The organism is Streptomyces sp. NPDC107654, from assembly GCF_055639035.1.
In genome coordinates this window covers 1-109,325 of record NZ_JBVKBI010000021.1, presented here as the reverse complement: position 1 = coordinate 109,325, position 109,325 = coordinate 1, and the positions used below count along the sequence as shown (strand labels likewise).

Annotated in this window: 110 protein-coding genes, 1 tRNA gene and 2 pseudogenes (1 of these 113 running past the window's edge); 62 read left to right on the top strand and 51 right to left on the bottom strand. The window is 71.4% G+C overall.

Annotated features, from left to right (window positions below; all coding sequences use genetic code 11):
• On the bottom strand, positions 1–443 hold the start of the coding sequence (locus ACZ7N4_RS29940; protein ID WP_471364060.1) for an SCO4651 family lipoprotein. The gene continues 448 nt to the left of window position 1, outside the view; only the first 443 of its 891 coding nucleotides appear in the window; its start codon is at positions 441–443; its stop codon lies beyond the left edge, outside the window.
• 138 nt (positions 444–581) lie between these two features.
• Between ACZ7N4_RS29940 and ACZ7N4_RS29935 the strand changes: the two genes are divergently transcribed.
• The gene (locus ACZ7N4_RS29935) at positions 582–767 is read left to right on the top strand and encodes a hypothetical protein (protein ID WP_471364057.1); all 186 of its coding nucleotides are present in this window, start codon (positions 582–584) and stop codon (positions 765–767) included.
• Between the two features lie 23 nt (positions 768–790).
• Here ACZ7N4_RS29935 and ACZ7N4_RS29930 read toward each other — a convergent pair whose 3' ends face one another.
• From ACZ7N4_RS29930 to mshD, 8 genes are all read right to left on the bottom strand, one after another.
• Positions 791–1,231, bottom strand: a complete 441-nt coding sequence (locus tag ACZ7N4_RS29930; RefSeq protein WP_471364053.1) for an NUDIX hydrolase — start codon at positions 1,229–1,231, stop codon at positions 791–793.
• 17 nt (positions 1,232–1,248) lie between these two features.
• A complete protein-coding gene (locus ACZ7N4_RS29925; RefSeq protein WP_471364051.1) occupies positions 1,249–2,364 on the bottom strand; it encodes a CHAD domain-containing protein in 1,116 nt (371 codons plus the stop codon).
• Positions 2,345–4,705 carry an RNA degradosome polyphosphate kinase gene (locus tag ACZ7N4_RS29920; protein ID WP_471364048.1) on the bottom strand — a complete coding sequence of 787 codons (2,361 nt, stop codon included), beginning with the start codon at positions 4,703–4,705 and terminating at the stop codon, positions 2,345–2,347. Before ACZ7N4_RS29920 ends, ACZ7N4_RS29925 begins: the two co-directional genes overlap by 20 nt.
• A gap of 157 nt (positions 4,706–4,862) precedes the next feature.
• Positions 4,863–5,615, bottom strand: coding sequence for a hypothetical protein (locus tag ACZ7N4_RS29915; RefSeq protein ID WP_471364045.1), 753 nt, complete (start codon positions 5,613–5,615; stop codon positions 4,863–4,865).
• Positions 5,612–6,682, bottom strand: a complete 1,071-nt coding sequence (locus ACZ7N4_RS29910; RefSeq protein WP_471364042.1) for an ABC transporter permease — start codon at positions 6,680–6,682, stop codon at positions 5,612–5,614. The genes ACZ7N4_RS29915 and ACZ7N4_RS29910 overlap by 4 nt, the downstream gene beginning before the upstream one ends.
• Complete coding sequence (locus tag ACZ7N4_RS29905) at positions 6,679–7,572, bottom strand: ABC transporter ATP-binding protein (protein WP_471364039.1); 894 nt, start codon at positions 7,570–7,572, stop codon at positions 6,679–6,681. The genes ACZ7N4_RS29910 and ACZ7N4_RS29905 overlap by 4 nt, the downstream gene beginning before the upstream one ends.
• Positions 7,569–7,955, bottom strand: coding sequence for a GntR family transcriptional regulator (locus tag ACZ7N4_RS29900; RefSeq protein WP_471364036.1), 387 nt, complete (start codon positions 7,953–7,955; stop codon positions 7,569–7,571). The genes ACZ7N4_RS29905 and ACZ7N4_RS29900 overlap by 4 nt, the downstream gene beginning before the upstream one ends.
• A gap of 101 nt (positions 7,956–8,056) precedes the next feature.
• Positions 8,057–8,983 carry a mycothiol synthase gene (gene mshD, locus ACZ7N4_RS29895; protein ID WP_471364033.1) on the bottom strand — a complete coding sequence of 309 codons (927 nt, stop codon included), beginning with the start codon at positions 8,981–8,983 and terminating at the stop codon, positions 8,057–8,059.
• A gap of 160 nt (positions 8,984–9,143) precedes the next feature.
• Between mshD and ACZ7N4_RS29890 the strand changes: the two genes are divergently transcribed.
• On the top strand, positions 9,144–10,928 hold the full coding sequence (locus ACZ7N4_RS29890) for a bifunctional metallophosphatase/5'-nucleotidase (RefSeq protein WP_471364031.1): 1,785 nt from the start codon (positions 9,144–9,146) through the stop codon (positions 10,926–10,928).
• 25 nt (positions 10,929–10,953) lie between these two features.
• Here the strand turns inward: ACZ7N4_RS29890 and ACZ7N4_RS29885 are convergent, their stop codons facing one another.
• From ACZ7N4_RS29885 to ACZ7N4_RS29860, 6 genes and pseudogenes are all read right to left on the bottom strand, one after another.
• Positions 10,954–12,078 carry a tetratricopeptide repeat protein gene (locus tag ACZ7N4_RS29885; RefSeq protein ID WP_471364028.1) on the bottom strand — a complete coding sequence of 375 codons (1,125 nt, stop codon included), beginning with the start codon at positions 12,076–12,078 and terminating at the stop codon, positions 10,954–10,956.
• Complete coding sequence (locus ACZ7N4_RS29880) at positions 12,075–13,358, bottom strand: ATP-binding protein (RefSeq protein ID WP_471364025.1); 1,284 nt, start codon at positions 13,356–13,358, stop codon at positions 12,075–12,077. Before ACZ7N4_RS29880 ends, ACZ7N4_RS29885 begins: the two co-directional genes overlap by 4 nt.
• A gap of 28 nt (positions 13,359–13,386) precedes the next feature.
• Positions 13,387–14,196 (bottom strand): annotated as a pseudogene (locus ACZ7N4_RS29875) (pectinesterase family protein); the annotation flags it as partial.
• A gap of 9 nt (positions 14,197–14,205) precedes the next feature.
• Positions 14,206–14,382: a hypothetical protein gene (locus tag ACZ7N4_RS29870; RefSeq protein WP_471364023.1), complete on the bottom strand. Its 177-nt coding sequence runs from the start codon at positions 14,380–14,382 to the stop codon at positions 14,206–14,208.
• Between the two features lie 43 nt (positions 14,383–14,425).
• On the bottom strand, positions 14,426–14,851 hold the full coding sequence (locus ACZ7N4_RS29865) for a MarR family winged helix-turn-helix transcriptional regulator (RefSeq protein ID WP_471364019.1): 426 nt from the start codon (positions 14,849–14,851) through the stop codon (positions 14,426–14,428).
• The gene (locus tag ACZ7N4_RS29860; RefSeq protein WP_471364016.1) at positions 14,848–15,759 is read right to left on the bottom strand and encodes an NmrA/HSCARG family protein; all 912 of its coding nucleotides are present in this window, start codon (positions 15,757–15,759) and stop codon (positions 14,848–14,850) included. The genes ACZ7N4_RS29865 and ACZ7N4_RS29860 overlap by 4 nt, the downstream gene beginning before the upstream one ends.
• A 119-nt stretch (positions 15,760–15,878) precedes the next feature.
• On the opposite strand from ACZ7N4_RS29860, the gene ACZ7N4_RS29855 reads away from it, so the two are divergent.
• Positions 15,879–16,358 carry a MarR family winged helix-turn-helix transcriptional regulator gene (locus ACZ7N4_RS29855; RefSeq protein WP_471364013.1) on the top strand — a complete coding sequence of 160 codons (480 nt, stop codon included), beginning with the start codon at positions 15,879–15,881 and terminating at the stop codon, positions 16,356–16,358.
• 46 nt (positions 16,359–16,404) lie between these two features.
• Here the strand turns inward: ACZ7N4_RS29855 and ACZ7N4_RS29850 are convergent, their stop codons facing one another.
• From ACZ7N4_RS29850 to ACZ7N4_RS29825, 6 genes are all read right to left on the bottom strand, one after another.
• On the bottom strand, positions 16,405–17,895 hold the full coding sequence (locus ACZ7N4_RS29850; protein WP_471364010.1) for a HAMP domain-containing sensor histidine kinase: 1,491 nt from the start codon (positions 17,893–17,895) through the stop codon (positions 16,405–16,407).
• Complete coding sequence (locus ACZ7N4_RS29845; protein WP_189303312.1) at positions 17,892–18,626, bottom strand: response regulator transcription factor; 735 nt, start codon at positions 18,624–18,626, stop codon at positions 17,892–17,894. Before ACZ7N4_RS29845 ends, ACZ7N4_RS29850 begins: the two co-directional genes overlap by 4 nt.
• Before the next feature lie 93 nt (positions 18,627–18,719).
• Positions 18,720–18,941 (bottom strand): hypothetical protein, encoded by a 222-nt coding sequence (locus ACZ7N4_RS29840; RefSeq protein WP_471364007.1) that lies wholly within the window; start codon positions 18,939–18,941, stop codon positions 18,720–18,722.
• Positions 18,942–18,967: 26 nt separating this feature from the next.
• Entirely contained in the window at positions 18,968–19,963 is a 996-nt protein-coding gene (locus ACZ7N4_RS29835) for a S1C family serine protease (RefSeq protein WP_471364004.1), read from the bottom strand.
• A 120-nt stretch (positions 19,964–20,083) separates the two neighbouring features.
• Positions 20,084–21,106 (bottom strand): LacI family DNA-binding transcriptional regulator, encoded by a 1,023-nt coding sequence (locus ACZ7N4_RS29830; protein ID WP_471364001.1) that lies wholly within the window; start codon positions 21,104–21,106, stop codon positions 20,084–20,086.
• A gap of 119 nt (positions 21,107–21,225) precedes the next feature.
• Positions 21,226–22,035, bottom strand: a complete 810-nt coding sequence (locus tag ACZ7N4_RS29825; protein WP_471363997.1) for a winged helix-turn-helix transcriptional regulator — start codon at positions 22,033–22,035, stop codon at positions 21,226–21,228.
• 180 nt (positions 22,036–22,215) lie between these two features.
• Here ACZ7N4_RS29825 and ACZ7N4_RS29820 point away from each other — a divergent pair, with 180 nt between their 5' ends.
• From ACZ7N4_RS29820 to ACZ7N4_RS29810, 3 genes are all read left to right on the top strand, one after another.
• The gene (locus ACZ7N4_RS29820) at positions 22,216–23,064 is read left to right on the top strand and encodes an alpha/beta hydrolase (protein ID WP_471363994.1); all 849 of its coding nucleotides are present in this window, start codon (positions 22,216–22,218) and stop codon (positions 23,062–23,064) included.
• A gap of 68 nt (positions 23,065–23,132) precedes the next feature.
• On the top strand, positions 23,133–23,387 hold the full coding sequence (locus tag ACZ7N4_RS29815) for a MoaD/ThiS family protein (RefSeq protein ID WP_467930673.1): 255 nt from the start codon (positions 23,133–23,135) through the stop codon (positions 23,385–23,387).
• Positions 23,388–23,390: 3 nt separating this feature from the next.
• A complete protein-coding gene (locus ACZ7N4_RS29810; RefSeq protein WP_471363990.1) occupies positions 23,391–24,677 on the top strand; it encodes a hypothetical protein in 1,287 nt (428 codons plus the stop codon).
• Positions 24,678–24,695: 18 nt separating this feature from the next.
• Here the strand turns inward: ACZ7N4_RS29810 and ACZ7N4_RS29805 are convergent, their stop codons facing one another.
• Together ACZ7N4_RS29805 and ACZ7N4_RS29800 are read right to left on the bottom strand one after the other, a co-directional pair.
• On the bottom strand, positions 24,696–24,893 hold the full coding sequence (locus tag ACZ7N4_RS29805) for a DUF397 domain-containing protein (protein ID WP_471363988.1): 198 nt from the start codon (positions 24,891–24,893) through the stop codon (positions 24,696–24,698).
• Positions 24,871–25,800 carry a helix-turn-helix domain-containing protein gene (locus ACZ7N4_RS29800; protein WP_471363986.1) on the bottom strand — a complete coding sequence of 310 codons (930 nt, stop codon included), beginning with the start codon at positions 25,798–25,800 and terminating at the stop codon, positions 24,871–24,873. Before ACZ7N4_RS29800 ends, ACZ7N4_RS29805 begins: the two co-directional genes overlap by 23 nt.
• A gap of 79 nt (positions 25,801–25,879) precedes the next feature.
• Here ACZ7N4_RS29800 and ACZ7N4_RS29795 point away from each other — a divergent pair, with 79 nt between their 5' ends.
• Both ACZ7N4_RS29795 and ACZ7N4_RS29790 read left to right on the top strand, forming a co-directional pair.
• Complete coding sequence (locus ACZ7N4_RS29795) at positions 25,880–26,257, top strand: hypothetical protein (protein WP_471363983.1); 378 nt, start codon at positions 25,880–25,882, stop codon at positions 26,255–26,257.
• Positions 26,254–26,514, top strand: coding sequence for a hypothetical protein (locus ACZ7N4_RS29790; RefSeq protein WP_471363980.1), 261 nt, complete (start codon positions 26,254–26,256; stop codon positions 26,512–26,514). The genes ACZ7N4_RS29795 and ACZ7N4_RS29790 overlap by 4 nt, the downstream gene beginning before the upstream one ends.
• Positions 26,515–26,609: 95 nt before the next feature.
• On the opposite strand, the gene ACZ7N4_RS29785 is transcribed toward ACZ7N4_RS29790, so the two are convergent.
• The 4 genes from ACZ7N4_RS29785 to ACZ7N4_RS29770 all read right to left on the bottom strand — a co-directional run bounded on the left by ACZ7N4_RS29785 (position 26,610) and on the right by ACZ7N4_RS29770 (position 28,921).
• Entirely contained in the window at positions 26,610–26,897 is a 288-nt protein-coding gene (locus ACZ7N4_RS29785; protein WP_010351646.1) for a DUF1416 domain-containing protein, read from the bottom strand.
• A gap of 35 nt (positions 26,898–26,932) precedes the next feature.
• Positions 26,933–27,778, bottom strand: a complete 846-nt coding sequence (locus ACZ7N4_RS29780; RefSeq protein WP_471363977.1) for a sulfurtransferase — start codon at positions 27,776–27,778, stop codon at positions 26,933–26,935.
• A gap of 126 nt (positions 27,779–27,904) precedes the next feature.
• Positions 27,905–27,985 (bottom strand): Ms5788A family Cys-rich leader peptide, encoded by an 81-nt coding sequence (locus ACZ7N4_RS29775; RefSeq protein WP_350751515.1) that lies wholly within the window; start codon positions 27,983–27,985, stop codon positions 27,905–27,907.
• Positions 27,986–28,183: 198 nt separating this feature from the next.
• Complete coding sequence (locus ACZ7N4_RS29770) at positions 28,184–28,921, bottom strand: LmeA family phospholipid-binding protein (RefSeq protein ID WP_471363974.1); 738 nt, start codon at positions 28,919–28,921, stop codon at positions 28,184–28,186.
• Positions 28,922–29,081: 160 nt separating this feature from the next.
• Between ACZ7N4_RS29770 and ACZ7N4_RS29765 the strand changes: the two genes are divergently transcribed.
• Positions 29,082–29,345, top strand: a complete 264-nt coding sequence (locus ACZ7N4_RS29765) for a DUF3099 domain-containing protein (RefSeq protein WP_471363971.1) — start codon at positions 29,082–29,084, stop codon at positions 29,343–29,345.
• 47 nt (positions 29,346–29,392) lie between these two features.
• Here the strand turns inward: ACZ7N4_RS29765 and ACZ7N4_RS29760 are convergent, their stop codons facing one another.
• Positions 29,393–29,755, bottom strand: a complete 363-nt coding sequence (locus ACZ7N4_RS29760; RefSeq protein WP_471363969.1) for a DsrE family protein — start codon at positions 29,753–29,755, stop codon at positions 29,393–29,395.
• A gap of 110 nt (positions 29,756–29,865) precedes the next feature.
• Here ACZ7N4_RS29760 and ACZ7N4_RS29755 point away from each other — a divergent pair, with 110 nt between their 5' ends.
• The 6 genes from ACZ7N4_RS29755 to ygfZ all read left to right on the top strand — a co-directional run bounded on the left by ACZ7N4_RS29755 (position 29,866) and on the right by ygfZ (position 34,658).
• Positions 29,866–30,624 carry a hypothetical protein gene (locus ACZ7N4_RS29755; RefSeq protein ID WP_471363965.1) on the top strand — a complete coding sequence of 253 codons (759 nt, stop codon included), beginning with the start codon at positions 29,866–29,868 and terminating at the stop codon, positions 30,622–30,624.
• Positions 30,621–31,484 (top strand): hypothetical protein, encoded by an 864-nt coding sequence (locus ACZ7N4_RS29750; RefSeq protein WP_471363961.1) that lies wholly within the window; start codon positions 30,621–30,623, stop codon positions 31,482–31,484. The genes ACZ7N4_RS29755 and ACZ7N4_RS29750 overlap by 4 nt, the downstream gene beginning before the upstream one ends.
• On the top strand, positions 31,481–32,425 hold the full coding sequence (locus tag ACZ7N4_RS29745) for a hypothetical protein (RefSeq protein WP_471363958.1): 945 nt from the start codon (positions 31,481–31,483) through the stop codon (positions 32,423–32,425). Before ACZ7N4_RS29750 ends, ACZ7N4_RS29745 begins: the two co-directional genes overlap by 4 nt.
• Before the next feature lie 211 nt (positions 32,426–32,636).
• Positions 32,637–33,212: a heme-binding beta-barrel domain-containing protein gene (locus ACZ7N4_RS29740; RefSeq protein WP_471363955.1), complete on the top strand. Its 576-nt coding sequence runs from the start codon at positions 32,637–32,639 to the stop codon at positions 33,210–33,212.
• A gap of 33 nt (positions 33,213–33,245) precedes the next feature.
• The gene (locus tag ACZ7N4_RS29735; protein WP_471363952.1) at positions 33,246–33,683 is read left to right on the top strand and encodes a Fur family transcriptional regulator; all 438 of its coding nucleotides are present in this window, start codon (positions 33,246–33,248) and stop codon (positions 33,681–33,683) included.
• A gap of 9 nt (positions 33,684–33,692) precedes the next feature.
• Positions 33,693–34,658, top strand: coding sequence for a CAF17-like 4Fe-4S cluster assembly/insertion protein YgfZ (gene ygfZ / locus ACZ7N4_RS29730; RefSeq protein ID WP_471363949.1), 966 nt, complete (start codon positions 33,693–33,695; stop codon positions 34,656–34,658).
• Between the two features lie 64 nt (positions 34,659–34,722).
• Here ygfZ and dtd read toward each other — a convergent pair whose 3' ends face one another.
• A complete protein-coding gene (gene dtd, locus ACZ7N4_RS29725; protein WP_471363946.1) occupies positions 34,723–35,148 on the bottom strand; it encodes a D-aminoacyl-tRNA deacylase in 426 nt (141 codons plus the stop codon).
• A gap of 160 nt (positions 35,149–35,308) precedes the next feature.
• On the opposite strand from dtd, the gene ACZ7N4_RS29720 reads away from it, so the two are divergent.
• The 8 genes from ACZ7N4_RS29720 to ACZ7N4_RS29685 all read left to right on the top strand — a co-directional run bounded on the left by ACZ7N4_RS29720 (position 35,309) and on the right by ACZ7N4_RS29685 (position 44,638).
• Positions 35,309–35,911 (top strand): RsiG family protein, encoded by a 603-nt coding sequence (locus ACZ7N4_RS29720; protein ID WP_471363943.1) that lies wholly within the window; start codon positions 35,309–35,311, stop codon positions 35,909–35,911.
• A 315-nt stretch (positions 35,912–36,226) separates the two neighbouring features.
• Positions 36,227–37,141: a winged helix-turn-helix domain-containing protein gene (locus tag ACZ7N4_RS29715; protein WP_471364142.1), complete on the top strand. Its 915-nt coding sequence runs from the start codon at positions 36,227–36,229 to the stop codon at positions 37,139–37,141.
• 106 nt (positions 37,142–37,247) lie between these two features.
• Positions 37,248–38,126, top strand: a complete 879-nt coding sequence (locus tag ACZ7N4_RS29710; protein ID WP_471363940.1) for a winged helix-turn-helix domain-containing protein — start codon at positions 37,248–37,250, stop codon at positions 38,124–38,126.
• An 83-nt stretch (positions 38,127–38,209) separates the two neighbouring features.
• The gene (locus ACZ7N4_RS29705; protein WP_471363937.1) at positions 38,210–38,875 is read left to right on the top strand and encodes an HAD family hydrolase; all 666 of its coding nucleotides are present in this window, start codon (positions 38,210–38,212) and stop codon (positions 38,873–38,875) included.
• A 236-nt stretch (positions 38,876–39,111) separates the two neighbouring features.
• Positions 39,112–41,298: a phosphotransferase gene (locus ACZ7N4_RS29700; protein ID WP_471363934.1), complete on the top strand. Its 2,187-nt coding sequence runs from the start codon at positions 39,112–39,114 to the stop codon at positions 41,296–41,298.
• Between the two features lie 9 nt (positions 41,299–41,307).
• Positions 41,308–41,958, top strand: a complete 651-nt coding sequence (locus tag ACZ7N4_RS29695; RefSeq protein WP_471363932.1) for a TetR family transcriptional regulator — start codon at positions 41,308–41,310, stop codon at positions 41,956–41,958.
• Between the two features lie 51 nt (positions 41,959–42,009).
• The gene (locus ACZ7N4_RS29690) at positions 42,010–44,064 is read left to right on the top strand and encodes a HelD family protein (RefSeq protein ID WP_471363929.1); all 2,055 of its coding nucleotides are present in this window, start codon (positions 42,010–42,012) and stop codon (positions 44,062–44,064) included.
• Positions 44,065–44,116: 52 nt separating this feature from the next.
• Positions 44,117–44,638 (top strand): HAD domain-containing protein, encoded by a 522-nt coding sequence (locus tag ACZ7N4_RS29685; protein ID WP_471363926.1) that lies wholly within the window; start codon positions 44,117–44,119, stop codon positions 44,636–44,638.
• On the opposite strand, the gene ACZ7N4_RS29680 is transcribed toward ACZ7N4_RS29685, so the two are convergent.
• On the bottom strand, positions 44,601–46,970 hold the full coding sequence (locus tag ACZ7N4_RS29680) for an ATP-binding cassette domain-containing protein (protein ID WP_471363923.1): 2,370 nt from the start codon (positions 46,968–46,970) through the stop codon (positions 44,601–44,603). The genes ACZ7N4_RS29685 and ACZ7N4_RS29680 overlap by 38 nt on opposite strands.
• Positions 46,971–47,137: 167 nt before the next feature.
• On the opposite strand from ACZ7N4_RS29680, the gene ACZ7N4_RS29675 reads away from it, so the two are divergent.
• From ACZ7N4_RS29675 to ACZ7N4_RS29665, 3 genes are all read left to right on the top strand, one after another.
• Positions 47,138–47,626 (top strand): helix-turn-helix domain-containing protein, encoded by a 489-nt coding sequence (locus ACZ7N4_RS29675; protein ID WP_356159636.1) that lies wholly within the window; start codon positions 47,138–47,140, stop codon positions 47,624–47,626.
• A gap of 81 nt (positions 47,627–47,707) precedes the next feature.
• Positions 47,708–48,361 carry a hypothetical protein gene (locus tag ACZ7N4_RS29670; protein ID WP_471363919.1) on the top strand — a complete coding sequence of 218 codons (654 nt, stop codon included), beginning with the start codon at positions 47,708–47,710 and terminating at the stop codon, positions 48,359–48,361.
• 106 nt (positions 48,362–48,467) lie between these two features.
• Entirely contained in the window at positions 48,468–48,812 is a 345-nt protein-coding gene (locus tag ACZ7N4_RS29665; protein WP_467930703.1) for a DUF2516 family protein, read from the top strand.
• A gap of 58 nt (positions 48,813–48,870) precedes the next feature.
• Here the strand turns inward: ACZ7N4_RS29665 and ACZ7N4_RS29660 are convergent, their stop codons facing one another.
• From ACZ7N4_RS29660 to ACZ7N4_RS29650, 3 genes are all read right to left on the bottom strand, one after another.
• Positions 48,871–50,172, bottom strand: coding sequence for a PP2C family protein-serine/threonine phosphatase (locus ACZ7N4_RS29660; RefSeq protein ID WP_471363916.1), 1,302 nt, complete (start codon positions 50,170–50,172; stop codon positions 48,871–48,873).
• 307 nt (positions 50,173–50,479) lie between these two features.
• Positions 50,480–51,577 (bottom strand): C40 family peptidase, encoded by a 1,098-nt coding sequence (locus ACZ7N4_RS29655; RefSeq protein WP_471363913.1) that lies wholly within the window; start codon positions 51,575–51,577, stop codon positions 50,480–50,482.
• Between the two features lie 193 nt (positions 51,578–51,770).
• Positions 51,771–52,586 (bottom strand): class I SAM-dependent methyltransferase, encoded by an 816-nt coding sequence (locus tag ACZ7N4_RS29650; protein ID WP_471363910.1) that lies wholly within the window; start codon positions 52,584–52,586, stop codon positions 51,771–51,773.
• A gap of 194 nt (positions 52,587–52,780) precedes the next feature.
• On the opposite strand from ACZ7N4_RS29650, the gene mshA reads away from it, so the two are divergent.
• Both mshA and ACZ7N4_RS29640 read left to right on the top strand, forming a co-directional pair.
• Positions 52,781–54,118: a D-inositol-3-phosphate glycosyltransferase gene (gene mshA, locus ACZ7N4_RS29645; protein WP_471363906.1), complete on the top strand. Its 1,338-nt coding sequence runs from the start codon at positions 52,781–52,783 to the stop codon at positions 54,116–54,118.
• On the top strand, positions 54,111–54,611 hold the full coding sequence (locus ACZ7N4_RS29640; RefSeq protein WP_471363903.1) for a type III secretion system chaperone family protein: 501 nt from the start codon (positions 54,111–54,113) through the stop codon (positions 54,609–54,611). Before mshA ends, ACZ7N4_RS29640 begins: the two co-directional genes overlap by 8 nt.
• A gap of 8 nt (positions 54,612–54,619) precedes the next feature.
• Here ACZ7N4_RS29640 and ACZ7N4_RS29635 read toward each other — a convergent pair whose 3' ends face one another.
• Positions 54,620–55,414: a helix-turn-helix domain-containing protein gene (locus ACZ7N4_RS29635; RefSeq protein WP_471363900.1), complete on the bottom strand. Its 795-nt coding sequence runs from the start codon at positions 55,412–55,414 to the stop codon at positions 54,620–54,622.
• A 49-nt stretch (positions 55,415–55,463) separates the two neighbouring features.
• On the opposite strand from ACZ7N4_RS29635, the gene ACZ7N4_RS29630 reads away from it, so the two are divergent.
• Positions 55,464–55,889: a DUF2000 family protein gene (locus tag ACZ7N4_RS29630; RefSeq protein WP_471363896.1), complete on the top strand. Its 426-nt coding sequence runs from the start codon at positions 55,464–55,466 to the stop codon at positions 55,887–55,889.
• A 14-nt stretch (positions 55,890–55,903) separates the two neighbouring features.
• On the opposite strand, the gene ACZ7N4_RS29625 is transcribed toward ACZ7N4_RS29630, so the two are convergent.
• From ACZ7N4_RS29625 to ACZ7N4_RS29615, 3 genes are all read right to left on the bottom strand, one after another.
• Positions 55,904–56,377, bottom strand: a complete 474-nt coding sequence (locus tag ACZ7N4_RS29625) for a carboxymuconolactone decarboxylase family protein (protein ID WP_471363893.1) — start codon at positions 56,375–56,377, stop codon at positions 55,904–55,906.
• A 186-nt stretch (positions 56,378–56,563) separates the two neighbouring features.
• Positions 56,564–57,430 (bottom strand): choice-of-anchor K domain-containing protein, encoded by an 867-nt coding sequence (locus tag ACZ7N4_RS29620; RefSeq protein ID WP_471363890.1) that lies wholly within the window; start codon positions 57,428–57,430, stop codon positions 56,564–56,566.
• Between the two features lie 20 nt (positions 57,431–57,450).
• Positions 57,451–58,062, bottom strand: a complete 612-nt coding sequence (locus ACZ7N4_RS29615; protein WP_471363887.1) for a hypothetical protein — start codon at positions 58,060–58,062, stop codon at positions 57,451–57,453.
• 688 nt (positions 58,063–58,750) lie between these two features.
• Between ACZ7N4_RS29615 and ACZ7N4_RS29610 the strand changes: the two genes are divergently transcribed.
• The 6 genes from ACZ7N4_RS29610 (at position 58,751) to ACZ7N4_RS29585 (ending at position 65,376) form a co-directional block, all read left to right on the top strand.
• The gene (locus ACZ7N4_RS29610; protein ID WP_471363884.1) at positions 58,751–60,433 is read left to right on the top strand and encodes an NHL domain-containing protein; all 1,683 of its coding nucleotides are present in this window, start codon (positions 58,751–58,753) and stop codon (positions 60,431–60,433) included.
• Positions 60,434–60,602: 169 nt separating this feature from the next.
• Entirely contained in the window at positions 60,603–61,688 is a 1,086-nt protein-coding gene (locus ACZ7N4_RS29605) for a hypothetical protein (RefSeq protein ID WP_471363881.1), read from the top strand.
• Positions 61,681–63,333, top strand: coding sequence for a polyprenyl synthetase family protein (locus ACZ7N4_RS29600; protein WP_471363878.1), 1,653 nt, complete (start codon positions 61,681–61,683; stop codon positions 63,331–63,333). Before ACZ7N4_RS29605 ends, ACZ7N4_RS29600 begins: the two co-directional genes overlap by 8 nt.
• The gene (locus ACZ7N4_RS29595) at positions 63,330–64,070 is read left to right on the top strand and encodes a hypothetical protein (RefSeq protein ID WP_471363875.1); all 741 of its coding nucleotides are present in this window, start codon (positions 63,330–63,332) and stop codon (positions 64,068–64,070) included. The genes ACZ7N4_RS29600 and ACZ7N4_RS29595 overlap by 4 nt, the downstream gene beginning before the upstream one ends.
• A gap of 118 nt (positions 64,071–64,188) precedes the next feature.
• The gene (locus ACZ7N4_RS29590; protein ID WP_471363872.1) at positions 64,189–64,659 is read left to right on the top strand and encodes a hypothetical protein; all 471 of its coding nucleotides are present in this window, start codon (positions 64,189–64,191) and stop codon (positions 64,657–64,659) included.
• A gap of 45 nt (positions 64,660–64,704) precedes the next feature.
• Positions 64,705–65,376, top strand: a complete 672-nt coding sequence (locus ACZ7N4_RS29585; protein WP_471363869.1) for a hypothetical protein — start codon at positions 64,705–64,707, stop codon at positions 65,374–65,376.
• A gap of 186 nt (positions 65,377–65,562) precedes the next feature.
• Here ACZ7N4_RS29585 and ACZ7N4_RS29580 read toward each other — a convergent pair whose 3' ends face one another.
• Positions 65,563–66,621: a PucR family transcriptional regulator gene (locus ACZ7N4_RS29580; protein ID WP_471363866.1), complete on the bottom strand. Its 1,059-nt coding sequence runs from the start codon at positions 66,619–66,621 to the stop codon at positions 65,563–65,565.
• A 274-nt stretch (positions 66,622–66,895) separates the two neighbouring features.
• Here ACZ7N4_RS29580 and ACZ7N4_RS29575 point away from each other — a divergent pair, with 274 nt between their 5' ends.
• The 6 genes from ACZ7N4_RS29575 to ACZ7N4_RS29550 all read left to right on the top strand — a co-directional run bounded on the left by ACZ7N4_RS29575 (position 66,896) and on the right by ACZ7N4_RS29550 (position 76,458).
• Complete coding sequence (locus tag ACZ7N4_RS29575) at positions 66,896–68,929, top strand: flotillin family protein (RefSeq protein ID WP_471363863.1); 2,034 nt, start codon at positions 66,896–66,898, stop codon at positions 68,927–68,929.
• Positions 68,930–69,020: 91 nt separating this feature from the next.
• Complete coding sequence (locus ACZ7N4_RS29570) at positions 69,021–73,919, top strand: DNA repair ATPase (protein WP_471363860.1); 4,899 nt, start codon at positions 69,021–69,023, stop codon at positions 73,917–73,919.
• A 315-nt stretch (positions 73,920–74,234) separates the two neighbouring features.
• Positions 74,235–74,699, top strand: a complete 465-nt coding sequence (locus ACZ7N4_RS29565; RefSeq protein WP_471363857.1) for a CBS domain-containing protein — start codon at positions 74,235–74,237, stop codon at positions 74,697–74,699.
• A gap of 47 nt (positions 74,700–74,746) precedes the next feature.
• The gene (locus tag ACZ7N4_RS29560) at positions 74,747–74,914 is read left to right on the top strand and encodes a hypothetical protein (RefSeq protein WP_471363854.1); all 168 of its coding nucleotides are present in this window, start codon (positions 74,747–74,749) and stop codon (positions 74,912–74,914) included.
• Between the two features lie 18 nt (positions 74,915–74,932).
• Entirely contained in the window at positions 74,933–76,231 is a 1,299-nt protein-coding gene (locus ACZ7N4_RS29555; RefSeq protein WP_471363851.1) for an ArsB/NhaD family transporter, read from the top strand.
• A gap of 137 nt (positions 76,232–76,368) precedes the next feature.
• Positions 76,369–76,458, top strand: coding sequence for a K(+)-transporting ATPase subunit F (locus tag ACZ7N4_RS29550; protein WP_471363848.1), 90 nt, complete (start codon positions 76,369–76,371; stop codon positions 76,456–76,458).
• A gap of 181 nt (positions 76,459–76,639) precedes the next feature.
• On the opposite strand, the gene ACZ7N4_RS29545 is transcribed toward ACZ7N4_RS29550, so the two are convergent.
• From ACZ7N4_RS29545 to ACZ7N4_RS29530, 4 genes are all read right to left on the bottom strand, one after another.
• Positions 76,640–78,043, bottom strand: a complete 1,404-nt coding sequence (locus ACZ7N4_RS29545; protein WP_471363845.1) for an amino acid permease — start codon at positions 78,041–78,043, stop codon at positions 76,640–76,642.
• 489 nt (positions 78,044–78,532) lie between these two features.
• A complete protein-coding gene (locus ACZ7N4_RS29540; protein WP_471363842.1) occupies positions 78,533–79,723 on the bottom strand; it encodes an MFS transporter in 1,191 nt (396 codons plus the stop codon).
• 123 nt (positions 79,724–79,846) lie between these two features.
• Positions 79,847–80,443 (bottom strand): TetR/AcrR family transcriptional regulator, encoded by a 597-nt coding sequence (locus ACZ7N4_RS29535; protein ID WP_471363839.1) that lies wholly within the window; start codon positions 80,441–80,443, stop codon positions 79,847–79,849.
• Between the two features lie 252 nt (positions 80,444–80,695).
• Complete coding sequence (locus ACZ7N4_RS29530; RefSeq protein WP_471363836.1) at positions 80,696–81,553, bottom strand: hypothetical protein; 858 nt, start codon at positions 81,551–81,553, stop codon at positions 80,696–80,698.
• 472 nt (positions 81,554–82,025) lie between these two features.
• On the opposite strand from ACZ7N4_RS29530, the gene ACZ7N4_RS29525 reads away from it, so the two are divergent.
• A complete protein-coding gene (locus tag ACZ7N4_RS29525; RefSeq protein WP_471363832.1) occupies positions 82,026–82,511 on the top strand; it encodes a hypothetical protein in 486 nt (161 codons plus the stop codon).
• Between the two features lie 211 nt (positions 82,512–82,722).
• A complete protein-coding gene (locus ACZ7N4_RS29520; protein WP_471363829.1) occupies positions 82,723–83,037 on the top strand; it encodes a hypothetical protein in 315 nt (104 codons plus the stop codon).
• Positions 83,038–83,570: 533 nt separating this feature from the next.
• Here the strand turns inward: ACZ7N4_RS29520 and ACZ7N4_RS29515 are convergent.
• The 3 genes from ACZ7N4_RS29515 to ACZ7N4_RS29505 form a co-directional block, all read right to left on the bottom strand.
• The gene (locus ACZ7N4_RS29515) at positions 83,571–85,271 is read right to left on the bottom strand and encodes a hypothetical protein (protein ID WP_471363826.1); all 1,701 of its coding nucleotides are present in this window, start codon (positions 85,269–85,271) and stop codon (positions 83,571–83,573) included.
• A 416-nt stretch (positions 85,272–85,687) separates the two neighbouring features.
• Positions 85,688–86,323: an SMODS-associated NUDIX domain-containing protein gene (locus tag ACZ7N4_RS29510; protein WP_471364140.1), complete on the bottom strand. Its 636-nt coding sequence runs from the start codon at positions 86,321–86,323 to the stop codon at positions 85,688–85,690.
• Between the two features lie 169 nt (positions 86,324–86,492).
• Positions 86,493–87,962 carry an RNA-directed DNA polymerase gene (locus ACZ7N4_RS29505; RefSeq protein ID WP_471363823.1) on the bottom strand — a complete coding sequence of 490 codons (1,470 nt, stop codon included), beginning with the start codon at positions 87,960–87,962 and terminating at the stop codon, positions 86,493–86,495.
• A 449-nt stretch (positions 87,963–88,411) separates the two neighbouring features.
• On the opposite strand from ACZ7N4_RS29505, the gene ACZ7N4_RS29500 reads away from it, so the two are divergent.
• The 13 genes and pseudogenes from ACZ7N4_RS29500 (at position 88,412) to ACZ7N4_RS29440 (ending at position 97,772) form a co-directional block, all read left to right on the top strand.
• Positions 88,412–89,260, top strand: a complete 849-nt coding sequence (locus ACZ7N4_RS29500; RefSeq protein WP_471363820.1) for a helix-turn-helix domain-containing protein — start codon at positions 88,412–88,414, stop codon at positions 89,258–89,260.
• A gap of 96 nt (positions 89,261–89,356) precedes the next feature.
• The gene (locus ACZ7N4_RS29495) at positions 89,357–89,746 is read left to right on the top strand and encodes an ATP-binding protein (RefSeq protein ID WP_471363816.1); all 390 of its coding nucleotides are present in this window, start codon (positions 89,357–89,359) and stop codon (positions 89,744–89,746) included.
• Positions 89,747–89,924: 178 nt separating this feature from the next.
• Positions 89,925–90,776, top strand: a complete 852-nt coding sequence (locus ACZ7N4_RS29490; protein ID WP_471363813.1) for a sigma factor-like helix-turn-helix DNA-binding protein — start codon at positions 89,925–89,927, stop codon at positions 90,774–90,776.
• Positions 90,773–91,594: an integrase gene (locus ACZ7N4_RS29485; RefSeq protein ID WP_471363810.1), complete on the top strand. Its 822-nt coding sequence runs from the start codon at positions 90,773–90,775 to the stop codon at positions 91,592–91,594. The genes ACZ7N4_RS29490 and ACZ7N4_RS29485 overlap by 4 nt, the downstream gene beginning before the upstream one ends.
• Before the next feature lie 179 nt (positions 91,595–91,773).
• Positions 91,774–92,121 (top strand): SCO3933 family regulatory protein, encoded by a 348-nt coding sequence (locus ACZ7N4_RS29480; RefSeq protein ID WP_030339215.1) that lies wholly within the window; start codon positions 91,774–91,776, stop codon positions 92,119–92,121.
• Positions 92,122–92,126: 5 nt separating this feature from the next.
• A pseudogene (locus ACZ7N4_RS29475) lies at positions 92,127–93,495 on the top strand (FtsK/SpoIIIE domain-containing protein).
• 87 nt (positions 93,496–93,582) lie between these two features.
• Positions 93,583–94,278, top strand: coding sequence for a DUF2637 domain-containing protein (locus tag ACZ7N4_RS29470; protein ID WP_471363806.1), 696 nt, complete (start codon positions 93,583–93,585; stop codon positions 94,276–94,278).
• A gap of 13 nt (positions 94,279–94,291) precedes the next feature.
• Complete coding sequence (locus ACZ7N4_RS29465; RefSeq protein ID WP_471363803.1) at positions 94,292–94,471, top strand: mobile element transfer protein; 180 nt, start codon at positions 94,292–94,294, stop codon at positions 94,469–94,471.
• A gap of 14 nt (positions 94,472–94,485) precedes the next feature.
• Positions 94,486–94,641: a hypothetical protein gene (locus tag ACZ7N4_RS29460; RefSeq protein ID WP_471363800.1), complete on the top strand. Its 156-nt coding sequence runs from the start codon at positions 94,486–94,488 to the stop codon at positions 94,639–94,641.
• Positions 94,642–94,661: 20 nt separating this feature from the next.
• Positions 94,662–94,967, top strand: a complete 306-nt coding sequence (locus ACZ7N4_RS29455) for a SpdD-like protein (protein ID WP_471363797.1) — start codon at positions 94,662–94,664, stop codon at positions 94,965–94,967.
• A 108-nt stretch (positions 94,968–95,075) separates the two neighbouring features.
• Positions 95,076–96,431: a replication initiator gene (locus tag ACZ7N4_RS29450; protein WP_471363794.1), complete on the top strand. Its 1,356-nt coding sequence runs from the start codon at positions 95,076–95,078 to the stop codon at positions 96,429–96,431.
• Positions 96,421–96,603: a helix-turn-helix domain-containing protein gene (locus ACZ7N4_RS29445; RefSeq protein ID WP_058081318.1), complete on the top strand. Its 183-nt coding sequence runs from the start codon at positions 96,421–96,423 to the stop codon at positions 96,601–96,603. Before ACZ7N4_RS29450 ends, ACZ7N4_RS29445 begins: the two co-directional genes overlap by 11 nt.
• On the top strand, positions 96,603–97,772 hold the full coding sequence (locus ACZ7N4_RS29440; protein ID WP_471363792.1) for a site-specific integrase: 1,170 nt from the start codon (positions 96,603–96,605) through the stop codon (positions 97,770–97,772). The genes ACZ7N4_RS29445 and ACZ7N4_RS29440 overlap by 1 nt, the downstream gene beginning before the upstream one ends.
• Positions 97,773–97,868: 96 nt before the next feature.
• On the opposite strand, the gene ACZ7N4_RS29435 is transcribed toward ACZ7N4_RS29440, so the two are convergent.
• The 3 genes from ACZ7N4_RS29435 to ACZ7N4_RS29425 all read right to left on the bottom strand — a co-directional run bounded on the left by ACZ7N4_RS29435 (position 97,869) and on the right by ACZ7N4_RS29425 (position 100,074).
• A tRNA-Pro gene (locus ACZ7N4_RS29435) sits at positions 97,869–97,942 on the bottom strand.
• A 66-nt stretch (positions 97,943–98,008) separates the two neighbouring features.
• A complete protein-coding gene (locus ACZ7N4_RS29430; protein ID WP_471363790.1) occupies positions 98,009–98,767 on the bottom strand; it encodes a Pr6Pr family membrane protein in 759 nt (252 codons plus the stop codon).
• Positions 98,768–99,144: 377 nt separating this feature from the next.
• The gene (locus ACZ7N4_RS29425; RefSeq protein ID WP_471363787.1) at positions 99,145–100,074 is read right to left on the bottom strand and encodes a metallophosphoesterase; all 930 of its coding nucleotides are present in this window, start codon (positions 100,072–100,074) and stop codon (positions 99,145–99,147) included.
• A gap of 93 nt (positions 100,075–100,167) precedes the next feature.
• Here ACZ7N4_RS29425 and ACZ7N4_RS29420 point away from each other — a divergent pair, with 93 nt between their 5' ends.
• On the top strand, positions 100,168–100,638 hold the full coding sequence (locus ACZ7N4_RS29420; RefSeq protein ID WP_471363784.1) for a GatB/YqeY domain-containing protein: 471 nt from the start codon (positions 100,168–100,170) through the stop codon (positions 100,636–100,638).
• A gap of 141 nt (positions 100,639–100,779) precedes the next feature.
• Here ACZ7N4_RS29420 and ACZ7N4_RS29415 read toward each other — a convergent pair whose 3' ends face one another.
• On the bottom strand, positions 100,780–103,137 hold the full coding sequence (locus ACZ7N4_RS29415) for a transglycosylase domain-containing protein (RefSeq protein WP_471363781.1): 2,358 nt from the start codon (positions 103,135–103,137) through the stop codon (positions 100,780–100,782).
• 504 nt (positions 103,138–103,641) lie between these two features.
• Between ACZ7N4_RS29415 and wblA the strand changes: the two genes are divergently transcribed.
• Positions 103,642–103,980, top strand: a complete 339-nt coding sequence (gene wblA / locus ACZ7N4_RS29410; protein ID WP_030342575.1) for a transcriptional regulator WblA — start codon at positions 103,642–103,644, stop codon at positions 103,978–103,980.
• Between the two features lie 278 nt (positions 103,981–104,258).
• Here the strand turns inward: wblA and bagB are convergent, their stop codons facing one another.
• Both bagB and bagA read right to left on the bottom strand, forming a co-directional pair.
• Positions 104,259–105,584, bottom strand: a complete 1,326-nt coding sequence (gene bagB / locus ACZ7N4_RS29405) for an ATPase BagB (RefSeq protein WP_471363778.1) — start codon at positions 105,582–105,584, stop codon at positions 104,259–104,261.
• Positions 105,581–106,558, bottom strand: a complete 978-nt coding sequence (bagA, locus tag ACZ7N4_RS29400; RefSeq protein ID WP_471363775.1) for an ATPase BagA — start codon at positions 106,556–106,558, stop codon at positions 105,581–105,583. Before bagA ends, bagB begins: the two co-directional genes overlap by 4 nt.
• Before the next feature lie 107 nt (positions 106,559–106,665).
• Here bagA and ACZ7N4_RS29395 point away from each other — a divergent pair, with 107 nt between their 5' ends.
• From ACZ7N4_RS29395 to ACZ7N4_RS29380, 4 genes are all read left to right on the top strand, one after another.
• Positions 106,666–106,836 carry a DUF4177 domain-containing protein gene (locus tag ACZ7N4_RS29395; protein WP_471363772.1) on the top strand — a complete coding sequence of 57 codons (171 nt, stop codon included), beginning with the start codon at positions 106,666–106,668 and terminating at the stop codon, positions 106,834–106,836.
• The gene (locus tag ACZ7N4_RS29390; RefSeq protein ID WP_471363769.1) at positions 106,833–107,297 is read left to right on the top strand and encodes a RidA family protein; all 465 of its coding nucleotides are present in this window, start codon (positions 106,833–106,835) and stop codon (positions 107,295–107,297) included. The genes ACZ7N4_RS29395 and ACZ7N4_RS29390 overlap by 4 nt, the downstream gene beginning before the upstream one ends.
• Positions 107,298–107,368: 71 nt before the next feature.
• Positions 107,369–108,346 (top strand): NUDIX hydrolase, encoded by a 978-nt coding sequence (locus ACZ7N4_RS29385; protein ID WP_471363766.1) that lies wholly within the window; start codon positions 107,369–107,371, stop codon positions 108,344–108,346.
• On the top strand, positions 108,343–109,173 hold the full coding sequence (locus ACZ7N4_RS29380) for an MBL fold metallo-hydrolase (RefSeq protein WP_471363763.1): 831 nt from the start codon (positions 108,343–108,345) through the stop codon (positions 109,171–109,173). The genes ACZ7N4_RS29385 and ACZ7N4_RS29380 overlap by 4 nt, the downstream gene beginning before the upstream one ends.
• Positions 109,174–109,325 lie beyond the last annotated feature (152 nt).

Genomic DNA, 109,325 nt, shown 5'->3' with positions numbered 1-109,325 from the left:
ACCAGATTGCCGTCGGACAGCGTCGAGGTCTCCACCCGCACCCACTTGTCGGCGGGCACGCCCGCGCCCCGGTTCTTCATGTACAGGGCGCCGGGGGCGAGGAGTTCGGTGATCGGCCGGTGTGCGGAGGTGCCCGTGGGGTCCTCGGGGAGCATCACGGTGAGCCGGCCGAGGCGGCGCCGGTAGTCGTAGACCCCCTTGCCGCGGATGGTGACCCGGGTGCCGCCGGCGGCCATCTCCATCGAGGTGCCGGCCTTGGAGGTGCCGGCGTCGCGCAGCGCGTCGGCGGCCCGGTGCAGGGCGGCGACGGGGTCGCCCGCGCCCTTGACGTCCTCGGCGGCGGCACCGCTGCCCGCACAGCCCGTGGCCCCGGTCCCGAGGCCGATGAGGATGCCCACCGCGGCGACCGTCCTGCCCACGCGCCTGTGCTGCCGCCGATCCATCGCCTGCCTACCCCCAGCCGGTGTGTCCGTCACGGGCCCCGTGTCCGGTTAACGACGGGTAGGGGGCGCCGTCACGCGCCACCGGTGCGCCGGGGACCCGGACCGGGCCCGTGACCGTGGCTGGGTAACGTTGTCGGCGTGGCAGTCACCGCGGTACCGGAGGACGGGCCGGAGCGTGCCCGGTCCGGGCAGGAACACCTGACGACGACGACCGAACAGGGCCGCTTCTGCGTGGCCCGCTGCACCTGCGGCTGGCGCGGCCCCGCCCGCCGCGCCCGCAGCCAGGCCCGTGCGGACGCCGAGGGACACGGGGGAGGCGGGTAGCCGTCCCGTGCCCCGGCGGGCGGCTACCGGGGGTCGTGCCCCGGCGGGCGGCCACCGGTCTCCAGGGTCCGCAGGAGCGCGTCCACCAGGTCGCCGTCGCGGGACTGGGTGAGCCGGGACCGGGCCGCGGCCGGGGAGAGCCACAGGACGCGGTCCACCTCGGAGTTCGGCGTGAAGTGGCCGGAAACCGCCTGGGCCGCCCAGTACCGCACCCGCTTCGGGCGGCCGCCCGTCGAGTAGTGCACGGCCGGCAGCTCGGCGCCGGGCTCGGCCGCGTACCCGGTCTCCTCCGCGACCTCGCGCAGGGCACCGGCGAGCGGGTCCTCACCCCCTTCGAGCTTGCCCTTGGGGTGGGACCAGTCGTCGTACTTCGGCCGGTGGACCAGGCAGATCTCCAGGCCGCCGGAGACCGGCGAGCGGCGCCACAGCACGCAGCCGGCCGCTTGGACCAGGGTGTCGTCCACCCCGCCTCCTCGTGGGTTCAGGGCGCGTTGACGGTCCGTTTCTGCCAGGCCTGCTGGAAGGCGAACCGGGCCGCCTCGACCTCGTGCCGCTGGTCGGCGTGGAGCACGCCGAGGGCGTACGCCGTCGCCGGGGTGATCCGCGGGGTACGGGCCGCCTGCGCCGCCGCCGCGGCCGCCTCGGAGGCGTCCCGGTGCCGGTTCAGGGCCTGGCCCGCCGCCAGCAGCCGTACGTCCACCGGGGCGTTGCCGCCGTGCAGCACCTCGCGGGCGTACCGGTGCAGGCGCAGCAGCAGGCGGACCTGGTGCCAGGGGCCGTCCTGGGGGTGCGGGGCGGGGTCCGGGGACAGGCCGTGGACCAGGGCCTCGGCGTTGTAGGGGTGGCCGGCGGTGACGAGGGGGAGCGCGGCGACGGAGTCCGTGAGGCGTTCCTCCGCCGCGGCGGCCAGGGGGCGCAGGCCGGCGGTGGGGGCGGTGACGGTGAGGGGGACCTCGCTGGCCAGTAAGGCGACCTTGTCCGCCACGGCGTGGAAGCGGGAGGAGCCGAGGGCCTGGAGGGCGGTGGAGTGGGCCCTGGTCCGGGCGAGGGTGAGCTGGCGCTCCAGCAGGGCACCGGCCTTCGCCGCGCCGACGGTCAGGTTGCCGCGCTCCGCCGCCGTCGCGCCGGCCGGCCCGCCGGGGCTGCCCGCCGCCGCCCTCGCCGGGGCGGGCGCCGCCCCGGCGGCACGACTGCCCGCGGCCACGGCGACGTCCACCGCCTGCGCGGGCAGGACCCCCGCCCCCGACAACCGGTGCAGCGCCAGCAACAGCCGCTCCAGCCGGGCCTCGTACGCGTGCTCCAGGGCCAGCGTGCCGGAGAGCCAGGCCAGTTCCGGGCGCATCTCCTCCGACCAGTCGGGGTCGAGGAGCGAGCGGAACGTGTGCAGGCTGGCGCTGATGCGGCGGGCCGAGCGGCGCAGGAGGCGGGCCGCGTCGACGGACTCCTCCGCGCCGTTCGCCGTACCACCGCCGGTCTCCCGGTGCGCCCGCAGCGCGCGGAGGAACTCCGTGGCCTGGGCGCGCAGGTAGCCCGCGAGGGCGTCACCCGTCGCCACCCCGGCCGTGGAATCCGTCGGGTCAAGGTGTTGCTGTGCCACGCCGGCGCCTCCGGGCGTCTATGAGCATCTCCTGGACGTTGCGCAGGGGTTGGCCGTCCGTGTCGGTCGCCTGCCGCGTCCACTCGCCGTCCGGGCCGAGGTGCCAGGAGGCGGTGGTGTCGGACATGCCGGTGTCGAGCAGCCGGTTGAGGGCCGCGCGGTGGCCGGGGTCGACGACCCGGACCAGGGCCTCTATCCGGCGGTCGAGGTTGCGGTGCATCATGTCGGCGCTGCCGATCCACACCTCCGGTTCGCCGCCGTTGCCGAAGGCGAAGACCCGGGAGTGTTCGAGGAAGCGGCCGAGGATCGAGCGGACCCGTATGTTCTCCGACAGGCCCGTGACGCCCGGGCGGACGGCGCAGATGCCCCGCACCCAGATGTCGACCGGCACGCCCGCCTGGGAGGCCCGGTAGAGGGCGTCGATGACCGCCTCGTCCACCATCGAGTTGACCTTGATGCGGACGAAGGCCGGACGGCCCGCACGGTGGTGCTGGACCTCCTTGTCGATCCGCGCGACCAGGCCGTCCCGCAGGGACTTGGGGGCCACCAGCAGACGGCGGTAGGTCTCCCGGCGGGAGTAGCCGGAGAGCCGGTTGAAGAGGTCCGAGAGGTCCGCGCCGACCTGCGGGTCGGCCGTCAGCAGGCCGAGGTCCTCGTAGAGGCGGGCCGTCTTCGGGTGGTAGTTGCCGGTGCCGACGTGGCTGTAGCGGCGCAGGGTCTCGCCCTCCTGGCGCACCACCAGGGACAGCTTGCAGTGCGTCTTCAGGCCGACCAGGCCGTACACGACATGGCAGCCCGCCTCCTCCAGCTTGCGCGCCCACTTGATGTTGGCGTGCTCGTCGAAGCGGGCCTTGATCTCGACCAGGACGAGGACCTGCTTGCCGGACTCGGCGGCGTCGATGAGCGCGTCGACTATCGGGGAGTCGCCGGAGGTGCGGTACAGGGTCTGCTTGATCGCGAGGACGTCGGGGTCGGCCGCCGCCTGCTCCAGGAAGGCCTGGACCGAGGTGGAGAAGGAGTCGTACGGGTGGTGCAGGAGCACGTCCCGGGCGCGCAGGGCCGCGAAGATGTCGGGCGGGGACGCCGACTCGACCTCGGCGAGGTCGCGGTGGGTGCCGGCGACGAACTTCGGGTACTTCAGCTCCGGCCGGTCGAGGCTGTGGATGCGGAAGAGGCCGGTGAGGTCCAGGGGGCCGGGCAGCGGGTAGACCTCGGCCTCGGAGATCTTCAGCTCGCGGACCAGCAGGTCCAGCACCTCGCGGTCGATGGACTCCTCGACCTCCAGGCGCACCGGCGGCCCGAAGCGGCGCCGCATGAGCTCCTTCTCCAGGGCCTGCAGGAGGTTCTCGGCGTCGTCCTCCTCGACCTCCAGGTCCTCGTTGCGGGTGATCCGGAAGGCGTGGTGCTCCAGGATCTCCATGCCCGGGAACAGCTCTTCCAGGTGGTTGGGGGCGGCGATGACGTCCTCGATGGGAACGTAGCGGCCCGGGGAGGCCTCCAGGAAGCGGGACAGCAGCGGCGGCACCTTCACGCGCGCGAAGTGCTTGTGCCCGCTGACCGGGTTGCGCACGACCACGGCCAGGTTCAGGGAGAGGCCGGAGATGTACGGGAAGGGGTGCGCGGGGTCGACGGCCAGCGGCGTGAGGACCGGGAAGATCTGGTGCCGGAACAGCGTGAAGAGGCGGGCCTGTTCCTTGTCGGTCAGCTCCGACCAGCGGACCAGGTGGATGCCCTCGTCCGCGAGCGCGGGGGCGACGTCCTCGTGGTAGCAGGCGGCGTGCCGGGCCATCAGCTCGCGGGAGCGGGCCCAGATCATCTCCAGCACCTCGCGCGGCTGGAGGCCGGAGGCGGACCTCGTCGCCACCCCGGTGGCGATGCGGCGCTTCAGGCCGGCCACCCGGACCATGAAGAACTCGTCCAGGTTGCTCGCGAAGATGGCGAGGAAGTTCGCGCGTTCCAGCAGCGGCGTGTCGGGGTTCTCGGCCAGCTCCAGGACCCGCTCGTTGAAGGCCAGCCAGCTGCGCTCCCGGTCGAGGAAGCGGCCCTGGGGCAGCGGCGTGCCGTCGGCCTGGGCCTCCTCGTACGCGTCGAGACCCGCGTCGAGATCGGGTTCCAGGTCGGAGACCACGGCGGCCACGGCGTGCTGACGGTGCGCGGCGATGGAGCCCACGGAGGGCTGGGGGTGCTGTACCTCTGCCTGGGTGTCTCGCTGACTCATGAACCCATTCTTCCGCGCCACGGGCGACACGGGCGCGTCGGAACGTGCGGGCGGGAGCGTCACGGCCCCGTTCCCCACGGGCCCCTCGGGGGGCGGCGAAGGCTCTGGCACGGCGGGCTTCATTGGCCGAGCGTCGCAAGCCTTGCTGAATCAACGGTTACGGCGACATGACGTGTGGGATAGCGGGGAGCGGCTCGAAGGGTTCCCGGATGCGAAAACGCCGGTCCGGTACGTCCCTCCCTCGTGGAGGGACGTACCGGACCGGCGTGGATCCGGACCGTCAGGCGGTCCGGCGGCGCAGCACGGCGTACGCGGCGGCACCGGCGGCCGCGGCGACGGCGAGGACCAAGCCGGTGGCGGCGAGGTGCGGGGCCCGGAACCCGGTCAGCGGGCCGCGCCCCGGACGCCACAGCTCGCGCAGGTACAGCCGCAGCACGAACGTGGTGGCGCCGGCGGCGGCGAGCGCCGGGAGGGTGCGGCGCAGGGCCAGGCCGGCGAGGGCACCGAGGGTCAGCGCGCACAGCACCAGGGCGGGCAGCAGCGGGCCGCGCGGCACGAAGACGCGGTCCCACGTCCAGTCGGTGACCAGGACGTCCTGGTCCGCGGACCACACCCCGCCGTAGACCAGGGCGAGCAGCGCGGCCCCGGCCGGCAGGGGCAGGGCGGCCGTGGCCAGCTTGGCCGTCAGCCGGCGGACCGGGGTGACGGCCTGGGTCCGGGCGAGCCGCGCGGTGCCGGACTCCAGCTCGCGGCCGACCAGCGCGGCCCCGGCCCAGGCGGCCACCGCGCAGGGGGCGTAGGAGAGGGCCTCGCCGAGGAGGTTCATGACGTTGTTCGTGTCGGTGAAGGCGGTGTAGGTGCACCAGTGACCGGGGTGCGCGCAGGCCCGGTCCCGGGGGGCGGCCGTGTAGGGGACCCAGAGCAGTCCGCCGGCGGCGAGCAGGACGAACGCGGTCCAGACGAGCAGGGCCGGCCGGTGCAGCCGGAGCAGGGTGCGGCGGGTGGCGGGGCGGGCGGGGGCGAGCGCGGTCATACGGCGGCTCCCGCGCCGGTTCCGGTACCGGTTCCCGCACCGGTTCCCCCGCCGAGGGCGGTCGTCCGGCCGGCCCGGGTGCCGGTGGTCCGGCGCCGTACCAGCCAGAGCGCGAGCCCGGCGAGCAGGGCGGCGAGGGCGAGCAGGGCGCCGGTCGTGGCGAGCTGCAGCGGCCAGTAGTGGGAGTAGGGGTGGTAGTCGGTGTAGAAGCCGGCGGCGCCGCGCCGGTCGTTGAGGGCCCGGCAGCCGGGGCTGATGTCGACGGTGCAGGTGGAGGCGGGCCGGTGGGCGCCGGACGAGGTGACGATGCCCTCCTCGACCTTGATGCCCGAGTACGACGGGGACGCCCGGCGTCCGCTGACGCTGGTGGCGGCCGGCCACAGGTGCGGCAGGGTCAGGTGGACGGCGATCCACAGCGGGGCCACGGCGAGCGCGGAGGCGCACAGCGCGAGCAGCGAGCGTCCCAGCAGCAGCCCGATGAGCGCGCCGAGGACGAGACCGGTTAGTGCGAGCCCGGCGACGATCGGGCCGCCCGAGTAGAAGGTGGGCACGTCGTCCCAGGGCTTGACGGAGTCGATCCGGTGGTACCCCGCCGACCAGACCACATGGTGCAGCAACGCGAGCACACCGGTGCCCGTGGTGACGAGGAGGGCCGGCACGGTGAGCCGCGTGGCCAGCCAGCGCACCGGCGACACCGTCTGCGTCCAGGACAGCCGTGCCGTGCCGCTCTCCAGCTCGCGGCCGGTCAGGGCGGCGCCGGCCCAGGCGGCGGCCAGGAACGGGACCGCCAGGACGGCGAAGGTCGTGTACTGGTGGAGGTCCTTGTAGCGCAGGATCGCGTCCTGGTCGTACCGGCACGGGGTGAGGCGCCAGCAGCGGGTGTGGTACTGGTGCCAGCCGGTGGCCGCGGCGTCGGTGAGCGGGCCCCACAGCCACAGCAGCGTGGCGGCCACGCCGACCACGAGGACGGTCCAGGCGTACAGCGCGGGGCGGTGCAGGCGCAGCAGCCAGCGGATCTGGCGCGGGGCGGTCGCCACCCGGGCCGGGGCGCTCGGGGTGGCGGTCACGCGGCGTGCTCCTCGGTCTCGGCCGGGGTCAGGGCGGGCGCCCCGGGGTTGCGCAGATGGGCGAGGACGAGTTCCTCCAGGGAGGGCGCGGCGGTGCGCCAGTCGCCCGGGAGCGGACCGGCCGGGCGGATCAGCGCGCTCACCTGGCGGCCGGTGACCCGGGACTCGACCACGGTGTGCCCGCCGAGGCCGGCGGACTCCGCGGCGCCGGAGACCCGCAGATGGGCGGCGAGCAGGTCGTCGATCTCGCCGGCCAGCCGGATCCGGCCGTCGCCGACCAGCAGCAGGTGGTCGCAGGAGTCCTCCAGCTCGGCGACGACGTGGGAGGACATCACGATGGTGGTGCCGTACTGGGCGGCCTGCGCCATCAGCGTGCCCATCAGCTCGTGCCGGGCCAGCGGGTCGAGGTCGGCCATCGGCTCGTCCAGGAGCAGCAGTTCCGGCCGCTTGCCGAGGGCGAGGGCGAGCGCGACGCGGCTGCGCTGACCACCGGAGAGGGAGCGGACCCGGGCCCTGGGATCCAGGCCGCCGCCCCTGACGACCCGCTCGGCGCCGGCCGCGTCCCAGTGCCCGGGATTGAGGTCGGCGCCCATGCGGAGCGTCTCGGCGACGGTGAGCTGCGGGTACAGCGGCTTGTCCTGGGCGACGTAGCCGACCCGGGGGCGGGCGGCGGCCGGCGTGGTGCCGAGCACGCTCACGCCGCCCTCGGTGGGCGCGGTGAGCCCGGCGGCCAGGGCGAGCAGGGTGGACTTGCCGGCGCCGTTGGGGCCGACGACCGCGCACACGCGCCCGGCGGGCAGCCGGAACGAGCAGTCCCGCAGGGCCCAGCGCGCGCGGAGGCCGAACCGTTTCCCCAGAGCCTCGGCCCTCAACGCCGTGTCGCTGCTCATGTCGGGTCTCCCTGGAAGTGCGTGTCGAGTACGGCGGTGAAGAGTGCGGCCACGTCGTCCCGCTCCAGCCCGGCGGCGCGGGCGCGGTCCGCCCACCGCTCCAGCTCCGTGCGCAGCGGGGAGTCCGCGGGGGCGGTGCCCAGGGACCGCCGGACGAAGGTGCCGAGCCCGCGCCGCGCCTCCACCAGGCCCTCGCGCTCCAGTTCGCGGTACGCCTTCAGGACGGTGTTGGGGTTGATGGCGGTGGCCTCCACGACCTCGCGTGCGGTGGGCAGCCGGTCGCCCGGCTCCAGCAGGCCCATGCGGAGGGCGTGCTTCGTCTGCTGGACGATCTGCACGTAGGTGGCCACGCCGCTGTGCCGGTCGATGCGGTACTCGACCATCCGGTGCACCACCCTTTCACTAATTGAGTAGTGAAAGGGTGGTGCAAAAGAGGGGCGGTCGTCAAGGCGACCGCCCCTCGTGCCCCGGACCCGGGGAGATGTCAGGTTTCGGCGCGGTACATCAGGTCCGTCTCGTGCACCGTGAACCCCAGCCGCTCGTACACCGACACCGCCGCCTTGTTGTCGGCGTCGACGTAGAGCATCGCGGTCGGCAGCTGCTGGGCGGCCAGGTGGCGCAGCCCGATCGTGGTGAGGGCCTTGCCGAGGCCGCCGCCCTGCTCGCCGGGCCGCACCCCCAGGACGTACACCTCGCCGAGCCCCTCCTCGGCGTGCACCTTGGTCCAGTGGAAGCCGACCAGCTCCCCGCGCCGCTCGGCGAGGAAGAACCCGGCCGGGTCGAACCAGGGCTCGGCCTTGCGGTCGTCCAGGTCGCGCTGGGTCAGCGAACCCTGCTCGGGGTGGTGGGCGAAGGCTGCGGCGTTCACCGCGAGCCAGGCCGCGTCGTCCTTGCCGGGCACGAAGGCGCGCACGGTCACACCCTCCGGCAGCACCGGATCGGGCAGCTCCAGGTCGGTCAACGACCGTCGCATCTGGCGCAGTTCGCGGAACAGGGTCAGGCCGAGCACCTGGGCCAGGTGCCGGGCGGCGGGGTGGCCGCCGTGCGCCCACACCCGCAGCCGCTTGCCGGAGGCGGCGAGCAGGGCCGCACCCAGCGCCCGCCCGTGCCCGTGCCCGCGGTGCGCGGGGTGCACGACCAGCTCGGCGGCCGGCGCCTCCACCGGATCGGTGTCCTCCAGCTGGGCGTAGCCGACGAGTTCGCCGTCGACGCACAGCAGCAGGTGCGAGACGCCCTCGCGGCTGTCCCCGCGCAGTTGCAGCCGGCCCTGCTCGGACACCGGCTGCTGCCCGTCGACCCGGGCGGCCTCGCCGAGCAGGCGCAGCACGGCCTCGGCCCGGTCCGGGGTGAGCGCGGAGAAGGTCTCGATGGAGCGGGCGGGAAAGCCCCGTACGGTGTCGTCGCTGCTCATGCGTACGAGAGTACGGGGCCACCGGGGCGAAGTCCCGGCACACCGGCCGCAAAAGGACCCGCAAAGGGAAACCAGGATGTAACCCCGAACCCCCTGTCGCGCTACGCGCGTTGACCCTAGGCTGCGCCGAGCCACCACAGCCGACCCACAGGGGGGTCCCATGCCAGCCGCGCCCCGGCGCACCGGACGCCGTACGTACGCCCTTCTCGCAGGCGCAGCCACCCTCGCCACGGCGGCGGCGCTGACCGCCGCCCTCCCGGCGGACGCGCACGAGAGCCACCACCGGCCGGGCCGCTACCAGGACGTCCAGCTGCTGTCCTTCAACGACCTGCACGGCAACCTGGAGCCCCCGTCCGGCTCCTCCGGCAGGGTCACCGAACTCCAGCCGGACGGCACGACGAAGACGATCGACGCGGGCGGTGTCGAGTACCTCGCGACCCACCTCCGCCAGGCCCGCGAGGGACACCCGTACTCGGTCACCGCGGCCGCCGGCGACCTGGTCGGCGCCTCCCCGCTGCTGTCGGGCCTGTTCCACGACGAGCCCACCGTCGAGGCGCTGAACAAGCTGGACCTGGACGTCACCTCGGTCGGCAACCACGAGTTCGACGAGGGCGCCCGGGAACTGGGCCGCCTGCAGAACGGCGGCTGCCACCCCACGGACGGCTGCTACGGCGACCAGGAGTTCCAGGGCGCCGACTTCCCGTACCTGGCCGCGAACGTCCAGGACGAGAAGACCGGCAAGCCGCTCCTGAGGCCGTACTGGATCTGGAAGAAGAAGGACGTCAGGATCGGCTTCATCGGGGTCACCCTGGAGGGCACCCCGGGCATCGTCTCCGCCGACGGCGTCAAGGGCCTGTCCTTCAAGGACGAGGCCGAGACCATCAACAAGTACGCCAGGGTCCTCCAGCGCCAGGGCGTGCAGTCGATCGTGGCCCTGATCCACGAGGGCGGCTACCCGGCCTCCGGCTCCTACAACTACGACTGCGACTCCCCGGGCGCGGGCAGCGGCATCTCCGGCCCGATCGTGGACATCGCCAAGAACGTCACCCCGGCGGTGGACGCCCTGGTCACCGGCCACACCCACCAGGCGTACGTCTGCACGATCCCGGACCCGTCCGGCCGTCCCCGCATGGTGACCTCGGCGTCCTCCTTCGGCCGCCTCTACACCGACACCACGCTGACCTACGACCGCCGCACCGGCGACATCGCGCGTACGGCGGTGCGGTCCGCGAACCACGTGGTCACCCGGGACGTCCCCAAGGCGGCGGACATGACCGGCCTGATCTCCCGCTGGAACACCCTGGCCGCCCCCATCGGCAACCGTCCCATCGGCTGGATCTCGGCCGGCGTCGACAACACCGGCACCGAGTCCCCGATGGGCGACCTGATCGCCGACGCGCAGCTCGCCCACGGCCGTGAGCTGGACCCGAGGACCAGCCTGGCCCTGATGAACCCGGGCGGCGTCCGGGCCGGCCTGACCTACGCGGCAACGGGCGCCGAGGGCGACGGCGTGGTCACCTACGCCGAGGGCTTCACCGTGCAGCCGTTCTCCAACACCGTGAACCTCCAGGACTTCACCGGCGCCCAGCTGGTCCAGGTGCTCAAGGAGCAGGTGAGCGGCGTCAACGCGGCGACTCCGAAGATCCTCCAGCCGTCCGCCGGCCTCACCTACACCCTGGACCTCACCAAGTCGGGCGCCGACCGCGTGGTCACCGACTCGATCCGCCTGAACGGCGCCCCGATCGACCCCGCGGCCACCTACCGCGTCGCCACCAACAGCTTCCTCGCGGGCGGCGGCGACGGCTTCCCGACGCTGGGCCAGGGCACGAACGACCTGGTCGGCTCGGACGACCTGAGCGCGCTGCAGAAGTACCTGACGGCGAACTCCTCGGCCGCGCACCCGATCGCCCCGCCGAAGGCGGACCGGATCACGGTCGTGAGCTGAGCCCCGCCGGGGCGGGGCCCGTGCCTCAGTTCTTCTTCCGGCGGTCGAACCAGACGGTCGCCGCCGTCGGGGCCAGCCCCGCCCAGAAGAGGACCTGGGGCACGGTCCGCCCGGTCCACGGCACCTGGGTCAGCAGCAGGGCGCAGAGCATGGCCCAGGCGGCCTGGCCGAGCACGATCCGGGGCCAGCGGCGGCGCCGGACCAGGGAGCGGATGTTGTACCGGACGCCCTTGCGCAGCCGGCGGTAGCGCAGCAGGGCGCCCACCGCCCACAGGGCGGCGAACGGCACGAGCGTCCACAGCCGTTGGCCGACGGGGACGGGCAGCGCGCGCCGGGGCTCGCCGTCGGTGGCGAACAGGTCGAGCATCACCCCGGCGAGCGCCACGCACAGCAGGGCGAGCCAGCGCACCCCGCGCAGCAGCCGGTACGAGGCGTCGTCCAGCCCCTCGCGCAGGGGGGCGGAGTCCGGGGTGACGGCGAGGGCGTCGGCGTAGAGCGTGGCGGCTTCGGCGGCCTTGACGCCCGGGGAGGCGGCGGCCTGCTCGGTCCGCCGGGCCAGGGCCTGGGGGTGGTGGGGATCGAGCCGGAGGATGGCCCGGTCCATCTCGTCGGCGAGGGCCCGGTCGCCCGTCAGGTTGGCTATCGACCAGCGCACCTCGTACGGGTACACCTCCTCGGGCGCCAGCCGGACGGCCTCGCGGGCCAGTTCGTCCGCCTCCCGGCAGAAGGCGTCCATGGCGTCCCGGCTGACCCCGCCGCCGTTCGCCTGTCCGAAGCGGAGGGCGCGGATGGCGGGCAGCCACTGGGCGAGCCGCGCGTAGCCGACCCAGTAGGCGGGGTCGAGGCGGATGACCTCGCGGAGCACGTCCTCCGTGTCCACGACGCGGCCGCAGGCCTGCAGGGCGTGGGCGCGCTGGAGGAGCGCGGGCACGTGCTCGGGGGCGAGTGCCAGCGCCCGCTCGGCGGCCTCCAGCGCCTGGGCCTCCTCGCCCTTCACCGCCCGGTGGCAGCGGGCGAGGCGGACCCAGGCGCCGACGTCCTCGGGGTCCTCGGCCAGCCGCCGGCCGAGCAGTGCCTTCGCCTCGTCGTGACGGCCCAGCTCGAAGAGCGCGTCCGCCCGCTCCAGGGCCGGGTGCAGTCCGGTGCTCACAGCTTCCGCCGCTTCTTCAGATAGGTGATCAGGTCGTCGTACGTCCCGCCCTCGTTGGCGAACATCGCCACGTTGCGGGCGGAGGCGAACCAGGGCTCGGTGGAGGGGGCGACCTCCCCGGCCGCGGCCAGCAGGTCCTTCATGCCGATCAGCCGGACGGTGCCGGTGCGGGCCGAGTCGAGCAGGGCGCGTTCGGCGGCGGCCTCGCAGACGTGCGCCAGGTCGGCCCCTGACAGCCCGTCGGTGACCTTGGCCAGCTTGGCCAGGTCGATGTTCTCGATGGGCCGTTCGCGCAGGTGGTAGCGGAGGATCGCCTCGCGGGCCGGGGCGTCCGGGGGCAGCACGAGCAGGGTGCGGTCCAGCCGTCCGGGCCGGCGCAGGGCGGTGTCCACGTCCCAGGGCACATTGGTCGCGGCCAGCACGAAGACGCCCTCGTTGGCGGCGGAGTCGATGCCGTCCAGCTCGGTCAGCAGCTGGTTGACGGTGGTGCGCATCCCGCTGTGCGCGCTGCGGCTGCGCTTGCCGCCGAGCGCGTCCAGCTCGTCCAGGAAGACCACGCAGGGGGCCTGCCGGCGGGCGGTCTGGAAGATCTCGTGCATGTTGCGTTCGGAGTTGCCGATCCACATGTCGAGCACGTCGTTGACGGACACCGACAGGAAGGAGGCGCCGAGTTCCCCGGCTACGGCCCGCGCGATGAACGTCTTCCCGCAGCCCGGCGGGCCGTACAGCAGCAGTCCGCCGCGCAGGCTCTTGCCGTACAGCCTGCGCAGCTCGGGGTTGCGCAGCGGCGCGAGGAAGGCGGCCTCCAGCCGGTCCTTGACCTCCTGCATCCCGCCGACGTCGGCGAGCCGCACCCCGCCGGGCTTTTCCACGTCCCAGGCGTCGGCGTCCCCGGGGCCGTCCTTCCCGTCGGCCCGCAGCGGTGCCTGGGGTGTGACGAACCGGGGCGGTACGACGTCCCCGACCTGCTGCTCGGCGGCCCGCCAGTCGAACCGGGCACGGTCACCGGCAGCCGGCACCCGCGGGGTCTCCTGCACCGGCGCCTGCGTGGCCTCGTGCACCGGCGCCTGCGGGGGCATCCCCATCGCCCGGGCCATGAGCTGCCGCGCCTGCGCGTCGCCGGGCGCGTGCTGCAGGGCGACGGCCGCCTCGGCGACCGCCGCCTCGTTCTGACCGGCGTTCAGCAGCAGCTCGGCCAGGTGCAGTCGGAGCGGAACGTCGGCAGGGGCGGCCGCAACTGCCGTACGCAGGCTCTGTATCAGGGGGGAGTCTTCCGGCATGACGCCCACCCTACGGAACCGCCCCGGGTCAGGAGGCGGCAGGCGTCCAGTCCCCCAGCCAGTCCGCGACCTCCTGGTTCGCGGCCTGGGCGTCGGTCAGCTGGGGACGGTCGCCGCTCGCCGCGCCCGAGCCCGCGCCGGTGTTCCGGTACTCGGCGAAGCGGTCGTCCTTCCAGGAGAAGCCGCTCATGTCGGTCCAGGGCGCGGCCTTGATCGCGGCGCTCAGCGACGTGTTGCGGACGGTGGTCTGCGGGTCGAGGGTGGCGTCGCCGCCCGCGTGCCAGGGCCGGCCGAGGTGGAAGCTCTGGTCGGAGACGCTGCCGGTCACGGCCGAGTTGGCGATCAGGATGCCCTTGCGGCCGGCCGCGGTGCTGGGGGCCGTGACATAGCCGGCGGAGCTGCCGTCCCAGCGCTTCTTCAGGGTGATGACCGACCGGTCGATGACGGCGGTGGCCCGCCCGAAGACGAAGTCGACGTTGCCGGTGACGTAGGTCGGCCGCCTTGTCGGGGGTGTAGCCGTAGGAGCTCCCGGGGTCCCAGGCGGCGCCCGAGCCCCCGCTCTCGTTGCGGTCGGCGGTGCCGGAGAAGACGTTGCCGCGCTGGACGGGGGTGGCGGTGGCGTCCCTGATCACCGGGTTGTTCAGCCCCTGGAAGACGAGTTCTCCAGCAGCATGTTGGTCCTGCCGCGCGCGTAGTTCCCGTACGAGGACGTGATCGTCGTCCCCGGCTCGTCCTGGAGGTGGTTGTTGTACAGGTGCGCGTGGGCGACGTTGTCCGTGGAGGGGTTGCGCTGCTCGGTCTCGCGGATCCAGTTGTGGTGGATCGTGAGGTCGGCGGTGGCCGTGGTTCAGGCCGGCACGGCGGCGGCGGTGGTGCCGGCGGCCGAGGCCCGCGGCTGGGCGCCGGGGGCGAGGAGGCCGTAGCCGAGGGCACCGCCCGCGGCGAGCGCGAGCGGCAGTCCGTACGCGAGGGGCTTGCGGCTTCTGCGGTGGCGGGGCCTGGCCGTGCTGCGGTGCTCACTCATGCGGAACTGCCTTTCCTGCGGGTGATGGACCGCTGGGCAGTCGTCACGGAACGCGGGAAGGTTGCCGCCCCTCGGCGTTGTGCGTCATGCGCTCCAGGACGTGGACCGCGGTGCGGTACTCGTCGGGCGAGATGCCGGTCATGCACCGGTCGCGGAACGCCCGCACCCTCTCGGTGACGGCGGCCGTCCTGCGGTGCCCGTCCGGGGTGAGGGTCAGCCCGTGCGGGGCTGTGCGGGTCGCCCAGCCGCCGGTGAGGACGGCGTCGACGGAGTCCCTCAGCCGGTGGACGTCGGCGTTGGCGGCGAGTGCCGACAGGACGCCGGAGTCCGTCGCTCCGGGCGCCGTGTCGCGGATGACGTTGAGGACCTGCCAGTCGAGGCGGGTGAGGCCGAACTCCGACAGCACGTCGTTCATCGCGCGGGTGAGGGCCTTGTCGGTGCGGTTGAGCCAGTAGCCGATGGGTTTCACGCGGGGGTTCCTCCGGTGCGGTGCGGGGTGTTCAGCAGAGCGGGCCAGTCCTGCCCGTCCGCCCAGTCCGCGAAGGTCTGCCAGCCGGTCCCGGGGTGGGCGCGGCGCAGGCCGGGGACGTCGACGTCGAGGCCGGTGCCGGTGAAGTAGGCGAACATCGCCGCGAGGTCGGCGGAGTGGCTGCGGACCTGGGCGAGGGGGACCTCCTGGTGGGTGACCGGGCGGCCGAGGGCGGCGGTGAGGGCGGCCGCGATCTGCGCGGGCGTGCACTCGTCGGAGGCGATGTCGATCCGGTGGCCCGCGAAGTCGTCCCGGCGGCCGAGGACCAGCGCGGCGAACGCGCCGATGTCGGCGGCCGGGATGAGGGTGAGGGGCCGGTCGGCCGGCATGGGCCAGGCGAAGACGCCGGCGCGCAGTCCGTCGAGGCTCCAGCCGGTCGCGAAGTTGTCCATGAACGCGGCCGGGGCAATCACGGTCCAGGGCAGCCCGGAGGCGCGCAGGTGCTGTTCGACCACCCACTTGCTCTCGTAGTGCGGGATGCCGGTGCCCCGGTCGGCGTGGGCGGCGGAGGTGAGGACGACATGGCCGAGGCGGGCCCCGGCGGCGGCGTCCACGAGGGCCGTGCCCTGCCGGACCTCCGTGTCGGTGCCGGTGTCCGCGCCTGCGCCCGGGGTGAACGGGGTGGTGACCGCGAAGAGGGCGTCCGCGCCGGCCAGTGCGGCGTCGAGGGAGGCGCGGTCGTCGAAGTCGGCGTGCCGGACCTCGGCGCCCAGGCCGCGCAGGGTGTCGGCGGCGGGTGAAGCGGGCCGGCGGGTGAGGGCGCGGACGCGGTGGCCGGCGGCCAGCAGGGCGCGGGCGGTGGCCCCGCCCTGGGCGCCGGTGGCGCCGGTGACGGCGATGGTGAGCATGGGTGTCCCCCTGACGGATAGCATTACTGCGTGACGCATTTGCTGCGCCGTGCAGCAACCTATCCGTAATTCACTGCGTCGCGCAGTGTTTTTTCGAGACGCCAGGGAAGGAGCCCGCCGTGCCAGACCCCGACCGCGCCCGCCTCCACGAGGAGCTGGCCGTGGAGTCCCGGCGCCATCTGGCCGCGTACGTGCTGTTCAACCAGGCCGTCGCCGACCACCTCGGGATGCACCCGACCGACGTCCAGGCCCTGAGCCTGCTGACCGCCGAACCCGAGCCGCTCACCGTCCGCCGGCTCGCCGACCTCACCGGGCTCACCACCGGCTCGGCCACCCGTCTCGTGGACCGGCTGGAGCGCGGCGGCTACGTCACCCGCACCCCCGACCGGCAGGACCGCCGCCGGGTGCTGGTCACCCCGGTCCCGGAACGGATCGCCCGCGTCACCGCGCTCTGGGACGAGCTCGGCCAGGCCTGGCAGGCCCTCCTGGACGACCACAGCGAGGACGAGCTGAGGGCGATCACCCGGCACATGCGCCGGGTGCACGACCTCAGCCACACCCAGATCCGGCGCCTGCGGACCATGCCCAAGCCGGACTGAGCGGGACCGAGCCGGACCGACCCCGGGCCGGAGCCCGGCTCCCGGATCAGCCGGCCGACGGCTCCGGCGACCCGGCCGCCTCCCGCTTCTCGGGCATCTCCGGCGGCGGCGTGGGCGCCCCCGGCAGCCGGACCGTCGCCACCGTGCCGCCGCCCTCCGCGCGGGCCAGCGTGACCTCGCCGCCCGCCTGCTTCACCGTACGGGCGACGATGGACAGCCCGAGGCCGGAGCCGGGCAGGGCGCGGGCGCTGGGGGAGCGCCAGAAGCGGTCGAAGACGTGCGGCAGCTCGTCCTCGGCGATGCCGGGACCGTGGTCGCGGACGGTGAGCACGCCTTCCTCCAGCCGCACCTCGACCGTGCCGCCCTCCGGGCTGAACTTCACCGCGTTGTCGAGGATGTTGACGACCGCCCGTTCCAGCGCGGACGGCTCGGCCCGGACGAACCACGGCTGGAGGTCCGCGCTGATCGACAGCTCGGGGCCGCGCAGCCGCGCCCGGCGCAGGGCCGCCTCGACGGTGTCCTGCACCGCGACCACCTGGACCCGCTCGCCGCGCTGCCCCTCCGAGCGGGACAGCTCCTGGAGGTCCCCGATCAGCGCGGCCAGTTCGGTCATCTGCGCCTTCACCGAGGCGAGCAGCGCCTTGCGGTCCTCCGGCGGGAGGGGGCGGCCCGTCTCCTCGCTGCGGGTGAGGAGTTCGATGTTCGTCCGCAGCGACGTCAGGGGCGTCCGCAGTTCGTGGCCGGCGTCCGCGATGAGCTGCTGCTGGAGGTCGTGGGAGCTGGCCAGCGAGGCGGTCATCGAGTTGAACGACCGGGACAGCCGGGCGACCTCGTCCTCGCTGAGGTCCTCCACGGGGATGCGGATGGTCAGGTCCTCGGTCCGGGCGACGTGCTCCACGGCCTCGGTGAGCTTGTCGACGGGGCGCAGTCCGGCCCGGGCGACCGCGAGGCCCGCCGCCCCGGCGCCGACGACGCCGACGGCGGACACCAGGAGCAGGATCAGGGCGAGGTCGTTGAGGGTCTTCTGCGTGGTCTTCAGCGGCAGGGCGATGAGCACACCCACGTTGGGCCCGCGCCCGCCGCTCACGGTCGCGGTGGAGCCGACGGGCTTGGTGAGGATCCGCAGCTCGTTGCCCTCGTCGTCGCTGCCGTTGCGGAAGTACAGGATGTCGGGCGCGAGGTCCTTGATCTCCGTCCTGTCCGCCTGGGTGACCTTGATCCTGCCCGAGGCGCCGCCGAAGAGGCAGACCTTGCCGTCGTCCGTGACCACCTGGGAGTACCGGTCCCGGAGGAGGAAGGTGCCCGACTGCGGTGTGTCCGTGCAGTGGTTGAGGGTGAACTCCAGCTGGTCCGTCTGCGTGGTGTTCCGCAGGGACTTCTGCAGGTCCTGGTCGAGCTGGTCGTAGAGCTTGCGCTCCACGATGAACCAGCACGTCACCGACACCGCCGCCACCGCGAACGCCACCGCCGCGGCGACCAGCATCGCCAGCCGTGCCCGCAGCGGCAGCGCCCGGTACCGGCGCGCCAGCCGCTTCACTCGGCGCCGCCCTGCCTCAGGACGTAGCCCACCCCGCGCACGGTGTGCACCAGGCGCGGCTCGCCGCCCGCCTCGGTCTTGCGGCGCAGGTACATGACGTAGACGTCGAGGGAGTTGGAGGAGGGCTCGAAGTCGAAGCCCCAGACGGCCTTCAGGATCTGCTCGCGGGTGAGGACCTGGCGCGGGTGGGCCATGAACATCTCCAGCAGGGTGAACTCCGTGCGGGTCAGTTCGACGGGCCGCCCGCCGCGCGTGACCTCCCGGGTCGCGAGGTCCATGCGCAGGTCGCCGAAGGTGAGCGCCTCGTCCTCCTGGGCCTCGGCGGACACCGCCGCCGCGTACGAGCTGCGGCGCAGCAGGGCGCGGATGCGGGCGAAGAGCTCGTCCAGCTCGAACGGCTTGACCAGGTAGTCGTCCGCGCCCGCGTCCAGGCCGGTGACCCGGTCGCCGACGGTGTCGCGGGCGGTGAGCATCAGGATCGGGGTGGTGTCGCCCGCGCCCCGGATGCGGCGGGCCGCCGTCAGGCCGTCCATGCGGGGCATCTGGATGTCCAGCACGACCAGGTCGGGCCGGTAGGCCGTGGCCTTGTCCAGGGCGTCCGCGCCGTCGACGGCGACCTCGGTGTCGTACCCCTCGAAGGCGAGGCTGCGCTGGAGCGCCTCGCGTACGGCCGGCTCGTCGTCGACGATCAGGATGCGCTGGGGGTCACGGTCGCCTTCGGCGGGGCTCATCGCTCGCTTCCTCGGGGTGCGGGGGACGGGTGCCTCTCAGCGTGCCATGTCGGGGCGCCGGGGACACACAGGGCGGCCGGGCGGCCACGGTGGTCAGGCGGCCACCGTGGTCAGCCGGTGCAGCGGGACCTTGCGGCGGTGCGGACGGGCGGCGGAGGTGCGCAGGCCCATCAGCTGGGGGACCGGCGTGACGGTCGGCTGCCCGGGGGTGCGGGGCGCCGGAACGGGCACCTGCGGTTCGGAGGCGAGGGACAGGGCCAGGCTGAGACCGGCCGGGCCGCGCTCGCTGAACCGGTGGGGAACGTTCTTGATCATGACCTGCTCCTTGCACTGGTGTGTTGCTAACTGCCGGAGCCCGCCCGCAGCTTGGCCAGGTCGGACTTGACGGTGTCGACGGGGATGGCGAAGCCCAGGCCGATGCTGCCCGCGTCCGAGGACGAGGAGGCCTGCGAGCCGGAGGAGTACATCGCGGAGTTGATGCCGATGACGTGCCCGCTCGCGTCTATCAGGGCGCCGCCGGAGTTGCCGGGGTTCAGGGACGCGTCGGTCTGGATGGCCTTGTAGGTGGTGGTGGACGAGCCGGTGTCGCCGTTGAACTCACGGCCGCCGAACTGGAACGGCCACTGCCCGTCGCCGCCGTCCTGCCCCTGCCCCTGGTTCTCGTCGGTGGAGACGGTGACGTCCCGGTCCAGGGCGGAGACGATGCCGCTGGTGACCGTGCCGGTCAGGCCCTCGGGGGAGCCGATCGCGACGACCGTGTCGCCGACCTGGACGCCACCGGAGTCGCCGAGCGCGGCCGGCTTCAGACCGGAGGCACCCTGGAGTTTGATCAGCGCGAGGTCCTTGGAGCTGTCGGTGCCGACCACCTCGGCGGTGTAGCTCCTGCCGTCGCTGGTGCGGACCTTGATCGAGGTGGCGCCGGAGACGACGTGGTTGTTGGTGACGACCTCGCCGCCCGACGTGATGATCACGCCGGAGCCGGTGGAGGAGCCGCCCGCCAGCGTCGCGTTGATCTCGACCACGCTCGGGGTGACCGCGGCGGCGATGGAGGCGACATCGCCCCTCTTGCTCGACGGCACCACGGTGGTGCTGCTGCCCGCGGTGGCGACCGTGTCCCCGCCGGCCAGCTCCTGGAAGGCGTACGCCGTGCCGCCGCCGACCGCCGCCGCGACGATCGCGACCGCCGCGAGCAGGGCCACCGGGCCCCGGGGCCGCTTCTTCCCCGGCCCGGGAGCCGTGACCGCCGGCTCGTACGGCGGCGGGGGCGGCCACTCGGGGTTCACGGGGGCGGAGTAGGAGGGGTGCGGCTGCTCGTAGGTGCCCTGGCTCTCGGTCATGGGAAAAGAGTCCCCCGTGACCATGAGAGCTTCCTGAGTGTGCCCTGAGAAGCCCGGCAGAACCTTGTTTGCCCCATATAAAGACGCGCGCGAAGTGGCCGCGGGGGGCGGTCGGCGAAGCTACACGCAGCCGCAGCTCGTGCGCACCACCAGCCGTGAGGGGAACGTCTTCAGCCGCTCCCGACGGGACCCGGCGACCCGCAGCCCGTCGTCCAGCACCAGGTCGACCGCCGCCCGGGCCATCGCCGAGCGGTCGGAGGCGACCGTGGTCAGCGGCGGGTCGGCGAGCGCGGCCTCCTTGATGTCGTCGAAGCCGGCCACCGCCAGTTCCCCGGGCACGTCGATGCGCAGCTCGCGCGCGGCCCGCAGCAGACCGATGGCCTGGTCGTCGGTGGAGCAGAAGATCGCCGGCGGCCGGTTCGGCCCGGACAGCACGTCCAGGGCCACCCGGTAGGCGTCGTAGCGGTTGTACGGCGCCTCGAACAGCCGGCCCTCGATGCCGAGGCCCGCCTCCGCCATGGCCCGCTTCCAGCCTTCGACGTGGTCGGAGACCGGGTCGCCGACGGCCGGCGTCTGCGCCGTACCGCCCATGCAGGCGACGTACTCGTACCCGTGTTCCAGCAGGTGGCGCACGGCGAGCTGGGCGCCGCCGAGGTCGTCCGTCACCACGGCGACGTCGTCGATGGCCTCCGGCCGCTCGTGCAGCAGCACCACCCGGGCGTCCCAGGCGTCGATCTCGGCGGCGGCGAGGTCGTTCAAGGCGTGGGAGACGAGGATCAGGCCCGAGACGCGCATGCCGAGGAAGGCGCGCAGATAGTGGACCTCGCGCTCGCCGATGTAGTCGGTGTTGCCGACCAGGACCATTTTCCCGCGCTCGGAGGCGGCCTGCTCGACCGCGTGCGCCATCTCCCCGAAGAACGGCTGGCGGGCGTCCGGGATGATGAGGCCTATCAGGTCGGTGCGCCGGGAGGCCATGGCCTGGGCGACCCGGTCGGGCCGGTACCCCAGTTCCTTGATCGCCGCGAGGACACGCTCGCGCGTGGCCGGGGCGACCGGCCGGGGTCCGTTGTTGATGACATAACTGACGACGGCGGTGGAGGTTCCAGCCAGCCGTGCCACGTCATCCCGAGTCACCTTGGCCACGCGCGGAGTCTACGCGGATTGATCCGCTCTGGGCAGGGCGTATCACATGGCGGCCGGACGAGGATCCCGCGGGAGGGCGGGGCCGCCCGGGCGCAGCTCACGCGCCCACCGCGTCCCCGCTACGCCTCGGCGTGGACCTCGACGCCGTCCAGCACGGCGACCGCGTCCGCATCCTCCGGCTTTGCCCGGCCGGCCTTGGCCCTGGACCCCTCGGCGGAGCGGGCGGACCTGTCGGTCTTGTCGGCGGAGCGGTCGGGCTTCTCGGGGGTGACGAACCGGTAACCGACGTTCCGGACGGTTCCGATCAGCGACTCGTGCTCGGGGCCGAGCTTGGCGCGCAGCCGCCGTACGTGCACGTCCACCGTCCGGGTGCCGCCGAAGTAGTCGTACCCCCACACCTCCTGCAGCAGCTGGGCGCGGGTGAAGACGCGGCCCGGGTGCTGGGCGAGGTATTTGAGCAGCTCGAACTCCTTGAAGGTCAGGTCCAGGACCCGTCCCTTGAGCTTGGCGGAGTAGGTGGCCTCGTCCACGGACAGGTCGCCGTTGCGGATCTCCATCGGCGAGTCGTCGTTGACGAGCTGCCGGCGTCCCATGGCGAGCCGCAGCCGCGCCTCGACCTCGGCCGGGCCGGCGGTGTCCAGCAGGACGTCGTCGATGCCCCAGTCGGCGGTGACGGCGGCGAGGCCGCCCTCGGTGACGACGAGGAGCAGCGGACAGCCGGGACCGGTGGACCGCAGCAGCTGGCACAGGCTGCGCACCTGGGGGAGGTCGCGGCGGCCGTCGACCAGGATGACGTCGGCACCGGGGGTGTCGACGAGGGCGGGGCCCTCGGCGGGGGCGACCCGCACGTTGTGCAGCAGCAGGCCGAGCGCGGGCAGCACCTCCGTCGACGGCTGGAGGGCGTTGGTCAGGAGCAGCAGAGAACTCATACGTCTGGTTCCTCCTCGGTCTCTGCGAGGACTGTGCGGACGGGCACTGCTCTGCGATCCCGAAGGCCCCGTACACCGGCGGTCACCTGGGGTTCCCCGCTTCGTATACAACGCTTCCGAAAGCACAAAAGGACCCGGGGGCTACGCTGCCCGAGTCCTCTGCCCAGCAGAATAGCCCACATGAGCAACCGTCCGGCAGGTGATGTGGCCCGTTCCACCGTTCGTCCGCATTCCGAGACAGGCAGACGAGGCCCTGTGCGGACATTCCTGCGCACCCCCGACGGAATTCCGGTCGATTCCGTATACGATCCCGGCTCCGCCGTGCACGGAAGTCTTCCCGACACCCCCCGTGCGTCCTCCCGTGACCTGGTGTTCGTGATCGCGCACGGCTTCACCGGGGACGTGGACCGCCCGCACGTGCGCCGTGTCGCGGGCGTCCTGCGCGGCTACGGCGCGGTCGTCACCTTCTCCTTCCGCGGCCACGGACGCTCGGGCGGCTGTTCCACCGTCGGCGACAAGGAGGTGCTGGACCTCGCCGCCGCGGTGGAGTGGGCCCGCGGCCTGGGTCACACCCGTGTGGTGACCGTCGGCTTCTCCATGGGCGGCTCGGTGGTGCTGCGGCACGCGGCGCTGCACGGCGGCACGGACGCCGTCGTCTCCGTCAGCGCCCCGGCCCGCTGGTACTACCGCGGCACGGCCCCCATGCGCCGCCTGCACTGGCTGGTCACCCGGCCCGAGGGCCGCCTGGTCGGCCGCTACGGTCTGCGCACCCGCATCCACCACCGGGACTGGGACCCGGTGCCGCTCTCCCCGGTCGAGGCGGCCTCCAGGATCGCCCCGACCCCCCTGCTGATCGTGCACGGCGACCGGGACGGATACTTCCCCCTCGACCACCCCCGGATGCTCGCCGAGGCGGCCGGTGAGCACGGCGAACTCTGGATCGAGCCGGGCATGGGCCACGCGGAGCACGCGGCCGACGACGCCCTGATGGCCCGGATCGGGCACTGGTCGGTGTCGGCGGCGGGCTAGCCTGCCCCACACTGTTCTTGTCTTTCTCTTGGATTGTTCTTGTTCCCTGCCGTCGATTGAGGATTCAGATGCCCCAGGTCACGGTCCGCTACTGGGCCGCCGCCAAGGCCGCGGCCCAGGTCGCCGAGGAGCCGTACGAGGCGGACACGCTGGCCGACGCGCTGGCCGCCGCGCGTGCGCGCCACCCCGGCGAACTGACGCGCGTGCTGCAGCGATGCTCCTTCCTCGTCGACGGCGACCCCGTCGGGACCCGCGCGCATGAGACGGTACGGCTGGCCGAGGGCGGCACGGTCGAGGTGCTCCCGCCGTTCGCAGGAGGGTGAGCGATGACCGACCAGCCGTACCAGGGCGGCCCCTACGAGGGCTACGACCCCTACCAGCAGCAGTGGCCCACGCACGACCAGCCGTACGCGCCGGCACCCGGCCACGACCCGGAACTCACCCAGCAGTGGCAGGGCCAGACCTGGGATACCCAGACGCACGCGCCGGTGCAGGCGGCGGAGACGGCGTACCTGCCCCGGCAGGAACAGCAGCAGGCGTACGGGCAGCACCAGCAGGCGCAGTACCAGCAGCCGCAGCAGTACCAGCAGGCGCAGTACCAGCAGCCGCAGCAGTACCAGCAGGCGCAGTACCAGGAGCCGCAGCAGTACCAGCAGGCGCAGTACCAGGAGCCGCAGCCGTACCAGGAGCCGTACCGGGAGCCGTACGCGGCGGCCTGTCCGGAGTCGCAGGCGGCAGGGTACGCGCAGGCACCCGCGGCCCCGGCGCCCGAGCCGCCGGCCGAACCGGAAGCCGGTGCGGCGGGCACGGCGGACGGACCGTCCTACGGCCCCGCCACCCTCGCCGGCAATGCGCGCATCACCGACGCCCAGCGGGCCCGCCTGGAGGGCCGTTCCCCGGTCATCGAGCCCGGCATGCAGCCGGCGCTGCTCACGGCCGTACTCGGCCTGCTGCTGGCCGCGGCGGCGCCGATCGCCTCGTACGCCCTCGTCGTACCGCTCGTGGTGCTCCAGGCGGTGACGGCGGCGGGCTGGTTCCGGCTGAACGGCATGTGGCCCGCCCGGCAGGGCATCGCGCTGGCGTTCGCGGGCGCGCTCACGTCGGACGTGGCGGTCCTGGCGGCCGGCCGCGACCACGCCCTGCCGGCCATCCTCGGCCCGCTCGCCCTGTGGGTCCTGCTCTCCCTGGTCCTCCAGCTGCGCTCGCACGCCTCGCCGGACGAGCGGATGTACGGCCTGATGGCGACGGTCGTCTCGGCGGCGCTCGCGGTCCTGGCCACGGGCTACCTGGCCGCCGACCCGCACGCGGTCTCGGTCGGCGCGGCGGCGGTCGCGGTGGCCGTCCTGGCCCGCGCCCTGCCCCTGCCCACCCCCGTCTCGGTCGTGGCCTCCCTGCTGGCGGCGGCGGGCGCGGGGATCGCGGCGGGCGGCATGACGGACCTCGGCTCGAAGGGCGCGCTGCTGGGCGCAGCGGCCGGGGCGTGCGCCCTGATCGGCCACCGCGTGGCGAGCTACGACTACCCGTCCCGCTTCGTCCACTTCACGGCCGGAGTGGCCCTGCCGCTGTCGGCGGCGGCCCCGGTGGTGTGGGTCCTGGGGCGGGCGCTGGGGTAACGCCCGAGCGCTGCGCGGCTACGCGCACTTGATCCCGTCCACGAACGCCGCCCAGGCGCCCGCGTCGAAGACGAGGGCGCCTTGGGAGGGGGCCTTGCTGTCGCGGACGGGGACGAGGGTGGGGATGTTGTCGGCGACCTCGACGCAGGCGCCGCCGTCCGGGTTGCTGTAGCTGCTCTTGCGCCATGTTGCGTCAGTCAGGTCGGTGACTCGCACGGTATTCCTCCAACACCCGCAGGATGAACTCGCGAGACTTGGCCGGGGGCAGTGCCGCGTCCCGCACCGCATCGTACGCACGTTGCAGTTGCTCAACTGAGCCGTTTTCCTCGATCAGTTCGCCTCGGTACGCGTGCTCGACGTACGCCACAGTCCGCCCGTCCAGTCGCAGGAACATGACGTCGCTGCTCACCAGTCCATGCAGACCGCAGCTCTGCGGCAGTACCTGGATCGTGATGTTGGGGCGATCCGACATCCTCAGCAGGTGCTCCAACTGTTCCTGCCACTCCCGTGCTTCACGCAGCGGGGTGCGCAGCACCGCTTCCGCCAGGATGGCGCGGAAAGGTGGGGCCTCCGCCGCCTCCAGCAGTGACCGTCGTCCGATGCGGGCCTCGACCTGCTGATCCAGTTCCGCCCCCTTGGCGCCACCCAGGCTCAGCAGTTCACGCGCGTACCCGTCTGTCTGCAGCAGGCCGTGCACCGTGCTCACCGCGTAATGCCATAGGTTCACCGCCTCCGACTCGAGAACCATGTACCTGCGGTACTGCTCCTTGAACTGAGTCGGGTCCAGCAGCGCCAACTCCCACAGCGTCACCAGCAAGCCCGGCGTCCCATGGAACTGGTCCAGCGCCTGTACGACCTCCGGCCCGCCCAGTGTCTGACCGTTCTCCATCTTGCTGAACAGGGACGAGTCCCAGCCCACCTGCTTCGCGAGCTCCCGCAGGCTCAGCTTCCGCTCCGTCCTCAGCCGCCGTAGCTCCTCGGCGAATCGCTCCCTCGGTTCCTGGCTCCGTCCTGTGACCATCGATCGCTGTGGCATCGCGCTCCTGTTGAATTTGTTGAATTTGGCAGGCCCAGCGTTGAATTTGGGCCGCTCAACAGCCCGGACGCCCTTCCCGTGCGCCATGCTCCAAGCACCACCCGAACACGCAGCGTAGCCGCAGCTTCGCGCTGTGCTCATGCGTTCTTGGAAAGGAGCTGGCCGCATGACCCACGAGCCGGGACACCTGCTCTACGACCCCGCCACCGACAAGGTCGGTGAGTACCGGGACCGGGCCGGTCCCTACGTGTTACTGCGTCCCGTCGGCGGTGGCGTGGAGTGGCAGGCCGATCCGCGGACGGTGCGTCCGGCGACGGACCGGGAGCGGCTCGGGGCGGGGGTGCGGGCGGCCAATCACCGTACGCGGAGCCTGCCGCCGCCGTTGGACGAGGCCAGTCGGCCGCCGCGGCCCGTGCCCGGCTGTGCCGCCTGCCTGGAGCTGGCGGAGCGGCGGGAGGCGGCGCGGGTGGCGTACGACCGCAGCGCGGAGAGCGACGCGAACGTGCTGCTGCGCCAGCACCAGCGGACGGAGCACCGCGCATGACGGGCGCGGAGGACGCGGGGACCCGGGAGGAGGGGACCCGGTGGCTGGGTTACGCGGTCCCGCCGTTCCATCCCGCGTACGCACCCAGGGCTCACGGCACGTCCGGTGCGCCCGTCACCGGCCCCGCCCCGGCCCCGCGGCCCCGCCCCCGCCGCCGGCTGCCCGACGGGGCGGCCGTGAGCGGTCTGCTCGCCGCCCTCTGCGTGGCCTCGCTGCTCGCGGCGATCGGGCTGGCGGCCGTACGGGCGCGGTGCTGACGGGGTCGGGGAAAGCCGAAGGGCCGCACCCCCACTGGCGTCCAACCCAGGGGATGCGGCCCTCAGCCGTCACAGAGCCCGCGCACGGGCCGCACTCAGACCGCGATGGCCACCTCGGCCAGGCCGCCCTGCTGGGCGACGACCGTGCGGTCGGCGGTGGCGCCCGGCACCAGCGCGCGCACGGTCCACGTGCCCTCGGCCGCATAGAAGCGGAACTGGCCGGTCGCGGAGGTGGGGACCTCCGCGGTGAACTCGCCGGTCGAGTCGAGGAGACGGACGTAGCCCGTCACCGGCTCGCCGTCGCGGGTCACCTGACCCTGGATCGTGGTCTCACCGGGCTTGATCGTCGAGGCGTCGGGGCCGCCGGCCTTCGCTCCGCACATGTGGCAACTCCTTGAGGGGTAAAGGTCGGGAGGTCTTACTTGTTGGCGCCGAGCTCGATCGGCACGCCGACGAGGGAGCCGTACTCGGTCCAGGAGCCGTCGTAGTTCTTGACGTTCTCCACGCCGAGCAGCTCGTGCAGCACGAACCAGGTCAGGGCCGAGCGCTCACCGATGCGGCAGTAGGCGATCGTGTCCTTGGCGAGGTCGACGTTCTCCTCGGCGTAGAGGGCCTTGAGCTCGTCGTCCGACTTGAACGTGCCGTCGTCGTTGGCGTTCTTCGACCACGGGATGTTGCGGGCGCTCGGGACGTGGCCCGGGCGCTGCGACTGCTCCTGCGGGAGGTGGGCCGGGGCGAGCAGCTTGCCGGAGAACTCGTCGGGCGAGCGGACGTCGACCAGGTTCTGCGAGCCGATCGCGTTCACGACGTCGTCGCGGAAGGCGCGGATCGAGGTGTCCTGCGGCTTGGCCTTGTAGTCGGTCCTGGCGCGCTCGGGGACCTCGTCGCCGGCGACCAGCTCGCGGGCGTCCAGCTCCCACTTCTTGCGGCCGCCGTCGAGGAGCTTGACGCTCTCGTGGCCGTACAGCTTGAAGTACCAGTAGGCGTACGACGCGAACCAGTTGTTGTTGCCGCCGTAGAGGACCACCGTGTGGTCGTTGGCGATGCCCTTCTCCGACAGGAGCTTCTCGAAGCCCTCCTGGTCGATGAAGTCACGGCGGACCGGGTCCTGGAGGTCCTTGGTCCAGTCGATGCGGATCGCGTTCTTGATGTGGTTCTTCTCGTAGGCGGACGTGTCCTCGTCCACCTCCACGATCGCGATGGTCGGGTCGTCCAGGTGGTCCTGGAGCCAGTCGGCGTCGACCAGGACGTCGCTGCGGCTCATGCTCTTTCTCCTCCGGGGCAGTCGCGGCGGGGCGTGCGAGTAGAGAGGGGCGCGCGCTCGGGGCTCGAGCGGCGCACGGATGCCCTGGCAGCAGGGCGGGGAGACGCGGGAGCCGGGGGCTTCCGCTCAGAAGGGGCGACAGAGCATGGCGGCAACGCGGCACAGGTCCACTGCCCGCCGCTTCGTGAGATCCGCCTGTCGCTTCATGGGGCCGATCGTAGGGACGTCCGGGCGGACATGTCACCGGCGTGTCACATGACGAGACGCGATCGTCCGAATGGTGGGAAAGAAAAAGCGCCCGGAGGGTCGGCGGACCGCCCCGGACGCTCGCGCGCGTCCGCGAATCTACGGTACGGACGTGACCGTCTCGCCAGTCGGACAGCGAGGTCCGCCGGACTCCGTCGCCTACCCGGCGAGCCGGACGTCCGAACCCTTCACGGTGATCTCCACGCCGTCCGGCGCGGCCTGCACCTTGTCCAGCTTGATGCCGCCGGGCAGCTGGTCGATGGCCTGCTGGAAGTCGGTGATCTCGCGGATGCGGTTCTCGGCTATCGCGGCGGCGCCCAGCTGGGGCAGCGAGTCCGCGTGCACCTCGACCTTGTTGTTCACCACGCTCACCGAGCTGAGCACGGACACGGTCTGCTGGAGCCCGAGCGAGGAGACCGTCCCCTCCACCTTGACCTTGATCTTCCCGTTGCCGCCGTCGGAGAGGCCCACGACCCGGGCGGTGACTCCGGGGGCGACCTCGGTCGGCTCGGACTTGGCGGTCTTCAGCAGCTCGGCGTAGGAGACCGTCGCGGTGCCGGTCGCGGTGTCGGCGGTGGCGGAGCTGTAGTCGCCGGAGAACGCGACGCCCTTCATGTCGGCCTTGAGGTCGTCGATCCGGATGGTCTTGCCGGGCTTGCCGGTGGCCGCCTCGTAGTCCTTGATCTTCACCTCGACGTCGTCCAGGGAACCGCCCGCGACCTGGGTGAGGAACGGGAAGCCCTTGATGTCCACGTCCGGGGTCGAGGCCAGGTTCTCGGTCGACTTCAGCTTGTCCGCGGCCTCGCCCTCGGCGAAGTGCACGGCGACCCGGTCCACGACCACGAAGAGTCCGCCCAGGATCACGACGATGATCAGCAGTATTCGCAGGGCGCGCATGTGGTGGTTCCCCCGGTCGGCGACGGTTCGGTGGCTGCGGTGCTCGGATGCGGCGGTGTTCGGAAATCGGTGGTTCTACGCCACGGTAACCCTGCCGTGCCCCGGCGAACGGGGATTGTGGATCAGTTGTGACAGGGCGCACCGGACCTACCCTGTACCTATGTACGCCCGGCGACGGCACGCCTACTTCGCCATGATGGGGCTCTGCATCGGGCTCTTCGTCCTGGCCTGGGGAGTCGTACGCCTGTGGTCGGTCCCGGCGGCCGTCGGCATGTGCGTCGTCGCCATGGTCATCCCGCCGGTCGCCGCGATGATCGCCAACCGCCGGGGTCCGGAGGACCGCTGGTGGGACGACCCCTCCGGGGACCCGCAGTCGGACGAGTGGTGGGACGAACTGGACGGCAAGAAACGCCCGCGGCCGTAACCGGACGGGCCGTCGGCCGCGACGGGGGGATCACCGGCCGGCGCGGCTCAGTAGACGAGCGCCTGCGTCCCGTCCGCCAGGGACTCCTGCACGAACACCTGCGCGCCCGCGATCCGTACGCCCTCGATGACGTCCTTCTCCGTGATCTCCCGGCGCGCGGCGCACTGCGTGCACAGCGTGATCCGGCCGCCGGCCAGGATCGACTCCAGCAGGTCCGGCAGCGGGGCGGCGTGCGGCAGCTCGAACTCGGCCGCGCGTCCCGGGAGCGCGAACCAGGAGGACTCCCCGGTCAGCCACAGCGAGACCTCGACCCCGCTGGCCACGGCCACCGCGGCCACCGTGAACGCCTGCGAGCACCGCTCGGGGGCGTCCGCCCCGGCCGTCACCTTGATCACGAGCTTTTTCGCCATGCCCGAATCGTAATCCGCTTGCCCACAAGTACATGCACATGTCATGAGTCTCCTGTGAAGGCGCGGACGACGGATCCGCGCTTCCTATTCCCTGGGGGGGACCCGTGGAAGTGCCCGACAGAACCGATCCGGCGCCGGCGGACGCCGGCGGCACGGACGCGCGGCCGGTGCGGCGGCGGGGCCTCACGCCCCGGCTTCTCACCGGTGCCGCCGCGCTCGGCCTGGTCGCCGGGATCTGCACCGGCTATCTCGTCCAGGCCGGCCGCGAGCCCACCGCACTGCCCCCGCTGTCGCAGCCGAGGCTCGCCCAGGCCGAGGGCGAGGCACCGCAGCCCCTGTCCGCGGCGCGGGACCGCAAGGTCAAGGTCGACGGCGACCTGCGCGCACTCCTGCTGAGGAAGCCGAGCGGTGCGGGCGGGTCCCGGCCGGGGGACGGCACGGACGGCTGGATGGACCTGACCGAACTGGCCGAGACGTACAACGACCCGGCGGGCGGCTACGGCTGGCTGCTCAGCAAGGAGTTCCGCCGCGCCGCCGTCACCCGCTGGCGCGAGGGCACCCGCTCGGTCGAGATCCGGCTGATCCAGTTCCGGCAGCAGGAGGTTCTCGGCGCCCACGACGCGGCCGAGAGCGACTACTACTGGGCGCAGAACGCCGGCGACACCGACAGCTGGGCGATTCCCGGCACGGGCGACGGCATGGCGTACGCGCACCACAAGCCCCGCACCAAGTACGGCGTGCGGTGGTACGAGGCCGAGGCGCACGCGTGGCGCGGCGACGTCGAGATGCAGATCTGGGTGGACGACACCGCGCCGGTGCCGAAGAGGGCGATCCTGGACCTGGCCGAGCGGCAGATGGAGCGGCTGTGACGACCGAAAGCACCGAGCACCCGCGACAGCCCGGGGAACCCGCGCAGACCCCGGAGGCCCCGGAGGTCCTCGCCCCCGGCCCCGTACCGGCCGGTCCCGACGCCGGCGGACCCCGGCGCCGTGTCGCCCGCGTGGCAGGTGGCGCCGCACTGGCACTCGCCGTGGTCGCGGGTGTGAGCTGCACCGCGGTCGCCGTGCACGGGGCCGACCGCGCCCCGGGCGCCGTCACCTGGCGCCTGCCCAGGGCTTCCGCGGGCAGCCCGGCCAAGGCCGGGGGCCCCGGGCTGAGCGCCATGCTGCTGCCCTACGGGCACCGCTACGCGCACGGCCCGGACCTGAACGAGTTCGGCTCCGACACCGAGCTGACCGGCCGGCAGGCCACCGCGCTGCGCAAGCGGTCGCTGGCGCGCCTGCCCCGGTCCCAGCGGCAGGTGCTGGAGCGCGAGATCGACCGGCACCCGGTCAAGGGCATGGCCCTGCGCAGCTACCTCAGCACCGGGCAGGTGCCCGGTTCCGAGGAGGCCGCCTCCTCCGGTCGGGTGTTCACGCTGCAGATCATGCTGACGCGGATGGCGGACCGGCGGACCGTGCGTTCCGCGGCCACCTACCAGCGGCAGTTCTTCGAGGCCATGAAGGTCCTCCGCAGGGGTCCGGCCGTCGAGGGCCACGAGAACGCCGCGTGCTTCCTGCCGCCGGCCGTGCCGGGCGTGAAGCTCGACATGATGCTGTGCTCCGGGTACGTCGGAGACGTCCTGGTCACCGCCAACGCGACCGCGGCCAAGCCACTGGACGAGCGGGGGGTGGCGGAGATGGTCGCCGCCCAGCTCGACCGCATCGAGGACCCGGGGAAGGCCGTATGACCGAGCAGACACAGGACCAGGCACAGGACCGGGCAGAGGACCGGGCAGAGGCAGAGGCAGAGGCAGAGGCGCAGCCACAGGCGCCGGCTCCGCAGGCCCCGCCGCCCGTCGTGCCGCCGTCGCCGGCCGTCCCGCCGCCGGCCGCCGTGCCGCCGTCGCCGCCCGCCGGCCCGGCCAGGGACCCAAGGACGCTGCGGACGGCGTTGCGCTGGACCGCCGCCGTGGCCGTCCTGGCCCTGGTCGGAGCCGGGACCGCGTACGGGATCACCCGGGTGGACCGGACGGACCTGCCCGGACTCGCCACGGCCTCCGACGGGCGCTGGGTGTACCCGGAGCTGGTCAGGCCGCCGCTTCCGGCAGGCAGCCCGGGACCGCTGGCGGCCGGGAACAAGACAGGCGCGCACTACGCCGATCCGCGTGCCCTGCTGCTGCCCGCTCCCCAGGGGGCCACGGTGGAGCCGCCACGACGCGGCACGGACGGATGGCTGCCGACGAAGGACTTCCTCGCCGGGTTCTCGGGGGAGGACAACCGCCGGGAGCTGGGCCAGAAGCTGACCGACTACGGCCTGCGGCACATCGCGGCACGGGGGTGGACCACCCCGGACGGCACCCGCACCAGGATCCAGCTGCTGCGGTTCGACACCGCCGTCGTCTCCGAAGGCCTGATGGTCGGCAACCTCGTCGGCAGCCAGGCCCCCACGTACCCCGTGCGCGGTGCCGAGTACTACGAACTGGACGAGACCTTCCCGTCGAAGGCCCGTGTGGACGGCGTGACGCTCTACCCGTACGCGGAGACCAGGCCCTACGGCGCCGAACAGGTCCGGCAGGCGTACCTCGTGGCCGGGGACACCGTCGCCGTCATCACCCAGTCCCGCAAGGGCGGGGTACGGGCCGTTCCGTTCCGGCAGACCGTGACCCTGCAGACCGAGCTGCTCAGCTGAGCGCCCCTCGCACGGAGCGTCCGGGCCCGGCCGCGTAAGCTGGGCAGCGGCTCTGTCGTTCGCTCACCCCCGCTCAAGGAGCACCCGTGGAGATCTTCTTCGAAACCCTGCTGGTCCTGGTCTGCGTCGGCGTGCTCGCCTTCGCCGGTCTGACCGTGAAGAAGCTGTACCAGGGCCAGCGCTGACCCACCCTCTAGGAAAGCTTCCGCTCATGATCGAGATCCCGTCCGACCTGCACAAGGACCTCGTCCCGCTCGCCTTCCTGCTCGGCAACTGGGCCGGTGCGGGCGTGCACGACTTCCCCGGCTCGCAGAAGTGCAACTTCGGGCAGGAAGTCAGCTTCACCCACGACGGCCGGGACTTCCTGGAGTACCACTCGTACACCTGGGTGCTGGACGAGAACGGCAACAAGGTCCGCCCGCTGGAGTCGGAGCACGGCTTCTGGCGGATCGACGCCGACCGCAAGGTCGAGGTGACGATGACCCGCGACGACGGTGTCATCGAGATCTGGTACGGCGAGATGGCCGACAAGAAGCCGCAGATCGACCTGGTGACGGACGCCGTCGCCCGCACCGCCGGCTCGGGCCCCTACAGCGGCGGCAAGCGGCTGTACGGCTACGTCAAGAGTGACCTGATGTGGGTCGGCGAGAAGCAGACCCCCGAGGTCGCGCTGCGCCCCTACATGTCGGCGCAGCTGAAGAAGGTCGTCACCCCGGAGGACGTCGAGCGCTGGGCGAAGGCCCTCCCGGACGACCTGCCGGACGACGGCATCGCCTTCTTCAAGTGAGCCACCCCTGCCCGTAGCTCTAGACTCGTCGGTGTGGTGAGCACCGACTGGAAGAGCGACCTCAGGCAGCGCGGCTACCGACTGACGCCGCAGCGGCAACTTGTCCTCGAAGCCGTGGACACCCTTGAGCACGCGACCCCCGACGACATCCTCGTGGAAGTGAGGAAGACGGCGTCGGGGGTCAACATTTCCACCGTCTACCGGACGCTGGAGCTGCTGGAGGATCTGGGCCTGGTCAGCCACGCCCACCTCGGGCACGGTGCCCCGACCTACCACCTGGCCGACCGCCACCACCACCTCCACCTGGTGTGCCGGGACTGCGAGAACGTGATCGAGGCGGACGTCGAGGTGGCCGCGGAGTTCACGGCGAAGCTGCGGCGGCAGTTCGGCTTCGACACCGACATGAAGCACTTCGCGATCTTCGGCCGGTGCGAGGACTGCGCGCTGAAGAGTTCAACTACCACGTCGTAGGCTGACGGTATGAAGAGCCCCCTGCTGTCCCTGCCCGGCGCCGTTCCCGCCGAGGGCGTGGACGAAGGTGTCGCCGCCCACTACGGCGACCTGTTCCGCGAGCAGCGCGCCCTCGCCGGCGGCACCGGTTTCGTCGACCTGTCCCACCGCGGTGTCATCACCGTCAGCGGCGACGACCGGCTGAGCTGGCTGCACCTGCTGCTCACCCAGCACGTCAGCGACCTGCCCGTCGGCGAGGCCACCGAAGCCCTGATCCTCTCCGCGCACGGGCACATCGAGCACGCGCTGTACCTGGTGGACGACGGTACGACCGTCTGGGCGCACGTGGAGCCCGGCACCCAGGACGCGCTGATCGCGTACCTGGAGTCGATGAGGTTCTTCTACCGGGTCGAGGTCGCCGACCGCACCGCTGACATCGCCGTGGTCCACCTGCCCGCCGGTTCCATCGCCGACGTCCCGGACGGGGTCGTCGTACGCGAGACGGCGTACGGCCGTGACCTGTTCCTGCCGCGCGCCGACCTGGAGTCCTTCGCGGCGGCCCACGGCCCCGCCGCCGGCCTCCTCGCCCACGAGGCGCTGCGCGTCGAGCACCACCGCCCCCGCCTCGGCTTCGAGACCGACCACCGCACCATCCCGCACGAGCTGGGCTGGATCGGCACCGCCGTCCACCTCCAGAAGGGCTGCTACCGCGGCCAGGAGACGGTCGCCCGCGTCCAGAACCTCGGCAAGCCGCCGCGCCGCCTGGTCTTCCTCCACCTCGACGGCAGCGAGGTCCACCTCCCGGCCCCCGGCACCGAGATCCGCCTCGCCGACGAGGGCCCGGAGGGCCGCAGGATCGGTTTCATCACGACCTCGGTCCGCCATCACGAGCTGGGCCCGGTGGCCCTGGCCCTGGTGAAGCGGAACGTCCCGGTCGACGCACGGCTGCTGGCCGGGGAGACGGCGGCGGCCCAGGAGACCGTGGTCGAGCCGTAGCCGGAGCGGTAGCCGCAGCCGCAGCCGCAGCCGTGGGCGGGCACCCGGGGCCGTGCGGCTGCGGCTAGATCTCCAGCAGCACCGTGAACGGGCCGTCGTTCGTCAGCGACACCCTCATCTGCGCGCCGAAGCGGCCCGTCGCCACCGTGGCGCCCAGGGCACGCAGCCGGGCCACCACCTCGTCCACCAGGGGCTCGGCGACCTCGCCGGGAGCCGCCGCGTTCCAGGTGGGGCGGCGGCCCTTGCGGGCGTCGCCGTAGAGGGTGAACTGGCTGATCACGAGGAGCGGGGCGGCGATGTCGCTGCACGACTTCTCGTCCTGGAGCATGCGGAGCGTCCAGAGCTTGCGGGCCAGCTGGGCGGCCTTCTCCTCGGTGTCCTCGTGGGTGACCCCGACCAGGACGCACAGGCCCTCGCCCTCGATCTCGCCCACCGTCTCGCCGTCCACGACGACGCTCGCGCCGTCCACCCTCTGCACCACCGCACGCATGCGGACCATCATGCCCGGTACCCCGCACCGGCCCGCACGGGGCCCAATATGGATCTGTTAGCGCCTATCTAGGGCCGTTCGGGGGCACTCGGTCACATAGGGGCCGGTTGGGGTGGCACGATGCTTCCCACACGCCGGTCGAGGGGACGGTCACAGGCAGATGAGCACACCGAGTACCAGCGGGCGGCTGGGGACACAGGGGACGTACCGCCCGCCCGCGCAGCGCGCCGACGCCGTCGCGGAACCGGCACCGCCCGCAGAGCTACCCGAGCCCGAACTGGCCCGGCTGAGCCTGCCCGAGCTGCGCGCGCTGCGCCGCGACGCCCAGCGGGACGAGGCGGACCTCAGCTATGTGCGGCGGCTGCTCCAGGGGCGGATCGACATCCTGCGCGCGGAGCTGGGCCGGCGCGGGCGGGCGTCGGTTCCGGCGCCGGCCGACGGGTCCGTGGTGGACCGGCTCCCGGAGATCCTGAAGGACGCTCCGGCCCGGCAGCGTTCCTCGGCCCGCCATGTCACGCTCGGCACGCCGCACAACGAGGAGTACCGGCGGCTGGCCGCCGAGATGCTCGCCGAGGTCGAGCTGTCCGACCTGACCGCGCGGACCGACCTGGAACTGAGCGCCGCCATGGGGCGGTTGGTCCGGTACGAGCAGGAGGTCTCGCGGTGCCGCCAGCGGTTGCAGCGTACGGCCGACGACTGCAGCGGGGAGATCGCGCGCCGGTACCGGGTGGGCGAGGCACAGGTGGACGACCTGCTGATGTGACCGGCGGCGGGGGAGGACGAGAGGGCGCCGCCTCGGGGAGGCCGGCGCCCTGTTCATCCGTAGCGGGCTGTTCAGTTGTGGCTGTGCGATGTCGGTATTCAGATGTCGCTGTTCAGTTGTGACTGTGCGCTCCGGTGGCCGCCCCCTGCCCGGGCTCCCGCTCCCCTCCGGAAGGGAACCCGGTCGGCCAACCACTGGGAAGCTCGACCATGTCCCACAAGTTGGCTGCCAACTTCACTGTACTTATCTCCGTCGGGAAGCGGCCTATAACCAGCTGCCCGAGAACTGCCGTAAGTTGGCGCGAAGTTGTACGGTTTGTTCGTGGACCCGGAGCACGTCTCCGCCAGTGGGCGGACGAAGCCCCAGCGGCACCGTTCGTCCCACCGCGAGATCGCCGACGAACTGCGCAGCCGGATCAGGTCCGGCGTGCTGCGGCCGGGTGACCGCATGCCCACACAGGCCAAGCTGGCCGACGAGTTCGGTGTCGAACGCGGTGCCGTGCGGCAGGCCTTGCGCATCCTTCAGTCGGAGCACCTCCTCACCGACGTTTCCAAGGGCAGTCCCGCCACGGTGGCGGGCGTACCGGGGCCCGCGCGTCCCCCGGCCGGTCCGGCCGTGCCCCCGCAGCCCACCATGGTGGGCCTCGCCCCCCGCGTCGCCGCCGCGTTCGCCGCCCCGCACGTGCGCATCGACGCGCTCTGCCTGACCTCGGTCTCGCTCACGCTGGCGGTCGGCGAGCCGCTGCGACAGATCCATGCGGGGCGGCTGAAACCGGCCAAGATCGACGTACGGCTGCTGCTGCCCAGCCGGGACATCGACCTCGCCTTCCCGACGCCGGTGGACGCCGACGACGGCGGCCTGCTGCACCGGCGCTGGCTGTCCCAGCGCAACGCCCAGGGCCTGGTGCTGCGGCAGAACCTGCTGGCGCTGTGCACCACGCACGGCGTCGACGTACGGGTCTCCTTCCGGGCCCTGCCGTTCACCCCTCCGGTGAAGCTGTACCTGCTCAACGGCTCCGAGGCGCTGTTCGCGTACTACACGCTGGGCCGCCGGGAGCGGGAGATCGGGCAGCGGCACGTGGAGACGTACGACGCGGACGGCACCCGGTCGATGCTGTTCGCCTTCGAGGGGCGGGCCGGGCGGCGGGACGCGTCCTTCGTGGAACAGTCGCGGCTGTGGTTCGACGCGCTGTGGGAGACGATCAGCTCGGACCTGGTGCTGACGTCGTAGCGCGGGGTGCCGGCGGCACGGTGCGGGGTGCTTCGGCCCGCCGGCCCGTCCGAGTTGGCAACCAACTTTCCGACAACTGCCCCCGGATGGCTCAGGGTTGTAGCGTTTGGCCGTGACCCAGGAGAACGTGGCAGTGAACGGCAGCGGACGGCTCACGCCCCGGCAGATCGCCGACGCCCTGCGCGACCGCATCCGCACCGGCGTCCTCCGCGTGGGCGCGCGCCTGCCCACGCAGGCCGAGCTGGCCGAGGAGTTCGGCGTGGAGCGCGGTGCCGTACGCCAGGCACTGCGCGTGCTCCAGGAGGACGGCCTGCTCAGCGACGTCAGCAAGGGCAGCCCGCCCCGGGTCGCCGCGCCGGCCCCCGCGCGCGAGGAACCGCAGCCCACCATGGTGGCCCTCGCGCCCCGGCTGACCGAGGCGTTCTCCGTGCCGCACGTCCGCATCGACGCCGTCTGCCTGACCGCCCAGAGCCTGATCCCCGCCCTCGGCGAGCCGCTGCGCCTGATCCACGACGGCCGGCTCAGACCCGGGCGGATCGACGTCCGCGTCCTGCTGCCGTCCCGGGACATCGACCTCGCCTTCCCCGTCCCGGTGGACTCCGGCAGCGCCGACGACACCGTCCACCAGCGCTGGCTGGCGATGCGCAACGCCCAGGGGCAGGTGCTCCAGTACAACCTCCAGGCCCTGCGCGGCACCCACGACATCGACGTCCACGTCACCTTCCGGGCCCTGCCGTTCACCCCTCCGGCCAAGCTGTACCTGCTCAACGGCGTGGAGGCGCTGTTCGCGTACTACATGGTGGAGCGCCGTGAGGAGCCCACGGAGAGCGGAACGCTGGAGATGTACGACACCCTCGGCTCCGAATCGCTGCTCTTCTCCTTCGAGAAGCGGGCGGGGCAGCGGGACGCGGCGTTCGTGGAGCAGTCGCAGATGTGGTTCGACGCCCTCTGGGAAACCATCACGACGGACCTGACACTCTCCTAGTGACTTCTGATGCGACTTCTGATGCGCCTTCTGTTGCGAGTGAGAACGAGAAGCTTCGGGAACTGATCACATCGGCCCGGGTCGTGCTGTGGGACTTCGACGGGCCGATCTGCCGGCTCTTCGCCCGGCACCGCGCCGAGCGGGTGGCCGCCGACCTGGTCGACTGGCTGGAACGGCAGGGCCTGCGCGGGCTGCTCAGCGAGACCGAACGGGAGACGCTGGACCCCCAGGTGGTGCTGCGGGCCGTGGGCCGCCGGCGGCCGGGCAGCGACCTCGTCGCCGGCCTGGAGGAGCGGCTCACCCAGGAGGAGGAGCGGGCCGCCGCCTCCGCGCTGCCCACCGCCTACGCCGACCCGCTCATCCGCACCTGGTCGGCCGTCGGCGCCCGCCTCGCCGTCACCACCAACAACTCGCCCCGCGCCGCCCGCGCCTACCTCGACTCCCGGGGCCTGACCGGCTGCTTCGCCCCCCACCTGTACGGCCGTACCGAGCACCTGCACCACCTCAAGCCGCACCCGCACTGCCTCAACCGGGCGCTGAACGCGATGGGCGCCGCCCCCGGCGCCGCCCTGATGATCGGCGACTCCCTCGCGGACCTGGCGGCGGCCCGCGGCGCCGGGGTGCCCTTCCTGGGCTACGCGAGCGACGCGAGCAAGGAGAAACACCTGCGGGCGGCGGGCGCGGGGCACGTCGTGCAGTCGCTGGAACCGCTGTTGCGGCTGCTTCGGAGGGGGCGTCCGGTCGGCTAGCATTCGGCTCGTCCGAGTCACCACTCGGGGCGCGTGCCCATGTCCGTGACGCATGCGTGTGCCCGTGCGCGGGGAACGGCGACGAGCCGGTTCCCGGCCGCCCGCCGGCACGGACGAGTGGCGGACCACCCGCGCGGCTGCTCGACTGCCCCTTCGACCCCTCCTTCCCGCACGCCCTTCGCCCCCTCTCGCACCCCTTTCGCACCTTTTTCGCACGATCGACCCCGGAGCGGCCAGTGGGCGCACCGCCTGTTCCCCGTGCCGCCCGGACGGACGCCGTCCTCCGGGAGTTCGTGGCCCGCGCCGTCAGGGAGGGCCGGGCGAGCGGCGGCTTCCACCACCACAACCACGTCGTGCCGTTGACCGGGCCGGCGGCCGGGCTGCTGCGCCGGGAGCCGGGCACCCTGGTGACCGTGCGGGTGCCGCGTCCGGACGCGGTGCCGGTGGTGATCCGGACCTGGGCCGGCGAGCCGGAGATCCTGCGGGCGGTGCGCGGGGTGCTCCCACGGGTGCCCGAGTGCCTGGCCGCCGGGCCCGGCTTCGCCGTCCACAGCTTTGTGGACGGCACCGTGCTCGCCGACGTCCGCGGTCCCGGCAAACCGGTCGACGGTCAGCTGCTGACGGAGCTGGCGGAGCTGCTCGCCGCCGTCGTCCAGGTCCGCGGCGGCGCCCTGCCGCCCCTCCCGGCCCACTGGCCCCGCAACCACACCGACTCCCAGGGCTTCCTGCGCACCCTCGCCCACCTCGCCGACCAGCAGATCCGCCGGCCCCACCGGCAGCGGTACGGCGGCCTGTTCACGGCCCTCGGCGTGCCCGAGGACGCCCTGGCGCGGTTCGCGGACCGGGTCCCGGCGATGACCCGGCGGCCGTACGGGCTGCTCCACGGCGACCTGCACCGCGGCAACCTGGTGCTGCCGTCCGGCGGCGGGCCACCGCACTGCGTGGACTGGGAACTGGCCTCCTACGGCGACCCGTTGCACGACCTCGCCGTCCACCTGGTGCGCATGCGCTACCCCGAGCACCAGCGGCGCGAGGTCGTCGACGCCTGGGCCGGGGCCGTCCACCGGGTACGGCCCGCCGCCACCGCCGGACTCTCCCGGGACCTGCGGCACTACCTCGACTTCGAGCACGCCCAGTCCCTGTACGCCGACGTGATCCGGGCCGCGCGCTCGCTGGAGCGGTCCTTCGGCCGGGAGCGGCTGGCGCGGGCGACGGCCGCCGTCCGGGACGCCCTCGGGGCCGCCGCCCGCCCGCTGCGGCTCGGCCGGGTGCCCGAGCCGGACGAGATCGAGCGGATCCTGTTCCGGCGCGGGGCGTCGGGCGCTCCGGGCCGGCGGATCATCGGCTGGACCCCGGACCGGCGCGTCCCCGAGCACCCCGACTTCCCCCGCTCCGCGGTCGCCGACGCGCTGTTCCTGGAGGGCGCCGCCCCGGCCGGCCGGGTGTTCAAGGGAGCCGCGCACCTGAACACGGTGCTCCGGGTGCCCGGCACGCCGTTCCCGGTCGTCGTCCGCCGCGAGACGGCCGTCGTGCTGCGGCGCGAGACCGGCTTCCTCAGCGAGCACGCCGTCCTGCGGGCGATCGAGCGGTCCGGCGCACCGGTGGCCGCGCCCCGGGTGCTGGCGCTGGGGGAGAGCCACGCGAGGGACCCCGGTCTGCCGTACCGCGGGGACCGCTTCGCCGTCCACACCTACGAGGGCGCCGCCGACCTCGGCCGCCGCCCCGAGCACCCGGTGCACGGCCTGCGGCCGCACGAGGCGGACTGCCTGGTCGACCAGCTGGCCGCGCTGACCGGGGTCGACCACGCCCCGCTCGACCCGCTCGGCGGACCGCCCCGCTTCTACGACTGGCTCAGCGACCAGCTCGTGGCCCTGGTCGCCGCCCTGCCCAGGGCGTCCCGGCGGCTGGCCCGCCTGCTCGGGCTGCCCGACGCCCCCCGGCTGCGCGAGATCCTCGCCCGGCACCGGGTCACCCACCGCGCCCCCGCCCTGCTGCACGGCGACCTCAACCCCTGGAACCTGGTGCGCCGCGACGACGGTCCGCCGCTCACCCTGATCGACTGGGAGATGGCGCTGGTCGGCGACCCGCTGTACGACCTGGTCCGGCACATGCACCTCACCCCGACCCGCCCGGAGATCCGGGACCGCATGTTCCGCCGCTGGGAGACCCGGCTGGCGCCCCGCTTCACCCGGGGCTGGCAGCGGGACTGGCGGGTGTACCGCTGGACCGAGATCGTCCGCTCCGCCTACGTCGACCTCGACCGCCTGGTCACCGGGGCCGCCCTGGACGCGCCGAACGTGCGGCGCGCGGTGGAGTCGTACGCCATGACACTGGCCGCGGCCACCGCCTCCCTGGGCCTGTCGTCCCGGCGGCGCGGCGGTCCGGAGCCGGCCTGGCCGCCGGTGCCGGACGGTGCTGCGTAGGCTCCCCCCATGGGCGAGATGGGTCTGCGTGAGCGCAAGAAGCGGCGGATGTACCAGGAGGTGTCGGACACCGCCGTACGGCTGTTCCTGGAGCGGGGCTTCGACGCGGTGTCCGTGGCGGAGGTCGCCGCCGCGGCCGGGATCTCCAAGCCGACCCTCTTCCGGTACTTCCCGGCCAAGGAGGACCTGGTCCTGCACCGGATCGCGGACCACGAGACGGAGGCCGCGCGGATCGTCGCGGGGGCGGCCGACCCGGTGGACGCGCTGCGCCGGAACTTCCTGGCCGGCCTGGAGCGGCGCGACCCGGTCACCGGACTGAACGACCACCCCGGCGTGCTCGCCTTCCACCGCCTGCTCTACGGCACCCCGTCCCTGGTGGCGCGGGCGTACGCGCATCAGGAGCGGTCCGAGGAGGCGCTGGCCGAGGCGCTCGGGGGCGGTCTGGAGGCGCGGCTGGCCGCCGGGCAGATCATCGCGGTCCGGCGGATCCTCGCCCTGGAGAACTGGCGGCGGATCGCGGCCGGGGAGCCGGTCGAGGAGGTGGCGCGGGACGCGGTGGGGGCGGCCGAGCGGGCGTTCCGGCGGCTGGCGGAGGGGCTGCCGGACCTGAGGCCCGCCGGACCGGGCGCGGCCCCCGACGGGATCCGCCCCCTTGAGTGAAACTCGGTTAAAAACTTAACTCGGTTACATTTCTGTCGTAGGCTCGGCGGCATGACGTCATCCGAGTCCGCCCTGACCGGCATCCTGCACACCGAGCGCGCCTACCACGACACCTGCCGTACGGCCCTCGCCGCGATGGTCGCGGGCGCCGCCGAACAGGTCGTCGTCGGCGAGGACGTCTCCGCCTCCGGAGCCGACGCCGAGGTGCTCGGCTACCACCTGCGCAGCCGGGCCAAGGCCATGCGCGAACTGCCGCCCGGCCCGCTGTTCTTCGGCCGCCTCGACTTCGCCGACGGCGACCCCGCACACGGCGGGCAGAGCTACCACGTCGGCCGGGTGCGGATCACCGAGGACCCGGCCGCCCCACCGCTCGTCGTCGACTGGCGGGCCCCCGTCTCCCGCGCCTTCTACCAGGCCGACACCCGCGACCCGCAGGGCGTGGCGGTCCGCCGCCGGTTCGGCTGGGCGCCGGGCAGTCGGGGCGACTCCGCCGACCTCACCGGTCTGGAGGACGAGCACCTCGGCCGGGGCGAGAGCCGGACCAGCGACATCGTGGCCCGCGAGATCGAGCGGCCCCGCGTCGGACCCATGCGGGACATCGTCGCCACCATCCAGCCCGAGCAGGACGACCTCGTCCGCGCCGCCCTCACCGACTCCGTGTGCGTGCAGGGCGCTCCCGGCACCGGCAAGACCGCCGTCGGCCTGCACCGCGCCGCCTACCTGCTCTACACCCACCCCAAGCGGCTCCAGCGCGCCGGCCTGCTGATCCTCGGCCCCAACCGCACCTTCCTCTCCTACATCGCCGAGGTGCTGCCCTCCCTCGGCGAGACCGCCCGTCGCGGAGCGACCGGTGGGGGCTACCGCCAGTCCACCCTGCTGGACGAGATCGCCCGCCACCCCGTCACCGGCACCGACCCCCTGCGGGCGGCGACGGTCAAGCACGACCCGCGCATGGCCGAGGTGCTGCGCCGGGCGCTGTACGCGCGCGTGAGCACCGCGGGCGTCGGTGACCTCGCCGTACCCGACGGGTCGTACCGCTGGCGGGTGCGCGCCGCCGAACTCGCGGACCTCGTGGCCGAGGTGCGCGCCGAGGAGCCGCCGTACGCCGTCGGACGGGAGCGCGTGCGCACCCGGGTGGTACGGCGGCTGCGCGACCAGGCCGAGCGGCGCTCCGGGGTGCTGCCCGCCTCCTGGGTCCGCCGCGTCGAGCGCTGCCGCCCGCTGACCGCACAGCTCGACGCGGTGTGGCCGAAGGTGCGCCCCGAGGAGGTCCTCGCCGAACTCCTCACCGACGCCGAGGCGCTGGCCCGCGCGGCCGACGGCCTGCTGGACCCCGACGAGCAGACGGCACTGCTCTGGCCCCGCCCGCCGCGCTCGTACAAGTCGGCCCGCTGGTCGGCCGCCGACCTGGTCCTGCTGGACGAGCTCGCCGGACTCGTCGCACACCCCGAGGGCTACGGCCACCTCATCGTGGACGAGGCGCAGGACCTCTCGCCGATGGAGTGCCGGGCCATCGCCCGCAGGGCCGCGTTCGGCTCGCTGACGGTCCTCGGCGACCTCGCCCAGGGCACCACCCCGTGGGCCGCCCGCGACTGGTCCGTGCAACTGCGCCACCTCGGCCGGCCGGACGCGGCCGTGGTGCCGCTGACCACCGGGTTCCGGGTACCGGCGGCCGTGCTGGAGACGGCCAACCGGCTGCTCGCCCGCCTCGACGTCGCGGTACCCGCCGCCACCTCCCTGCGCACGGACGGCGAGCTGACCCTCCGGCCCACCGACGACCTGCTCGCCACCACCGTGACCGCCGCGCGCGAGGCCCTCGCCCGGGAGGGATCGGTCGGGGTGATCGCGGCCGACGCGGACACCGACCGGGTACGCGAGGCGCTCGACCGGGCGGGCCTGGACCCGGCCGGCCCCGACACGCTCGGCGCCCGCCTCGCCGTCGTCCCCGCCAGTGTGGTCAAGGGCCTGGAGTACGACCACGTCGTCGCCGTGGAACCGGCCGCCGTCGCCGAGGCGGAGCAGCGGGGCGCGCACCGGCTCTACGTGGTGCTGACCCGGGCGGTGTCCCGGCTGGACGTCGTCCACAGCCGGCCGCTGCCGTTCTGACCGGGAGGCGAGCCCCTGGACGGCTGGTGCGCCAGGGGCGAACCTGAGGGTGATGCTGCTCTTCCTCGACGTGGACGGTCCGCTCATCCCCTTCGGGGCGGCGGACCGCGCCTACCCGCTGTACGACGGCCCGCCGGTGCCCGCCGCCGACCACCCGCTGCTGGCCCGCGTCGACCCGGCGCTGGGCCTCCGGCTGACGGAGCTGGGCTGCGAGCTGGTGTGGGCCACGACCTGGATGGACGACGCCAACGACTGCCTCGCGCCGTGGCTGGGGCTGCCGCCGCTGCCGGTCGTGCGGTGGCCCGACGCGGACGAACGGCCGGGCCTGCTGCACTGGAAGACCCGCCCGCTGGCCGACTGGGCGGAGGGCCGGCCCTTCGTCTGGGTGGACGACGAGATCACCGAGGCCGACCGCGCCTGGATCGCCGTCCACCACCCGGCCCCGGCCCTCCTGCACCGCGTCGACCACCGGTACGGCCTGACGGCGGCCGACTTCACGGCGCTGGCGGAGTGGCTGGCCGCCGTCACCGCGGACGTCACGCGCCGACGTACTCCGCGAGGTGCTCACCCGTGATGGTGGAGCGGGCCGCGACCAGGTCGGCGGGGGTGCCCTCGAAGACGATCCGGCCGCCGTCGTGGCCGGCGCCGGGGCCGAGGTCGATGATCCAGTCGGCGTGGGCCATGACCGCCTGGTGGTGCTCGACGACGATCACCGACTTGCCCGCGTCGACCAGCCGGTCGAGCAGGCCCAGCAGCTGCTCGACATCGGCGAGGTGCAGACCGGTGGTCGGCTCGTCCAGGACGTAGACCCCGCCCTTCTCCGCCATGTGCGTGGCCAGCTTCAGCCGCTGCCGCTCACCGCCGGACAGCGTGGTGAGCGGCTGGCCGAGGGTGAGGTAGCCGAGGCCCACGTCGGCCATGTTCCGCAGGATCCGGTGGGCGGCCGGGGTGCGGGCCTCCCCCTCGCCGAAGAACTCCTCGGCCTCCGTCACCGGCATCGCCAGCACCTCGCTGATGTCCCGGCCCCCGAGGCGGTACTCCAGCACCGAGGAGTCGAACCGCCGGCCCTCGCACTCCTCGCAGGTGGTGGCCACCCCGGCCATCATCGCCAGGTCGGTGTAGACGACCCCGGCGCCGTTGCAGGCCGGGCAGGCGCCCTCGGAGTTGGCGGAGAACAGCGCCGGCTTCACGCCGTTGGCCTTGGCGAACGCCTTGCGGACGGGCTCCAGCAGACCGGTGTACGTCGCCGGGTTGCTGCGCCGCGAGCCGCGGATCGGCGCCTGGTCGACGGAGACCACCCCCGCGCGGGCCGGAACCGACCCGTGCACGAGCGAGCTCTTCCCGGAGCCGGCGACACCGGTGACGACGACGAGCACGCCGAGCGGGATGTCGACGTCCACGTTCCGCAGGTTGTGGGCGGTGGCACCGCGGATCTCCAGCGCCCCGGCCGGCTTCCGCACCGTCTTCTTCAGCGCCGCCCGGTCGTCCAGGTGCCGCCCGGTGAGCGTGCCGCTCGCCCGCAGCCCCTCGACGGTGCCCTCGAAGCAGACGGCACCGCCCGCCGTGCCGGCGCCCGGACCGAGGTCCACCACGTGGTCGGCGATCGCGATGACCTCCGGCTTGTGCTCCACCACGAGCACCGTGTTGCCCTTGTCCCGCAGCCGCAGCAGCAGGTCGTTCATCCGCCGGATGTCGTGCGGGTGCAGCCCGGCGGTCGGCTCGTCGAAGACGTACGTGACGTCGGTCAGCGAGGAGCCGAGGTGGCGGATCATCTTCGTCCGCTGTGCCTCGCCGCCCGACAGCGTCCCCGCGGGCCGGTCGAGGGAGAGGTAGCCGAGGCCGATCTCCACGAACGAGTCCAGCGTCCCGCCCAGCGCGGTCAGCAGCGGCGCCACCGACGGCTCGTCCAGTGCGCGCACCCACCGGGCGAGGTCGCTGATCTGCATCGCGCAGGCGTCGGCGATGCTGATCCCCTTGATCTTCGAGGACCGGGCCGCCTCGCTGAGCCGGGTGCCGTCGCAGTCCGGACAGGTCGTGAAGGTGACCGCCCGGTCCACGAACTCCCGGATGTGCGGCTGCATCGCCTCGCGGTCCTTGGCGAGCATGGACTTCTGGATCCGCGGGAGGAGCCCCTCGTACGTCATGTTGATGCCCGCGATCTTCATGCGGGTCGGCTCGCGGTGGAGGAAGTCGTCCAGCTGCCGCCGGGTGAACGTGCGGATCGGCTTGTCCGGGTCGAAGAGGCCGGACTCGGTGTAGAGGCGGTGGTTCCAGCCGCCGGGCTTGTAGCCGGGGATGCTCAGCGCGCCCTCGCTGAGCGACTTGTCCTCGTCGTAGAGCTGGGACAGGTCGATGTCGGTGACCGTGCCGCGGCCCTCGCAGCGTGGGCACATGCCGCCGGTGACGCTGAACTCGCGGCGCTCCTTCACCGTCTTCCCGCCGCGCTCCACGGTGACCGCGCCGGCCCCGCTGATCGAGGCGACGTTGAAGGAGAACGCCTTGGGCGAGCCGATGTGCGGGGTGCCGAGCCGGCTGAACAGGATCCGCAGCATCGCGTGGGCGTCGGTGGCGGTGCCGACCGTGGAGCGCGGGTCGGCGCCCATCCGCTGCTGGTCCACGATGATCGCGGTGGTCAGCCCGTCGAGCACGTCCACGTCGGGCCGCGCCAGCGCGGGCATGAAGCCCTGGACGAACGCGCTGTACGTCTCGTTGATCAGCCGCTGCGACTCCGCGGCGATCGTGTCGAACACCAGCGAACTCTTGCCCGAGCCGGAGACACCCGTGAACACCGTCAGCCGGCGCTTGGGGATCTCGACGCTGACGTCCTTGAGGTTGTTCTCCCGTGCCCCGTGCACACGGATCAGGTCATGAGTGTCGGCGGCATGCTGTACGAGGGCGTCGTCCATGCCCGCCACCGTAGCGGCGGCCGTCCCCCGACGGCTTCTCCATTCCTGACCCTCGTCGTCCCGCCTCATCCTCGTTCCTCGTCGTCCCTCGTCGTCTCGGAACCCGGGACACACTCTTGCAAGCAGGATGCTTGCAATTGTTAGCGAAGGTGGTGCATGGTGGAGGCATGGCATCGCTGAACGTCGGCAATCTCGGTGAGTACCTGCGCGAGCAGCGGCGCAACGCCCAGCTGTCGCTGCGGCAGCTCGCCGACGCCGCCGGGGTGTCCAATCCCTACCTCAGCCAGATCGAGCGCGGGCTGCGCAAGCCCAGCGCGGAGGTGCTCCAGCAGGTCGCCAAGGCCCTGCGCATCTCCGCCGAGACCCTGTACGTCCGCGCCGGCATCCTCGACGCGGAGCGGGGCCGGGACGAGGTGGAGACGCGCGCCGTCATCCTCGCCGACCCCACGCTCAACGAGCGGCAGAAGCAGGTGCTGCTCCAGATCTACGAGTCCTTCCGCAAGGAGAACGGATTCGGGACCGGCGAGCCTGCCGAGGACGACGGGCCGGGGCACGGGAGTGTGGACCAGGGGACCGGTGGCGGCAGCCGCACGGCCGGCGCGGGCGATGCCACCGGAAGTGACACGGACGCCGGCCCGCGGCGGACGGCCGGCTGACGCCGGATCAGGGCACCGGACGCCCGCCGCGGACCACACCGACCCAGCCGAACGCGAATCCGATCCGGGAGGACCCTCACCATGGCCATCACCGACGACCTGCGCAAGACCCTCAGCGACCCGACCCCGCTCTACTTCGCCGCCGGCACCGCCGACCTGGCGCTCCAGCAGGCCAAGAAGGTGCCGGGCCTGGTCGAGCAGCTGCGTGCCGAGGCCCCGGCCCGTATCGAGGCCGTGCGCAACACCGACCCGAAGGCCGTGCAGGAGAAGGCCGCCGCCCGCGCCAAGGAGGCGCAGGAGACCCTGCAGACCAAGGTCACCGAGTTCATCGGAACCCTCGACGTCGACCTCAAGAAGCTCGGCGAGACCGCCCAGGACCTCGCCCTGCGCGGTGTCGGCGTCGCCGCCGAGTACGCGGTCAAGGCCCGCGAGACCTACGAGCGGGTCGCCGAGCACGGCGAACAGGCCGTGAAGACCTGGCGCGGCGAGGCCGCCGAGGAGATCGAGGAGCTGGCCATCGTCGTCGAGGGCAAGCCCGAGCCGGCCGACACCAAGCCCGAGCCGGTCCAGGTCAAGCCCGAGCCGGTCCAGGTCAAGCCCGAGCCGGTCCAGGTCAAGCCCGAGCCGGCCGAGGCCCAGGCCGCGGCCGCCGAGGACAAGAAGCCCGCGGCGAAGAAGACCCCGGCCGCCCGCAAGGCCACCACCACGAAGAAGACGGCGCCGCCGGCCCAGTGACCATGGGCGGGACGGGTCCGGGCCGGGCACCTTCGGGGTGCCCGGCCCGTTCTATGGGTACGGTGGCGGCGTAGCAGGTTCGGGCGATCAACGGGCGGTGGGCAGCATGCTGATGTTGGGCTTCGCGGGGTTCATGGGCATCCTGAAGATCATTCTGATGGCCATCTCCGCGTTCGGGTTGTTCGACGCCGCGTTCCGGCGCGAGGACGCCTTCCGCGCGGCCGACAAGCAGAACAAGGTCTTCTGGCTGATCATCCTCGGCATCGCGCTCGTGGTCAGCTACCTGTTCTCGATCCTGTCCATCCTGCCCATCGCCGGCGCCGTCGCGAGCATCGTGTACCTCGTGGACGTGCGCCCCGCCCTCCAGCGGGTCGGCGGCGGCCGCGGGTGGGGGCGGAGGCGGGGCAGCAGCAGCGACGGCCCGTACGGACCGTACAACGGCGGCCGCTGAGCGCACCCCGTGAGCGGGGCGAGCGTCCCGTGAGCGGGTCGCGGGACGGCGGAGCCCGCTACGGCGCCCGGTCCAGCAGGACCACCGCGACGTCGTCCGTCAGCTCGCCGCCGTTCAGCTCGCGCACCTCGTGGACCGCGGCCCGCAGCAGTTCCTCGCCCCGCAGCCCCTCGGAGAGCTGCCGGCGGACCAGCTCCACCATGCCGTCCTGGCCGAGGCGCTCGCCGTCCTCGCCGACCCGCCCCTCGATCAGGCCGTCGGTGTAGAGCATCAGGCTCCACTCGGCACCCAGCTCCACCTGCATCCGCGGCCAGCGGGCGCCGGGCAGCAGGCCGAGGGCGGGGCCGTTGTTGTCGTAGGGCAGCAGCCGCGCGGGGCGGCCGGGGCGGGCGATCAGCGGGGCCGGGTGGCCGGCCAGGCACAGGCCCGCCCGGCGGCCGTCGGGAGCGATGTCCACCGTGCACAGCGTCGCGAAGATCTCCTCGTCGGCACGCTCGTGCTCCAGCACCTGCTGCAGGGTGTTCAGCAGCTCGTCCCCGCACAGCCCGGCCAGGGTCAGCGCCCGCCAGGCGATGCGCAGCTCCACGCCGAGCGCGGCCTCGTCCGGGCCGTGCCCGCAGACGTCGCCGATCATGGCGTGCACGGTGCCGTCGGGGGTGCGGACGGCGTCGTAGAAGTCGCCGCCGAGCAGCGCCCGGGACCGGCCGGGGCGGTAGCGCGCGGCGAAGCGCAGCTGGGAGCCCTCCAGCAGCGGGGTGGGCAGCAGGCCGCGCTCCAGGCGGCGGTTCTCCTGCGCGCGCAGCCGGCCCTCGGCGAGTCGCCGCTCGGCCGTGTCGGACCGCTTGCGCTCCACCGCGTACCGGATGGCACGGCTGAGCAGCCGGCCGTCCAGCTCGTCCCGGAAGAGGTAGTCCTGCGCGCCCACGCGCACGGCCTCGGCACCGCGCTCGGCGTCGCCGGAGGCGGTCAGCGCGAGCACGGCGTGCCGGGGCGCGAGCCGGAGGACGTGCCGCAGCACGGCCAGCTCGTCGTCGGTGTCGGTGCCGCCCGGCGCGGGGAGCGCCAGGTCCAGCAGGATGCAGTGGACGTCGTCGGTGAGCAGCCGCTCGGCCTCGGTGAGGTTGCGGGCGGTGCGGACGCGGATCGGCTTGCCGGCGGAGTCCAGCAGGTCGGGCACGATCGGCGAGCCGGCCGGATCGTCCTCGATCAGCAGCAGGGTGAGAGTGGCGCCGCTGCCGTTCACGGCCGTGGCGTCGCGGTGGGCCTCTTCCTTGAGGGGGCCGCCCACGGTGCGGGCGGCCTGCGCCTGACCACTCTCCACGGCCGGGATCGCTCTCTGCCGCGGTACGGGTACGGGCATGGTCCTGGGTTCCTTCCCTCCCCCCGAGGGCACGGGGCGGCGTCGAGGGGTCTCGACCCACCGACCGGGACCATAGCGGCTCGGGCCACCCCGATGGAATGGTGTGAGCCGCGTCGCTCCGGCGCCCGCCGCTGTCATATGCCGCGTTCCGTACCGCAGTTGGACACGACGCCCGCCCCGGCGTGATGACGAAGCTCACGTCCTGCCCCGGTTTGGGCGGGGGTTGGCCGTGCGGTCGGTCACATGAGCCACGTCACCAGGCCGCACGAGCCGTGCGGGCGGGCCGCGGAGATCCCCGTAAGGCGCCTCACGCGTCCGGTCGGACGACCCCGAGGATCGGCATCGAACCGGCGCCCGCGATCGTCACCGTGCGGCCGGGGCGCGGGGCGTGGATGATCGCGCCGTCGCCGATGTACATCGCGACATGGCTGGCGTCGTCGAAGTAGATGACGAGGTCGCCGGGGCGCATGTCCTTCACGTCGACGTGCTTCAGCTGCCTCCACTGCTCCTGCGAGGTGCGCGGGACGGGGTGGCCGGCCGACGCCCAGGCCTGGGAGGTCAGGCCGGAACAGTCGAAGGAGTCCGGCCCCTCGGCGCCCCACACGTACGGCTTGCCGAGCTGCTGGGTGGCGTACTTCACGGCCTTCTCGCCCTGCGCGGAGGCCGTGCCGTGGACGTCCTTGAGGACACCGGTGTCGAGCCAGGCGGTCTGCGCCCTGTCCGCGGCCTCCCGCTCCAGCCGGGCGAGCCGCTCCTTCTCCTTCTTCTCCAGCCGGGACTGGAGCTTCTCGGCCGCGTCGATCTGCTTCTCGATCTTCTTCTTGGCGGCGGCCTTCGCCTTGCGGCCCTCCTCCAGCTTCTTCCAGCGGGCGGAGGCGTCCTCCGCGTACTCCTGCAACTCCTCCTGGGTGCGGGTCTTCTCCGCCATCAGCTTCTTCGCCGCCTGCTGGCCCTGGAGCACCCGTCCGGCGCCGTCCAGGAACTGCCCCGGGTCGTCGCTGAGCAGGAACTGGGCGGTGGCGGACAGCCCGCCGGTGCGGTACTGGTCGCGGGCGGCGGCGCCCGCCTGGTCCTTGAGCCTCTCCAGCTTCCGCCGTCCCTCGACGATCTTCTTCGCCAGCGCCACGATCTCGGCGGACTGCTTCCTGGCCTTCTCCTCGGCCGCGTTGTAGGCGTCGGTGGCCACGGCCGCGTCGTGGTAGAGCGCGTCGAGTTTCCTGCGGACCTCCTCAAGGTCCTTGCGGGGCGCGGGAGTCGGGCCGGAGGTCGTGGTCGGGCCGGGAGTCGTGGTCGGGCCGGGAACGGGGTGGGGGGCCGCGAACGCCGTGCCGGGCGCCGACAGGACGGTCACCGCGCAGAGCACGGTCAGAGCGGCCGTGAGCAGGCCACGCTTGCCCGAACGCATACCTCTTCCCCCAAACTGATTTACCGTCAGTAACTTACGGTCGCCTGAGGGATCGTGCCACGGCCGCGTGCAAAGCGACAGAGGTCGTCGGAAGCCGGAATGCCCCGCTCACCATCGGATACGACGATCTCCTCGCCGGTGTGACGAACGGCGCACGAGGATCGTTCCGTACTCCGTTCCCTCGAACGGGTGATCAGCCCCGGGGCTTCAACGCCGCCCACGCCACGGTCACTTCACCCTGCCGCCAGCGGGCCGGGGAGTCCGTCACCGGCCAGTCGGACCGCAGGTCCCGTACGGCGCGCATCCAGCGCTGCCGGGCGCCGTAGGAGGCGTACGGCGCGGCGGCGGCCCAGGCGCGGTCGAAGTCGCGGAGGAAGGCGTGCACCGGCTCGCCCGGGACGTTGCGGTGGATCAGTGCCTTCGGCAGGCGTTCGGCCAGGTCGGAGGGGCGGTCCAGGGAACCGAGCCGGGTGGCGAAGGTGACCGTGCGCGGGCCCTCGGGACCCAGCGCCACCCACACGTGCCGCCGCCCGATCTCGTCGCAGGTCCCCTCGACCAGCAGCCCGCCGCGCGAGCCGCCGCCCGCCGGAGCGAGCCGCGCGCACAGCTGCCGCCACACGGCGGCGACCTCCGCCTCGTCGTACTGGCGCAGGACGTTCGCCGCGCGGATCAGCAGCGGGCGCCCGGGGACCGGCACCTCGAAGCCGCCGTGCCGGAAGGTGAGCCCCTCCCGCTCGTACGGCCGGGCTCCCGCGACCCGCTCCGGTTCGATCTCGACGCCGACCACGCGCGCGCGGGGTGCCGCCGCGCGGAGCCGGGTGAGCAGCTCGACGGCGGTCCAGGGCGCGGCCCCGTAGCCCAGGTCGACGGCCACCGGATCGCCCGCGCGCCGCAGCTCGGCGCCGTGCACGGCCGCGATCCAGCGGTCCATGCGGCGGAGCCGGTTGGGGTTGGTCGTCCCGCGCGTCACCGTTCCCACGGGCCGGCGGGTCGTGGCGCGGGCTGTCATGCGTACGAGGGTAAGCGGGTCCGGGGGCGCGCTCCGTCGACGCCTGCCGCGTTCGAACGGTTGACCGATATATGGTAATGATTCGGCAAAGCCGCTTGAAGGGGAAATGGCCGGGCACCCCCTTGCTGTTGGACCCCCGTGGAGGGCGCGGTCGGTCCTCCGGCAGGCATGGCCGCAGCGAGGAGGAACGCCAGGTGAGCCAGTACGTCAGCAGGCTCGGGCGACGCTCCCCGTCGGCCGGCGCGCGGCTGAGGCTGTACCGCAGGCCCCGCCGGGTCGCCATGCTCTCCGTGCACACCTCCCCGCTCCACCAGCCCGGCACCGGCGACGCGGGCGGCATGAACGTCTACATCGTGGAGCTGGCCCAGCGGCTGGCCGCGCTCAACATCGAGGTGGAGATCTTCACCCGGGCCACGGCAGGCGGCCTGCCCCCCGCCGTCGAACTGGCCCCCGGCGTCCTCGTCCGGCACGTCGACGCGGGCCCCTACGAGGGGCTGGCCAAGGAGGACCTCCCGGCCCAGCTGTGCGCCTTCACGCACGGCGTGATGCAGGCGTGGGCCGGCCACCGCCCCGGCCACTACGACCTGGTCCACTCCCACTACTGGCTCTCCGGCCATGTCGGCTGGCTCGCCGCCCAGCGCTGGGGCGTGCCCCTCGTGCACGCCATGCACACCATGGCCAAGGTCAAGAACGCCAACCTGGCCGACGGCGACACCCCCGAGCCCGCCGCCCGGGTCATCGGCGAGACCCAGATCGTGGCCGCCGCCGACCGGCTGATCGCCAACACCGCCGAGGAGGCCGACGAGCTGGTCCGGCACTACGCGGCCGACCCCGCGAAGGTCGCCGTCGTCCACCCCGGCGTGAACCTGGAGCGCTTCCGCACCGCCGACGGCCAGGCCGCCGCCCGCGCCCGCCTCGGTCTTCCGCAGGACGCGCTGATCCCGCTCTTCGCCGGCCGCATACAGCCCCTGAAGGCGCCGGACGTCCTGCTGCGCGCCGTGGCCGTCCTGCTGGACGAGCGCCCCGAACTACGCTCCCGCATCGTCGTCCCGGTCGTCGGCGGCCCGAGCGGCAGCGGCCTCGCCAAGCCGGAGGGGCTGCAGAAGCTCGCGGCCCGGCTGGGCGTCGCGGACGTCGTACGGTTCCGCCCGCCGGTCGGCCAGGAGCAGCTGGCGGACTGGTTCCGGGCCGCGTCCGTGCTCGTCATGCCGTCGTACAGCGAGTCGTTCGGCCTGGTCGCCGTGGAGGCGCAGGCGACCGGCACCCCGGTGCTCGCGGCCTCCGTCGGCGGCCTGCCCGTGGCGGTGCGGGACGGCGAGACCGGCTTCCTCGTCCAGGGCCACGACCCGGCCGACTACGCGCGCGTGCTGCGCCGTTTCGCCGACGACCCCGGGCTGTCCGCGCGCATGGGCGCGGCCGCCGCCGGGCACGCCCAGTCCTTCGGCTGGGACACGGCCGCCGCCGCCACCGCCGACGTGTACACGGCCGCCACCCAGTCCCACCGCCGTCGCGTACGCTCCCACCATGGGTGACGTGGAGAAGGCCGGGCAGGTCCTGGAGGGCGTCCTCAAGGACGCGGAACTGGAGTGGGAGAGTCCCGAACCCGGGAACTACGTGGTCAAGCTCCCCGGCAGCCGCAAGCTGTCCACCACGGTGTCCCTCCTGGTCGGCCGGCACTCGCTGTCGCTGAACGCCTTCGTCATCCGCCACCCCGACGAGAACGAGGCCGGCGTCCACCGCTGGCTCCTGGAGCGCAACCTCAAGCTCTACGGCGTGAGTTACGCCGTCGACCGCCTCGGCGACGTCTACGTCACCGCCCGGCTGCCCCTCGCCTCCGTCACCCCGGACGACGTCGACCGCCTCCTCGGCCAGGTCCTGGAGGCGGCCGACGGCGCCTTCAACACCCTCCTGGAGCTGGGCTTCGCCTCCTCGATCCGCAAGGAGTACGCCTGGCGGGTCTCGCGCGGGGAGTCCACGCGCAACCTGGAGGCGTTCCGGCACCTGATCGAACGCCCGGAGGACTGACCCGGGGCTCAGCGCGACCCGCTCCGGTAGCGCCCCGGCGTCACCCCGACCAGCTTCTTGAAGTGCCGGGTGAGATGCGCCTGGTCGTAGAAACCGGCCGCCGGGGCCACCTCGCCCGGCGGCAGCCCGTCGAGCAGCAGCCGCCGGGCCCGGCCGACCCGGCGTGACATCAGGTACCGGTGCGGGGCGATGCCGTAGGCACCGCCGAACACCCGCACCAGATGCGCCGGATGGGCGTGCAGCAGCCGGCCGGCCTCCTCCAGCGACAGGCCGTCGACGACCCGCGCGTCCAGCAACTCCCGCAGCCGGCGGGCGAGAACCGGGTCCCGGAGCCGTCCGGTGGGCGTGCGCCCGCGCAGGTGGTCCCGCAGCCGCTCGGCGACGAGGGCCAGCCTGCTCTCCGCCTCCAGTTCGTCGCCGGGCCGGGCCAGGGCGGAGTGCAACTGCCCGACGCGCAGCCGCAGCAGGGGGTCCGGGAGGTCGGGGGAGTCCACGGCCGGCCCGATGAACTCCTCCCCGAGCCGGCTGTCGTCCAGGTAGACGACCCGCTTGCGGAATCCGTCCGGCGTGGCCGGGGAGCCGTTGTGCGGCACGTGCGGCGGCAGCAGCGACACGGTGTCGTGCGGGGTGCCGTGCTCATGCCGGTCGAGGTCGTACCGTACGGCCCCGTCGTCCACGATGAGCAGCGTCCAGGCGTCATGGACGTGCATCGGATAGGCGTACTCGGTGAAGCGGGCGTGGAACACCTCGGTGACGCCCGGGACCCGGGGGCGCCACGCGGTGACGTCGTGTCCGGCGGCCATGCAAGAAACGTACAAGACCGGCCCGGCGGGCGTCGGCCAGTCTCGTCCCATGAACAGCGAACCCCTCCGCTTCGACACGAAGATCGCCGTCCTGCTGCGCGCGGACCTGGAGCCCTGGCAGCGTCTGAACGTCACCGCGTTCCTGGTCAGCGGCCTGGGCACGACCGTCCCTGAGGTGATCGGCGAGCCGTACGAGGACGCCGGCGGGGTGGCGTACCTGCCGATGTTCCGGCAGCCGGTGCTGGTCTTCGAGGGCACGAAGGAGACCCTGAGGGCCGCCCACGGCAGGGCACTGAGCCGTGGCCTGTCCCGCGCGGTGTTCACGGCGGACCTCTTCGCCACCGGCAACGACCGCGACAACCGCGCGGCGGTGCGCGCCGTCCCGACGGCCGACCTGGACCTGGTGGGCCTGGCGGTCCACGGCCCCCGGAACGCCGTCGACAAGACCCTCAAGGGCGCCCGGATGCATCCGTGAGCCGCGGTCGTCCCTCAGCCGAACATCCCGGGCACGTAGTCGCCGGCCGGCTGGCGGACGATCACGTTCGCCCGGTTGTAGGCGTTGATCAGGGCGATGAGGGCGACCAGCGCGGCGAGCTGGTCCTCGTCGTAGTGCTTGACGGCGTTCGCCCACACCTCGTCCGGAACCCCGCCGGCCGCGTCCGCGATCCGCGTCCCCTCCTCCGCCAGCTCCAGCGCGGCCCGCTCGGCGTCACTGAACACGGTCGCCTCGCGCCAGACGGCGACCATGTTCAGCCGGGTCTGCGTCTCCCCGGCGTCCAGGGCGTCCTTGGTGTGCATGTCGGTGCAGAACCCGCACCCGTTGATCTGGCTGGCCCGGATCTTCACCAGCTCCTGTGTGGCGGCGGGCAGCGCCGACTCCGCGATCACCTTCCCCGCGGCGTTGAAGTGCTTGAACAGCTTCCCGGCGAACGGGTTGGCGAGGAGGTTGAGCCGAGCTTCCATGATGTGCTCCCGGGTCGTTGCGGTTGCTTGCACCTCGATGACGGTGGGGAGCGCGCGGATGTGACACGGGCGGACGTGGTGTGGGTCACACCGGCCGGCCGGGAGGGTGGGCATCGGCAGTGACAGGTGAGCCGCACTCCGGGCTCACCTGTCACCTTTCACCTGTCACGGGCCGGTGGATCCCGGTCAGGGCGTGCCGGACTGGTTGAACCCCTTGTCCAGGTAGGGGGACTGGGCGACGACGAAGCCGTCGTCGGCGACGAGGCGGGCGATGCCGCCCTGGTCCCGCCAGACCTCGCCGGAGGAGCCGAAGGTGAAGCCGCCGTACTCCGGGTGGTTCTCGTTGGTGTAGACGCGGTAGCGCTGGCCGGGCTGGATGACCGTTCCCGGCGGGAAGGGGAAGGAGCGCCCGGTGGGCTTGGCCTCCACCTTCCAGCCGGTCAGGTCCTGGGGTCCGCCGCCCTGGTTGAGGATCTCGACGTACTCGTCCGCCTGGCCGGCGGCCGTGCCCCGGTAGTGGAGGCCGGAGATGATCACGTCGGGCTCTTCGAGCGTGAACATGCACACGACTTCGGCGAAGTTGATGCCGCCCTCCGGGCTGCGGAACTGCCGGACGATCTGGCCGCTGCGCTTGAACCCGCTCAGCACCGCCCGGTACTGCTTTCCGTCGACCGTGACGGGCTGCGGGTGGACGAAGGTCTGCAGGTCGACCAGGTCGTCGTCCGCGGGGCTGGTACCGGTGGTGTTGGGCGTCTCGTTGTGGTGGAAACTGAAGCCGAGGTCGGTCGTACTGCCGTCCTCGAACATGACGTTGACGGTCAGCTGGACGTCGAACTGGCTCGGGCTGACGTTCGTGGGCTTGTTGCGGTGCACGAAGGTACCGATGACGAACTCGGTGCCGTCGAGCTGGACGTCCGCGGCGGCACCGCGGAACTGGTACCCGCTCTGGCTGCCGGCGCTGCCCCACTGGATGTAGTCGGTGCCCACGCCGTTGACCGGCGAGATGGGCGGGGTGGTGGACGTGAAGACGCCGGAGGTGACGACGGTGGTCATGGTGTCTGGATCCCGCTCTCTCAGTCCTCGTCCTCGATGACCTCGGCCTTGAGCTTGGCCGGCGGCGCGGTGCCGATCTGGGCGATGCCGTCGGTACGGCGGCCGGGCGCGGCTCCGTCGACGGCTTCGAGACCGCAGGTGTAGACGATGCAGTCCTTGTCGTCGCTGCCGGTGTTCAGGTGCACGTGGTAGGTGAAGGTCAGGGTGCGCCCGTCGGCACTGACCTCGGGGTGTACGGGGGGCAGGCCGCCGCCCGTGGTCTGGTCGATCCGCTTGTACTGGGCACCCACCGTCCCGTTCCAGCGGAACCCGGTGGGAGCGGTGAACACGTGCTCGCGTTCGCCGGCGTCGACCGTCTCGCTCCAGTTCGGCGTGCGGACGCAGATGTTGATGGTGGTGCCGAGGCCCCCGGGAGCGTCCTCGACTCCGCCCTCCTGCCACACCACGAGGTCCAGCTTCTGGGCCCGGCCCTGTTCGTAACCCCAGTCGTACCCGTTCGCGTACTGGTCCTTCTCACCGCGGGTGCCGTCGCGCGGCGGGTCGGCGTAGGGCTTGCCGGCGAGTGCGTCGGCGCGGCCCTGGTCCTCCCCCCGTTTGTAGGCTTCCTTCTTGGTCTGCACGTCGGTGCTCATCTCCGGGTCCTCCTGGGGCTGTGGTCGAGGCGTGGGACGGAAAAGAGAAGAGATGCCCCGGTGCGGCTCACCCCGGCCCGCAGGAAGCGAGCAGGTCATGGGGGCTGCGTCCGGGAGGCGGAACGCAGGACGCCGTCCACGGCCGCGAGCGGGGCGTCGCGTGCCTGCCGCGGCACGCACCGGACCTTCATCCGGCTCCATCGTTAGCCAGGACCCGCCGGAGCTATGCAGGCGTTCCCCCGTTTGGAATGCCGAATCGATTCCGCATCACTTGTTCGAGTGCAGTTGAGGCAGGGAGTGGCGCAGGGGGACGGAGGGGGGCGGAAAGAGCGGGGGGAGCGCACCAGCCGGTGTCCTGCCGAAGACACCGGGGCCGTTGCCGCCCCGCGTACGTCGCTTGATCCCGGCTCCTTCCGGTTCTGCGGGCCGCGCCTGGATCGCCGTCCACCGCCCGGCCCCGGCCCTCCGGCACCGCGTCCTTCCGGCTTCCTCCCGGCTTCCTCCCGGCTCCTCCTCCGTGCGGGTGGAGAGTGCGGTGGCTGCTCCTGCGGTGCCCGTCCGGCCGGTATGCAGGAGCAATGCCGACGACAGCACGGAAGGAGACGGTGATGCGGGAGACGAGGCCGTGGACAGGGGAGGTGCCGGGCGCCATCGGGGCCCGGCCGCGCTCGTGCCGGGAGGCGGCGGCGTGACGGCCGGGGCCGCGGAGCGGCGGCGCACGCCGGATGCGCCGGACACGGGCGGCGCGCCGGTCACCGTGGCGGGCGACGGCACGCCCGGATTCTCCGGGGACGGCGGACCCGCGCCGGACGGGCAGCTGGCCTTTCCCGCGGACGTGGCCGTGGCAGGCGGCGCGGTCCTCGTCGCCGACCACGCGAACCACCGGGTCCGCCGGATCGACGGCACCGGCACCCTGACGACGATCGCCGGGGACGGGCTGCGGGGCTTCGCCGGGGACGGAGGCGACGCGGTGCGCGCCCGCCTCGGCTTCCCGTCCGCGCTCGCCGTCGCGCCGGACGGAGGCGTGTTCGTCGCCGACGAGATGAACCACCGGATCCGCCGGATCGACCCCTCGGGCGTCATCGACACCGTCGCGGGAGACGGCTCGCGCGGTGGAGAGGCGGACGGAGGCGAGGGCTCAGGCGCGGGGGCAGGGGACGGTGACGGCGGTCCGGCCGCCCGCGCCCGGCTGGACGCCCCTTGCGCCCTGGCCGTCGACGGCGCCGGGACGCTGTACGTCGGGGAAGCGGGCACTCCCCGGGTGCGCAGGATCGACGGCGGCGGTGTCATCAGCACGGTGGTCGCGGCCTCCGGTCGGTCCGGAAGCCCGGGTGGCTCAAGTGGCTCCGAGGCGGCCGACGCGGGCGAGGCGTTCCTGCCCGCCGGCCTGGCGGTCGACCCGGCCGGCCGGCTGTACATCGCCGACCCGGTGGGCCGGAGGCTCCTGCTGCTCGGCCCGGACGGGGCACTTCGGGTCCTGGCGGCACCGCCGGTCGGGACCACCGGCGCCACGGCGGTCGACTGGGGCGCACCGTGCGCGGTGGCGATCGACGGCGAGGGCGCGCTCTACGTCGCCGACCAGACCGGACACCGGGTGTGGCGGCTGGCGGACGGAGCGGCCCGGGTCGTCGCGGGGCAACCGGATCCGACGGCCGGTGAGCCCGCCGAGGCGGCCGGTGCCGTCGTACACACCACGCTGCGTTACCCGTGCGGCCTCGCCGTGGACCCGGCCGGGCGCCTGCTCGTGGCGGACAACTCGAACCACCGGATCGCGGCCGTACCGCTGACCACGTCCTCCTCGCAGGCCACCGAGCCGGTACGGGAGGACGAGCGGGAGTCGGAGGGAGAGCGGGAGTCGGAGGGAGAGCGGGAGTCGGAGGGAGAGCGGGAGTCGGAGTCCGGGTCGGAGGTGGGACCTGCCCCCGACCCCGTCCCCACCCCCACGCCCGCCCGCCTGCTCGTCCACCAGGAAGTCGGCCTGGAAGTCCCCCGGGGCGGCGGCGAACTGCTGCACGTGCGGGTCTCCTCCACCGACCCCTGGGACCCCGGACGGGTGGAACACCACTTCACGGCTCCGACGGGGTTCGTCTTCGACGGCCGGGTGACCTGCGCGTACTACCGCGTGGACCGCACGGTGCTCCCCGGCGGGTCCCCGTCGGCGACGGTCGGGGACGACGGCAGGTCGCTGGCCGTCGTGGACGAGCCCCGCCTGAACACCCCCGGCCACCCGGCGGCGGCTCTGGTCTACACGCTCGGCGTCCGGGCCCTGAGCGACGCCGAGCCGGGCCGGTACACCGACGGGCGCGCGGTGATCGCGGGCGGGCCCGAGGCGCGCCTCAAGGCGAGTGTCCTGGGGGACGACGAGGACTGACGAGGGCGCGTACCGGCCCCCGAGCCGCCTGTGGCGAACCGCCCGCTGTGGGCGGCTCTTTGCGTTCTCAAACCCGTTGTGCGGAGGTAATCGTTTCTGTGCTCCCAGGTCACCCTCCCGCTGCTCACGCCTTGCCATCGATGCATAACGTTGGGTTAGCGTTCGAAACGTGTCCACGCCCGCCCTTCCCAGGCTCGGCCCGCCGGGCCCCTTCCCGCATGCCCCGCTCGCCCATCCGCTCGACCGCAAGTGGCTGCACTACGCGTTCCTGTCCCGGTGCGGCCGGCAGGCGCTGATCGCGAACCTGTCCGTCCTCGGATCCTCCACCGGCCCGGTCTTCGCGCATCCGGGTGCCCCGGCCACCGGGCGCCGCAGCGGTACCGGCACGGCGGCCGAGGGACAGCACATGGCGATCCTGCTCCTCTACGCGGAGGAACACGGCTGGAGTGCGACGCAGTTCAACGCCGAACAGCCCGAACTGCCCTGGTCGGCCTTCCGGTTACCGAACCCGCACGGGGAGCCCGGCGGGTTCCGGGTGGCGGCCCGGTCGGCGGCGCCGGCGGTCGACGTACGGCTGACCCGCACCAGCAGGCCCTGTACCTCCCAGTGCGCCCCGTTCGGGGACGACGAGCACCTGCGCTGGCAGTCGGAGCCCGGCGTGCTGGGCACCGGCACCCTGCTCCACGGCGACGGCACCGCCACCGAGACGGACCTCCTGGGCTACCACGAGCGGGTGCGCGGCCGGTGGTCCTGGCCCACGCTCGGCGGCTGGGTGTTCGGGTTCGTCAACGACCCGTCGGGGCCGCCCGGTACGGCACCGCCCGCGGCGGTGGTCTTCACCCTGATCCAGCCCGCGTACCCGGCGGACGCGGCCAACGGATCGGTGATGCTGTGGCGCGACGGGCGCATGGTCCGCCACTTTCCCCGGCGCAACCTGCGCGTGGCGGTGAGCGGCATCCTGGACCGCGACCGGGTGGTGATGGTGCCGCCGCTGGCGGGCGTGCTGGGCACCCCGCCGATGGCCGCGGTGCCCGGCCGCCTGCTGATCACCGCCCGGCTCGGCGACGACCGGCTCGTCCTCGACTTCCACTCGCACACGGCGGGCCGGATCGCCAACCCGTCGGAGACGAGCCTGCACCCGTTCAGCGTGCACGAGACCCTCGGCCCCTGCACCGTGGAGGGCCGGATCGGCGGACGCCGCATCGGCTTCCGCACCGGAGGCATCGTGGAGTTCGCGGGGGGTGCCCGTGACTGAGACCGCCCCCGCGTTCACCGGCGCGCGACTGCTGGACGAGACCGTCACCGCCCTGTCCGACCGGGCGCCGGCGGTCCTCGCCGCCGCGGCCGGCCAACTGCGCGGCATCCGGCTGGGCCTGCACTTCAACGACGGCAGCCACGCCACGCTCACCGCGCGGCACAGCCGCATCGTGGTGGACCGGGACCGCTGCCCGGACCCCGACGTCGAGGTGGCCTTCGACGACCGGGCCATGAACCTGCTGTTCGACCTCCAGCGCCGGCCTGTCGACCAGGTCCTGCCCGACAGCCTCGACGTCCGCGGCTCCCGCGACGACGCCCTCGCCGTGTGGCGGGCCTTCACCCTGCTGTCCCAGCGCGCGGCGGGCCTGCGCAGCATGCAGGAACTGTGGGGGGCCTACCGCGAACAGGCCCCCCGGCTGTGGGGCAGCGCGGCACCCGCCGTCCGCGGACCGGCCGCCGACCCGGTCGACTGGACGGCGCTGGACTTCCTCGCGCGGCGCTCCCCCGAGGACGCTCCCGCGTCGCCCGCGCTGATCGGCGACACCACCATCAGGGCACCGCGCCTGCTGTGGGACGGCCGCACCAGCACCGACTGGTCGCTGGAGGACATCGTCCAGGACGCGGACCTCATGGAGACCATGCGCCGGTGCCGGGCCCGCACCAACGAGGAGATCGAACGGCTGCTGCCGGACCGCGAACCGCGTGCCGAGCTGTACGACCTCATGCGCTCCTACCCCGCCCGCCAGGGCAAGGGCCTGCGGCCCACCCTGACCATCGCAGCCTGTGCCGCGTTCGGCGGGCGCCCCGACGACGCCGTACGCGCCGCCGCCGCACTGGAACTGTTCCACAACGGTTTCCTCGTCCACGACGACATCGCCGACGAGTCCACGCACCGGCGCGGCCTGCCGACCATGCACGAGGAACACGGCCTGGGCCTGGCCGTCAACGTCGGCGACGGGCTGAACCTGCTCGCCGTCGACGCCGTCCTGTCCAACCTGGAGACGCTCGGCCTGGTCCGCACCCTCGGCCTCATCCACGAGGCGGTGCACATGTGCCGGGAGTCCATCGAGGGCCAGGCCATGGAACTGGGCTGGATCCGCCACGAGGTCGTCCCCGAGGCCGACGACGCCTACTTCACGATGAGCACCAAGAAGACCGGCTGGTACACCTGCATCAGCCCGTGCCGCATCGGTGCCGTCTGCGCCGGCGTCACCGACCCGGAGGTGCTGGGCCGCTTCGACGAGGCGTTCCGGATGATCGGCATCGCCTTCCAGATCCAGGACGACATCCTGAACCTGGTCGGCGAGGAGGCCCTGTACGGCAAGGAGCCCCTCGGCGACCTGCTCGAAGGCAAGCGCACGGTGATGCTGATCCACCTCTTCCGCACCGCGCGGGCGTACGAGCGGCCGCGCCTCTTCGACATCCTGCGACAGCGCCGTACCGACAAGACCCAGCAGCACGCCGAGGAACTCCTCGCCGCCATGCGCCGGCACGGCTCCATCGAGTACGCCACCGACCTCGCCGACCGGCTCGCCGCCGAAGGCATCGCCCGCTTCGAAGAAGACCTCCGGCTCGTCCCCGAGAACGAAGGCAAAGCCGTCCTGCGGCAGATCGCCCACTACGTCACCTCGAGGCCCCTGTGACCACCACCACGACGCCCCCGCCCCCGCCGGCCGACGCCCCCGCCCCCGGCCCGCTGACCCCCACCGACCACCGGGCCTTCGCCTTCCTCGGCCACCTCAACGACAGCCTGCGCCAGTGCCTGTGCACCCTGGCCAGGCACGGCGTGGCCCTGCGCCACCACACCCCCGAACGCGCCCGCCTCCTGCTCGACACCGTCCGGCCCTGGCCCCTCTACAAGGGCGGCCAGTTCCTCTTCGACCTGATGGAGTGGGAGGACCTCATGGTCGACGGCGACCCCCCGCCCCTGATGCCCACCGAGCGGATCGTCTCCGCCTGCACGCTCCCCGTGCAGTTGCTCGCCGCCGCCGGCGCGGAGGCCCCCGCGGCGACGAAACTGGTCCCCGGCCAGCGCACGGCCGGCGCTCTCGACCTCCCGCTGCGCCTGCTGACCACCACCGCCCGCAGCACTCTCCTGGGCGCCGCACAGGACCTCACCGACCTGCTCGGCACACCCACGCCCCGGCCCGCGACCGAGGACGCCCCCCGCACCCCGGAGGCCGGCACCGAGAACGACACCCGCACCCCCGGAGCCGGAACAGAGAACGACACCCCCGCCCCGGAGGACCCCGAAGCCCGACTGCCCCCGCTGGAGGCGGGCTTCTACCTCTACGAGGACATCGCCCTCGGCACCCTGTCCGTCCTCGGCCCGCTCCTGGCCGACCACGCACCGCCGGCCGACTCCGCGACGTCCGTCTAGCCCGCGACGCGTGTCCCCGCTCCGCTTCCGGCGCTCCAGGAGCGAGCGGGACCCGTCCCCAAGCCCGCCACCGGCGGATCCGCTCCCGCGGACACACCCATCCTCAGAAGGGACAACCATGGCCACGCAGACTCAGGCTCCCGTCCAGCCGGGTTCCGAGAACAAGCTCTACATCCTTCAGCAGGGCATCGTCGAGGACGCCCCGGGCGGGGTCCCGGCCCACCTCAGCTTCGGCATCCTCAGCACCGTCCCCGACCCGGTGAACCCCGGAGACATCACCTTCACCCTGAAGGCACCCACCGGCTTCGTGTTCACCGGCTGGCTCTCCTGGGCCTACCACGACGTCAACACGCTGCAGGCGAAGGGCAACCTGGAGACCACCCAGGGCACCCTCGGCGACGGCGGCCGCACCCTGACGTTCACCCACAACCCGTACCTGTCCACCAACCAGGAGTGCCTCGGCTACGGCGCCCAGGTCACCGCCGTCGACGGCGCGACCCCGGGACGCTACACCGACGGCCAGCTGAAGGTGGGCGCCGCCAATCCGATCAAGCTCAAGGGCCGTGTCCTCGACCCCGACGAGGACTGACACCCGCGCCGCGCCGACGGGTCGAGAGGAAGGAGAGGCCGAAGAGTGCACGGCACAGAGAACCGCCGGGGCCGTCGGGGAGCACACGCCCTGGGGGCGCTGATCGCGCCGATGCTGCTGGCGTCGTCGTTCCCCGCGCACGCTGCCACGGCGCCGAAGGCACGGCCTGCCGCGCCGGCGCGGGCCACGGCAGCGCGTGAGCCGGAGTGCGTCCAGCCGGGGAACGCGTGGCTCAGCCCGCGCTTCTACTGGCGGAACGTGTTCGGCAGCCGGTTGGGCGAGGGCGTGATCCACGAGTCGTCGTCGCCGAACCCGTTCGGCGGGCGCATCGCGCCGGGGTCGACGTTCACGTTCAGGTGGCGACCGGACACCACACGCAATCCCGTGGGAGCGCGGAACCACGTCCACCGGGTCAACCTGGCCTCGGTCATGGCGGTGGCCCACGTGGAATCGGTGACCGGGCCCGGCAGCTTGTCCGGGACGACCCTCAGCGCCCAGGAGACACCCCCGCACAAGCTGGGCGACACCGTGGTGAGGTTCCGGATCAGGCCGGGGACGGAGGGCCGGACCGCCACCCTCTCGTCGGCCGACCACAGCCTGACCACCAGGTGGCTGTTCACCAACATCGACAACATCTGGGAGAACACCGGAAGCATCTCCTTCACCGTGGCCGACCGCGCCAGTCTCGGCTGCGGCTCGTCCTCCGTCCTCGGCTGACGGGACGACGAGGCCACCGCGCCGGTCGGCACCCGGCCGACCGGCGCGGCAACGGCGGACCCCTTCGTGTCCGGTCATGGGGGCGGCACGGCCACGCGGGCGCCCAGCGGGCGGTCCGCCGGAGCCTCGGCAGTGATGGCCTGGGCCGCAAGGGTCGTCAGCAGACGTTCGTGTCTCCGGTTCCCCTCAGAGCTCCTTGGCCGGCCAGTCCAGCAGCCGGGCGCCGATGACCGCGGTCTGCAGCATGTAACGGTGCGCGGGGTCGGCGGGGTTGGCGCCGGTGAGCTTGTGGATGCGTTCCAGGCGGTAGGTCATGGCCCGCACGCTGAGGGAGAGGCGGCGCGCGGCCTCGGCGGCTGTGCAGCCGGAGTCGAAGTAGGCGGTGAGCGTGTCGAGGAGCGGCTCCGCGCCGCCGCGGGCCGTGGTGAGCGGGCCCAGGGTGCCGAGGACCAGGTCGGCCATGGCCTGGCGGTCGCGGGTCAGGACGGGGTAGACGAGCAGGTCCGCGGCGCGCAGCACCGGGTCGTCCAGGCCCAGCCGCTCCGCCAGTTCGAGGGCGTTCAGGGCTTCCTCGTACGACTGGACGACCCCGCCGGGGCCGGGTTGGGGGCGGCCGATGGCGACCGTGCCACCGTCGGTGGCGGCGTGGGCCTGCTTGGCGAAGTAGGGGAGGACCTCGTCCTCGTGGCCGGGGGCGACGCACAGCAGCCGGCCGTCCTTGGTGGTGAGCAGGACGCTGCGGTTGCCGAAGCGGGCCAGCAGTGCCTGTTCCACCTGCCGGGCGACCGACGCGCCCTCCTCGTAGGCCACCGGGCCCTCCGCGACGGCGACGGCGTGGGCGTGCGACAGGCGCAGCCCGAAGCGTTCGGCGCGCTCGGCGAGTCGGCCCAGGTCACTGCGGCCGTAGAGCAGGTCGTCGATGAACTCCCGGCGGGCGGCCTCCTCCTGGCGCACGGCGAGGTGCTGGGCGCGTTCGTAGCCCTCGGCGAAGGCGTCTATCGCCTGGTGGATGGCGGCCAGGATGCCGTCGGCCGATCCGGCGCTGTGCGGGCGTGCGGTGCGTGCGGCGGTCAGGTGGGCGCTGACGAGGGCCCGCAGCCCGTACCCGGCTTCCGCGGCCTGCTCGCCCAGGGTCCGTCGGGAGTCGATCTCTTCCCGGGTGAGGCGGCGGCCGGTTGCCGAGACATCGGCCAGGATGCGGGCATAGCCGTCCAGATACTGCTCGGGAATGTCCCGCCCCGTCACGCCGCCCCCAGAATCTTGACGCGCCGATGACGTTTTCTTGGCGGGTCACCGGCATGCAGACCCTAGTGAACACTGCCGGACACCGGCAATGCGCGGGCGTGCGCCGGTCGCTCATCATGACCTGCGGGGAGCACTGCGGAGGGTTGTGGTGCCGGACACCGGCAGATGGCCCGCCACCTGTCGGCCTCCGGCACCGGAACCCGCACCGAAGCAGTGCACCGTTCACTGACGCGCGCCCGTCTCGTCGGCCGCCTCTGCCTCAAGGACGTATGCCATGACTGTCATCGGCGTGCTCGCAGCCGCCCTCCTCCTCGTCGTCGCCGTCGTGCTGCTGATCGTCTCCCGGCTGTTCCGCAAGGTGGAACAGGGCAAGGCGCTGATCGTCTCCAGGATGCGCAAGGTCGATGTCACCTTCACCGGGCAGGTCGTGCTGCCGGTGCTGCACAAGGCCGAGGTGATGGACATCTCGGTGAAGACCATCGAGATCACCCGGGCCGGCAAGGAAGGCCTGATCTGCAAGGACAACATCCGCGCGGACATCCGGATCTCGTTCTTCGTCAAGGTCAACCAGACCGTGCAGGACGTCATCAAGGTCGCCCAGGCCGTCGGCACCCAGCGGGCGAGCGACCAGCGGACGCTGCAGGAACTGTTCCACGCGAAGTTCTCCGAGGCGCTGAAGACCGTCGGCAAGCAGATGGACTTCACCGACCTCTACACCCAGCGTGAGGAACTCCGCTACAAGATCATCGAGTTGATCGGTGTCGACCTCAACGGCTACCACCTGGAGGACGCGGCGATCGACTACCTGGAGCAGACACCGCTCACCCAGCTCGACCCCGCCAACGTGCTCGACGCCCAGGGCATCCGGAAGATCACCGAGCTGACGACGATCGAGCACGTGCGCACCAACGAGTTCCAGCGCACCGAGGAGAAGGAGATCACCCGGCAGAACGTCGACGCCCGCGAGGCCATCCTGGAGCTGGAGCGCCGGCAGGCGGACGCCGAGATCAAGCAGCGGCGGGAGATCGAGACCTCCCGGGCCCGCGAGGAGGCCGAGACCGCGCGGGTGGTGGAGGAGGAGCGGCTGCGTGCCCAGTCCGCCTTCCTGCGGACCGAGGAACAGCTCGGCGTGCAGCGGGAGAACCAGGCGCGCGAGGTCGCCGTCGCCGCCAAGAACCGTGAGCGGGTCATCGCCGTCGAGAACGAGCGGATCGAGAAGGACCGCCTGCTGGAGGTCATCGCACGTGAGCGGGAGACCCAGCTGACCAGGATCGCTTCCGAGAAGGAGGTCGAGGCGGAGAAGCGGGAGATCGCCGAGGTCATCCGCGAGCGGGTCGCCGTGGACCGCACGGTCGCCGAGCAGGAGGAGGCCATCAAGAAGCTGCGCGCCGTGGAGGAGGCGGAGCGGCAGCGGCAGGCCGTGGTCATCGCCGCGGAGGCCGAGGCGCAGGAGAAGCTGGTCAAGGACATCAAGGCCGCGGAGGCCGCCGAGCAGGCCGCCACCCACCGCGCCGCCGAGGAACTGACCTTGGCGCAGGCACGGTTGAAGACCGCCGACCTCGACGCGCAGGCCAGGCTGAAGCTCGCGGAGGGTGTGCAGGCGGAGGCCGCCGCCGAGGGACTGGCCGCCGTACGGGTCCGCGACAAGGAGGCGGAGGTCATCGAGAAGGCCGGCCGCGCCGAGGCGGAGGCGACGGAGGCCCGGCTGCGGGCCGAGGCCGAGGGGGTGCGGGCCAAGGCCCTCGCCGAAGCGGAGGCGATCGGGGAGAAGCTCAAGGCGGAGGCCGCCGGTCTCACCGAGAAGGCCGCCGCGATGGCCGCCCTGGACGAGGCGTCCCGCGGGCACGAGGAGTACCGGCTGCGGCTGGAGGCGGAGAAGGCCGTCCGGCTGGCCGGACTGGACGTGCAGCGCCAGGTCGCCGAGGCGCAGGCCACGGTTCTCGCCACCGGCCTGGAGAACGCCGACATCAACATCGTCGGCGGTGACTCGGTCTTCTTCGACAAGCTGGTCGGGTCGATCGCGCTCGGCAAGGGCGTCGACGCCTTCGTGCAGCACTCCGAGACCGCGCGGACCCTGGGGAAGCCCTGGCTGGACGGCTCGTCGAGCTTCACCGACGACCTCGCCCGCATGCTCGGCCCGGTCTCCACGGCCGACGTGCAGAACCTCACCGTCTCGGCCCTGCTGATGCGGCTGATGAAGTCGGGCGGCACGAACGCCGGGCACCTCCAGCAGCTCCTCGACAAGGCGGGCGAACTCGGCCTCGCCGACACCCCGCTCACCGCCCTCGACGGCGCGGCGAGGGTCTGACCGGGACCGGGTGGTGCCGGAGCTGCCGCACAGGGGACGGCAGCTCCGGCACCACCCTCGTCCGCCACCTCCTCGAAGGGATGAACCGTCCATGGCCACCGCCCTGGAGACCGGTGCGTACGACGCCGTCGACGCCGGCACCTACGAGGTGCTGCGCGACCGGCTCACCGCACAGGCCGGCGAACTCGCCCGGCGTGCCGAACTCCTCAACGACCGCCGCATCGAGGAGTTCGGGACGGCACGGCTGGAGCTGGCCGGCAGCCGCCACCTGCGGACGGAGCACGCGTGCGTGCCCCGGGACGTCGTGTCCGTCGGGGACGTCCTGCTCGTCGGTGCCGGCGACCGGCCCGGCCCCCGCCCGCAGACGGCGGTCGCCGACGTGTTCGCCCTGTACGACCGCGACCTGAACCGGCTGCCGCAGACGGCCGTACCGGGCCTGCTGGACGACCCGTTCTTCGTACGGGAGTTCACGGACCTGCACCGCTACTACCGGCAGGCCCGCCTGCTCCGGCTGCGCCGGATCGACGGCAGACTGCTGGCGGTCTTCCGCACCGGCGAGAAGACCGACGACATCCGCGTGCTGCGCTGGGCCCTGGACGAGACCGGCCGGCCGGCGTTCCTGGACGCGCGCGGCGAACGCGACGACACCTTCCCGCCCCCGTACGACCTCACCTGGACCGAGACCACCCGTGAGGACCATGTCCTGGGCCGTCACCCGCACGTCTCCGTCCAGGGCGAGCTGTACGTCGCCACCCTCGGCGGCGCGCTCACCGTCAAGCTGGAGAACGACACCGAGACGGGCGAGGGCATCCACAGCGAGCCGGTGGACGAGCCGCTGCAGGCGCTCGCCGACGCGGACATCGCGCACGCGCGCGTCGGCGCCCTGATCCTGCTGCGGGTACGCCCGTACAAGGAGGACGGCCACAGGTACCTGGTGTTCAACACCCTCACCAAGGCAGTCGTCCGTCTGGACGGCATCGGGCAGGCGTGCCGCCGCCTGCCCGAGGACCAGGGCATCGTGTTCCCCGGCGGCTACTGCCTGGCCACGGGCGCCCACAAGACCTACGGAACCGACGCGAGCGGCCTGGAGTTCGAGCGGGAGATCCGCTCGCCCAACGGCGAGGACGTGCTGTACGCGTTCCACGCCCGTGGGGAGAGCCGCGGTCTGCTGTTGTCGTACAACACCATCCGCAAGGAGTTCGCGAACCCGCTTCCCTGCCGCGGCTGGGCCCTGTTCGACGACGGCGCCTTCGCGGTGCTGCGTGCCGAGGGTGAGGAACCGGCGCAGGTGCATCCGGTGCGGCTGTGGAACTCGCCCTACGCCTCCCACGCCCACGTCGCCACCGCCCTCACCGGGAGCGGCGCGCTCGGGCGCGTGGGCAACGCCGACCTCGTGCGGGGCATCTCCGCCTGCCTGTCCGTCGCGGGCCTGGCCCGGGAGGACATCTCGACGAGCGAGGGCTACCGGGAACTGGCCGCCGCCTGTCTGCGCGCCGCCGACGCCCACCACTGGCTGGCCGAAGGCGACCTGGGCGACCTGCTCGGCGCGCTGGACGCGGTCCGTGGGACGGCCGAGCAGGTGCTGGCCGAGTTCGAGACCGTGCGAGCACTGACCCGGCAGGCCGCCGACGCCCTGGACGAGGCCGCCGAGCGGATCGCCTCCGTCGTGCGCCGCCTGCGCGGCGAGGCACCGGACGAGGCCGCGGCCTGGGTGCGGGGGCTGACCGAGCTGCGGCACGCCCACGGCCACCTGCTGACCCTCAAGGAGATGCGGTACGCGGACGGCACCCGCCTCGACGCCCTCGCCGGCCAGGCGGAGGCCGACCTGGCCGCTCTCGGGCAGCGGGCCGTGGTCTTCCTGGCCCGCGAGGACGCCTTCGCCGGCCCGCGGAGGGAGGTCGAAGAGCTCGTCGCCGACGCCGAGGCCATCACCACCGCGGCAGAGGCGGCCCCGGTGGCCGCCAGGCTGGACGAACTCGGCGACACCCTCCGCACGGTCACGGACGTCGTCGCCGCCCTGGACACGGGGGACGCCACGGTCCGTACGTCCGTCCTGGAGCGCATCGCCGGGGTGCTGGCCGGCGTCAACCGGGCCCGTGCCACCCTCGACGCCCGCCGCCGCGCACTGGCCGACCACGAGGGCCGCGCCGAGTTCGCCGCCGAGAGCGCGCTGCTCGGGCAGGCCGTCACCGCGGCCCTCGCGGCCGCGGACACCCCGCAGGCGTGCGACGACCAGCTCGCCCGGCTCCTGAGCAGGCTGGAGGACCTGGAGTCCCGCTTCGCGCGGTCGGACGAGTTCCTCGGCGCCCTCGCCGACAAGCGCACCGAGGTCTACGACGCCTTCGCCGCCCGCAAGCAGTCACTCGCCGACGCCCGCGCCCGCCGCGCCGAGCAACTCGCCGCCTCCGCCGGCCGCGTCCTGGAGACCGTCACCCGGCGCTGCGCCGCCCTCTCCGACGCCGGCGCGATCGCCGCCTGGTTCGCCTCCGACCCGATGGTGGCCAAGGTCCGCCGCACCGCCGACGAGCTGCGCGCGCTCGGTGAGAGCGTGCGAGCCGAGGAACTCGACGGCCGCCTGAAGTCCGCCCGCCAGGAAGCCGACCGCGCCCTGCGCGACCGCACCGACCTGTACGCCGACGACGGCCGTACCGTCCGCCTCGGCACCCACCGCTTCGCCGTCAACACCCAGCCCCTCGACCTGACCCTGCTCCCGCACGGCGACGGCCTCGCCTTCGCCGTCACCGGCACCGACTACCGCGCCCCGGTCACCGACCCCGCCTTCGCGGCCACCCGCGCCCACTGGCACCGCACCCTGCCCTCGGAGTCACCGGAGGTCTACCGCGCCGAGTACCTCGCCGCCCGCCTGCTGCGCGCACACGGCCCGGCCGCCCTCGCGGCGGCCGAGGACCTCCCGGCCCTGGTACGCACAGCGGCACAGGAGGCGTACGACGAGGGCTACGAGACCGGCGTACACGACCACGACGCGACGCTCATCCTCACCGCGCTCCTGCCCCTGTACGAGGCAGCCGGTGCCCTGCGCCACGAAGGCGCCGCCCGCGCCGCCGCCCAGCTCTTCTGGACCCACGGCACCACCCCCGGGGCACGCCAGGCGTGGACCCGGCGGGCTCTGTCGCTGGCCCGCGCCCGGGACACGTTCGGTCCGGCACCCGCCGTCGCCGATCTGGAGCGGGAGCTGGCGGAGGAGATCGGCGCGGAGTACGCGGCGGCCGCCGCCTCCTACCTCTTCGAGGAACTGACGACCGCTCCCGGCGGTTTCGTCCTCGGCGCGAGCGCCCGCACCCTGCTGGACGCGTTCCGCCGCACGGCCGGCACGAGTGCCTACGCCGACGACCTGACCGCACTGGACGACCTGCCCGCCCGCCGCCAGCTGGTCGAGGCGTGGCTGTCCTCGTACGCGGCGGCCGGCGGCATGGACCTCGCCCCGGGTGATCTGGCCGAGGCCGTGGCGGCCGAACTCTGCCCCGAACTGTCGCGCTACGACGGCGACGCCCCGCTCACCGCGACCGCCGAGGGCCTGCTCGGCACGCACCCCCGCGTCACCGCCCGCCGACTTGCCCTGCGGCTGGACGACTTCCTCGCCCGCACGGCCCGCTTCGCGGAGCAGGACGTGCCCGCCCACCGCGCCTACCAGCGGCGGCGCACCGCCCTGGTGGCCGCCGAACGCGCCCGCCTGCGCCTGGACGACCACCGCCCCCACGTCATGTCCTCCTTCGTCCGCAACCGGCTCGTGGACGAGGTCTACCTGCCGCTCATCGGCGACAGCCTGGCCAGGCAACTGGGCACCAAGGGCCACACCAAGCGCACCGACACCGGCGGCCTGCTGCTGCTCCTGTCCCCGCCCGGCTACGGCAAGACGACCCTCGTGGAGTACGTCGCCGACCGCCTGGGCCTGATGCTGGTGAAGGTCAGCGGTCCGGCGCTCGGCCACGCCGTCACCTCGCTCGACCCCGCCGAGGCCCCGAACGCCACCGCACGCCAGGAGGTCGAGAAGATCAACTTCGCGTTGGAGGCGGGCAACAACACCCTCCTCCACCTGGACGACATCCAGCACACCTCACCGGAACTCCTGCAGAAGTTCATCCCGCTGTGCGACGCCACCCGCCGCATCGACGGCGTCCGCGACGGTGAACCGCGCACCTACGACCTGCGCGGCAAGCGGTTCGCGGTCTGCATGGCCGGCAACCCCTACACCGAGTCCGGCAGCCGCTTCCAGGTGCCGGACATGCTCGCCAACCGCGCCGACGTGTGGAACCTCGGCGACGTCCTGAGCGGCAAGCAGGACGTCTTCGGCCTGAGCTTCATCGAGAACGCGCTCACCGCCAACCCGGTCCTCGCCCCGCTGGCCGGCCGCGACCGTGCCGACCTCGCCCTGCTGCTCCGCCTGGCCCAGGGCGATCCGACGGCCGGATCCGCCCGGCCGGCCCACCCGTACGCGCCCGCCGAGCTGGAGCGGATCCTGGCGGTCCTGCGGCACCTGCTGACAGTCCGGGAGACGGTCCTGGCGGTCAACGCGGCCTACATCGCCTCGGCCGCCCAGTCGGACCCGACCCGCACCGAACCGCCCTTCCGGCTCCAGGGCTCCTACCGGAACATGAACAAGATCGCCCAGCGGGTCCAGCCGGTCATGAACGACGACGAACTGGCGACCCTGATCGACGACCACTACCGGGCCGAGGCCCAGACCCTGACCACGGGCGCCGAGACCAACCTGCTGAAGCTGGCCGAGCTGCGCGGCACGCTCACCGCCGACCGGGCAGCCCGCTGGACGGAGGTGAAGGCGGCCTACGTCCGTGCCCAGACGCTCGGCGGCCCGGAGGACGACCCGCTCGCCCGCGCCGTCGCCGCTCTCGGCCTCCTCGCCGACCGCGTGGCCGCGGTCGAGGCCGCCATCACCCGCGCCACCGGTCCCCGCATGGTGCCCGCCCAGCCGCGAGGACGGCACGCCGCCGGAGACCTGGAGCAGCCATGATGCCGTTCCTGATCCCCGTGGGTGTCGCCGTGCTGATCGTCGCCGTCGACACCGTGGTGCTGGTCCGGCGCGACCGGCGCCGCATGGGGGGAGGCACCCAGGGCCCGCGGACCGAGGCGCCCGCCACGCGCGCTGCCCCGAGGTCCGGCGCAGGGCGCACGCCGGCCGCGCCGCCTTCCCGCGTGAGCGGGAGTGAGGACGAGTGCTCGGCGGGCGGCGCTCGGCGAGCGGCCCGGCGGTATCGTGCCCGTACGGGTGGCCGGTCCCGCGGGGACGGCCGTCCGGGAGACGGTACGACGGGGACAGGAGCCGGTTGTGCGAGCGCGTGACTTGGCGGTCGAGTACGAGACGGTCGGCCTGGACAGCGACGCCCTGGGCGCGGCGCGGCTGATGGCCGAACACCGGTTGCCCGCCCTGCTGGTCGTGGACGGCGACGGCGAGCCGAGAGCGGTCCTGCCCGCCTCCCAGATGGTCAGGATCCTGGTGCCGGAGTACGTCATCGAGGACCCGACCCTGGCAGCGGTGGTCGACGAGCGGCACGCCGACCGGCTCTGCGAGGCCCTGGCCGGCCGCAAGGTGCGCGACTGCCTGTCGAAGAGGACTCCGGCCCCCGTGGTCGCCGCGCCCGACGACACCGCGCTGGAGATCGCCGCGCAGATGGCAGAGGTACGCAGCCCTCTGGTGGCCGTGGTGGACCATGACGCCCAGGGCACCCGCCTGCTCGGCGTCATCACCGCTTCCCACCTGCTGGAGCGCCTGCTCGCCGTGACCGCCGACTGAGCCGCCGGGGGCTCGTCGCCGCAGACCGGCAACGAGCGGTGCCCGGCGTGCCCACGGGCAACCACGCCCTTCCGGTCGTCGCGCACAGCTCCACCGACGTACCGGTCGCCCGCATGTTCGACGTGGAGGACCTCGTCGGCATCCCGGACGACGACGGCCACGACGACGACCATGACCGTGCACCGGCCACCGCGCGGGGCGCCCGGACCGAGTGAGCGACCGACCGGAGGACCGTGAACGACTGGCACAGCTGGGCGGCGATCGCCGTCTTCACCGGCGCCTACGCCCTGATCATCAGCGAGAAGATCCACCGCGTCGCCGTCGCGCTCGGCGGCGCGGGCCTGATGCTGGCCCTCGGCGCGACCGACGACGTCTCGGCGTTCTACTCCGAGGACTCCGGCATCGACTGGAACGTCGTCTTCCTGCTCATGGGCATGATGATGATCGTCGGCGTGCTGAAGAAGACCGGCATGTTCGAGTACCTGGCGATCTGGGCGGTCAAGCGTGCCCGCGTCCAGCCCTTCCGGGTCATGGCCATGCTCGTCGTCATCACGGCGCTCGCCTCGGCCCTGCTCGACAACGTGACGACGGTCCTGCTGATCGCCCCGGTGACCCTGCTGGTGTGCGAGCGCATGGCCCTGCCCGCCGCCCCGTTCCTGATCGCCGAGGTGTTCGCGTCGAACATCGGCGGCACGGCCACCCTGGTCGGCGACCCGCCGAACATCATCATCGCCAGCCGGGCCGGCCTGACCTTCAACGACTTCCTCGTGCACCTCGCCCCGCTGTCCGCCGTGCTGGTCGTCGTCCTCCTGCTGCTGTGCCGGGTGATGTTCCGTACGTCGTTCGTCTACGATGAGGAACGCGCCGCCGAGATCATGGCGCTGGAAGAGGGCGAGGCCATCAAGGACCGGCGCCTGCTGCTCCAGGGCCTGATCGTGCTGGCCCTGGTGGTGGCCGGCTTCGTCCTGCACCCCGTCCTGCACTACGAGCCCAGCATCGTGGCCCTGTTGGGCGCCGGGCTGTTGGTCGCGCTGTCGTCGGTGGAGACCCACGACGTCCTCGCCGAGGTGGAGTGGCCCACGCTGGCCTTCTTCGCCGGCCTGTTCATCATGATCGGTGGCCTCATCGACACCGGCGTCGTCGGCGAGATCTCCTCCCAGCTGGCGAAGGCCATCGGGGGCAGCGAACTGGGCGGTTCGATGATCCTGCTCGGTGGTTCGGCGGTGCTGTCCGGGATCGTCGACAACATCCCCTACGTCGCCACCATGGCACCCATCACCAGCGACCTGGTCCACGACATGGGCGGCTCCTCGGGCCACGTCCTGTGGTGGGCCCTCGCCCTGGGCACCGACCTCGGCGGCAACGCCACCGCCATCGGGGCCAGTGCGAACGTCGTGGTCCTCGGCATCGCCGAACGCAACCGGCAGCCCATCTCCTTCTGGCAGTTCACCAAGTACGGCCTGGTCGTCACGGCCGCGACGGTGGCCATCGCCCTGGCCTACGTGTGGCTCCGCTACTTCGCCCTGGCGTGACGGCCGGAACGGACGACAGCGCGTCAGAGCTCCGCCGAGGCGTCGCACGGCAACCACCGAACCGCTTCCCTGGGAGCAGGGACGCCGGCGCGGCACATCGCGGACGGCCCCCGGCGAACGCGAGGAGCCGGGTATCGGTGGACGCCGCACACATCGTGGGGTCGATCGTCGCGGTCTGCTGGGTCGGATACCTCGTCCTGGCGATCAGGTTCCCGGGGAAGTTCTGACGGTCCCACCGCACGTAGCGGCTGTGGGACGTACCGCCGGGGCCCGAAGGCCGACCTCGGGACTCGCGGCCGCAGGTTCCCGGCCGCGAGTCCTGGAGGGCCTGCGCGTCCTGAACGGCCCGTCACCCGGCCGGAACCCGGAAGGGCCGCCCGAGCCGAGTCCTGGGAGACCGTCTCACGATCAGGCCGCCTCTGCCTCTGCCCCTGCCTCGACGTCCTCGATACCCGTGGGCCGTCCGGCCCGGTTCCAGCGGATGTACAGGCCGCCGGCGATGAGAAGCGCGGCCACCATCGACAGCACCGGCCGGCCGCGCAGCAGGTTCACCACGAGGGTGAATGCCACAGCGGCCGCGGCGATCCCGTTGGCCCAGGCCAGCGCGGTCTTGCCCGCGTCGCGCGCGAAGCGGGTCATGGCGAGCAGGCCCACCAGGAAGCTGACGAAGACGGCGACCGCGTAGAAGAGGACGAGCTCCTGTTCCTGCCCCGCAGCCGCGACGATGACGACCGCCGCGGCCACCAGGTAGACCACCACGGACCAGTACGGCGTGTGGTGGCGGTTGGCCCGGCCGAGGACCGGAGGCAGCACGCCGGGCCGCTCGGAGCTGCCGGACAGGGCCTTCAGCAGCCCGGGGCCGGCCTGGAAGGAGGAACTGGCGGCGGCGAGCAGCAGCAGCGAGCTGGTGAGCTGGAAGGCGCCGTAGAGCCGGCCCGGTCCGGCCGCGGCGCGGGCGATGTCGGCGATCTGCGTCGAGTCGGCGCCCGGCACGCCGATGTGCAGCCGTACGGCCAGCGCGGTCAGCGCCAGGGTGAGCCCGCCCACGATGACCACCAGGAGGGCCAGCGTGCCACGGCCGAAGCGTCGGCGACGGGTGTCGTCGAGCTGACCGAGCTGCGCGATCGCGGTGGACGGTGCCTCCACGCCGGTGGCCAGTGCCATGGCGACCGGGAAGGCGAGGACCACCGCGAGCACGGCCGAGTGCCCGGGTCCGGTGGTCGGGGCCGCGTGGGCCGTGCCATCGGGCGCGGCGAAGCCGAGGATCAGCACGGCCACGGACACCGCCACGAACGCCGCGGTCATGACGGCGAACAGCAGCCGCCCGACGTGCCCGAACCAGGTCAGCCCGGCCACCAGCAGGAGGAGCGCCAGAGCCAGGACCAGGCGGACAGGCGCGAGTGCAGGGAAGAGAGCGATCACGGCGCTGGCCGCGGCGGAGATCGAGATGCCGATGGTCAGGACGAAGTCGACCACCAACGCGCCGATGGGCAGGAACGTCCATCGCGGCCCGAACGCCCGGGCTGCCGCCGCCGCCGCTCCTCCGCCCTTGGGGAAGCGACGCACCAACTGCCAGTAGTTGGCGGTGACCACGACGACCAGCCCGATCACCAGGCTCATCGTGGGCAGCAGCAACGCGAGGTCCCCGTGCAGTGCCCGCAGCGCCGCCTCGATCGCGTAGGCGACGGAGGACACCGGGTCGGCGATCACGGCGAAGGCGAAGGCGAAGAACAGAACGGAACGGCGCGGAGCACGACCGCGCGAGGAGACGGGGAGCGCCGATGGAACGGCAGCCCGACTGGTGGCAGACACGCGAAGACCTCTCGTCGGCAGAATCAGGAGGGACCTCGCCGACCCGACTTCCCGGCACACCGGCGACAACACTACGTCCGGCCGCCGGGGCACTGACCTGCCGCTTCGGGTCGCGGCATCCTCCACTACCGTCGAAGACGGTCCAGGCGCGACCGCCCCGTGCGGCTGCTGCTGGACGAACTCGTCCGCCGCAAGGGCGAGTTGGACTGGTCACCGACAAGGGTTACGACTACGACCCCTCGCTGATGCGGCTTGGCAGCCGGAGTATCACACCCCCGTATCGCCCGTAAGGGCGTCGAGCCTTCGACTCGGCTGGGGAGACACCGGTGATCTGTTGACGCACCGTGAGCCGGCTGGGCGGCTTCCGTCGCCTGCACCGCCGTTACGAGCGCGAGGCCGAGCACTTCCTTGCCGTCACCGGCATTGCCGTGACGGTCATCCGCTACCGCCGCCTTGTGCTGCCGCCGCCTTGCCGGGTGACGCAATGGCTCACACCGGTTCTGTCTGTTCGGCAGGGCGCGGGGAGGCAGGGCGCGTCGCGGGGGTGGAGCGGCGGGCGAGGTCGGGCAGGACAGTGGCCAGGCCCAGCAGTGCCATGATCGCGCCGAGCCAGAGCGGGGCGCGCAGTCCCCAGGCGTCGAGCACGACGGCGCCGATGGAGGAGCCGAGGATGATGCCGAGGGTGATGAAGGAGGAGTGGACGGTGTTGACCAGCGGGCCGGCGTTTCCGGTTCGCTGGACGCGGGTCGCCATGGCCGGGTTCATGGTGACGCCGACCAGGCCGATGCCCATCATGCAGACGACGGCCGGTGCGGGCAGGTCGGCGAGCAGGGCGAAGCCGGTCAGGAACACGGTGTTGAGGACGAGGCCGACGGCGAGGACGAGGACGGTGTGCCGGTCGGCGAAGCGGCCGACGATGTTGTTGCCGACGACGGTGGCGGCGCCGTAGGCGATCAGCAGGAGAGGGACGGTGCCGGTGGAGAAGCCGGCGAGGTCGGTGAGGATGGGGTTGAAGTAGCTGAAGGCGGAGAAGGTGGCGCCGATGATGAGCGTGCTGGTGGACAGCACCAGCCACAGCTTGGGCTTCGTGAAGACGCCGACCTCTTGCCGGAATCCGCCCCCGCCCTCGACGCGTTCGATGCGGGGGACGCCGAACCAAGTGGCCACGGCGGCGATCACGGTGATGGCGGTGATGGTCCAGAACGCCGCGCGCCAGCCGAAACGCTCGCCGACCAGGGTGGAGATGGGCAGCCCGAGCAGGGTGCCGAGCATGAGGCCGTTCATCGCGACAGCGATCGCGCGGCCGCGGACCTCGGGGCGGGTGATCTGGGCGCACATCGAGATACCCACGCCGAAGAAGGCCTGTGAGGCGATGCCGGTGATGATCCGCGCGACCATCATCGTGGAATAGCCGGTCGCCGTGGCAGCCAGGACGTTGCCCGCCAGGAAGATGACGAACAGCGCCATCAGTGCCGTCCGCGGCGGGAGTTTCATGAGAGCCACGGTGAGGAACGGCCCTCCGGCCGCCATGGCCACCGCGAACGCGGTGATGAGGTAGCCGATCTGCGGGATGGTGGCGTTCAGGCCGTCGGCCATCTGCGGCATCAGTCCGGCGACCACGAACTCACTGGTCACCATGGCGAAGATGCCGAGTGCCAGGACGTATACGGCACGGGGCACGGTCTTGTCTCCTTGGAGGTCGACGCCGACCGGCGTGGGCCGGGTGGCGTGGTGATGAAGAACGTTATGAATCGATCAGTTCAAAACGCGGACATGTGTAGGCATCGCCCGGGTGGCGAGTGGTCAGTGGGTCAGCGCGTCGAGGGTGACTTCGGCGATCGACTCCAGTGCGGTCCGGTCGGCGCCGCCCTGGCTGGAGATGCGCATACCGCCGATCGCTGCGTTGATGAAGCGGGCCAGCGCTCCGGCGTCCCGCTGGGAGGTGATGCTGCCGTCACGGCGACCCTCCTCGATCACCGCGCGCAGCACCGCGAGCCTGCGGGCTGTGTCGCGCTCCAGCAGTTCCGCCGCCCTGCTGTCGCGAGCGGCCAGTTCGACCGTGGTGTTCACGGTCAGGCACCCCAGGATGCGGCCGCCGGCCCGGTGCTCGGTCTCGCCGTCGACGACCATGGCGAACAGGCCGCGGATGCGGTCGGCGGCACGGCGCCGCGTGTCCTCCAGGACGGCCAGCTGGGCGGTGGTCATGGTGTCGATGTAGTAGGCCAGTGCTCGCTCGAACAGGTCGTGCTTGCTCTTGAACGCGTTGTAGATGCTGCTGCGCCCCAGCCCGGTGGCTTCGCACAGGTCCTGGGTGGAAGTGGCCTCGTAGCCCTTCTCCCAGAACGTGCGCATCGCCGCGTCCAGGGCTCGTTCCTCGTCGAACATCCGCGGTCGCGCCATGCGGCCAGCTTAACCATTTTGGATCGATCGTTGCAATACACGCTCACAAGCCTGCCGCTCACTACCACCTGAGGCCGGCAGTGCGGGGCGTGCCGGCGGGACTATCTCGTCCCCTCACCGGCGTTCCGAAGCTCCTCCTTCTGAACGCGCCACTCCCGCAGCCTTCCCACGGGCGAATGCAGCCCTGGCGGCTGCAGTGGAGGAGCCGACCGTCCAGGAGTACCAGAAGCTCCTCCGCGACCGCTCACGTGATCAGTCCGCCTGAAGCTCTTCAATGACCTGCTCGGCCACGCGCTGTGCAGGCTCCAGCCGGGGGTCCTCAGGGTGCGCGTACGGACCAAGGATCTTCGAGCAGACGAACAGCGTCATCAGCTTGCCGTCCCGGCTCTCGAAGCCCTGCCGACGCTCCCGCCGTACACGATCGGCCAAGGACGGGATGGCAAGCGAGCTCGCCCACAGCGAGGCCGAGTCCAGTCCCTGTGGGGCGTTCCCCCAGTCCTCCCAGTCGAAGAGGCTGAACACCGGCGCCGTGACGTTGGCCCAGTTCAGGTCGGCGTGAGCCGGCACCCAACGCTGGACGGTCGTATCGAAATCGCCGGGGAAGGCAGCCCGAATGGCTGCGGTGACCGACGTCTGCGTGATGGTCTCGGTGTCCGGTGTGGCGACCCGCCTTGTCTGGTGTGCTGCCAGCGCGTCCAGAGAGGCGTGCAACGCGTCCCACCACTCGTCCGGGAGTTCCGGGGCCCCACTCAGAATGGCGTTTCCGACTGGAGCGGCGGGCAGGAGCTCAGTTTCGTCGGCCCGCCACATCACCTGTTCGTTCGTGTCCCTCCAGACCAGGCATCCCCGCCATGCCGGCCGGGCGACGCCGTCCAGGCGGGCGGCGCACTCCGCGCCGTTCCATCCTTGATCGGTGATTCTGTCGACCAGGCGTCGCTCGATGCGGATCCAGGTCTCGCGGTCGGTCCGTGCTCCCACGGACCGACGCTTGCGCACCACCGTGTCCGGTAGGAAACGCACCTGCAGTGACCGGGCCACGCGATCCGGAACCTCGTCAACTGCCTGCACGCGTAGGTCAACGGCCTGATTAGTGGATACCGAGAGCGTCATACACAGGACCGTAGCTGCGGGGCTGCGAGAGGCCGTCGAACTCGAGGAACCAGCGGCCAACTCGGACTGCATCCAGCAGCCCACGGGAACGGATGCCCCGGCTCCGGGCTGGAAGAAGGGGAAACGCAAGCAGGAAGATCCGTCGGACCCGGGCGGTCGGCAAGATTCATAGCGGTTGCTGTACTCCGGTGCTGTACATACATCAGAGGCCCATTCGCAATCACGTGAATGGGCCTCTGACCAGCGTCGGGGTGGCGGGATTTGAACCCACGACCTCTTCGTCCCGAAGCAACTTGGGCGGAGGCTCGACCTGCAGCGAGTGCGCCTTTCACCTGCGGCGATAGTCCGCGGGCGTCCGTGCTTGTCCGCCGCTGTCCGTCGGCGTTGTCACGCAGTTAGACACTCACCGCCGGATCGCACGATGCGGCACAGCCATGGCCGGCTCGGGGCTGGCCCAGTAGAGAATGGCACGGTGGACGTAGCTGCGGAACTGTGTGCTCTTACGGGCTCTCTGTCGCGAGAAGACGGGGTCTTCGGCCGTGTGGTCGACCAGGCCAGCGGATCCGTTCCGGGACTCGTTCGCCAAGTGGCCGCCGAGGCCGAGGAGGCTTGGAAGCAGTATGCAGTGGAAGGTGCAGTTGGCCCGGACACAAAAGTAGAGATCGACGACGCTCTCTTGCAGATCGACGCTGAGCGCGCAGCGGAGCTCTTGGCCTACCTGGCGACCTACGACCTCGTGTTCCCGGGCTCAGCACGCCGAGACCGCGCCCACGCCCGTAGAGCGGCGGAACGAGTTGTCCGTCTGCTGGGCTATGAGGCCGCCTGGTACACGAACATCACCGACCTCTCGCCCGGAGCACGAGCGTGGAACCCGGTCACCCGGCATACCTTCGATGGGGTTGTTGCCGGGACCGGCGGGTCCTTCGCCGTGGTGTTGCTGCAGGTAGGCGAGGACTGAGCCCCGCTGACACTCTGCCGCTGCCGTGTCAGCCGCGGCGTCGTGCGAGCACCGCTTTAGGAGTTCGATCGCTCCTCGGTACTGCCGGGGAACCACCCGGTCACACTGGCCGTGTCGGGCCGCCCAGGACTGCTGGCGTCCGGCGTTGTTGATGTCACGCGTGGATGTCAGAGCGGAGCAACCCGCGCGCGCTCGCTGGCACGATGACCCCGTGGTTGACCTGGAGCGCATCAAAGCAGAGACCGTGGCGTACTTCCGGGCACTCGATGAGAACGCCAACCAGCGGCACCACTTCCGCCATGCTGACGAGGACGGCGGCTTGTGGTACTTCGAGGCCGTACTCGACCGCGGCGAGTTGATCGCCGTCAAGCAAGCCGAGCTGACTTCGGCCGGCCAACTCCACCGGTACAGCTGGCAGCACCTGGAGGACGAACATGGCTTCCTGACGGACCAAGCGATCGACCCTGAAGAGGACCCGCTGGAGACCATCCCGGCAGAGGAGTTCCAGCGGGTGTGGACTCGGTGAGCGGGCTGGACAACCACTTTAGGAGAGAGGCTGGGTGATCTCGCGCCTGATCTGCGGCTTCACCGGCCGAGGAAGGGGGCGGGTGCTCGACCGCGGGGCACCGGTGCTGACCGAGGCTGACCCCTGCATCTGGCACGGTTGTGGCACGAACCTCAGCCGACGATAGTCAGCCACGATGGCGGGTGCGTCGACCGACCAGGCGCGCGTGTGCCTCGCTGCACCCCCGCTGGCCTTCACCACGCTGCCAGCGTCGTCGACCAGAGTAAGTCACGACGGCCGGCACGTAATGACGGCGCACACGGAAGCCTCCGTTTGGCGCTCAGGACATCAACCGTAGATGTCAGCGGGGCCTCACCTGCGAAATCCGTAGGTGAGGCCCCGCTGGTCTGGTGTCCCCGGCAAAGTTCGAACCTGCGAGACCCGCTTTAGGAGTTCAACGCAATGGCTGGGTCACCCCCGCACCGGTGTCAAGGCTGGGTGGGGCGTGTGCCTCTAAGTACCTCCACGGGCGCTCATGTATGGCGACGTTGCAGTCAGAGGCTACCGTCGCTGTTATCGCTTCCAGATGAGTGATTAGAATCTGCGCGCAATGCGTCTGCCGGACCGTGGAACGAGTAGTCCCCCAACGGTGTGTCTCTCTGGGCGAGCGTTCGGTTTAGCAGCTCTTCCCTGCGACTCGCTAGGTTCTCTTTATTCATCACCACATCATCGACAATTTCCAGGAATGCATCGCCTATCAGCGTTGATACCTTGGACGCGGTGTTTACTGATTCGGTCAGTAGCAGGATAGTGAGAGCGTCAAGAGCATGGCCCCGGGCCAGGTGAATACTGTCGTCAGGGTCCACGTCGCCAGCTTGTATTTTCTCCAGAATTTCCCGCGCCCCTTCAAAACGAACATTCGCATGACCATGCGAGAATTCGCCTAGAGCTTTAGTTAGGGCGCGAAGACGATTCCATCCAGCAGCTTTAACCCAGTCCTTCGGCGTCGTGGACGGCGAAGCCGCCAACTTCGATGCCTTGTCCGGCTTCTCAGTCCACGTTCTCATTCTGGCGCTTTGCTCCAGGACGATGCGAAGTGCTGCCAGGGCGCGGTCGTCGTCCTCAAGCCAAAGCCAGTATGCGGAGCGAAGGGCGGAAGAGCAAGAAGCCGCAGCGTCTCCAGCAGGGCTTCCCTCTAGCCATACGGCAAGAATGCCCGCCATTTCGCTCGCAAGCATGTACCGAAAGTCTCTAGTTTCGAGGTATTCGAAGTCTAGATGTCCTATCTTACCCTTTTCCTCGCGAAATGCCTTCAGTGCCCACTTAGCTGCTCTGGCTCGGCGCTCATAGAAGTGCAAGTGGGCAAACTCGTCGTCTCTATAGAGCCTTCCGGCTGGACGGCGCCCCAACATCACCTCTGTGTGTGCTCTTGCGGCGTCCTCCAGGCCAACCACTACTTCTGGCCGCAAACCAGCCTTTGGTAGTAAAGGGGCCAAGGACCAGAACTTTGGGCCGACTGAGCCGGCGTACGCTCTTTCGAAGGATCGCGAAAGGATCTTGGCGGGAAGATCCATCCTGCCCTGCTCGTCTGCTGCTGTGGCAAGACAAAGTCTGACTTGGCGAAGGATCAGTGTGATTACGTCTGCGAGGCTTTCTGAAGCGTCCCTCAGGATACTCGGCGATTCGGCGTCAAACAGTCGCCCAGCGTCCCAATATGCCAATTCGCTCCATGGGCCGCGTCCATGAAGGAACTCAGACATTGATTCCATCAGTTCCACGGGATGCACCTCGTGGTCCAGTCCAACGTTGACTGATGGGCCGTCTGATGAATGTTGCTCCGTTTCCTCGTCCCATGCTGGAGCAGCAGGGGCGTCTGGATTCCTTATCACACGCCGCGCAAACGTATAGTCCTCGTGGCACTTGGCCCAGGCCCGTCCGTAGTAACTGGCTGCTGGCTCGCCGATTCTGTGTGTGACGCCGGTGTTGTATGCAGCGTTTTCGGCCCATCGCTCAAATTGTGACCTTAGAATCGCGGTAGCACCCATGAATTGCCCGCAGAAGACAAGGCGGGCTGCCGCGTAGACGCTGTCGACCCCCCATGCCAGATGATCGATCCAGTTGGCGCCATAAGAGGACGGTGATCGGTCTCGAGAAACGCCTAGCTGACGGAAGGCGACGTCGGTATATCCGATAGAGAGCAGGGCAGACATGATCGGCTCGATAGAGGCCGCGGGCATTTTTTCGACGGCGATCATGCGCGAGTTGTGGCGGGCTATTAGTGCTTCCACAATATATTTACTGCCCATCGCGGCCATCGCCTCGTATTCGGCAATGGAGGACCCTCGTGCGCTTGCACGACGCTGGGCCCTTCGCGCGTACCTGGCCGTCCTCCGCAAGCGTTCGGCCTCTGACTTCGCTGGTTCGCGCAACTCTTGCCTGCGACGACTGGCCCTCCCCATGGGTCCCCTCCCTGCGGCAACGTGACAACTTCGCATGATGCCGCATGGCTTCATACGCCGGCATCTGATTTGAGGCGTCTGATGCCGCACCGGAACGCCTCAGTCTTGACCATGCAGCCGACCTGTCATCTCAGCGTGCGCTCGAGTCGTGATGAGCAACTCGCCCAACCGAACTGGTGGAGTGGGCTAGAAGATGCTGCGACCGGCAGGGCTTAAAGGATCTTTTGTGCATGCTCGGCAATCGGGGTACCTGAGGTGGCCCCCGGGAGAGCACCGCGACGCTCGATCGCGTCTCGTGTAAACCACCCAATGTCTGTCATATTTGAAGCGAGTGTATCTCTTAGTACATGCTCTTGCTCGCTAGTCGGAAGTAGCTCGTAAATGTCCGCTATCAGGACTTCGAGCGAATTTGCGTGAGGGCTGTATCGGATCTTATCTACGATTCGCCCCTGGTAATCATGGAAAATGTATGGGAATTTTTCATGTGGTAGGGCTGACGTGACCACGAGTTCCTCGTAAAACTCGCGCCATGGCGAGTCTTCACGTCCACGTCGGTCGTCGAACCATGAGTAGAACTTTGGTAGATGCCTACCGAGTACCCTGATCCTTAGGTCTGACTTACTCTTCGGATCGATGGCGACTAGGTCATCGTCCAGTGCACCGATTGATTCAAGAAAGGCTTGTCCTTGGGTGGAGAACTTGAATACACCTCCCACTGGTTGGTAGTGAGGGAAGCGTGAACCCCGAACTAGAAGATATTTTCCGTCCAGCTTGATGCGGAAAAGATATGCGGCAGAGATTCGCACGGTGCGATTCCGGTATCGCAGCGAGTACCAGTAGAGCCGCATGGTCACCCGGCTCGCGTAAAGTGATAGTCCAGTTGGTACTGCGAGTGCTAGAAAGGCCCCGACGGACAGGTCGCCAAACGTCGTATTCTGAAAGGAGAAACCGAGAGCGAGGAGGGTAACTAGGACGACTACGTAAAGTGTTGCCCGCAGCAAAATGACTCCAGGGTTTCTAGACGGGTAGGGGTATTTCGGACACGTTGAGTAGATATCGGGCGGTCCAGTTCAATTCTGAATCAGACGTCCTTTCGAGGCCTCGAAGGAGCGAATCTGATATGTACCCGCACTCATGCATTGCGATCAGAAGTGCCCGCTTGATCGGCTCGCTGTGTTCGGACTCGTACTGCATCTTCAACAATGGGCCATCGGCCACGTCCGAGTTCCGTCCTATGTAACGCGCGGCAAACTCGCGTGGATAGTTGGGCCGGTTCCTGTCGCGTAGAACCTTCCACGCATTGTCCTTTAGGGCCTTAGAGCGTATGCCTTGTCGTAGAGCACAGTGCAGAATATTGCGCTCTAGAAAGGGATAGTGGAGCAGTGAGTAGTCCGTCACCACGGCTTCCAGCGTGCTGATTAGATCCTTTCGGTAACCAGGAATAGCCTCCACGTAGCGGAGTATCTGGTCGGAAATGTGATGCAGTTCTTTTAGATTATCCAGGGCCCAAGCGGCGGCAGTTGCGTCTTGACTCTGCCTAAAGCGCGTCAGGGAAAACTTCACATCCCTCTCGTATGGCGGCGCCTTTACGGTCGCGTCACGAAAAAGTCTGCTCAGCAGCTCCCTCGCCTGTGGTTTGCCCAGCGAGTGGAAGTATGCAATCAGATTGCGATTGTGGTCATCCAGATAATTGATTGACTTGTCACGGTTGAGGATCTCGGTTTTTTGTGCGGAAGGCGTGAGACGCCGAGCACGCAATGCTTGGTTGGCGCCGGCCAGGGATGACCTCAGACTTTCCCAATTGCTACCAAATAGATAAGTGTCATCAGAGTAGCGAACATGTTTGATTCCTGACAGCCGAACATACTCATCGAAGGGGAGAAGGTAGATGTTGGACAAAACTCCGGAGGCGCTGGATCCTTGCGGCAAACCCCAGGCTTCCGACTGGTTTTGGAAGCCTTCCAGGAATGAGTAAATCTGCCCGACAAGGGGAAGGTGGACTCCGGCTTGAATGAGGTCCAAGTTGAGGATTTCTATATCTATATTTTCGTAGAAAGCAGAGATGTCTGTTCTGGCCATCATGAGGCTAGGATCAGACAGGAGCAACTTTCGGGCGCTCTTCCTCATTGCTAGCCAGTCGCCAACTGAATGAATTTGACTTTTGTTGAGCCGGTAGCTGAATACGTTGGATGGAATTAACCGATCCACCGCGTGTGACACCTCCAGTGCCAACGTTTCATAGGTTAAACGGTCTTTGATGTCGAAGCGAGCCAGCGGGCGTACTGAGATGGGGTTCTTGGGATGTTCTACGATCTCCACCTTGGCGGGCGCGACGTGTGAGTTCGAAATATGTTTGAGAATTCTGTCCCGGTAAATATCCCACTGCTCTTTCACGTCGCTGAAGTTTATGATGTCAGGTAGTTCTTTGCGAACTTCAACAAAAAATAGGCGGCGGGCCGCGCGCTCTAGATACTCTTCCTTCGCCACTAGCCCCCGCCGCTCATTAAGTGGGAATAATGCGGCGTAGTTTAGCGGTGGGTGTGTCTGAGCTCCAGTCTTCTTCCAAGGCCGGCGGAGCGGGTCTAGCCGGTGGCCTACTTGGTCCAGGTCGCACGTGATCAGTGGGCCATACGCTTGTTGCCGACCTCGTCGTGATCTTTTGGACGCGGGATCCGGGCCGGTGGGGGGAGGGCGTGGGACCCTCAGCCATGCGTATCTAGCTGGCATGAGGCGGCTGATCGCTGTGCGCGGCACGGGCGCCGGCCGGGCTGGAGCGGGGCGGAGACAGGAGCGCAGGCCCGGCCGGGGGCCGGGCCGCGCGCGGGGAGCGGAGCGAGCCGCCTTGAACCAGTAGAGAAAGTTTGAATCATGCTCAGCTGGTGATCGTGTGTCCGGCCGTACCGGCACCTGCTGGCTCGTGGTGTAGAACCCTGGACATGGGGAGTGAGCGGCGGGAGCGGATGAAGGCGCTGGGAGCGCGTCTTCGTGTGCTTCGTGGAAAGTCCGGCCTGACGGGTGCCGTGCTGGCGCGGCGGGCAGGCGTGGGACAGCCGACCGTGTCCAAGATCGAGACCGGGCGCATGGTTCCGAGCCGGGATGTACTCGACCGGCTCCTGGGCGCCCTCGGCCTCGATGAGTCGGTCGCTCGCGAGGTGCGGGAGCTGCTGGCGGCCGTGGTCGCCGCCGAGACCTCCGAGTCCTCTGTCGGTGATGACGTCACGGGTGCGACCGTTGACGAAGAGGTGCGTTCCGCTCAGTCGGTGCGCTCGTTCCAGTGTGTCGTTCTGCCGGCCATGTTGCAGAGCGCCGAGTACGCCCGGCACGTCTTCGAGAGTGCTCCTCGTGCGACGCCTGAGGCTGTCGGTCGGGCCGTCGCTGCCCGTGTGGATCGGCAGAGCGTGTTGTACGAGCCGGGGCGGGAGTCGGTGTTCGTGATCACCGAAGCCGTGTTGCGTACCTGGCCGGCAAGTCCGGCGCTGATGCTCGCGCAGTTCGACCGATTGCTGGCGGTGGAGAGCCTGAGCACGGTACGGCTCGGGGTGGTTCCCTGGCGCCGGCCGGTGCCGGTGCTGCCGCGGCACGGCTTCACCATGTGCGATCAGCGGGCGGTCGTGATCGAGAGTTTCGACAGCGAGCGGGTGTCCACTGACGCCGCTGAAGTGGCCGCCTACGAGCAGACCTTCGCTCGCTTCGAGCGCGCTGCCGTCTTCGGGTCCGATGTGCGTGAGCTGCTGTTGCAGTTGATGAAGGAGTTCCGCGACTTGGGAGACACTCTCACTCCTTAGAGGAATAATTCCTCTCGATGCCTAGATTGCTGCATCGGACTGGGAATACTCTGCCGCCAGCGCTGTCTAGACCCCTAGACGAACGGAGAGGTTCTCATGCTCACCAAGTGGTGCCGTGTCTTCCCCGGCTTGCCGGAAGAGGTCCCTCAGGCTCGTCACTTCGTCGCCTCCCTGCTTGCGGATCGAGGCCCGGTCGAGGACGCCCTCCTGGTCGTGAGCGAGCTGGCAACCAACGCCCTGCGGCACACGCGCAGCGGCGTGGTGGGTGGCTGGTTCCTGGTTGTTGTCGGCATGGGCGACGACCTCGTGCGGATCCAAGTGGTCGACCAGGGCGGCGACCGCGTGCCTCACCTGTGCCCCGCCACCAGCCACGAAGAGGGGGGTCGGGGGCTACGGCTGATTGATGCCTTGGCGAAGAACTGGGGTTACACGATCTTGCCCGACGGGCGATCCGTCTGGGCGGAGCTGGTGCGGGCGAGCGCATGAGCGTGCAGTGTGCGGCGCGTGCGGGGGGCCGTTTCGTCGGCGGTGGGGTGTGAGCCCGAGGGGTGTGCCTCGGAGGAGATCGCGGTTCTACGTGATCGGCGTGCGTTCCGGGCGGCGCCTGCAGCCCATACCGTCTAGGGCCCTAGACTCCTGGGTACTGCTGCTGGGAGGTGAGGTCATGTCGGACGAACTGCAACGGATCATGGCGATTGACGATCCGTACCTGCTCCTGCGCGAGGTCACGACCCGGTTGGCGGACGCCCAGCAGGAGGTGACCGAGTTGGCCCGCCTCCGTCGGCGGGTGGTGCAGGACCTGCATGCGCAAGGGCTGTCGTACGCCCAGATCGCCGCAAAGGCCGGCCTGAGCCGTGGGCGGATTCACCAGATCCGGCACACCGGCCCGGCGCCGGAGGGGGCCTTCCTCGGTCGCGGTGCCGTCACTGTCGCCACACCGCTGCGGCGAGACGACGAGCGCGGGCGCACTGTCGTTGCCGTGGATGACGTCAGCTCCGGCAAGCGACTGGAGGAGCTGGCGCGGACGTATGGGCTCGACGTCACCTCGGAGCACGTGCCGGTGAGTGGTGAGATCGACCTCAACCGCGACGGCCTGATCGTCGTCTGCGGTCCGCGCATGTCCCAGGCGATGTGGGATACGTACGCCCAGGATCCCGTTTTGCAGTGGCAGCGCGCAGAAGACGGGCCCTGGACGGTGGTGGACCGGCAGACCGGTACCGTGCACCGCTCCGGGCAGGACAGTGATCCGGCCCGGCCGTACGACGTCGGATACCTCGGCCGGCTCTCGCGCCCGGACGGAAACGGTTCGCTGCTCGCCATTGCCGGTATCCACACCCAGGGTTCCCTCGGTGTCGTCCAGCTGCTCGCCAACCACCTGAACACTCTGTGGGGGCAGGTCGGCGATCACCAGTTCTCCACGCTGGTGGGTGTCGAGTACGACCCGGAGACCAGCGAACCGCGGTCCGTGGAACTGCTTTGCCCCCTGTACCGGCATGATGAGGAAGCGGCGGCGTGAGGATCGACCTCGCCACGCTGCCGGCTGTTCCCGGTCGGGAGAACGAGGACTTCGCCGCTGCCGGTGCTGGCGCGGCCGTACTGCTCGACGGTGCTGGCGTCGCCGGGGCCGAGACTGGGTGCACACACGGGGTCGCCTGGTTCTCCGGGACGCTGGGCGGCCTGCTGCTGCGCAACATCACCGCGCACCCCGCACGGACCCTCGCCGAGTGCCTCGCCGACTCGATTCGCCTCGTCCGATCCCTGCACGAGGACAGCTGCGACCTGGCTTATCGGGCCAGTCCGACCAGTACGGTCGTCGCCGCGCGGGTCGGCCTCGGGGGACTGGAATACCTCGTCCTCGGTGACTCCTCCCTGCTCCTGGCGGACAAGTGCGACGGTACGACTGTCATCACCGACCGGCGCTTGGACGAGGTCGGCAAGCGGCTACGCGGACCGGTTGACGCACTGCCGACCGGCTCACCCGAGCACTCCGCCGCACTCGCCGAGTATCGGGAGGCCTTGACGGAGCTCCGCAACCGGCCGGGCGGCTTCTGGATCGCCGGCCCCGACCCCCAAGCCGCTGAGCGTGCCCTGACGGGGACGGTCCCCCTCGATTCACTGGCGTCGGTGACGCTGCTGAGCGATGGGGCAACGCGACTTGTCGACCGCTTCGAACTAGCGGACTGGGAAGGGGCGCTGGCTGTCCTGAGTTCCTGCGGGCCGGATGAATTGATCCGCCGGGTTCGCGAGGCCGAGGACTGTGACTTGCATGGTCGCCGCTGGCCGCGCGGGAAGACACACGACGACGCGACCGTCCTTCACTGGACCCTGCCGTAGCGCGTTCGCACGGACAGGAGCCACCTCGTATACCCCCCTAGACAGTTGATGGGGTGTCGGTTACCTTACTGTCGACCCCCCTAGACAGTTGGGTGGTCGTCCCCCCAGTGCTGTCTAGGGGGGTATCCAGTTCGAGCGGCGCCGATCAGCGAAGGCGCCGACAACTCAGTGAGGTACTGATGCGAGTCATCCCCGTAGACACCTCGGCCGCGACGCTGCTCGTCACCAAGCTGCCGGAGGTGAAGGTCAGGGACCGGCAGACCGGTGAGGTCGCCGTGGACCCGGTGACCAATCAGCGGCTCATGACGCTGGAGGTGGTGTTCATCGCGGCCGGTGGTTCGGACATGATCAAGGTCACCGTTCCGGAGCAGGGGATCGGAGACGGTCTGGTCATGGGAGCGCCGGTCATCCTGTCGGGCCTGGTGGCCCGGCCCTGGGAGAGCGAGTTCGGCGGGCGGACCCGTCACGGCATCGCCTACCGGGCCGACGCCGTCATGGTCAACGCGCCGGTCGCGGCGCAGGGCTGACCGCCATGGCCGACACAGTGCGCGTGCTGTTACCGGTCCTGCTGGTCCTGGTCGTGCTCCTGGTGGCGCGTCGCCGCATGCCGGTGGTGTTCTGGTGGCTGGTCGGGTATCCGGTGGTCGCGCTGCGCTTGCTCGTCTCGTACCGGGCGACGATGGACGCGTGTGGCCTGACGGTCCCGGCCTCAGCCGTGCGCCGGGCCACTGCCCGGATGATGGGGCGGCAGGCGGCGCCCGTACCGCCCCGGCGGACTTTCCCACTGCCGACCGGGTCCGGCCTCGTGATGCGGCTGCGTATGGCGACCGGACAGGCGCCCGAGGACTTCACCGCCTCGGCCGACCGGCTGCGGCACGCCTGGGGAGCCCATGCCGTGTACGTGCGCCCCACGAAACCGGGGTGGCTCGAACTGCGCCTGGTCGGCTGGGACGTTCTCGCCGAGGTACACCCCGCCCGCCGTCGGCTGTCGGTCGGCCCGCTCCGCCTGCCCTTGGCACTGCGAGAGGACGGCCGTTGGCACGTACGAGACTTCCGCACCGTGCCGCACGAACTGATCCTGGGCGCCACGCAGTCCGGTAAGTCGGTGTACCTGCGCAACCTGCTGTGTGGCCTGGCCCGGCAACCGGTCGTGCTCGTTGGGATCGACTGCAAGTGGGGCGTCGAACTGGCCCCGTTTGCACCCCGATTGTCTGCGCTCGCCGATGAGCCGGACCGCGCGAACGAACTCCTGGACGTGTTGGTGGAAGAGATGGAGGCACGGTTCCGACTCATCGGTCTCAGTGGCGGGACCGGCCCGGACGTCGTCCTCACCTCGGACGTGTGGGGGCTGCCCGAAGCGGTGCGGCCGGTGCCGGTCGTGGTCGTCGTGGACGAGGTGGCGGAACTCTTCCTCGCCGCGAACAAAGACGACGAAAAGCGGCGGGACGCCATGGTCACCAAGCTCATCCGCCTCGCCCAGCTCGGCCGCGCGGCCGGCATCTACCTTGAAGTCTGCGGGCAGCGCTTCGGTGCCGAACTCGGCAAGGGCGCGACCATGCTGCGCGCTCAGCTGACCGGCCGCGTCTGCCACCGTGTCAACGACGAAGCCTCGGCGAACATGGCGCTGGCCGACATCTCGTCTGAGGCTGCGCTGGCCGCAACTTCCATCCCCGCCGAACGGCCTGGTGTCGCGGTCGTCGGCGACTCCTCCGGCGGCTGGTCCCGTGTCCGCTCGCCCCACCTCACCCTCGCCGACGCGGCGACCGTCTGCCGTGACACCTTGGCCTTGGTCCCGGAACTGCCCCGGCTCGACTCCTTCCGGCCCACCGTTGCTCGTCGAATCCGCCGGGTCGTCCTCCGTTACCGCTGTCGCGCCCACCGCGCGCCCGGTGACCGAGTAGCCCGCTCCATCACCTCTCGGCCGGCGTGACCGCCTCGCGCCATGTCCCTACCCCTCCCATGCCCAAAGCAGGAAGGAACCGGAGCCGATGCGTGCCTACCTGGTCCGCGTGGACGCCGTTGTCGTTCAGGCAGTCATCGCGGGCGCCCTGTCCTTCTCGCACCTGCACGACCTCGCCGCGGCGGCCGGACAGGGCGGATGGAAGGCGTGGGCCTATCCCGTCAGCGTGGACCTGCTGCTCGTTGCCGCCTGGCGACGGATGCGCCAGTCACAGCGAGCGGGGCAAGCGGCCGGGAGCCCGCGGCTGTGGTTCGTGTTGGCGCTGACCGCATCTCTCGGCGCCAACGTCGCCACCGCCGGACTCCTCGACCTGGACCACGTCCCCGCCTCGCTCCGCGTCGTCGTCGCGGGCTGGCCCGCCGTCGCCTTCTTCGGCGGCACCCTCCTGGCCCACACACCGCACGGCCCGGACACGTCGGCGGTCCCGGTATCGCCGACGGCCGATCCGTCCGAGGAACAGGCCACCACGTCGGCCGCCGTCGACGCGCCCGCACTGGATGCGCTGCCAGCACCGGCTCCCGAGCCCACCACCGCCGAGCCGGAATCCGTCCCGGCTCCGCCGTCCCGCCCCGCCGTCGCGCTGCCGCCCGTCCTCATCGACCGTGTCCGGGCCCTGGCCGACGAACACCGCTCGGCCACCGGCCGCCCCGCCGACCCCGACGCGGTACGCGCCCGGCTCGGCCTGCCCCCGTCCATGACCGCGTCCGTCGCCGCCCACCTCTGAGAGGAGCACCGCCATGCACCGCCGCTTCCGCAACGTCCGCCGCATCGGCCCCGTGAACATCGCCTCCTACGTCGACCGTGGCAGGAACCGCCACCTGGCCGCCTGCACCGCGCCCCGCTGCGACTTCTCCGCCGAGTACGACTCCCGCGCCGCCGCCGAACTCGCCGCCCGTACCCATCGCTGCTCGGCCTGACAGGAGACCACCCCATGGACGTTCCGCTCTGGCTCGCGCTGCTCGTCGTCGGCGGCCTCGGCGTCAAGCTCATCCGCCCGCCCTGGTGGCTCATCGCCGTACTCCTCCTCGGCGGCTACCTCCTCGCCGACAGCCTCCTGGCCCCCGTCATCAACTCCTTCATCAAGTAGCTCGCGAAAGGAGATCCCTCATGTTCCGGCCGAAGATCCCGACCATGCCGCAGCCGACTGGCCTGGTCACCCCTCCCACCATCATCGAGCCGACCACGGTCACCCCGGCCCCCTCGACCACGCCGCCGGCCTCCCAGGCTCCGGCCGCTTCCCGCCCGGCCGTCCAGCTCAGTCCCGGAACCGTTCTCGCCCTCGTCGGCGGCGGCACCGCCGTGGTCCTGGTCGTCGGTGCCGTCCTCGTCTCGATGCTCCTCGCCGTCGCCCTGACCGCCACCTCGGTCGCCGTCTGCGCCGTCGTCACCCGCTCCCTGCTCACCCGCCGCTGATTCGACGGCTGCCTCCGCCTGGCTTGCCTGTGCTGTCTAGGCCCCTGGACAGCACAGGCAAGCCAGGCAGCCACCCCAACACACGACCACCCAAGGAGGAACCCGCACATGCGCCCGCCGGCTCCCCTGGGAGCCATCCGTCATCTGGCCGCCCTCGCCCGGCACGGTGACGTGAGTGCTTACGCCCGGCAGATCCAGCGCCTCGGCGGCTGTGAGCGGCCCGTACGAATGGAGGGCCACCGACTCGACGTCCATGCCGCCACGGGCGAGATCGTCCGGGAAGTCATCGACCGCGACCTTCCTGCCGGACAGCTCCTCATCCGCTGCAACAACCGCCGCGCCTCCCGGTGCGCCACCTGCGCCGAGACATACCGCAAGGACACCTTCCACCTGGTCACGGCCGGACTGAGCGGCGGCAAGGGCATCGGCCCAGCAGTCGCCCGACACCCACGCGTCTTCGCCACCTTTACCGCCCCTTCCTTCGGTCCCGTCCACAACCGCCCCGCCGGTGGCCGCTGCCGCTGCGGGCGCTCCCACCCGGAGGACGACCCCGCCCTGGGCACACCGCTGAACGCGGAGCGGTACGACTACCGGGCGGCTGTCCTTTGGAACGCCCACGCTGGTGCCCTCTGGGCTCGCTTCACCACCTACCTGCGCCAGCAGCTCGCCTCCCGCGCGGGCGTCACCCGGACCGCGCTGCGCGACTGCCTCAAGGTGTCGTACGCCAAGGTCGCCGAGTACCAGCGGCGCGGCGCCGTCCACTTCCACGCGGTGATCCGCCTCGACGGCCCGGGCGGTGCCGAGTCCACCCCACCGGCCTGGGCCACGACCGAACTCCTCACCGACGCGATCCGCACTGCGGCCAGTCTCGCCGAAGCGCCCGGCCCAACCCTCGACGGCCGCACGTACACCTTCCGCTTCGGTGACCAGCTCGACATCCGCCCCATCCGCTCCGCCGACTTCGCGGGAACCTCGGAGCTGTCCAGCCGGGCCGTGGCCGCCTACATCGCCAAGTACGCCACCAAGGGCGCCGAGACCGCCGGCACCCTGGACCGTCCCGTCCGCAACCCGATCACGGACCTGATCGGCTCCGGCGTCACCGACCACGCCCGGCGGATGATCCTCTCCTGCTGGCACCTCGGTGTGCTCCCCGAACTCGAAGCCCTGCACCTGCGCAAGTGGGCCCACATGCTCGGCTTCCGCGGCCACTTCTCCACCAAGTCCCGGTCCTACTCCGTGACCCTCGGCGCCCTCCGCCAGGAACGCGTCGACCACAACGAAGCCTTGGCCCGCGCACGCGCCGCCGAGGTGGGCCACCCGCTGCCCGACCCGGACACCGTCCTCGTCCTCGTCCTCTCCCACTGGCGCTTCGCCGGAACCGGACTGACAGACGCGGAAGCCGTCTTCTCACCCTCTCGATCAGCCGTTCTTGACGCACAAGGAGAACCCGACCGTGCACGATGACGAACTTCTGACCGTTGCTGAGGTGATGGCCCGTCTGCGGCTCGGCCGTTCCAAGGTGTACGACCTGATTCGTACGCGACGCCTGCCCTCGGTCACCATCGGCCGGTGCCGGCGCATCCCCGCCTCCGCCCTGGGCGACTTCATCGCCGGACAGATGGAGCGTGCGGCCTGATGACCAAGCGTCGGAGCCGCGGTGACGGCGGCTTGCACTGGGACGAGAAGCGGCAACGGTGGATCGCCACGGCGAACCTGGGCTTCGATCCGAGCGGCAAGCGGATCGTCAAGCGGGGGAGTGGCAAGACCAAGACGGAGGCGAAGAACAAGCTCAAGGAGGTGCTGCGGGACCACGAAGACGGCCTCGCCATCGCGCCCACCAATTACACGGTCAAGGACGCTGTGACGGACTGGCTGACGTACGGCTTGGTCGGCCTCGACCCCAGCACCGTTGAGACCGTGAGGCTCCTGAGCGAGAAGCACGTGATTCCATCGCTCGGCGCCCGCAAGCTGCGTGAGCTGAGTGCGGAGGACGTAGACCGCTGGCTGGCCACCAAGGCGAAAACGCTCAGCACGCGCACGCTCCAGGGAATCCACTCCTGTCTCAACCGTGCGGTCAAGCGGGCCATGGCGCGGGACAAGGTGAAGCGCAACGTCGTCGAGCTGTGCTCGGTGCCTCAGGGGCAGGCGGGGCGTCCGTCCAAGGCGCTCACCTTCGCCCAGGCCGAGGCCGTGCTCAAGGGCGCCGAAGGGACCTCGATGTACGCGTACATCGTCGTCGCCCTGCTCACCGGAGCCCGCACCGAGGAGCTGCGGGCTCTCACCTGGGACCACGTCTTCCTGAAGGGCCGGCCGGACCTCGACCCGCCGCAGCCTCCGCACATCGCGGTCTGGCGGTCGGTGCGGAGGAGTGGGGACACCAAGACCCGGAAGTCCCGGCGCACGCTCGCCCTGCCGGCGCGATGCGTGGACGCCCTCTGGCAGCAGTTCGAGGACCAGGGGTGGGACCGGCTCGCCGCTGATGAGGAGTGGGAGGAACACGGCCTGGTCTTCTCGTCGGCCGTGGGCAAGCCGCTCGATGCCGCCAACGTCCGCCGCGCCTTCCGCCAGGCGCTCAAGGGCATCGACGGAATCAACGCGGAGGAGTGGACGCCTCGGGAGCTGCGGCACAGCTTTGTGTCCCTGCTGTCCGACCGGGGCGTCCCCCTGGAGGAGATCTCGCGGCTCGTCGGGCACTCCGGGACCGCCGTCACCGAGGAGGTCTACCGGAAGCAGATCCGGCCCGTGATCCAGACCGGCGCCGTGGTCATGGACGGCATCTTCGGCACGCAGGATCGGCGCTCGTAGACACGCAGAAGCGTTAGTCACTCAGATAGACACGCAGGCAAAAACAAGTAGACCACCTAGGAACGTTCCTAGGTGGTCTACCTGCTGTTTCGGCTGTCGGGGTGGCGGGATTTGAACCCACGACCTCTTCGTCCCGAACGAAGCGCGCTGCCAAGCTGCGCTACACCCCGGTGTCGCTGCTTCCCGCGGCGACGACGTTTACTTTAGCCCACTGGGGGCTGGAGACGAAATCCGGTTCAGGCGCCGTGGCGGACCGGGGTCGGGCGGGTGTGGTCCAGGGCTACCAGGAGGACGGCCAGGGCGTAGATCGCGAGGCCGACGAGGAGGGCGTTGGCCAGGGTGCTGCGGTAGCCGTGGGCTGTCGCGTCCAGGAAGGGATAGAGGTAGCGCGACGGGCTGGTGGGTGGCAGGACGGCGGCCCGGGTGAGGGAGAAGGTCAGGTAGGCCAGGGGGTAGAGGAGCCACGCCGCCGTCTGGCGCAGGTGGAGGCGGGTGGCGGGGGTGAGCAGGAGCCAGTCCAGCAGGGCCGCTGCCGGCACCAGGGTGTGGAGGATCTGGAGGGCCGCCCACTGGGCGTGCCAGCGCTCGGGGGGCGTCGTCGCGCCGGTCATCGAGAACGGGGGCGTCGTGTGGCCCAGGAGCAGGTGGTATACCAGCGCCGAGGTGAGGGCGTAGAGGAGTACGGCGCCCGTCACCGCAGGGGGGAGCGGGCGGCGGGCCCGCCAGGCTCGGTTTGCCGACAGGAACATGACCAGGGTCAGCAGGACGCCGGTCTGGACGCTGAAGTAGCTCAGCATGCGGGCCGGGGGGCCGATGAGGAGTTCCAGGGCGACGCCGCCGGCCGCCGCCACGGCGGTCAGGAGACGGAACACCGCGGCTACGGGGCGGCGGACCGGGGCCACCACCGCCGCGGCCGGGACCGGGGCGGGCAACAGCAGGGGCGGGCCCGGGACCGCGGGCAGGTCCGGGATGTCCCTGGGTATCGGGGCGGTCATGCCCTCACGCTAGGAGCGGGGGAGGGGCACGGCCACGCGGATTCGCCCAGGTGGGTTACGCCCCCAGGGCACCCCGGTGGGATCCTCAGGCCCCTGGGGCAGCGCACATTCCAGTGGAATCCCCCGGGACTCCCAGGGCAGCGGCACCAGTACCGCACCGGCGCCCTTCGGAGTGCCTCCCACCGCACCGGTCACAGGGGCACCCCGAGCCCCGGCACCCCAGCCCAGCGCCGAGCGCCCCTCACCGCACCGGTCACAGGGGCATCCCGAGCCCCGGCACCCCAGCCCAGCGCCGAGCGCCCCTCACCGCACCCGTCACACGGGCATCCCGAGCCCCGGCACCCCAGCCAGCGCCGGAGCGCCCCTCACCGCACCCTCTACCGCTCCTTGCTCACCAGCGTCAGCAACGTCGCCTCCGGCGGGCACGCGAAGCGGACCGGGGTGTAGCGGCTGGTGCCGCAGCCCGCCGAGACGTGGAGGTGGGCGGTACGGCCCTCCGCCGTGTGCGTGGAGAGGCCCTTCACGCGGTCGGTGTCCAGGTCGCAGTTGGTGACCAGGGCGCCGTAGAAGGGGATGCACAGCTGCCCGCCGTGGGTGTGGCCGGCCAGGATCAGCGGATAGTCGTCCGCCGTGAACCGGTCGAGGACGCGGAGGTACGGCGCGTGGACCACGCCGAGCGAGAAGTCGTACGTCCCGGACGGGCCGCCGGCCACCTGGGCGTAGCGGTCGCGCTTGATGTGCGGGTCGTCCAGGCCGGTCAGCTCGATGGAGACGCCCTCGACTTTCAGCACACCCCGCGTGTTCGTGAGGTTCAGCCAGCCCGCCGTGTCGAAGCCGTCCCGGAGGTCCTCCCACGGGTTGTGGACCGCGCCGACGACCGGCGGGTTGCCGTTCAGGCCGTGGTTGCCCTGGACCTTCTCCAGCAGGTAGCGGGCGGGGTTGCGGGGCCGGGGGCCGTAGTAGTCGTTCGAACCGAAGACGTACGCGCCCGGGAACTCCATCAGCGGGCCCAGCGCGTCCAGGACCTCGGGGACGCCCTCGGGGTCCGACAGGTTGTCGCCCGTGTTGATCACGAAGTCGGGGCGCAGCCCGGCCAGCGACTGCAGCCAGCGCTGCTTCTTGCGCTGCCCGCTCACCATGTGGATGTCGGAGACCTGCAGCACACGCAGCGGGCGCATGCCCGGGGGCAGGACCGGGACGGTGACCCGTCGGAGGCGGAAGGAGCGGGCCTCGAAGCCCGCCGCATACACCAGGCCGGCAGTGCCGGCCGCCACGATTCCCAGGGGAATTCCGTATCGCGCGCGCATGTCTCCATCGTGTCAGACGGGTTGGCCGGTGTGAGACCGGCCGCCGGTTAAATGCGCGGGCGTCGCCGGGCGTGCACCTGCGACAATCGGGCCATGACCACCACGCTCAAGTCGAAGCTGCACGACGACCTCAACGCCGCGATCAAGGAGCGCGACGAGCTGCGCTCCTCCACCCTCCGGCTGACGCTCGCCGCGATCACCAAGGAGGAGGTCGCCGGCAAGGAGAAGCGGGAGCTGTCGGACGACGAGGTGCTCAAGGTGATCACCCGCGAGGCGAAGAAGCGCCGGGAGGCCGCGGACGCCTTCGCGCAGGGTGGCCGTGCCGGGCAGGCCGAGCGGGAGAAGGCGGAGGGCGAGGTGCTCGCCGAGTACCTGCCCAAGCAGCTGTCCGACGACGAGCTGAACGCGATCGTCGCCCAGGCCGTGGAGGAGGCGAAGGCCTCCGGCGCCGAGGGGCCGCGGGCCATGGGTGCCGTCATGAAGATCGTGAACCCGAAGGTGGCCGGCCAGGCCGAGGGCGGCCGGGTCGCCGCCGCGGTGAAGAAGCTCCTCCAGGGCGGCTGAGCGGACACCGTTCCGCTACGACGGCTCCCCTGCGGGGTCTTTCCGATACGACGGCGGGGCCGCACCCGGAATCCGGGCGCGGCCCCGCCGTCGTGGAAGCGAGTGGAAGCGAAGGGGAAGCGAACTCGTACGGCGAACGGGCTAGCGCCGGCCGCCGCCGTTGCCGTTCCCGTTGTTGCCGCCGTTCGTCTGGCCCTCGATGAAGTGCTCGGGGATGGAGAACGTCGGCGTCGGGAACGTGCCGCCGGTCGTGCCGGTGGTCGTGCCGGAGGTCGCGTCACCCGTGGTTGCCCCGCCGGCCGCCGCCCCCTCCGTCGGACCGCCGATCAGTCCGCCGATCAGCTGTCCCGTCGTGTCCTGGTTGTCCCCGTTGTTCCCGTCGTCCCCCCGGTTTCCTTTTCCCTGATCATCCCCCTGGGTGTCGTCCGGGATGTCGATCAGATGGAAATCCTCCACGGGCTTGCCTTCCAGCGCGCCGCTCATCATGTCGCGCCAGATCGGGCCCGGAACCTCACCGCCGTAGACCTTGGCGTGCGGGACGCCGCCGATGGTGATGCTGGTCATCTTCCGTTTGTGCTGCGGGTCGCCGACCCAGACCGCGCCCGCCATGTTCGGGGTGTAGCCGACGAACCAGGCCGCGAAGCGCTCGTCCGTCGTACCGGTCTTGCCCGCGCTCGGGCGGCTGCCGAGGCCGGCCTCCTGGCCCGTACCGTCCTCGACCACGCCCTTGAGGAGCGTGCTGACCGTGTCCGCGGTGTTCTCCGACATCGCCCGCGAGCAGGTCGACTTCGGCACCGGAAGGGACTTCTGTTCGCTGCCGGCCTTCTGGGTGACCGACTCGATGGCGACCGGGGTGCAGTACATCCCGCGCGCGGCGAAGGTCGCGTACGCGTTCGCCATGGTCAGCGGGGACATCTCCTGGGTGCCGAGGGCGATGGAGGGCGCCTGGTCGATCTTGCGGCCGTCCGCGCGCTTCACACCCAACTTCTTGGCCATGTCGATGACCGGGCAGATGCCGATGTCGCTGATCAGCTGCACGTAGTAGGTGTTGACCGACTTCGCGGTCGCCTCCGCCATGCCGTACGGACCGCGCTCGGACTCGTTCTCGTTCTTCAGCTTGGCCGGCCGGTACGGGTCGTTGCGCCACACCTTGCCGTCGCACGCGGAGATCGGGCTCGGGTAGGGCATCTCGTACGGCGACGAGTACTCCTGCGTCGGGGGCTTGCCGCCCTCGACGGCCGCCGCGGCGACGATCGGCTTGAACGTGGAACCGGGCTGGTAGCCGGCGCCGCCGCCCATGTCCGAGTTCACGGACAGGTTGATCGTCGTCTCGTCGTTCTTGACGTTGACGCCGTACGGACGGGACTGGCCCATGGCGAGGATCTTGCCGGTGCCGGGCTCGACGACGGTCGCGGCGGTGGCCACCGCGTCGCTCTTGTAGACGTGGTCCTTGATGGAGGCCTGTGCCGACTTCTGGGCCTGCGGGTCGAGCGTGGTGCGGATCGTCAGGCCGCCCCGGTTCCAGAGCTTGGCCCGCTGCTCCCTGGTCTCGCCGAAGACCGGGTCGGTGAGGACGACCTGGCGGACGTAGTCGCAGAAGAAGCCGGCGCCCTTCGCGGCGGTGATGCAGCCGTTCTTGGGGCGGCTGGTGTGCAGCGCGAGCGGCTTCTCCTTGGCCTGGTCGGCCTCCTTCTGGGAGATGTCGCCCAGCTCGGCCATGCGCTGCAGGACGATGTTGCGCCGCTTGGTGGCCTCCGCCTCGTCGTTCACCGGGTCGTACCGGCTCGGGGACTGGACGATGCCGGCCAGCAGTGCCGACTCCTGCAGATTCAGGTCCTTGGCGTGCTTGGAGAAGTAGCGCTGGGAGGCGGCCTCGACGCCGTAGGCCTGCTCGCCGAAGAAGGTGATGTTCAGGTAGTTCTCGAGGATCTTCTTCTTGCCGAGCTTGTCCTCGATCTGGATCGCGTACTTCAGCTCGCGGATCTTGCGGCCCAGCGTCTGCTGGGTGGCCTCGGCGACCTTGGTGGGGTCGTCGCCGGCCTCCTCGATGAAGTAGTTCTTCACCAGCTGCTGGGTGAGGGTGGAGGCGCCCTGGGCGACCCCGCCCTCCTGCGCGTTCTTGTTCACGGCGCGCAGGACGCCCTTGAGGTCGACGGCACCGTGCTTGTAGAAGCGCGAGTCCTCGATCGCGACGATCGCCTTCTGCATGTACGGCGAGATGTCCTTGAGGTCGACCACCGTACGGTCGCGGGAGTAGACGGTCGCGATCTGGCCGCCCCGGCTGTCCAGGATCGTGGTGCGCTGACTCAGCTGAGGGCTCTTGAGGTTGGCCGGGATCTCGTCGAAGCCCTTGACCGAGCCCTTGGCCGCGAGGCCCAGCGCACCGGCAGCGGGCAGCGCGATACCGGCCATCACGGCTCCGGCGAGCACACTGACGCCGAGGAACTTGGCGGCCTGCTGCATGGGCGACAAACCGCCGCCCGGGCGCTTCTTTGGCATGGGGGCAGCCTAATCCGTACTGTTGAGCCTTCCGAAGGAGCGACCGCATCACGGCACGGCAAAGTGGCGGGCTCTCCGTTCCCATTCGCCGGACACGCGCGCAGGCCTTGGCCTAAGCTGCTCACGACTGTCACAGCAGCGCGGTCCCCCATCCATACGTCCGGCGACCCCGAATCGTTCCGGACGCAGCCCGAAATCCCCAGGGCGTGCCCAGGGGACGGGCTCCGTCTCCTGAGAGAGGCGAGTCCGGTTCCGCCGCGTGTGTCACCTGGCGTCCGGTGTGACGTACCACGACTGTCCCGGTTTGCCGGGTAGATCGCGTATGTCGCCAGCTCACTCCCGCGGGTGATCTGCCGCTTACCCATAGTCCGTTCGGGCCATTCAAGATTGGGCCCGCAGGGGGTGTTGCGCTGTCCCCACCTTCCGTAACGTCCTCAACTGGCGGCGGTGAATATGCCGCTGCCGCCGTGGGGGAGCCTCGATTCGGGAGAGGACGGCGCCGGTATGGGCTGGGTAACCGACTGGAGTGCGCAGGCTGCCTGCCGCACTACCGATCCGGATGAACTGTTCGTTCAGGGAGCAGCGCAGAACAGGGCCAAGGCGGTGTGCACCGGATGCCCGGTACGCACCGAGTGCCTGGCGGACGCGCTGGACAACCGCGTCGAGTTCGGCGTGTGGGGAGGCATGACGGAGCGGGAGCGCCGCGCGTTGCTGCGCCGGCGGCCCACCGTGACCTCGTGGCGCAGGCTGCTGGAAACCGCCCGCTCGGAGTACGAGCGGGGCATCGGGATCGTGCCCCTCGACAACGACGAGGTGTACGAGAACTACGCGGCGGTCAGCTGAGGGCACGCACCCGGGGCACAGTCCCCGGGCACATCGCGGGCACATGGTCCTTGGGAGCGGCCGTCGCGAGCTGCCGGCACCGCGCCCGCCGCGCGCGCCACGCCACGCGAAAGCGTGGAAAAGCACCCACGCGTGAACCGGGTGCTGTCCGTGCCGGCCGCGTGCTGCCTGCGTGCCACCTGTGTGCCGTGCGTGTGCCGTGTGCCGCGCCCACTGCGCACGTGATGCGTACCGCGCACGTGGTGCCCACCGCGCACCCGCCTCGCGCCCCCGTCGGCCTACGTTTCCGTGTCTTCCGGTCGCCCGGCCGCCAGACGGTGCCCGATGTCACGGAGGCCCGTGAGGTCGTGGACGTCGCCGGGCAGTGCGGGCACCTCGACCACCGCCACCTCGGGGTGGCGGGCGGTGAAACGGTCACGCGTGCGCTGCTCACGGGAGAGCAGCTGCATGCGATCGGCGTGCAGTCTCAGCAGGCCCGCGGTGAGCCGGTCGACGGAGCTTTCCGTGTCGGCGGGGGAGCCTTCCTCGGAAGCGGTGACTGCGGTCTCGGGTGCGGGAGGTTGTGAACTGCCGTACGTGTCGGGAGAGTTACGAAGTCCAGCTTTCCCGTCCGCCTGATCCACAATGCGGGGGTCCTCAAGATTTTCCGCGGCGGCGAGCGCTCGCTCGGCCGACAGCCGGCCGGCGCCGCTGCCGTGGACCCGGTTGAGGACCAGACCCACCAGCGGCATCTTCTCCGCGGCCAGCCGCTCCACGAAGTAGGCGGCCTCGCGCAGCGCGTCCCGCTCCGGCGCCGCCACCACCAGGAACGCCGTGCCGGGCGCCTGGAGCAGCTTGTAGGTGGCGTCCGCGCGCGTACGGAAGCCACCGAAGGTGGTGTCCATCGCGGCCACGAAGGTCTGTACGTCCTTGAGCAGCTGACCGCCCAGCAGCTTGCCCAGCGTGCCGGTCATCATCGACATGCCGACGTTGAGGAACGCCATGCCCGCGCGGCCGCCGAGCTTGGCCGGGGCGGTCAGCAGGCGGATGAGACGGCCGTCCAGGAAGGAGCCGAGCCGCTTGGGCGCGTCGAGGAAGTCCAGCGCCGAACGGGACGGCGGGGTGTCGACCACGATCAGGTCCCACTCCTCCTTCGCCCGCAGCTGGCCCAGCTTCTCCATCGCCATGTACTCCTGCGTGCCCGCGAAGCCCGCCGAGAGCGACTGGTAGAAGGGATTCGCCAGGATCGCGGCGGCCCGCTCGGAGTCCGCGTGAGCCTCCACGACCTCGTCGAAGGTGCGCTTCATGTCGAGCATCATGGCGTGCAGCTCGCCCTCGCCGTCGGTGCCCTTCACCCTGCGCGGCACGTTGTCGAGGGAGTCGATGCCCATCGACTGCGCCAGCCGCCTGGCCGGGTCGATGGTCAGGACGACCACCTTGCGGCCCCGCTCGGCCGCCCGGAGACCGAGGGCCGCCGCGGTCGTCGTCTTGCCGACCCCGCCCGAGCCGCAGCACACGACGATCCGCGTCGTCGGGTCGTCCAGCAGTGAGTCGACGTCGAGCACGCGCGCGGGGCAGAGACGAGGGCGGCCACCGTCCTGGGCCTTGGTCTCCTCCGCACTCATGACAACCCCTGCTTCCGCAGCTCGGTGGCGAGTTCGTACAGGCCCGCGAGGTCCACACCCTCGGCGAACAACGGCAGTTCGTGCAGCGGCAGGTCCAGCTCGCCGAGGACCGCGCGCTGCTCGTGCTCCAGCGCGTACCGCTCGGCGTACTCCGCGGCCTGCTCCAGCAGCGGGTCCACCAGCCGCTCGGCGTTCCCGCCGCGCCGGGCCCCGCCCAGACCGGCCGCCGAGAGCGCCTCCGCCACCGATGAACGTTCCACGGTCCGTACGAGTTCCAGATCGGCCGCGTCCAACACCTCCGGCCGCACCATGTTCACGATGACCCGGCCGACCGGCAGCCGTGCCGCGCGCAGTTCGGCGACACCGTCGGCGGTCTCCTGGACCGGCATCTCCTCCAGCAGCGTCACCAGGTGCACCGCCGTCTCCGGGGACTTCAGCACACGCATCACCGCCTGCGCCTGATTGTGTATCGGGCCGATCTTCGCGAGGCCCGCCACCTCGTCGTTGACGTTCAGGAAGCGGGTGATGCGGCCGGTCGGCGGGGCGTCCATGACGACGTAGTCGTACACGAACCTCCCGGACCTGTCCTTGCGGCGCACGGCCTCGCACGCCTTGCCGGTCAGCAGGACGTCTCTGAGCCCGGGCGCGATGGTGGTGGCGAAGTCGATCGCGCCGAGCTTCTTCAGCGCCCGGCCCGCGCCGCCGAGCTTGTAGAACATCTGGAGGTAGTCCAGAAGGGCCAGTTCCGGATCGATGGCGAGGGCGTACACCTCGCCGCCGCCCGGAGCGACCGCGATCTTCCGCTCCTCGTAGGGAAGTGCCTCCGTCTCGAAGAGCTGGGCGATGCCCTGCCGGCCCTCGACCTCGACGAGAAGCGTCCGCTTCCCCTCGGTCGCGAGGGCCAGCGCGAGTGCGGCGGCGACCGTCGTCTTTCCGGTCCCGCCCTTGCCGCTGACGACCTGGAGCCTGCTCACGTATTCGAGACTAACCAGTCCGGCCGACACTCACGCGGGAGGCTGTGGATAACGGGGGCCGTGGTGGCCGCCCGGGCCCACCGGCCACAGCGGCTACAGTCGCCCCCATGACCAAGAAGTGGGAATACCAGACCGTGCCGCTGCTCATCCACGCCACCAAGCAGATCCTGGACAGCTGGGGCGACCAGGGCTATGAGCTGGTACAGGTCGTGCCCGGGCCCAACCCGGAGTCGCTCGTGGCGTACCTGAAGCGGGAGAAGTCGGAGCAGGACGCGTGAGCGCGGTCGAGGCCAAGCTGGCCGAACTGGGACTGACCCTGCCGGACGTCGTACCGCCGCTGGCCTCGTACCAGCCGGCCGTGCAGTCCGGGGTGTACGTCTACACCGCCGGGCAGCTGCCGATGGTGGAGGGCAAGCTGCCGGTCACCGGCAAGGTGGGTGCCGAGGTCACGCCGGAGGAGGCCAAGGACCTGGCCCGCACCTGCGCGCTGAACGCGCTCGCCGCCGTGAAGTCCGTCGTAGGCGACCTGGACCGCATCGCGCGCGTGGTGAAGGTCGTCGGCTTCGTCGCCTCGGCCGCCGACTTCACCGGGCAGCCGGGCGTCCTCAACGGCGCCAGCGAACTGCTCGGCGCGGTCCTCGGCGACAAGGGCGTGCACGCCCGCAGCGCGGTCGGCGTCGCGGTGCTGCCGCTCGACGCCCCGGTCGAGGTCGAGATCCAGGTCGAGCTGGCCCCGTAGTCCTCCGGGGCGGCTCCCACGGGCCCCGGGTACCTCTCGAACATTCGCCCTGCACGGGATAGCCTCCGGCCATGGCGAACGGTCAGTGGTACCCCCCGGAGTGGCCCGACCGCATCCGCGCGCTCGCGGACGGCACTCTGACCCCGGTGTCCCCCAAGCGCGCGGCGACCGTGCTGCTCCTGCGGGACACCCCGGACGGGCCGGTCGTCCACATGCTGCGCAGACGCGCCTCCATGGCCTTCGCCGGAGGCGCGTACGCGTACCCCGGGGGCGGTGTCGACCCGCGGGACGACGACCGCCAGGTCCGCTGGGCGGGCCCCACGCGCGCGTGGTGGGCCGAGCGGCTCGGCGTCGACGCGGCCGGCGCACAGGCGATCGTCTGCGCGGCCGTGCGGGAGACGTACGAGGAGGCCGGCGTCCTGCTCGCCGGGCCCGACCCGGAGTCGGTCGTCGGTGACACCACCGGCGACGACTGGGAGGCCGACTGCGCCGCCCTGGTCGCCCGCGAGCTGTCCTTCGCCGAGTTCCTCGACCGCCGCGGCCTGGTGCTGCGCTCGGACCTGCTGGGCGCCTGGACCCGCTGGATCACCCCGGAGTTCGAGGCCCGCCGCTACGACACCTGGTTCTTCGTGGCCGCCCTCCCCGAGGGCCAGCGCACCCGGAACGCCTCCACGGAGGCCGACCGCACGGTGTGGATCCGCCCCGAGGACGCCACCGCCGGGTACGACAAGGGCGAGCTGCTGATGATGCCGCCCACCGTCGCGACCCTGCGCCAGCTGCTCCCGTACGGCACCGCGGCCGAGGCGCTGGCCGCCGCGCCCGCGCGCGACATGACCCCGGTGCTGGCCCGGGCCCGCCTGAAGGACGGCGAGATCGTCCTGTCCTGGCCCGGGCACGACGAGTTCACCAAGCACGTCCCGACCGCTCCGGCGACGGCTCCGGCGACCGCAGGGACGACCGCCGGGCCGGCAGCCGGTACGACCGCTGGTCGGATCGCCGGCCCGATCGCCGGGACGCCCGCCGAGACGACCGGTGGAGGCCCCGCATGACCGACGCGAACGTCCTGCCGGGCCAGCCCCGCGGCGGAGTGCTCTCCGGCCCGGCCACCGAACGGGCCGTCAACGTGCTCGCGCCCAACGCCTCCGTGATGACCCTGGACGGCACCAACACCTGGATCGTCGCCGAGCCCGACTCCGACCTGGCCGTGGTGATCGACCCGGGCCCGCTGGACGACGGCCATCTGCGCAACGTCGTCGACACGGCCGAGAAGGCCGGCAAGCGCATAGCCCTGACCCTGCTCACCCACGGCCATCCCGACCACGCCGAGGGGGCCTCCCGCTTCGCCGAGCTGACCGCCACGCGCGTGCGTGCCCTCGACCCGGCGCTGAGGCTCGGCGACGAGGGCCTGGCCGCCGGGGACGTGATCGACGTCGGTGGCCTGGAACTGAGGGTCGTACCGACGCCCGGGCACACCGCGGACTCGCTGTCCTTCCATCTGCCGGCCGACCGGGCCGTGCTGACCGGCGACACCGTCCTCGGACGCGGTACGACGGTCGTGGCGCACCCCGACGGACGGCTCGGTGACTACCTGGACTCCCTGCGGCGGCTGAGGTCCCTCACGGTGGACGACGGCGTGCACACCGTCCTGCCGGGCCACGGGCCGGTCCTGGAGGACGCCCAGGGCGCCGTCGAGTTCTACCTGGCCCACCGCGCCCACCGGCTCGCCCAGGTGGAGACCGCGGTCGAGAACGGCCACCGCACCCCGGCCGAGGTCGTCGCCCACGTGTACGCCGACGTGGACCGCTCGCTGTGGCCGGCGGCGGAACTGTCGGTCCGCGCCCAGCTGGACTACCTCGGCGAGCACGGGCTGATCTAGTCCGGGCGGGGCGCCTTGGTGCCGTGCACGCGCGTGTACTCGTCGGCGAGCCACGGCCCTAGGTGTGCTGTCCGGAGAGGTTGGTGACGCGGCTGGCTGGTGGTTGGCCGCTGATGCCGGTGTGGGGTCGGTGGTAGTTGTACCAGTCCAGC

What these genes read in the sequence shown, in the direction of transcription:
- ACZ7N4_RS29470 (WP_471363806.1), top strand. Translation starts at nt 93,583, where the DNA reads ATGCGTGCCTACCTGGTCCGCGTGGACGCCGTTGTCGTTCAGGCAGTC.
- ACZ7N4_RS29655 (WP_471363913.1), bottom strand. Translation starts at nt 51,577, where the DNA reads ATGCGTTCGGGCAAGCGTGGCCTGCTCACGGCCGCTCTGACCGTGCTC.
- ACZ7N4_RS29490 (WP_471363813.1), top strand. Translation starts at nt 89,925, where the DNA reads ATGTCGGACGAACTGCAACGGATCATGGCGATTGACGATCCGTACCTG.
- ACZ7N4_RS29510 (WP_471364140.1), bottom strand. Translation starts at nt 86,323, where the DNA reads ATGCGGCTCTACTGGTACTCGCTGCGATACCGGAATCGCACCGTGCGA.
- ACZ7N4_RS29780 (WP_471363977.1), bottom strand. Translation starts at nt 27,778, where the DNA reads ATGAGCCGCAGCGACGTCCTGGTCGACGCCGACTGGCTCCAGGACCAC.
- ACZ7N4_RS29720 (WP_471363943.1), top strand. Translation starts at nt 35,309, where the DNA reads ATGAGCACACCGAGTACCAGCGGGCGGCTGGGGACACAGGGGACGTAC.
- ACZ7N4_RS29625 (WP_471363893.1), bottom strand. Translation starts at nt 56,377, where the DNA reads ATGGAAGCTCGGCTCAACCTCCTCGCCAACCCGTTCGCCGGGAAGCTG.
- ACZ7N4_RS29420 (WP_471363784.1), top strand. Translation starts at nt 100,168, where the DNA reads ATGACCACCACGCTCAAGTCGAAGCTGCACGACGACCTCAACGCCGCG.
- ACZ7N4_RS29670 (WP_471363919.1), top strand. Translation starts at nt 47,708, where the DNA reads ATGGCCATCACCGACGACCTGCGCAAGACCCTCAGCGACCCGACCCCG.
- wblA (WP_030342575.1), top strand. Translation starts at nt 103,642, where the DNA reads ATGGGCTGGGTAACCGACTGGAGTGCGCAGGCTGCCTGCCGCACTACC.
- ACZ7N4_RS29465 (WP_471363803.1), top strand. Translation starts at nt 94,292, where the DNA reads ATGCACCGCCGCTTCCGCAACGTCCGCCGCATCGGCCCCGTGAACATC.
- ACZ7N4_RS29620 (WP_471363890.1), bottom strand. Translation starts at nt 57,430, where the DNA reads ATGACCACCGTCGTCACCTCCGGCGTCTTCACGTCCACCACCCCGCCC.
- ACZ7N4_RS29775 (WP_350751515.1), bottom strand. Translation starts at nt 27,985, where the DNA reads ATGAAGCGACAGGCGGATCTCACGAAGCGGCGGGCAGTGGACCTGTGC.
- ACZ7N4_RS29835 (WP_471364004.1), bottom strand. Translation starts at nt 19,963, where the DNA reads ATGACCGAGAGCCAGGGCACCTACGAGCAGCCGCACCCCTCCTACTCC.
- ACZ7N4_RS29680 (WP_471363923.1), bottom strand. Translation starts at nt 46,970, where the DNA reads ATGGACGACGCCCTCGTACAGCATGCCGCCGACACTCATGACCTGATC.
- ACZ7N4_RS29820 (WP_471363994.1), top strand. Translation starts at nt 22,216, where the DNA reads ATGAGCAACCGTCCGGCAGGTGATGTGGCCCGTTCCACCGTTCGTCCG.
- ACZ7N4_RS29690 (WP_471363929.1), top strand. Translation starts at nt 42,010, where the DNA reads ATGACGTCATCCGAGTCCGCCCTGACCGGCATCCTGCACACCGAGCGC.
- ACZ7N4_RS29920 (WP_471364048.1), bottom strand. Translation starts at nt 4,705, where the DNA reads ATGAAGCCCGCCGTGCCAGAGCCTTCGCCGCCCCCCGAGGGGCCCGTG.
- ACZ7N4_RS29450 (WP_471363794.1), top strand. Translation starts at nt 95,076, where the DNA reads ATGCGCCCGCCGGCTCCCCTGGGAGCCATCCGTCATCTGGCCGCCCTC.
- ACZ7N4_RS29495 (WP_471363816.1), top strand. Translation starts at nt 89,357, where the DNA reads ATGCTCACCAAGTGGTGCCGTGTCTTCCCCGGCTTGCCGGAAGAGGTC.
- ACZ7N4_RS29460 (WP_471363800.1), top strand. Translation starts at nt 94,486, where the DNA reads ATGGACGTTCCGCTCTGGCTCGCGCTGCTCGTCGTCGGCGGCCTCGGC.
- ACZ7N4_RS29430 (WP_471363790.1), bottom strand. Translation starts at nt 98,767, where the DNA reads ATGACCGCCCCGATACCCAGGGACATCCCGGACCTGCCCGCGGTCCCG.
- ACZ7N4_RS29760 (WP_471363969.1), bottom strand. Translation starts at nt 29,755, where the DNA reads ATGGCGAAAAAGCTCGTGATCAAGGTGACGGCCGGGGCGGACGCCCCC.
- ACZ7N4_RS29535 (WP_471363839.1), bottom strand. Translation starts at nt 80,443, where the DNA reads ATGGCGCGACCGCGGATGTTCGACGAGGAACGAGCCCTGGACGCGGCG.
- ACZ7N4_RS29810 (WP_471363990.1), top strand. Translation starts at nt 23,391, where the DNA reads ATGACCGACCAGCCGTACCAGGGCGGCCCCTACGAGGGCTACGACCCC.
- ACZ7N4_RS29575 (WP_471363863.1), top strand. Translation starts at nt 66,896, where the DNA reads ATGACTGTCATCGGCGTGCTCGCAGCCGCCCTCCTCCTCGTCGTCGCC.
- ACZ7N4_RS29675 (WP_356159636.1), top strand. Translation starts at nt 47,138, where the DNA reads ATGGCATCGCTGAACGTCGGCAATCTCGGTGAGTACCTGCGCGAGCAG.
- ACZ7N4_RS29425 (WP_471363787.1), bottom strand. Translation starts at nt 100,074, where the DNA reads ATGCGCGCGCGATACGGAATTCCCCTGGGAATCGTGGCGGCCGGCACT.
- ACZ7N4_RS29840 (WP_471364007.1), bottom strand. Translation starts at nt 18,941, where the DNA reads ATGATCAAGAACGTTCCCCACCGGTTCAGCGAGCGCGGCCCGGCCGGT.
- ACZ7N4_RS29870 (WP_471364023.1), bottom strand. Translation starts at nt 14,382, where the DNA reads ATGAGTGAGCACCGCAGCACGGCCAGGCCCCGCCACCGCAGAAGCCGC.
- ACZ7N4_RS29385 (WP_471363766.1), top strand. Translation starts at nt 107,369, where the DNA reads ATGGCGAACGGTCAGTGGTACCCCCCGGAGTGGCCCGACCGCATCCGC.
- ACZ7N4_RS29650 (WP_471363910.1), bottom strand. Translation starts at nt 52,586, where the DNA reads ATGACAGCCCGCGCCACGACCCGCCGGCCCGTGGGAACGGTGACGCGC.
- ACZ7N4_RS29785 (WP_010351646.1), bottom strand. Translation starts at nt 26,897, where the DNA reads ATGTGCGGAGCGAAGGCCGGCGGCCCCGACGCCTCGACGATCAAGCCC.
- ACZ7N4_RS29665 (WP_467930703.1), top strand. Translation starts at nt 48,468, where the DNA reads ATGCTGATGTTGGGCTTCGCGGGGTTCATGGGCATCCTGAAGATCATT.
- ACZ7N4_RS29825 (WP_471363997.1), bottom strand. Translation starts at nt 22,035, where the DNA reads ATGAGTTCTCTGCTGCTCCTGACCAACGCCCTCCAGCCGTCGACGGAG.
- ACZ7N4_RS29640 (WP_471363903.1), top strand. Translation starts at nt 54,111, where the DNA reads ATGGGTGACGTGGAGAAGGCCGGGCAGGTCCTGGAGGGCGTCCTCAAG.
- ACZ7N4_RS29660 (WP_471363916.1), bottom strand. Translation starts at nt 50,172, where the DNA reads ATGCCCGTACCCGTACCGCGGCAGAGAGCGATCCCGGCCGTGGAGAGT.
- ACZ7N4_RS29795 (WP_471363983.1), top strand. Translation starts at nt 25,880, where the DNA reads ATGACCCACGAGCCGGGACACCTGCTCTACGACCCCGCCACCGACAAG.
- dtd (WP_471363946.1), bottom strand. Translation starts at nt 35,148, where the DNA reads ATGCGTGCGGTGGTGCAGAGGGTGGACGGCGCGAGCGTCGTCGTGGAC.
- mshD (WP_471364033.1), bottom strand. Translation starts at nt 8,983, where the DNA reads ATGAGCAGCGACGACACCGTACGGGGCTTTCCCGCCCGCTCCATCGAG.
- ACZ7N4_RS29630 (WP_471363896.1), top strand. Translation starts at nt 55,464, where the DNA reads ATGAACAGCGAACCCCTCCGCTTCGACACGAAGATCGCCGTCCTGCTG.
- ACZ7N4_RS29860 (WP_471364016.1), bottom strand. Translation starts at nt 15,759, where the DNA reads ATGCTCACCATCGCCGTCACCGGCGCCACCGGCGCCCAGGGCGGGGCC.
- ACZ7N4_RS29740 (WP_471363955.1), top strand. Translation starts at nt 32,637, where the DNA reads ATGATCGAGATCCCGTCCGACCTGCACAAGGACCTCGTCCCGCTCGCC.
- ACZ7N4_RS29845 (WP_189303312.1), bottom strand. Translation starts at nt 18,626, where the DNA reads ATGAGCCCCGCCGAAGGCGACCGTGACCCCCAGCGCATCCTGATCGTC.
- ACZ7N4_RS29635 (WP_471363900.1), bottom strand. Translation starts at nt 55,414, where the DNA reads ATGGCCGCCGGACACGACGTCACCGCGTGGCGCCCCCGGGTCCCGGGC.
- ACZ7N4_RS29745 (WP_471363958.1), top strand. Translation starts at nt 31,481, where the DNA reads ATGACCGAGCAGACACAGGACCAGGCACAGGACCGGGCAGAGGACCGG.
- ACZ7N4_RS29615 (WP_471363887.1), bottom strand. Translation starts at nt 58,062, where the DNA reads ATGAGCACCGACGTGCAGACCAAGAAGGAAGCCTACAAACGGGGGGAG.
- ygfZ (WP_471363949.1), top strand. Translation starts at nt 33,693, where the DNA reads ATGAAGAGCCCCCTGCTGTCCCTGCCCGGCGCCGTTCCCGCCGAGGGC.
- ACZ7N4_RS29685 (WP_471363926.1), top strand. Translation starts at nt 44,117, where the DNA reads ATGCTGCTCTTCCTCGACGTGGACGGTCCGCTCATCCCCTTCGGGGCG.
- ACZ7N4_RS29815 (WP_467930673.1), top strand. Translation starts at nt 23,133, where the DNA reads ATGCCCCAGGTCACGGTCCGCTACTGGGCCGCCGCCAAGGCCGCGGCC.
- ACZ7N4_RS29500 (WP_471363820.1), top strand. Translation starts at nt 88,412, where the DNA reads ATGGGGAGTGAGCGGCGGGAGCGGATGAAGGCGCTGGGAGCGCGTCTT.
- ACZ7N4_RS29415 (WP_471363781.1), bottom strand. Translation starts at nt 103,137, where the DNA reads ATGCCAAAGAAGCGCCCGGGCGGCGGTTTGTCGCCCATGCAGCAGGCC.
- ACZ7N4_RS29480 (WP_030339215.1), top strand. Translation starts at nt 91,774, where the DNA reads ATGCGAGTCATCCCCGTAGACACCTCGGCCGCGACGCTGCTCGTCACC.
- ACZ7N4_RS29770 (WP_471363974.1), bottom strand. Translation starts at nt 28,921, where the DNA reads ATGCGCGCCCTGCGAATACTGCTGATCATCGTCGTGATCCTGGGCGGA.
- ACZ7N4_RS29570 (WP_471363860.1), top strand. Translation starts at nt 69,021, where the DNA reads ATGGCCACCGCCCTGGAGACCGGTGCGTACGACGCCGTCGACGCCGGC.
- ACZ7N4_RS29890 (WP_471364031.1), top strand. Translation starts at nt 9,144, where the DNA reads ATGCCAGCCGCGCCCCGGCGCACCGGACGCCGTACGTACGCCCTTCTC.
- ACZ7N4_RS29530 (WP_471363836.1), bottom strand. Translation starts at nt 81,553, where the DNA reads ATGACGCTCTCGGTATCCACTAATCAGGCCGTTGACCTACGCGTGCAG.
- ACZ7N4_RS29380 (WP_471363763.1), top strand. Translation starts at nt 108,343, where the DNA reads ATGACCGACGCGAACGTCCTGCCGGGCCAGCCCCGCGGCGGAGTGCTC.
- ACZ7N4_RS29515 (WP_471363826.1), bottom strand. Translation starts at nt 85,271, where the DNA reads ATGATCGCCGTCGAAAAAATGCCCGCGGCCTCTATCGAGCCGATCATG.
- ACZ7N4_RS29455 (WP_471363797.1), top strand. Translation starts at nt 94,662, where the DNA reads ATGTTCCGGCCGAAGATCCCGACCATGCCGCAGCCGACTGGCCTGGTC.
- ACZ7N4_RS29590 (WP_471363872.1), top strand. Translation starts at nt 64,189, where the DNA reads ATGGCCACGCAGACTCAGGCTCCCGTCCAGCCGGGTTCCGAGAACAAG.
- ACZ7N4_RS29900 (WP_471364036.1), bottom strand. Translation starts at nt 7,955, where the DNA reads ATGGTCGAGTACCGCATCGACCGGCACAGCGGCGTGGCCACCTACGTG.
- ACZ7N4_RS29915 (WP_471364045.1), bottom strand. Translation starts at nt 5,615, where the DNA reads ATGACCGCGCTCGCCCCCGCCCGCCCCGCCACCCGCCGCACCCTGCTC.
- ACZ7N4_RS29765 (WP_471363971.1), top strand. Translation starts at nt 29,082, where the DNA reads ATGTACGCCCGGCGACGGCACGCCTACTTCGCCATGATGGGGCTCTGC.
- ACZ7N4_RS29440 (WP_471363792.1), top strand. Translation starts at nt 96,603, where the DNA reads ATGACCAAGCGTCGGAGCCGCGGTGACGGCGGCTTGCACTGGGACGAG.
- ACZ7N4_RS29395 (WP_471363772.1), top strand. Translation starts at nt 106,666, where the DNA reads ATGACCAAGAAGTGGGAATACCAGACCGTGCCGCTGCTCATCCACGCC.
- ACZ7N4_RS29880 (WP_471364025.1), bottom strand. Translation starts at nt 13,358, where the DNA reads ATGCCGGAAGACTCCCCCCTGATACAGAGCCTGCGTACGGCAGTTGCG.
- ACZ7N4_RS29695 (WP_471363932.1), top strand. Translation starts at nt 41,308, where the DNA reads ATGGGCGAGATGGGTCTGCGTGAGCGCAAGAAGCGGCGGATGTACCAG.
- ACZ7N4_RS29800 (WP_471363986.1), bottom strand. Translation starts at nt 25,800, where the DNA reads ATGGCGCACGGGAAGGGCGTCCGGGCTGTTGAGCGGCCCAAATTCAAC.
- ACZ7N4_RS29790 (WP_471363980.1), top strand. Translation starts at nt 26,254, where the DNA reads ATGACGGGCGCGGAGGACGCGGGGACCCGGGAGGAGGGGACCCGGTGG.
- ACZ7N4_RS29905 (WP_471364039.1), bottom strand. Translation starts at nt 7,572, where the DNA reads ATGAGCAGCGACACGGCGTTGAGGGCCGAGGCTCTGGGGAAACGGTTC.
- bagB (WP_471363778.1), bottom strand. Translation starts at nt 105,584, where the DNA reads ATGAGTGCGGAGGAGACCAAGGCCCAGGACGGTGGCCGCCCTCGTCTC.